Origin of the sequence: Pseudomonas kuykendallii (assembly GCF_900106975.1) — a bacterium.
Taxonomy (GTDB): domain Bacteria; phylum Pseudomonadota; class Gammaproteobacteria; order Pseudomonadales; family Pseudomonadaceae; genus Pseudomonas_O; species Pseudomonas_O kuykendallii.
In genome coordinates this window covers 557,002-667,246 of sequence record NZ_FNNU01000003.1, presented here as the reverse complement: position 1 = coordinate 667,246, position 110,245 = coordinate 557,002, and the positions used below count along the sequence as shown (strand labels likewise).

Below are 110,245 nucleotides of genomic sequence, written 5' to 3'. Positions count from 1 at the left end.
TCTACGTCGGCCGCGCCTTTGGAGGTGAATGATGCAATTTCTCTACGGCGTTCAACTGCTGATCATGATCCTGATGCCACTTATCCAGATGGTCATGAAGGCCATCGGCATCGGTTTCGTTTCCTACCTCGGCTCGAACCTGATCATCGATCAGGCCATGAACTACATCGTCTCGCAAATGAGCGGGGCCGGTGCGGTCGTCCAGCAGATCCTCGGCCTGGCCAAGATCGACGTCGCCATCAACATCTACTTCTCCGCCATTACCACGCGCATGGTGTTGTCCGGCCTGAACAAGCTTCAGGACCGCAAACGGGCACAGGTCTGGCGGGCACCGGGTGGCACTTCGATAGAGGCTTGAGGACTGAACCATGCTCTATATCCGCACCGGTAAACCCGGCCATGGCAAGACCCTGAACACCATCCGGGAAGTCGATGAAAAGGCCCTCAAGGAAGGCCGTGTTGTCTACTTCCACAATGTTGCCGGCCTCAAGCCTGAGTTGCTCAAAGCGTCATGGTTCGAGTTCGAGGATCCGCACAAGTGGTTCGAGCTGCCGGAGAACGCCATCATCGTCGTGGATGAGGCGCAGGGCTGGTTCGGCATCCGTGACCCGCGTCAGAAGCCCCCGGAGTACGTCAGCCGCTTCGAAACCATGCGCCATCATGGGCACGAAGTGCATCTGGTTACCCAGGATCCGCGCTACATCGACGTGCACCTTAGGCGCCTCTGCAATGGGCATATCCACTACTGGCGGGTGTTCAAGTCCCAGCAATTGCTGCGCTTCGAAAGCGAGGCAGTGGTGGAAAAGGTCGAGGTCAAGACCAGCTTCAAGGACAGCGACAAGACCCACATCAAGCTCGACAAGAAATACTTCGGCGTCTATCGCTCAACCAATGCCGAACACCACTTCAAGTTCAAACCCTCGAAGAAATTCCTGATCGCCTGCGCCGTGCTGATCGTTGTGCCCTTCGTCGTCTTCAGGGCGTATTCGCGTTACCTGGAGGGTACGCAACCAGCGGCGCCTAGTTCGCCTCGCGCGGCAGATGCCAGCGCCGCACAGAAGGTGCAATCGGCGGTCAGCTCGCTGATCAATCCGGTGGGTGGTACGTCCCAGGCCGAGGCGGTGCAAACGCCTGCACAGTACTTCGCCAAACGATTACCGCGCATTCCTGACGTGCCCTCTACCGCGCCTATCTATGACGGACTCTCCGCGCCGGTCTCGCATCCCAAACTCTACTGCGTCTCCACGACGGATCCCGCGCTAGTCGCCAAGCGGCCCGCTTCCACCGTTCGAAACGGCACGGCCTGTCAGTGCTACAGCCAGCAGGTCACGAAAATACAGACCGCCTTCGACTTCTGCATGAGCGTTGCCCAGGACGGCTATTTCGATCCGACCATTCCCGATCGGGGCCAACTCACGGCGCAGATCCCGCCGCAGTCACCCGGCCAGCCTTCGTTCACGCCCAGCGAACGCTCGCAGCCCACCGTCATCGCACCGCGCCTGACGCAGGTCCCCTACGAAAAAGGGAAGTTCCTATGGTGATGCCTGCGCGTGGTGAAGCCCCTTTCGCTCGCCGAGCGAGGTACGAGCGGGCGCGCGAAAGGGGCGCGCAGGGGACGTCCCTGTAGCACGTCTTATAAACCGCTTTTTGTAACCTTGTTGCACCACTGTATTGGGGAAAGACCTTGAATAAGGCAGTTGATCAAATGCGTCTGGATGGCCTTACCGCTGAACCTTCAGCTCATGGCCGTCTGTTTGTTGATCCGAGAACGTCCCGGCTCACTGATCTTTCGAATGTCCGTCTCCTTGGCTGTCGCGTGGATACCGTCCGCCAGCTCTACCGGGGTCGTATCCGCCCCGATGTGCTCGCCCTGGTCGAAGAACCGGGTCTCGTCGAGTTCGCCGGTCACCAGTGGCACGCCGGACGCGTTGGCCGTGATTCGGGCTACCAGTTCAAGCTGCAAAATGCCGACCTCGGCTTCGTTCTGCTGCTGAAGAACTTCAACGTGAAGATTGATGTGATCGGCGCCCACATGAAGATCGAAGTGAGCCCGCACGCTATCCAGTCCTGCACGCCCGCCGTGCTGCAAGAGTGGATGGACCGCTTCGCGACCGAAGCCCTGGAGTTCGTCGAGCCCAACCAATGCGCCGTGCACCTCGCCTTGGACGTGCAAGGCTGGACGCCCCCCTCGGATCTGATCGTCCGCCTGCTGTGCCGCGCCCGAACGCGCCGCGACCTCTCGGGCATCAAGGAAATCCACTACGACGGGGAAGCTGTCAGCTACGGCCGTGGGCAATCCTTCCTGTTCGGTTCTGCCTCTGGCATCCAACTGGCGATCTACAACAAAACCCTGCAAGCGTATGCCATCGACAAGCTCGACTACTGGCGCACCACCTGGGCCAGCCTGGACAACCCATTCGACGCCGAAGACTCGCAGAACTACGACCCTGACGCCCCTGTTTGGCGGATTGAACTGCGCTTTCATCACTCCATCGTCCAGCAATTCGCTGACGGCTCCGAATGCGCTGGCCGTGTGCTGGAAAGCTCCACCTATGCCGAACTCGCCGGCCACCTCGACGGGCTGTTCCAGTACGGGTTGGAGTCCTTCCGCCTGTGCTCGAGCAAGGGCGTATTCGATGCCTTCTGGACCCTGATGCGCCATGACGTGCACGTCTCCGTCCCGGTCGAATCACTGCTCGGCCAGACCTACTACAAACGCCACTTCAAGACCTCCAAGGGCTTTAGTGGCAAGAACGTCGAACTGTTCCTGGGCAACTTCATCAGCTTGGTTTCAAGGGAGCGGATCGGCGCGGAAAAGGCGTTCGCCAGCCTCCGGGAGTGGGAGTGCTGGCCGGTAATCCGAGATCATTACGCCGACAAAGGAAAGACTGAGCGCGATATCTACAAGCACGTCCAGAAGCTCTTGGCCGAACGTACTGTGCGGTGGGGTAGGGCAGTATGACCGCCAGGAAGCACAGCGATGGCTGGATGGCCGATTTCTACTATGGTCGCAAGCGCGTCAGGAAATACGGATTCGCAACGAAGTCCGCAGCGCTGCGCTACGAAGCGGACTACCTGAGGCAGCGGTCTCAAACCGGTAGGCCGCTCGATGATCGTCTCTCCGATCTGGTTCGACTGTGGCACCAATTGCATGGCTGCACGCTCAAGGATGCGAAGGCGAGGCTGTCGCGTACCCTGGCTGTCGTCGAGCGTCTAGGCGATCCGCTGGCGGGGGAATTCGATGCGTTGGCCTGGTCGCACTATCGCAGTGAACGACTGAAGGTGGTGTCGCCTCATACGGTCAATCACGAACAGCGCTATCTGGCAGCGGTGTTTTCGGAGCTGGGTAGGCTAGGGGCGTGGTACGGGTCCAATCCTCTGGCGGCGATCCGGCAGATCCGCACTGATCAGGTTGAGCTGACGTTCTTGAGTTTGGAGCAGGTCCAGCGGGTGCTGGATGAATGCAAAGCGAGCATGAACACGCACTGCTATCCGGTAGCGCTGATCTGCGCTTCGACAGGTTGTCGGTGGAATGAGGCTGAGACGTTGCGCCGTTCGGATGTGTTCGGTGGCAAGGTGCACTTTCACAAGACGAAGAACAGCCGAAGCCGCTCGATTCCCATTCCTGAGGATGTCGAAGCGTTGATCCTGGAGCAGGGTATGCCGGGGCAGGGGCGACTCTTCATGTCATGTCGCGCTGCTTTCCGGGGCGCTTATGACCGCTGTGGTTTCAGCACGCCGGGGCAGCTCACGCATATCCTTCGGCACACGTTTGCCAGTCATTTCATGATGGGAGGCGGGGATATTCTCACCCTGCAACGCATCCTCGGGCATGGTGATATCAAGATGACAATGCGCTATTCGCACCTGTCGCCGGATCACTTGGCCAGCGCGCTAAAACTGTCGCCACTGGCGCAGCTGCGAGTGGCTTAGGCCATGCTTGGGCTATTTTTGGGCTATTGCCAAAAACAAAAAGGGCCTACCTTTCGGTAAGCCCTTGATGTGTATGGTGGCTACGCAGGGACTTGAACCCCGGACCCCAGCATTATGAATGCTATGCTCTAACCAGCTGAGCTACGTAGCCAAGTGGCGCGCATTATTCTCAGCTAGCTCCTTGCTGTCAACCCCATGAGCGTTTTTTTCGAAGTGCTATCAAGCGCTTAGCGTTCATCTGCGTCCGTTGCGGGCAAATGGTCGGCGGAGGCATGGGCGAGGAGGGTTTTTTCGGTGTCTCGCTGGCGTTTTTGCCCTGTGGCGCTGTCTTGTTAGCTATCCGGCGCAGCACTTAGGTGCGCGTTTCGCCATGAATGAGGAGCCTTCGATGCCCGCGTTTCACACCCTCCGTCCCTATCACTGCGCGCCGGTCGTCTGCCGGCCATGGCTGGGGGCGCACTGCGTGTCGAGGGGCGCCAAGGCAGGGTGCGGGCGGCCATGAGCGTTTCGGGTCTGTTGCGTGGGTCGATCGGCGTGCTGGTGGTCGTCCTGTTGCTGGTGCTGGCCGCGCTGTTCTGGCCGGCGGCGCAGTGGTTGCCGAGGGTTCTGCCGGACAACATGCGCGTCGAGGGCGTCAGCGGTTCGCTGATCAAGGGCGCCGGCGATCGTCTGTATTGGCGTGGGCAGCCGCTCGGGCCATGGACGTGGCGGATGACCGGCGCGGACCAGGTCGACCTGCGCCTGGGCGCGCTGGGGCAGGGCGAGTGGAACCTGCGCCTGGGCGGCTGGCCGCCGGCCTGGTGGCTGGAGGTTTCCGGAGGCGACCTGCTGTGGGCACAGAACGGCCAGCTGGGGCTGCTGCAGGGGCGTTTCAGCGGGCAACTGAGCCTGCGCGGCAATACCGATGGCTGCACCGCATCCAGTGGCGAACTGCAGACCAGCAATGCGGCGGTAGCCTTTCCGCCGATGACGCTGGGCTCGGCGCGCTTCCGCCTGGATTGTGCGGACGAATATCCGGTGCGTCTGGACCTGGTCCGCCGCGGCGAGCACGAACTGTCGTTCCAGCTCGACCTTGAAACCGCGCGTGGCCTGGTGAAGGGCGAATTGGTTCCGGGCAGCTCGCTGTCGCGCCTGGGCAGCGATTTCGGCCTGCTGACGCCGAACCAGCGCAAGGTCGACCAGCCGCTGGCCTGGTGATCGGCCGCACCTATCGGTGCCCAGACGCGGCGAATCCCTTCCATGAAAAAGCCCGGCACGAGGCCGGGCTTTTTCGTCGTCGAGCAAGGCTCAGACGTTGAAGCGGAAGTGCATCACGTCGCCGTCCTTGACGATGTACTCCTTGCCTTCCAGGCGCCATTTCCCGGCTTCCTTGGCGCCGGCCTCACCGCGGTACTGGATGAAGTCGGCGTAGGCGATGACTTCGGCGCGGATGAAGCCTTTCTCGAAGTCGGTGTGGATCACGGCGGCGGCCTGCGGCGCGGTGGCGCCGACCTTGACGGTCCAGGCGCGGACTTCCTTCACCCCGGCGGTGAAGTAGGTCTGCAGGTTGAGCATCTGGTAGCCGGCGCGGATCACGCGGTTCAGGCCGGGCTCTTCGAGGCCAAGGGATTCGAGGAACATGTCCTTCTCCTCGCCGTCGTCGAGTTCGGCGATTTCCGCCTCGATCTTGTTGCACACCGGCACCACCAGGGCGCCCTCGGCGTCGGCGATGGCCTTCACCACGTCGAGATACGGGTTGTTCTCGAAACCGTCCTCGGCGACGTTGGCGATGTACATCACCGGCTTGCTGGTGAGCAGGTGGAAGCCACGCACCAGGGCCTTCTCGTCGTCACCTAGGCCACGCAGCAGGGTGCGAGCCGGCTTGCCTTCGGTGAAGTGCGGGATCAGTTTTTCCAGCAGCGCCTTCTGCGCCACGGCGTCCTTGTCACCGCCCTTGGCGTTGCGGGTCACTTTCTGCAGCTGTTTCTCGCAGCTGTCGAGGTCGGCGAAGATCAGTTCCAAGTCGATGATCTCGATGTCGCGCTTGGGATCGACCGAGTTCGACACGTGGATCACGTTGTCGTCGTCGAAGCAGCGCACCACGTGGGCGATGGCATCGGTCTCGCGGATGTTGGCGAGGAACTTGTTGCCCAGGCCTTCACCCTTGGAGGCGCCTTCCACCAGGCCGGCGATGTCGACGAACTCCATCGTGGTGGGCAGGATGCGTTCGGGCTTGACGATCTCCGCCAGCGCGGCGAGGCGTTCGTCGGGCATCGGCACGATGCCGCTGTTCGGCTCGATGGTGCAGAACGGGAAGTTCTCCGCGGCGATACCGGACTTGGTGAGGGCGTTGAACAGGGTGGACTTGCCGACGTTGGGCAGGCCGACGATGCCGCAGTTGAATCCCATGGTGTGTCCCTCGCGAAATGGTCGCGGAGCGAAGTGGAGGTTAAGCCTTCTGGCTGTGCAGCTGCTGCATGGCACGGGTCCAGTTGCCCTCGAGGATATCGGGCAGGACGCCGAGCGCGAAATCGATGCTGGTATCGAGCATTTCCTGTTCGCTGCGCGGGGCGCGACCCAGGACATAGCCGGAGACCAGGCTGGCATGGCCAGGATGGCCGATACCGAGGCGCAACCGGTGGAAATCGTTGCGGTTGCCGAGCTGGGCGATGATGTCGCGCAGGCCGTTGTGGCCGCCGTGGCCGCCGCCCTGTTTGAGCTTGGCGACGCCAGGAGGCATGTCGAGTTCGTCGTGCGCCACCAGAATCGCGTCCGGAGCTATCCGGAAGAAATTCGCCAAGGCCGCCACGGCCTGGCCGCTGCGGTTCATGTAGGTGGTGGGGATCAGCAGACGGACGTCGCGGCCCTGGTGGCTGAATTTGCCCACCAGGCCGAAATACTTGCGATCGACGCTGAGGCTGGCGCCTTTTTCGGCGGCCAGGCGCTCAACGAAAAGGGCCCCCGCGTTATGCCGGGTCTGGTCGTACTCGGGGCCTGGATTACCCAGGCCAACGATCAGTTGCACGGCGGTCACGACGGGAGCCCTTCGCTTGGCGCGGACTCAGCCTTATTCGGCTGCGCCTTCACCTGCGCCTTCACCTTCTTCAGCCGCCTGGACGCGCGGCATGTGGATGTTGGCGACCGGCAGATCGCTGCCGTGGGCCAGAGCAACCAGCTCGACGCCTTTCGGCAGTTTCAGGTCGGACAGGTGAACGATCTGGCCGACTTCTACCTTGGCCATGTCGACTTCGATGAACTCCGGCAGGTCTTTCGGCAGGCAGGAAACTTCCACTTCGCTCAGGGTGTGGGAGATTTCGCCACCGCCGGTTTTCACGCCAGCTGCGGTTTCCTGGTTCATGAAGTGCAGCGGAACCAGAGCGGTCAGTTTCTGGCCGGCGACGACGCGCAGGAAGTCGGCGTGCAGAACGAAACCCTTGGCCGGGTGACGTTGCAGGGCCTTGATCAGAACGCTTTCCTTGGCGCCAGCGATGGTCAGGGTGATGACGTGGCTGAAGGCGGCTTCGGTTTCCAGCAGTTTGGTCAGGTCCTTGGCTACCAGGCTGATCGATTGCGGCGCTTTCTCGCCACCGTAGATCACCGCGGGAACCAGGCTGGCGTTACGACGCAGGCGGCGGCTCGCACCTTTCCCCAGGTCGGAACGCGCTTCGGCATTCAGAGTGAAATCAGTCATTGCAGTTCTCCAATAAAACCAAACCGCCCGCGACGCTTGCGACCAGCGCTCGGGCGGTTGGGCAAAAAGCCCCGCACGGAGGCGGGGCACATTTCGTTCGGTGAATGTTCGCGGCGGGCAGAGCCCTCAGCGGAACATCGCACTGATCGATTCTTCATTGCTGATGCGGCGAACCGCTTCAGCCACGACCGGCGCGATATCCAGTTGGCGGATACGCGAGCAGGCCTGTGCAGCGGCGGACAGCGGGATGGTGTTGGTCACCACCAGCTCGTCGAGCACGGAATTTTCGATGTTCTCGATGGCGCGGCCGGACAGCACCGGGTGGGTGCAGTAGGCGTAGACCTTGGCGGCGCCGTGGTCCTTGAGGGCCTTGGCGGCATGCCCGAGGGTACCGGCGGTATCGACCATGTCGTCGACCAGCACGCAGGTGCGGCCTTCGACATCGCCGATGATGTGCATGACTTCGGACTGGTTGGCCTTCGGCCGACGCTTGTCGATGATCGCCAGGTCGACGCCCAGGGTCTTGGCGACTGCACGGGCGCGCACCACGCCGCCGATGTCCGGGGAAACGATCATCAGGTTCTCGAAGCGCTGGTCTTCGATATCGTCGACCAGTACCGGCGAGCCGTAGATGTTGTCCACGGGGATGTCGAAGAAGCCCTGGATCTGGTCGGCGTGCAGGTCGACGGTGAGGACGCGGTTGACGCCCACCACGGTCAGCATGTCGGCCACCACCTTCGCGCTGATCGCCACGCGGGCGGAACGCGGACGGCGATCCTGGCGGGCATAGCCGAAGTAGGGGATTACGGCGGTGATACGAGAAGCCGAGGAGCGGCGGAAGGCATCGGCCATCACCACCAGTTCCATCAGGTTGTCGTTGGTCGGAGCGCAAGTCGGCTGGATCAGGAAGACGTCCTTACCGCGAACGTTCTCGTTGATTTCCGCACTGATTTCGCCATCGGAGAACTTGCCTACGGAGGCGTCACCAAGAGGGATATGCAGTTGACGTACGACGCGACGCGCCAGATCGGGGTTGGCATTCCCCGTGAAGACCATCATCTTGGACACGCGCAGTACCTGCCGGCTGAGGGTGGACCTGATGAATTAAAAAGCTGTTCAAAATCTGGCTGCCGAAGCGGCGATCTTGAACAGCTTCATAAAATATGGCAGGGGCGGCTGGATTCGAACCAACGCATGGCAGGATCAAAACCTGCTGCCTTACCGCTTGGCGACGCCCCTGTATCTGCTTCTCAGGACAGGCTCTGAAGCTTGCGCTGCAACATCGAAACGTTGCTGCCTTTCGCTACAAATCCTGGCAGGGAGGCTGGAAGTTGGGCCGCGACTTTATCAGCTTCGGCTTTGCTTGGGAAGGACCCAAACACGCAACAACCAGTGCCGGTTAATCTAGCCGAAACAAATTTGTTTAGCAAGATCAAAGCGTTACGAACATCCGGGTAACGCTTCTCGACAACCGACTGACAGTCATTACGACCGCCCTGTTCGAGAACGGTGCGCACTGTAATGGCGGGAGTATTTCGTGTCAACTCCGTGTCGTTGAAAATTTCTGCTGTGCTGACAGCGACTTGCGGAATCGCGACGAGAAACCAGGGTTCTTCCAGCTCGACCGGGGTCAGCGCTTCGCCCACGCCCTCGGCGAATGCCGCATGGCCGCGGACGAACACCGGTACGTCCGCGCCCAGGCTCAGGCCCAGCGCCGCGAGGCGATCGACGCTCCAGTCGAGCCGCCAGAGATGGTGAAGGCCGAGCAGGGTGGTGGCCGCATCGGAGCTACCGCCGCCGATTCCGCCACCCATCGGCAGGTGCTTTTCCAGCCAGATGTCGGCGCCCAGCGAGGTGTCGCTGTCGCGCTGCAGTTGGCGGGCGGCGCGCACGATCAGGTTGCTGTCGTGGGGGACGCCGGGGATGTCGCTGTGCAGATGGATCGCGCCGTCCTCGCGAACCCGGAAGCTCAGCTCGTCGGCGTAATCGAGGAACTGGAACAGCGTCTGCAACTCGTGATAGCCGTCGGCGCGACGGCCGAGGATATGCAGCATCAGGTTGAGTTTCGCCGGCGCCGGCAGGGTCAGGCGGTCGTGCATCACTGGCCGAGCTGGCGCGGTTGCCAGTCCTTGATCACCAGGGTGACGTTGAGGTCGCTGCCGTGCAGCTTGATCCGCTCCGGCAATGCGTAGCCGTCCTGCTCGGCGTAGCTCAGGTATTCCACCTGCCAGCCGTCCTGTTCCAGGCGCGCCAGGTGGCTGTTGCCGTCCAGGGTCACGCGGCTCTTGCTGTCCGGGGCGGGCAGGCCGCGAACCCACCAGAGCAGGTGGGACACTGGCAGGCGCCAGCCGAGTTGCTGTTCGAGCAGCGCTTCCGGCGACTCGGCCTGATAGCGACCCTGGTTGGCGACTTCCAGCGTCACCGCGCCTTCGCGTCCGGTGAGGCGGGCGGCGCCGCGGCCGAGCGGGCCGGACAGGCGGATGTCGAAGTAGTCCTGGCGTTGCAGCCAGAATAGCGTGCCGCTGCCGCTCTGGCTGCCGGCGGAAGGCTGCAGCGCGCGGATGCCGACCTTGCCGTCGATCTGCCAGCCGTCGAGGCGGGTCACGCGCTCCTTGTGGGCTTTCCAGGTGGCGGCGTCACCGCTGCCTTCGACGGCTTCACGGGAGGTCAGGCCGGCGCAGCCGGCGAGCAGGGCGATCAGGCTGGCAATCAGGAATAAACGAACGGCAGGCATAAGTCAGGGCGTCTCGGATCCGGAATGGCGCTGCAGCGTTTCGCGCAGCACCGGGCTGTCAGGTTGGGCTTTCAGCGCATCGGACCAGATTTTCTTCGCTTCTTTCTGTTTGCCCTGCGCCCACAGCACCTCGCCCAGATGAGCGGCGACTTCGTGGTCGGGGAACTGCTGCAGCGCCTGGCGCAGCAGCCGCTCGGCCTCGTCGAGGTTGCCCAGACGGTAATTCACCCAGCCGAGGCTGTCGAGGATCGCCGGGTCCTGCGGGTTGAGCTGGTGCGCCTGCTCGATCAGCTGGCGGGCTTCCTCGAAGCGCGTGGTGCGGTCGGCGAGGGTATAGCCGAGGGCGTTGAGCGCCATGGCGTTGTCCGGCTCGCGCTGGATGATCAGCCGCAGGTCCTTCTCCAGTTGCGCCAGGTCGTTGCGTTTTTCCGCGAGCATGGCGCGGGTGTAGAGCAGGTCGGAGTCGTCCGGATACTGCTTCAGCGCCTGTTGCATCAGCGTCCAGGCGCGATCCTGCAACTGCCGTTTGCTCAGCGACTCGGATTCGATCAGGTAGAGCTGGATGGCGTAGTCCGGTTGCTCGTCGCGTGCCTTGGCCAGGCGCGCGGAGGCCTCGTCGTAGCGCTTCTGGTCGAAGAGGATTTCCGCCTGGCGCACCTGTGCCGGCAGGTAGTCGTTGCCCGGGCCGACCAGCGAATACTCGACCAGCGCACTGTCGCTGTCGCCGAGCTGCTCGAGGACGCGGCCCAGGTTGAAGTGCGCGGCGTCGACATGGCTACCGCGCTCGATCAGTTCCTGCAGGTAGCTGCGGGCCTCCGGCCAGGCGCTGGCCTCCATGCTCACCAGCGCCAGGGAGAAGCGCAGGTCGTCGTCATCGGGGAATTGCTGGACGAGGGCCGAGAACTCGCGCTTGGCGTCGTCCATGCGCCCTTCTTCGACCAGCACGCGCGCATAGGTGAGGCGCACGCGCTTGTCATCCGGATGCTGGCGCAGAGCCTTTTCCAGCAGCGGAACGGCTTCGTCGCCACGTTTCAGGCTTTGCAGCAAGCGCACGCGGAGCAGCAGCGGGGCGACTTCGTCGGTGGTCGCCGGCTGGTCCTCGAGCAGTTGCAGGGCTTCCTGCGGGCGGCCGTCCTGTTGCAGCAGCAGTGCCTTGCCGAACAGCAGCTGGCCGTTGGCCGGGTACTTGGTCAGCAGACGCTCGAAGCTCTGCAGCAGGCCGGCGCGGGTGTCGGGGTCGGTCTCCGCGGCGGACAGCGCGAGGAAGTCGAAATGGGTGTCGCCCTGGCCCTGCAGGACTTTCTCCATGTACGTCATGGACTCGTCGTAGTTACCGGCGCGGGCGAGCTGGATGGCGGCGGCGCGCTGGGCGTCGAGGTTGTCCGGGGCATTGGTGGCCCAGATCATCGCGCTGTCCAGGGCAGCCTGTTCGGCGCCCAGGTATTCGGCGATGCGGAAGGCGCGCTCGGCGACGGCCGGGTCCTGGGTCGCGTTCGCCTGCTGCACGTAGTTGCCCAGTGCCAGATCGAAGCGATTGCGTTGCCCGGCCAGCTCGGCGACCAACAGCGAGTAAAGGGTTTCTTCGTCGAACGAGCCGTAGACCTGCGGCTTGGCCGGTGCGGCGGCAGGACTGCGGGTATCCTCGGTCGACGGTTTGTCGGTCGAGGTTGGAGCCATGGACTGGCAGCCACCGATGAAAGCCAGGGCGGCCAGCAACGCGAAGGATCTATTCATAGAGGAAAATGCGACTAACCTGCGGTCGGGGCATCATGACACATGCCGCCAGGCAAGCCCATGGCCGCTGGTGAACGGCCGGCACGCTCTGCCACGGCGTCGGCGCACGCGTCCGGCGGATGTCAATCGAGCCAATCCATCGGAGGAGGTTGTCCCGCGCAGGGCGAAGTAGGACAATTGCGCGCCTTCCGATCTGCTTAGCGACCCTGCATGGCCTTCCTCGCTCTTGGTATCAACCACAAGACCGCCTCGGTGGACGTGCGCGAGCGCGTGGCGTTCACGCCCGAGCAACTGGTCGAGGCCCTGCAGCAGCTGTGTCGGATCACCCCGAGCCGCGAGGCCGCGATCCTCTCCACCTGCAACCGCAGCGAGCTGTACCTGGAACAGGACCAGCTCGAAGCCGACGCGGTGCTCGCCTGGCTGGCCAACTATCACCGCCTGAGTCTCGACGAACTGCGCGCCTGCGCCTACGTGCACACTGACGACGAGGCGGTGCGGCACATGATGCGCGTCGCCTCCGGGCTCGACTCGATGGTGCTCGGCGAGCCGCAGATCCTCGGCCAGATGAAGTCCGCCTACGCCGTAGCGCGGGAGGCCGGCACCGTCGGGCCGCTGCTCGGCAGGCTGTTCCAGGCCACCTTCAGTACCGCCAAGACCGTGCGCACCGATACCGCTATTGGCGAGAACCCGGTGTCCGTGGCCTTCGCCGCGGTGAGCCTGGCCAAGCAGATCTTCAGTGACCTCAACCGCAGCCAGGCGCTGCTGATCGGCGCGGGCGAGACCATCACCCTGGTCGCCCGCCACCTGCACGAGCAGGGCATCAAGCGCATCGTCGTCGCCAACCGCACCCTGGAGCGCGCGAGCGTCCTCGCCGAGCAGTTCGGCGCCCATGCGGTGCTGCTTTCGGAGATTCCGCAGGAGCTGATCAACAGCGACATCGTGATCAGCTCCACCGCCAGCCAGTTGCCGATCCTCGGCAAGGGCGCGGTGGAAAACGCCCTGCGCCTGCGCAAGCACAAGCCGATGTTCATGGTCGACATCGCCGTCCCGCGGGATATCGAAGCCCAGGTCGGCGAGCTGGACGACGTTTACCTGTACACCGTCGACGACCTTCACGAAGTGGTCGCGGAGAACCTCAAGAGCCGCCAGGGCGCGGCGATGGCCGCCGAGGATCTGGTCAGCTCGGGCGCCGGCGACTTCATGCTGCGCCTGCGCGAGCTGGCCGCGGTGGACGTACTGCGCGCCTATCGCCAGCAGGCCGAACGGCTGCGCGACGAGGAATTGCTCAAGGCCCAGCGGCTGCTGGCCAACGGCGGTAGCGCCGAGGAGGTGCTGGCACAGCTGGCGCGCGGGCTGACCAACAAACTGCTGCACGCACCCAGCGTGCAACTGAAGAAACTCTCCGCCGAAGGGCGCATCGACGCGCTGACCGTGGCCCAGGAACTCTTCGCCCTCGACGAGGGCGCGCCGAACAAGAGCTCGCAATGAAAGCTTCGCTGCTGAACAAGCTGGACATCCTCCACGACCGCTTTGATGAGCTCACCGCGTTGCTCGGCGACGCCGAAGTGATTTCCGATCAGACCCGCTTCCGCGCCTATTCCCGCGAATATGCCGAGGTCGAGCCGGTGGTCCAGGCCTATCGCGAGTTCCGCAAGGTGCAGGACGACCTGGAGGGCGCGCAGGCGCTGCTCAAGGACAGCGACGCGGACCTGCGCGAGATGGCCGAGGAGGAAGTCGCCTCGGCCAAGGAGCGGTTGGTCGCCCTCGAAGAGCGCCTGCAACGCATGCTGCTGCCGCGCGACCCGAACGACGGCCGCAACGTGTTCCTCGAAGTGCGCGCCGGCACCGGTGGTGACGAGGCGGCGATCTTTGCCGGCGACCTGTTCCGCATGTATTCGCGTTACGCCGAACGCCAGGGCTGGCGCGTGGAGATTCTCTCCGAGAGCGTCGGCGAGCATGGCGGCTATAAAGAGGTGATTTCCCGCGTCGAGGGCGACAACGTTTTCGCCAAGCTCAAGTTCGAGTCCGGCGCGCACCGCGTGCAGCGCGTTCCTGAGACCGAATCGCAGGGGCGCATCCATACCTCGGCATGCACTGTGGCGGTGTTGCCCGAGCCCGACGAGCAGGCCGCCATCGAGATCAACCCGGCCGACCTGCGCGTCGACACCTACCGCTCCTCGGGCGCCGGTGGTCAGCACGTGAACAAGACCGACTCGGCGATCCGCATCACCCACTTGCCGTCGGGCATCGTCGTCGAATGCCAGGAGGAGCGCTCGCAGCACAAGAACCGCGCCAAGGCGATGGCCTGGCTGGCGGCCAAGCTGCAGGACCAGCAGGACGCCGCCGCGCACAAGGAAATCTCCGACACCCGGCGTCTGCTGGTCGGCTCCGGCGATCGCTCCGAGCGCATCCGTACCTACAATTTCCCCCAGGGCCGGGTCACCGATCACCGCATCAACCTGACCCTGTACTCGCTCAACGAAGTCATCGCCGGCACCCTCGAGCAGGTCATCGAACCGCTGCTGCTGGAATTCCAGGCCGATCAACTGGCCGCGCTGGGCGACTGACGGGTCGCCGCACGAGGGATCGGTTGCACGCGATCCACGCCACGAGGGACAGATGCCGACCATCCAATCGCTGCTCGCCAACGCCGACCTGCCCGACTCGCCGAGCGCGCGCCTGGACGCCGAGCTGCTGCTCGCCGCCGCGCTGGGCAAGCCGCGCAGCCATCTGCGCACCTGGCCGGAGAAGGACGTCGACGCGGCGGCGGTCGAGCGCTTTTCCCGCGATCTGGCGCGTCGCCGGGGCGGCGAGCCGGTGGCCTACATCCTCGGCCGCCAGGGCTTCTGGAGCCTTGAGCTGGAAGTGGCGCCGGACACCCTGATCCCGCGGCCGGACACCGAACTGCTGGTGGAAACCACGCTCGACCTGCTACCCGCGACGTCGCAGCGGGTGCTCGACCTCGGCACCGGCAGCGGCGCCATCGCCCTGGCGCTGGCGAGCGAGCGCCAGGGCTGGTCGGTCGTCGGCGTCGATCGCGTAGCCGAGGCCGTTGCGCTGGCCGAACGCAACCGGCAGCGCCTCGGTCTGGACAATGCGCGCTTCGCGCACAGCCACTGGTTTTCCGCGCTGACCGGGCAGCGTTTCGAGCTGATCGTCAGCAACCCACCTTATATAGCCGCGGACGACCGTCACCTGAACGAGGGCGACGTGCGCTTCGAACCGGCCAGCGCGCTGGTGTCCGGCGCCGACGGGCTGGACGACATCCGCCTGATCGTCGCGCAGGCGCCGGCCTACCTGCAGCCGGATGGCTGGCTGCTGCTCGAACACGGCTTCGAGCAGGCGGATGCGGTGCGCCGGTTGCTCTGCGCCGCGGGCTTTGCCGAGGTCGACAGCCGCCGCGACCTCGCCGGCCACGAACGCATCAGCCTGGGGCGACGGGCATGAACGGGAGGGCGCTGGATGCTCACTGACGACGAACTGCTGCGCTACAGCCGGCAAATCCTGCTCAAGCAGATCGATGTCGACGGCCAACTGCGCCTCAAGCAGAGCCGCGTGCTGATCGTCGGCCTCGGCGGGCTAGGCTCGCCGGTGGCGCTGTACCTGGCCGCGGCCGGCGTGGGCGAGCTGCACCTGGCGGATTTCGACACCGTGGACCTGACCAACCTGCAACGGCAGATCGCCCACGACAGCGTCAGCATCGGCCGGACCAAGGTCGATTCGGCGATGGCGCGTTTGCATGCGCTCAACCCCGAGGTGCGGCTGGTCGCGCACCGCGCTGCGCTGGACGCGGATTGCCTGGCCGACGCCGTGGCGGCGGTCGATCTGGTGCTGGACTGCTCGGACAACTTCGCCACCCGCGAAGCGGTCAACGCCGCCTGCGTGGCGACCGGCAGGCCGTTGGTGAGCGGCGCCGCGATCCGTCTCGAGGGGCAGCTCTCGGTGTTCGATCCCCGCCAGGTCGACAGCCCTTGCTACCACTGCCTCTATGGCCACGGCAGCGAAGCCGAGCTGACCTGCAGCGAGGCCGGCGTGGTCGGTCCGCTGGTCGGCGTGGTCGGCAGCCTGCAGGCGCTGGAGGCGTTGAAGCTGCTGGCCGGTTTCGGCGAGCCGCTGGTGGGTCGCCTGCTGCTGATCGACGCCTTCGGCAGTCGCTTTCGCGAACTCAAGGTGCGTCGCGACCCCGAATGTCCGGTCTGCGGAGGACGAAATGACTGATGTGGCGCCCATAGGGGTCTTCGATTCCGGCGTCGGCGGGATTTCCGTGCTGCGCGAGATTCGCACGCGCCTGCCGGCCGAGTCGCTGCTCTACGTCGCCGACAGCGGCCACGTGCCCTACGGCGAAAAGACCCCGGAGTTCATCCGCGAGCGCAGCCGGCGGATCACCGAGTTCCTGCTCGCCCGCGGCGCCAAGGCTCTGGTGCTGGCATGCAACACCGCCACCGTGGCGGCCGTGGCCGATCTGCGCGAGCGCTATCCACGGCTGCCCATCGTCGGCATGGAACCGGCGGTCAAGCCGGCGGCACGGGCGACGCGCAGCGGCGTGGTCGGCGTGCTGGCGACCAGTGGCACGCTGAAAAGCGCCAAGTTCGCCGCGCTGCTCGACCGCTTCGCCACCGATGTGCGGGTGGTTACGCAGCCTTGTCCGGGGCTGGTCGAGCTGATCGAGGCCGGCGAGTTGCAGGGCGAGGCGACCCGCGCGCTGTTGTCGCGCTACGTCGAACCGCTGCTGGCCGAGGGCTGCGACACGCTGATCCTCGGTTGCACCCACTACCCCTTCCTGCGCCCGCTGCTGGCGCAGTTGCTGCCGCCTTCGGTGGCGCTGGTGGATACCGGCGAGGCGGTGGCGCGGCGACTGGAGCATCTGCTGGACGAGCATGGCCTGCGCCGCGCCGAGGGGCCGGCGAGCGCCAGGTTCTTCACCAGTGGCGACCCGGCGATGCTGGAGGCGTTGCTACCCGTGCTGTGGGGCGAACGTAGCGAAGTTGAAACATTTGCCTAGGAAGTCTCGTTTGGCGCTGGATTCTTGTCGGCGTCGCGAGTATTTATACGCCGTGCTAACTAATAATTTCCAAGACCTTTTAAGGACGTTCCTGATGAAGAAAATGTTCTCCCTGGCGGCTGCTGTGGCTCTCTCCATGGGGCACGCCATGACCGCGCAGGCGGCCGACCTCACCTTGTCGGTCGGTGTGACCGGGGACTCGACCATGGTTTACCGCCTGGGCACCCAGTTCGATTTCGGCAAAAGCTGGTTCCAGAGCGACGTCGGTCGCCTCACCGGATACTGGGACGCCGCCTACTCCTACTGGGAAGGCGACGATACCGCCAGCAACCATAGCCTTTCCTTCGCCCCAGTGTTCGTCTACGAGTTCGCCGGCGATACGGTGAAGCCCTACGTGGAAGCCGGCATCGGCGTCGCCGCGTTCGCCAGCACCGAGCTGGAAAGCAACGACCTGGGTTCCTCGTTCCAGTTCGAGGACCGCATCGGCGCCGGCCTGCGCTTCGCGGGCGGCCACGACGTCGGCGTGCGCGCCATCCACTATTCCAACGCCGGCATCAGCCAGCCCAACGATGGCGTGGAGGCGTATTCGCTGTATTACCGCATGTCCTTCTAAGCGCCGCCGATGCTCCGTCGCGGCCACCGGCAGGCGATCTCGAGAGCAGGCTGGAGCATTGGATGAACAAAAGAACCGGGCCGTGCCCGGTTTTTTCATGTCTGCGCGGGGCTCAGCGCTTGGCCTGGACGTGACTGGCCAGCCGCTCGAGGGCGGCGCGCAGGTTCGGGTCGCTGACGTTGTCGGCGGTCGCCTGGATGCTCTCGGCCGCGGCGGGGGACAGCACCATGCTGTTGCGCCGCGGCGGGGTGACGCCGACCGGTGGCTGCACCTTGAACAGGATGCGGGTCAGCCCGGCGAACGCCTCGTGGGTCTGCAACTGGCGCTGCAGGCGGCGCTGCTGGTAACGCAGGCGCGTCGCCCAGTGGCCATCGGTGACGATCAGCAGCAGGCAGCCCTCGCGCCAGCTCGCCACCTTGCAGTGCTCGCGCGCCGCCGGCTGCAGCTGGCTTTCCAGCAGACGCTGCAACTGGTCGAGACGAAGCGCCGCGCCGAGCAGCGCTCTGAGCGGCTTCGCCTCGCGCAACAGCGCGGCGGGCGTGCGACCTGGCAGTGGGCGAAAGGACATGGTGGGTCGTCGGCAGGGTGGGTGGGCGATAGTAGCAGAACCCCGATGCGCGCAGCGCCGACGGCTTGTCGCTGGCGTCGGGCCATGATGGCACCGCGAAACGACGCCGCTTTCCTCATGTTCGTTTCCGAGTAGAATGCGTCCTTTCGCATGCAGCCATGAGGCTGCCCGGGCGTCCTGTTCAGGGCGTCCTCAATCCATACGCGTGGAAGATCCTGTCGATATGTTTGCGCCTTTGTTGAAAAAACTTTTCGGAAGCAAGAATGAGCGTGAAGTCAAACGCATGCTCAAGACGGTACAGGTTGCCAACGGGTTCGAAGAGCAGATGCTGGCTCTCACCGACGAGCAACTGCGGGCCAAGACCGAGGAGTTCAAGGCTCGTCTGAGCAAAGGCGAAACCCTCGATCAGTTGCTTCCGGAAGCCTTTGCCGTGGCCCGTGAGGCCGGCAAGCGCGTCATGGGCATGCGCCACTTCGACGTGCAGCTGATCGGCGGCATGACCCTCCACGAAGGCAAGATCGCCGAGATGCGTACCGGCGAGGGCAAGACCCTGGTCGGCACCCTGGCGGTGTACCTCAACGCCCTGGAAGGCAAGGGTGTCCACGTGGTCACGGTGAACGACTACCTGGCCCGCCGCGATGCCAACTGGATGCGCCCCCTGTACGAATTTCTCGGCCTTAGCGTGGGCATCGTCAGCCCGTTTCAGCCGCCGGAAGAAAAGCGTGCCGCCTACGCGTGCGACATCACCTACGGCACCAACAACGAATTCGGCTTCGACTACCTGCGCGACAACATGGCGTTCAGCGTCGAGGACAAGTTCCAGCGCGAACTCAACTTCGCCGTGATCGACGAAGTCGACTCCATCCTCATCGACGAAGCCCGTACCCCGCTGATCATCTCCGGGCAGGCCGAAGACAGCTCCAAGCTGTACATCGAGATCAACAAGCTGATCCCGCGCCTCAAGCAGCACATCGAGGAAGAAGAGGGCGTCGTCACCCAGGAAGGCCACTACAAGGTCGACGAGAAGAGCCGCCAGGTCGAGCTCAACGAACAGGGCCACCAGTACATCGAGGACATGCTCACCCAGGTGGGCCTGCTGGCCGAGGGCGAGAGCCTGTATTCGGCGCACAACCTCGGCCTGCTGACCCACGTCTATGCGGCCCTGCGTGCGCACACGCTGTTCCAGCGCAACGTCGAGTACATCGTGCAGAACGGCCAGGTCGTCCTGATCGACGAGCACACCGGCCGCACCATGCAGGGCCGTCGCCTGTCGGAGGGCCTGCACCAGGCCATCGAGGCCAAGGAAGGGGTGAACATCCAGGCCGAGAGCCAGACGCTGGCCTCGACCACCTTCCAGAACTACTTCCGCCTCTACACAAAGCTGGCCGGCATGACCGGCACCGCCGACACCGAGGCCTTCGAGTTCCACCAGATCTACGGCCTCGCCGTGGTGGTGATCCCGACCAACCGTCCGCTGGCGCGCCAGGACTTCAACGACCTGGTCTACCTGACCCAGGAAGAGAAGTACGCGGCGATCGTCACCGACATCAAGGAAAGCCTGGCCCAGGGGCGTCCGGTGCTGGTCGGTACGGCCACCATCGAAACCTCCGAGCAAATGTCCCGCCTGCTCACCCAGGAAGGCATCGAGCACAAGGTCCTCAACGCCAAGTTCCACGAGAAGGAAGCCGAGATCATCGCCCAGGCGGGCCGTCCCGGCGCGCTGACCATCGCCACCAACATGGCCGGTCGGGGTACCGACATCCTGCTGGGCGGCAACTGGGAAGTCGAAGTGGCGGCGTTGGAAAACCCCACCGGCGAGCAGATCGCCCAGGTCAAGGCCGAGTGGCAGAAACGCCACCAGCAGGTCATCCAGTCCGGCGGCCTGCACGTGATCGCCTCCGAGCGTCACGAGTCGCGGCGTATCGACAACCAGCTGCGCGGTCGTGCCGGTCGCCAGGGCGACCCGGGCTCCAGCCGTTTCTACCTGTCGCTGGAAGACAGCCTGATGCGCATCTTCGCCTCCGACCGGGTGAAGAACTTCATGAAGGCCCTGGGCATGCAGCCCGGCGAGGCGATCGAGCACCGCATGGTGACCAACGCCATCGAGAAGGCGCAGCGCAAGGTCGAGGGTCGCAACTTCGACATCCGCAAGCAGCTCCTTGAGTTCGACGACGTGGCCAACGAACAGCGCAAGGTGATCTACCACATGCGCAACAGCCTGCTGGCCGCGGACAACATCGGCGACACCATCGCCGAGTTCCGCGAGGAAGCGCTGGCCGCCACCGTCGCCCAGCACATTCCGCCGCAATCGCTTCCCGAGCAGTGGGACGTCGCCGGCCTGGAGGCCGCGCTGAGCAGCGATTTCGGCACCCAACTGCCGGTTCAGCAATGGCTCGACGAAGACGACCATCTGCACGAAGAGAACCTGCGCGAGAAGATCCTCGAGCACCTGCTGGTCGCCTACCGCGAGAAGGAAGAAATGGCCGGCGCCGACGCGCTGCGCAGCTTCGAGAAGCAGATCGTCCTGCGCGTGCTGGACGACCTGTGGAAGGACCACCTGTCGACCATGGACCACTTGCGTCACGGCATTCACCTGCGTGGCTACGCGCAGAAGAACCCGAAGCAGGAGTACAAGCGCGAGTCGTTCACGTTGTTCCAGGAACTGCTCGACTCGATCCGCCGCGACTCGATCCGCGTGCTCTCGCACGTTCAGGTTCGCCGCGAAGACCCGGCCGAGGAAGAGGCGCGCATGCGTCGCGAAGCCGAGGCGCTGGCCGAGCGCATGCAGTTCCAGCATGCCGAGGCGCCGGGCATCGAGGCCGAGGAAACGCCGGAAGTCGCCTCCGTCGATGACGACGTGGCCGTGGCCCAGGCGCCGGTGCGCACCGAGGCGAAGATCGGCCGCAACGAACCCTGCCCCTGCGGTTCGGGCAAGAAGTACAAGCATTGCCACGGTCAGGTGCAGTAAAACCGCTGCTCCGATGACCCATGCTACCCACGCCGCGACCGGCTCAGCCGCTCGCGGCGTTTTTACGCCGTAGTCGCTACGGCATTTCATCACTGCCACGAAGGAGCGCATCCATGGCTGTCGGTCTTGGTCCTCTGCCTACCCTGCATCCGGTTCCCGGTTTCGAACTCGGCATCGCCTCTGCCGGTATCAAGCGCCCCGGGCGCAAGGACGTGGTGCTGATGCGCTGCGCCGAAGGTTCCACCGTCGCCGGGGTGTTCACCCTCAACGCCTTCTGCGCCGCGCCGGTGATCCTGTCGAAGAAGCGCGTGCTCGGCGGCGCGGTGCGTTACCTGCTGACCAACACCGGCAACGCCAACGCCGGGACCGGCGAGCCCGGCCTGCACGCCGCGACCCGTACCTGCGCCGAGCTGGCCCGGCTGGCGGGCGTGGAGGAGGGCAGCGTGCTGCCGTTCTCCACCGGGGTGATCGGCGAGCCGCTGCCGGTGGAGAAGATCGAGGCCGCGCTGCCGGCAGCCCTGGCCGACCTCAAGGCCGACAACTGGGGCGCCGCCGCCAGCGGCATCATGACCACCGACACCCTGCCCAAGGGCGCCAGCCGGCAGTTCGTACACGACGGCGTGACGGTCACGGTCACCGGCATCAGCAAGGGCGCCGGCATGATCAAGCCGAACATGGCGACCATGCTTGGTTACATCGCCACCGACGCCAAGGTCGCCCAGGGCGTGCTGCAAGACCTGCTGCGCGATGCGGCGAACAAGTCGTTCAACCGCATCACCATCGACGGCGACACCTCGACCAACGACTGCTGCATGCTGATCGCCACCGGCCAGGCCGCGCTCGACGAGATCGTCCAGCCCAGCGGCGCGCTGTTCGCTGCGCTCAAGCAGGCGGTGCTGGACGTCGCCATGGAGCTGGCCCAGGCCATCGTGCGCGACGGCGAAGGGGCGACCAAGTTCGTCACCGTGCAGGTCAACGGCGGTGCCACCCAGCAGGAGTGTCTGGACGTCGGTTACGCCGTCGCCCACTCGCCACTGATCAAGACCGCGCTGTTCGCCTCCGACCCGAACTGGGGGCGCATCCTCGCCGCCGTCGGCCGCGCGGGCGTGGCGCAGCTGGACGTCAGCAAGATCGACGTCTTCCTCGGCGACGTGTGCATCGCCAGCAAGGGCTGCCGCTCGCCGAGCTACACCGAGGAGCAGGGCTCGGCGGTGATGGCCGAGGCGGAAATCGGCATCCGCATCGAACTGGGCCGCGGCAACTGCAGCGAAACGATCTGGACCACCGACCTGTCCCACGAGTACGTGAAGATCAACGCCGAATACCGCACCTGATCCGCGTCGGGCTCCGTGCGCCGGCTGGCGCGCGGGGCCGCCCCGGCGGCATTCCCGCCGCTCATCCGCCCATGCCGAATGGGAATTTGCCTGTTCCTTCCGCGCCTCTTATGGTCCCTTCACACCAGACGCAAACCAAGGAAGCCCGCATGTCCCTTACGCTGGTGATCGGCAACAAGAACTACTCGTCCTGGTCGTTGCGCGCGGCCCTCGCCCTGGAGCTGGCCGGCGCGCCCTACGAGGAACTGCGCATCGCGCTGTACCAGGCCGACAGCCGCACGTTGCTGCGCGCGCAATCGCCGACCGGCAAGGTGCCGGTGCTGCAGACCGAACTCGGCCCGGTGTGGGATTCGCTGGCCATCGCCGAGTACCTCGCCGAGCGTTTCCCCGGCGCCGGCCTGTGGCCGCGCGACGAATACGCCCGCGCGCTGGCGCGCTCGATCTGCGCCGAGATGCACAGCGGCTTCGTTGGCCTGCGCAGCCACCTGTCGATGGACCTCAAGCGCGACCAGGCGCTGCCGGTCATACCCGATCCGGCCGTGGCCGACATCGAGCGCGTCTGCGCGATCTGGAGCGACTGCCGGTCGCGCTTCGGCGCCGGGGGCGAATTCCTCTTCGGCCAGCCGGGCATCGCCGACGCCTTCTACGCACCGATCGCCGCACGCTTGCGCAGCTATCGGGTCGCGCTGCCGCGTGTGGCGGCGGACTACGTCGAAACCATCTACCGTTGGCCGGCCTTCCAGCGCTGGTATCGCGCGGCCCTCGAAGAAACGGAGAGCATTGCATGAAACGCATCCATGTCGCGGCGGCGGTGATCCGCGCCGCGGACGGCCGGGTCCTGATAGCCCGGCGCCCGGACGACAAGCATCAGGGCGGACTCTGGGAGTTTCCCGGCGGCAAGGTCGAGGACGGCGAAGCGGTCGAGGCGGCGCTGGCGCGCGAGCTGGCCGAGGAGCTTGGCATCGCGGTGACGCAGGCGCGCCCGCTGATCCAGGTGCGCCACGATTACCCGGACAAGCAGGTGCTGCTGGATGTCTGGGAAGTCGGCGCCTTCACCGGCGAGGCGCATGGTGCCGAGGGCCAGCCGCTGGCCTGGGTCGCGCCGCGGCACCTGGCAGACTACGCGTTTCCCGCGGCCAACGCGCCCATCGTGGCGGCGGCCAGGCTGCCGGATCGCTACCTGATCACGCCCGATGAGCTGGAGCCGCAGGACCTGCTCGCCGGCGTGCGCCAGGCCATCGCCGAGGGTATCCGGCTGATCCAGCTGCGGGCCCCGGGGATGTTCGATGCGCAGTACCGCGACCTCGCCGTGGACATCCAGGGCGTCTGCGCCGGCAAGGCGCAGCTGATGCTCAAGGGGCCGCTGGAGTGGCTGGGGGATTTCCCGGCGGCCGGCTGGCACCTGACCGCGAAACAGCTGCGCGACTACGCGGCGCGGGGCCGCCCGTTTCCCGCCGAGCGCTGGCTGGCGGCGTCCTGTCACGATGCCGAGGAGCTGGCCCTGGCCAGCACGATGGGCGTGGACTTCGTCACCCTGTCGCCGCTGCAGGCCACGCGCACCCATCCCGAGGCGCAGCCGTTGGGCTGGGACGCGGCGAGCGAGCTGCTGCGGGGGTTCGACAAGCCGGCGTTCCTGCTCGGCGGCGTCGGCCCGGACGACCTGCCGCGCGCCTGGCAGATCGGCGCCCAGGGCATCGCAGGGATTCGCGCGTTGTGGAAGGGGGCGTTGGACTGACCGCGCAAACGCGCAGGCCGGCGAGTTGCTCCGGGCGCTCGCCTCAGTGCTGGATGAAACGCTCCAGGCGCTGACGCAGCTGCTGGTTCTCGCGCTTCAGCTGGTCGACCTCGTCGAGCAGTCGCAGGGCCAGGGCGATACCCGGCCAGTCCAGTTCGAAATCCTGTTTCAGGCGCAGCGCGCGCTTGGCCATCAGCAGCGCATCGAGGTCGAACGACCAGCGTTCGACGGTCGGTTCGCTGGGCTCGAGAATCCCCAGTTCGACGATCTCGATCAGCACCTCGCGCGACAGGTTCGCGCTGCGGCAGAATTCCTCGACCCCGAAGGTCACGATCAGCGTGGTCATTGCTCTTTACTCCATTGCGCTCGGGGATCGAAGGCCGCCTTTTCGGCGAGCGCCTGCCATAGACCGCGCGTCGATTCGCTGGTTTTGCCCGGCATCACCACCTTCAGCAGGGCGAACAGGTCGCCGCGGCCCTGCTTGCCGGGCAGGCCTTTGCCTTTCACCCGCAGGCGCTGGCCGGTTTGGCTGTCCGGCGGGATGCTCAGGTTGATGCGTCCGTCCAGTGTCGGAACCGTGATCTTCGCGCCCAGCGCCGCTTCCCAGGGCGCCAGCGGCACGGTGATGATCAGGTTGTGCGCCTCCACGTCGAACAGCGGATGCGGCACCAGGCGCAGCGTCAGGTAGAGGTCGCCGGCTGGCGCCTCGCCCACGCCCGGCGCGCCCTGGCCCTTGAGGCGGATGCGCTCGCCGTCGAGCACGCCGGCGGGAATCTTCACGTTGAGCGTGCGTGTGAGGTCGTCGCGGCGGCCCTGGGCGTCGAACGCCGGGACCTTGAAGCTGATCTGCTTGGATTCCTCGGCAAGGGTTTCCTCGAGGAACACCGGCAGCTCCAGCTCGACGTCCTGGCCGCGCCGGCCGCCCCGCGCCCGCCCGGAGGCGCTGCCGAAGATCGATTCGAAGAAGTCGGAGAAGTCGCCGTCGTAGCGCTGGTGCGGTTCATGCTGCCCGGCGCTGGAGGACTGCCAGCCTGGCGGCGGCTCGAACTGGCTGCGGTTGCCGTAGCGGCGCAGTTCGTCGTACTCGGCGCGCTTCTCCGGGTTCTTCAGCACTTCATAGGCTTCGACGACGTCCTTGAACCTGTTCTCGGCGTCGGGATCGTCGCTGACGTCCGGATGGTACTTGCGCGCGAGCTTGCGGTAGGCGGTCTTGATCGCCTTCTCATCGGCCTCCGGCGCTACGCCGAGGGCCTGGTAATAGTCCTTGAACTCCATGCAACGTCACCGTTCGGTTATGCGTTCATAGCCAGTCTGGGCCTGACCGACGTCACACGGATGACGCCGGTCATGCCCACGGGTGTTACTGGGGCAGCCCGAAGGCGGGCGAGTTCCTCGACGTGCCTCATGGACGCATCAGCGCGGCAGGTCGGAAGGCGCGGGCGGGCCGACGAAACGGCTCCAGCGACGGTCGAGCACCTGCTGCTTGAGCACTTCGATGAGGTCCACCAGCAGCTCTTCCAGGGCCAGGTCGGTGCTTTCGTCCTCGTAGAGCCAGGCCTCGAAGAACTGATCGGAGAGGTTCGCCGCCAGCGCCTTGAACTGCTCGCGCTGCAGCCCCTCCACCGCGCCGGCGAGCAGGCGGCGGACGATATCGCCGAGGGCGGCATCGAGGCTGTCGGCGAACTGCGAGCCCAGTGGCAGGCGGCGCAGCCTGCGCAGCTCCTCGTTGTTCATCAGCGCCTGGTGCACCAGGCCGCTGACGTAGCCATCGATGGCGCCACGGTTGCTGCGGTAGCCGTTTTCCAGCATGCCCTGCAGGCGCCGCGACAGGTCGTCCAGCAGGCGCTGCTTGCGCGGACGGATCACGCCGTTGATCAGCCGCCGCGAAAGGTCGTCGCTGGCGCCGATCTCCTGCTGCAGGCGCGAGAACAGCTTGACCATCACCCGGTCCGAGAGCTCTTCGAGCAGCAGTTGCCAGTAGCGGTTGAAGAAGCCGTAGAGCGCCCAGCGGCGCATGTCGATCAGCCCGAGGCGTTGCAGGCGGATCAGCAGCACGCCGATGCGCAGCACGCGCAACCAGCGCAGGCCGGCCAGCGGGATGCAGCCGAGCACGTCGTACCAGTGGGCGAAGGGGTAGTAGTACCAGCGCGCGTAACGGCGCTCGGCGATCGCCACCGCCCAGCCGAGCAGCACGTCGAACAGGAAGATCGCCACGAAGCACAGGTCGATGAAGGCGAAGTGGGCGTGGATGCGGCTGTCGTAGAAGGCGTGGAAGCCCGGCAGCACGCTTTGCAGCGCCTGGTTCAGCGGCGCCAGGGCGAACAGGCCGTCGAACAGGATCAGCGCCAGGTTGGCACACACCAGCAGCACCACCAGCGCTTCCCAGGCGGCGTGCAGGCCATCGAGGTTGCGGTTGGAGGCGGCTGCCGGCGCGGCTGCCGGCGCGCTCATCGGATCGGCGCCTTCACTCGGCGGCCTTCTTCGCGGCCTGCCAGAGGATTTCCGCGTGGCCCTGGCGGCGCGCGATCATCCGCGCGGCGACGAACAGCAGGTCGGACAGACGATTGACGTAGGCCAGGCCGACCGGGCGCAGCGGCTCTTCGGCGTTCAGCGCCTGGCAGCGGCGTTCGGCGGCGCGCGCCTGGCTGCGGCAGACGTGAGCCTGGGCGATCAGGCGCGAGCCACCGGGCAGGATGAAGTTCTGCAACGGGCCGAGTTCCTCGTTCCAGCGGTCGATGGCCTGTTCCAGGCGGGTGACCTCGGCCTCGTCGAGCGCCTGGTAGACCGGCATCGCCAGCTCGCCGCCGAGGTCGAAGAGGCGGTGCTGGCAGGGTTCCAGCACTTCGATCAGCTCGCTGAGCCCGGGGCAGTCCGGCCGCGCCTGCGCCAGTTCGGCGAGGAGCAGGCCAAGGGCGCTGTTGAGGCTGTCCAGCTCGCCCATCGCCTCCACCCGCGGATGGTCCTTGGCCACCCGGCGGCCATCTGCCAGCCCGGTTTCGCCGGTATCGCCGGTGCGCGTGTAGATCCTGGTCAGGCGATTTCCCATCAGTTGTCCTGTTCGCTGGTGGCGGGCAGCGGCAGGCGCAGGGTGAAGAGGGTGCCCTGACCCGGCTTCGACTGCACGTCCATCTGGCCCTTGTGGTTGTTGGTGATGATGAAATAAGAGACCGACAGGCCCAGCCCGGTTCCTTGGCCGACCTCCTTGGTGGTGAAGAACGGCTCGAAAATCCGTTTGCGCACCGCCTCGGGAATCCCCACGCCGTTGTCCTGCACCTGGATTTCCGCCCACGGCGGGTTGCGCCGGGTGCGCACGACGATGCGTCCGGGCTCGTCGTCCTCACGCTGGTGGATGGCCTGGGCGGCGTTCTTCAGCAGGTTGAGCAGCACCTGTTCCAGCTCGTTGGCGATGCACGGCACCTTGCCCAGCTCGTCGTCGAATTCACGGTGGATGTCCAGCGCCTTGAAGTCGAAGCCGTCGGCCAGGTCGAAGTCGTTGCCGGCGATCTCCAGCGCCTGGTCGATCACCGTCGGCAGCAGGCAGGGCATCAGCTCGCGGTTGCTCAGGCGGCTGAACGACAGCATGTGGCTGACGATCTTCGCCGCGCGGCTGCCGGCGGACTGGATGCCGTCGAGCAGTTGCGGTACCTCGCGGGCCTGCAGGTAGGCGTTGATCTGTTCCAGGCCGATGCCGGCGAGTTGCGCCTGTTCGAGGTTCTTCGCCAGCTCCGGCGACAGCCGCCGGCGGATGTTCTGCACGTTGTGCAGCACGGCGCCCAGCGGGTTGTTGATCTCGTGCGCCATGCCGGCGGCCAGCCCGCCGACCGAGAGCATCTTCTCCGACTGCACCATCACTTCCTCCAGCGACAGGCGCTGGGTGATGTCGTCGATGCGGATCACCACGCCGCCCTTGCCGCTGCCGCCCATCAGCGGGAAGAAGGTCAGTGCGTAGTGGCGGGGCTCGCCGTCCTTGGGCCAGGTGACACGCTCGACTTCCTCGACCCGGCAATGCTCGGCGCTGCGCCGCAGCGCCTCCAGGTAGGGTTTGAGCGGCGGGAAGGCGAGGAAGATCGGCTTGTTCATCGCCTCGTCCAGGCCGGTGCCGGAAAGCAGGCTGGCTTCCTTGTTCCACTGGGTCACGTACATCTGCTCGTCCAGCGCGATCAGCGCCGAGGGCATCGAGTCGATGATGCTGTTGAGGTAGCTCTGGAATCCGGTGAGCTTCTTCTCGATCTTGCTGCGCACCTGCACCTCGAGCTCCAGCTGCAGGTTCGTGTGGCGGGTTTCCTCGGCCAGGTTGCGCGCCTGGGAGAAGGCCGCCTGGGCATCGTCGCGGGCACGCTCGAGCTGCTGCTCGCGTGCCTGGATGCGCGCCAGCATGGTGTTGAAGGCCTCGGCCAGGCTGCCGATCTCGTCGTGGTTGCCGCGGCGCGCGCGCAGCGAGTAGTTCTCCTCGCGGGTGACCTGGCGCGACAGCTCTTCCAGGCGGCGGATCGGCTTGGTCACCAGGCGGCGAATCTGCCGCGCCACCAGCAGCCAGAACAGCAGGCTGAAGGCGAGAATCACCAGGCTCGCCGTGAGGGTGCCGGTGTAGAACGCGCCGGGCAGTTCGCTGGACGCCACCAGCAGCAGGTGGCCGGGCGGCCCGTCGGCCTGCGGCAGCGGGATCAACTGGTTGGTGCGGAATTCGCCGGTACGCCAGCGCTCCAGTCGGTCCAGGCGCCGCGGCAGGTCGAGCTTCTCGCCACGGGCGAGTTGCGCCACGAGCCGGCCGTCGCCGCCGTAGATCGCCGCGGCGCGCAGGGGAGGGTAGTCGCGCAGGTTCTCGAGCAGCGCCCGCGCGGTTTCCGGCGAGGCCAGCGCCGGGGCGCTCAGCGCCGGGTTGGCGATCAGCCGACCGAGGGTCTGCAGCGCCTGCGGCGCCATGCTTTCCTGGGAAATCCAGTACGCGGCGCTGATGAAGGCGAGGTTGGCCACCAGCAGCACGGTGGCGAGCAATACCAGCAGGGCGGCGAGCAGCTTGCGGCCGACCGGGAGATTTTCGAGACGCTGACGCAGGATCATGGCGGGTCGGAGCGTGCGGAATGAACCGGCAGGGTAGCCCGCGCCTCAGTGCACCGGCAATCCGCGCGCGGCGAGGTGCGCGAGCAGCCGCTGGTGCAGGGCGCGCAGGTGCGGTAGATCCAGCGCGTGGCGCTCGGCCACCGCGCAGGCGCGTCCGAGCAGGTAGGCGACCTCGGTGCGGCGGCCGGCGGCGACGTCCTGGTGCATGGAGGAATGGTTCGCCGCGGTGGCCTGGATCACCCGCTGCACGTCGTCGTGCAGGTGCTCGGCGGCCGCCGGCTGGCCGCAGCCTTCGAGAAGTTCGCCGAGCTCGGCGCAGAGGATCGCGACCTCCGCCGGGTGCTCGGCCAGCCCGCCGTTGCGGCAGTCGTGCAGCACCGTCAACGGATTTATCGCGCAGTTCAACGCCAGCTTGCGCCACAGCCGGGTGAGGATGTCCGGCGTCCACTGCCGGGGTATTCCGGCCTGCTCCAGCTGCGCGAGCCAGCCTGGCGGGGTGGGGTCGAGCGGGTCGCCGAGCCAGTTGAAGCCGTGCCCGGCGAAGACCACCTCGAAGTCGGCCCGGCGGAACGCACCCTCGGTACTGGAGACCAGGATGCAGCGCGCGTGCGGCGCCTGGGCGGCGACTTCCTCCTGGCTGCCGATGCCGTTCTGCAGCAACAGCAGCTCGGCCTTCGGGGCCAGGCGCGGGGCCAGCGCGGCAACCGCGGAGGCGGCGTCATAGGCCTTGCAGGCGAGCAGCAGGCGATGGATCGGCGCCGTATCGGCGAGGGTTTCGGCGGGGAGCGGATGAAGGGTGCGCTGGCCGTTTTCCACAAGGCTCAGGCCACCGGCGCGGCGGTAGTCGGCCAGGCGCTTCTCATCGCGCAGGATCAGCGTGACCGGCAGCCCCGCCCGGGCCAGGCGCGCCGCCCACAGGGTGCCGAGGCTGCCCGCGCCGAGTACATGCCAGCTCACGCGCGCGTCGGCATCAGCGGCTGCCCAGGCGCAGGGCGGCGATGCGACCGCTGGCGTAGGCCTCCGGCAGCAGGTTCTGGCCATGCTCGATCAGCGTCTGCGCATCCAGCGGCAGCGCCTTGGCATCCGCGCCGACCAGGCCGATCCCGGCCTTCAAGGTGATGAACCCTTCGCTGGTCTTGAAGGCCTTGAGGTTGAGGCCTTCGTGCAGGCGCCGGAAGCTGGTCGGCGAGCATTCGTGAAGGTCGTCGATGAGGGTGATCAGGCCGAAATGGGTGTCGTCCAGGCGCGCCAGCACGTCCAGCGGGCGCACCAGCTGTTGCAGACGACGGGCGATGCCGTGGAGCAGTTCGGCGTAGAAATCCTCGCCGTACTTCTGCCGCAGCTCCCCGGTTTCCGGCAGCCCGATCAGCAGGTAGCAGAGCGCGCCGCCGCGCGATTCCACCTGGCGTAGGCTGTCGCCGAGCTTGAGCCGCAGGTAGCGCGGATTGCCCAGGCCGGTGACCGAGTCGACCAGGTTGCGCTGTTCGAGGCTGGCGATGTTCTGCGTCAGCAGGCGGTTTTCCTGGAGCAGCCGCTGCAGGGTGTTGCACAGGCGGTCGGCGGCGAACACGCGTGGCAGCAACTGTTCGCTCATTTCCGACTTGCTGATGAAATCGTCGACGCCGCGGTCGAAGGCTTCGTGCAGCACGTTTTCGCCTTCCTTGCCGGTGAGCAGCACGATGTAGGTGTAGTGATCGGCCATCTCGTCCAACTGGCGCACCCGCGCGGTCAGCTCGAGGCCGTCGATCTCCGGCATCAGCCAGTCGGCGAGCAGCACGCTGGTCGGGCGCGTTTCGAGTTGCCGCAGCGCTTCCGTCGCGCTGCTGGCGAAGCGCACATCCTGATAACCGGCCTGGCTGAGTGCCCGGCCGATCATGGCGCTGGAGAATTTGGCGTCATCCACGACCAGGATGCTGAGGTAAGCGTTGGGCATTTAGCGAACTCGCAATAGGGGCCGACTTCCTGCCAGCCGGGGGGCGCCGCATAGTTGTGCGGTTATAATGACCGGGCATTTTCAACCGTCAAGCCAGGCGCGAACCGCTCGAGAGTCCGAACGCGCCATCAATCTGGAGCAAGCCACATGCCCTCTTTCGACGTGGTGTCGGAGCTGGACAAGCACGAAGTCACCAATGCCGTGGACAATGCCATGAAGGAACTCGAACGCCGCTACGACCTGCGTGGCAAGGGCAGCTTCGAGTTCAAGGAAAAGGTCGTCACCCTGACCGCCGAGGCGGATTTCCAGCTCGAGCAGATGATCGAGATCCTCAAGCTGTCGCTGGTCAAGCGCAAGATCGACGTGCAGTGCCTGGAGCTCAAGGACGCCTACGCCTCCGGCAAGGTGGTGAAACAGGAAGCCACGCTGCGCGAAGGCATCGACAAGGAGCTGGCGAAGAAGATCGTCGCGCTGGTCAAGGATGCGAAGCTCAAGGTGCAGGCCGCCATCCAGGGCGAGCAGGTACGCATCACCGGCAAGAAGCGCGATGACCTGCAGGAAGCCATCGCCCTGCTGCGCACCCAGGACCTGGGCATGCCGCTGCAGTACAACAACTTCCGCGACTGACCATCCGTCGCCCGGGCCGGGGAACCTCGGCCCTCCGCCAGGCGTCGCATTCTCTGTGTTTTCATGGCCATCCGGTGGCCTCAGAGAGGGAATGCAATGGATGTGAACAACGAAATCGATCGACTGGTGACGGCCTCCGAGGCCTGGCTGCCGCTGCTGATGGAGTACGGCGGGCGCCTGGTGCTGGCGCTGGTGACGCTGGCCATCGGCTGGTGGCTGATCAACCGGTTGACCAGCAAGATCGGCCTGCTGCTCGGCATGCGTCACATCGACCTGGCGCTAAAGGGCTTCATCGTCAACCTGGCCAACATCATCATGAAGGTCCTGCTGGTGATCAGCGTGGCCTCGATGATCGGCATCGAAACCACCTCCTTCATCGCCGCCATCGGCGCGGCCGGCCTGGCCATCGGCCTGGCGCTGCAGGGCAGCCTGGCGAACTTCGCCGGCGGCGTGCTGATCCTGCTGTTCCGGCCGTTCCGCATCGGCGACTGGATCGAGGCGCAGGGCACCAGCGGCACCGTCGACAGCATCCAGATCTTCCACACGGTGCTGCGTACCGGCGACAACCGCACGGTGATCATCCCCAACGGCAATCTGTCCAACGGCATCATCACCAACAGCTCGCGGCAGGCCACCCGGCAGCTGATCTTCGACATCAAGGTCGACTACGACGCCGATTTGCAGAAGGCCCAGCAGGTGCTGCGCGAGATGGCCGACGATCCGCGCGTGCTCAAGGAGCCGCCGCCTGCGGTGGTGGTCGCGGGCCTGGGCGACACCTTCATCACGCTGTCGCTGCGGGTGTGGACGGCGAATGCCGACTTCGGCGCAGTCACCTTCAAGTTCAACGAGGAAGTGCGCGACCGTCTGCGCGCCATCGGCGTGGACATCGCCCTGCCGGGCAAGGTGGCGCGCATGCTGACTACCCAGACCGCGTCGCGCTGAGGCGTGCTAGCGGCTGCCGCCCTTGGCGTCGGCCGCCGTTTCACCGGGCTCGTCCAGCGGTTGCGGTTCGCGGCGCAGGCGGCGCCACTGCATCAGGATGAGGATCAGTGTCGGCACGCCGAGGAGCGTGGTGATGAGGAAGAAATCGCTGTAGCCGACCTTCTCCACCATCACCCCCGAATAGCCCCCGAGTAGGCGCGGCAGCAGCATCATCAGCGAGCTGAGCATGGCGTACTGGGTGGCCGAGAATTTCAGGTTGGTCAGGCTCGACAGGTAGGCGACGAACGCGGTGGAGGCCAGCCCGGCGCTGAAGTTGTCGCAGGAGATGGTCAGCACCAGCATCTGCAGGTCCGCCCCCATTCCCGCCAGCACGACGAACAGCAGGTTGGTGCCGGCCGAGGCGGCGCCGCCGATGAAGAGGATCGGCAGGATGCCGAAACGCACGATCAGCAGGCCGCCGAATACCCCGCCGAGCAGCGTCATGATCAGCCCGAAGATCTTGCTGACACCGGCGATCTGGTCCTTGCTGAAGCCCTGGTCGATGTAGAAGACGTTGGCCATCACGCCCATCACCGTGTCCGACATCCGATAGGTGGCGATCAGCCCCAGCAGCATCAGCGCCTGCCAGCGGTAGCGCAGGATGAAGTCGCTGATCGGCGTCAGCACCGGCGCCATCAGCAGCCGGCCGGGGGCGGACAGGCAGCCCAGGCAGATCAACAGGTACATGGTCCCACGCGGCCAGTAACCGCCGTAGTACGACTGCAGGCCGCCGGTGAAGGCGACCATCAGGATGATCAGCACGATCACCGAAACACCCTGGTTGACGAAATCCAGGTGCCGCGTGCGTTTGCGCTGGTAGGCCTGGCGCAGCGTGCTGCCAACCGGCAGCAGCAGCGCGCGGCCCCAGGGCGACAGGCAGCCGAGGATGAACAGCCCGTACAGCGCGGCCCGCGGCCAGGCGGTGGCGATCAGCGCGTTGATCAGCGCCGGCACCGAGATCAGCATCACCAGCAGCAGGCCGATCGAGGCGAGCTGGTGGTTGAAGCCGAACAGCGAGGTGCGGTTCGGCAGCGGCGTGGTGGCCTCGGGTTCGCGGATCGCCAGGCTGGTCATCAGGCCGGGCAGGATCAGCAGGGCGAAGGCGATGTAGGTGCTGGCCCAGGCGCTCTGGTCATAGTGCTGGCTGCTCGAACCCAGCCAGTCGGCGAGGAACAGCGCGCCGGCGGTGGCCAGCAGCATCGCCACCCGGTAGCCGGTCATGTACGAGGCGGCGAGGGCGGCCTGGTAGCTGTCCTCGGCGATTTCCAGGCGGTAGGCATCGATGGCGATGTCCTGGGTCGCCGAGGCGAAGGCCACGGCCACGGCGAAGGCGATCAGCAGCGCCAGGTGGTCGCGCGGATCGCACAGCGCCATGCCGACCAGGCCGATGGCGATCAGCGACTGCGAGAGGATCAGCCAGGAGCGGCGTTTGCCCAGGGCACCGAGCAGCGGCAGGCGCCATTGGTCGAGCATCGGCGACCAGACCCACTTGAAGGCGTAGGCGAGGCTGATCCAGCTGGCATAGCCGATGGTTTCGCGCGACACCCCGGCCTCGCGCAGCCAGACCGACAGCGTCGAGAACACCAGCACCGCTGGCAGCCCCGCCGCGAACCCGAGCAGCAGAAGGGCGAGGGAAGCTGGGGTGGCGTAGGCGCGGAGTGCGTCGCGCCAGGTTTTACGGGACATGAGGGTACGCGGGTGGCTGGCAAAGGGCGCACTCTAACCGCGTTGCTCCGTCGGGCGCCAGCCGTGCCGACGCATGTCCACACGGTCATTGCGCACGCTCACACCTTCGTCGCGCAGGCGCGCGCGCTGCTCGTCGCCGGAGGGGCTGCCGGCCTGCAGGCTCAGTCGTCCACCAGCGGCTATGACGCGGTGCCAGGGCAATGCCGAACCCTCCGGCAACTGCGACAGGGTTCGCCCCACCCAGCGCGCCGCGCGGCCGAGGCCGGCCAGTTCGGCGAGCTGTCCGTAGCTGACCACGCAGCCCCTCGGCACCTGGCTGAGCACCAGATACAGCGCCTCGCGGCGGGCCTGCGGATCGTTCGGCGAGGCCCAGGCGTGCGCCTCGTCAGCGTCGGTCGAGTCGCTCATCGCGCGGCATCCGACGCGCCCGTCGCCGCCATGGACGGCGCCGAAGCGCCTGAAACGGGGCATGCAGCCTGCATTGAACTTGCCCTCCGCCCGTGTGTCTGGTTGCTCAGTTGCCGTGCGTCCGGATAATGCCCGGACTTACCCGAACCCTGGAAGCAGACCTACGCCTATGTTGTTGAGAAACCTGCTGTGCCTGACCCTGGGCTGTGTCACCACCTCGGCGTTCGCCGACACCGTATGGTTGAAGAACGGCGATCGCCTGACCGGCAAGGTCAAGGTGCTGGATGGCGGCAAGCTGATGCTGGACACGGACTACGGCGGCTCCATCCCGCTGGATTGGAAGAAGGTCGCCACGCTGGAGAGCGAGACCCCGATGCTGGTTCGCCAGGACGACTTCGAGGACCCGCAACTGGCCAACTCCCTGCACAAGGGCGACGACGGCAAGGTGGTGCTGGGGACCGCCGAGGCTCCGAAGACCATCGAGCTGGCGAGCATCCAGCAGATGATTCAGCCCAAGCCACTGATCCAGGACTTCACCTGGAGCGGCAACATCGACCTGGCACTGGACTACAAGCGCGCGGACACCGACACCGACGACTACAACGTGGCCTTCAAGACCAAGGCCAGGCACGGCCTGTGGCGGCATAACGGCGACGGCGAGTACAACCGCGAAAGCAGCGACGGCGTCACCACCACCAACAACTATCAGCTGGAGTACGCGCTCGACCGCTTCTTCACCGAACAGTGGTTCTGGCAGGGCCGTGTCGACTACAAGAACGACAAGATCGAGGACCTCGCGCGCCAGCGTACGCTGGGTACCGGCCCGGGTTACCAGTTCTGGGACAACGAACTGGGCGCCTTCTCGCTCACCTCGCTGGTCAACCGCACCGACTACGAATACAGCAACGGCAACAAGGACAACTTCTACTCGCTGGCGCTGAAGTGGGAATACAACCGCTACCTGATCGGCAAGACGGTGGAAATCTTCACCAACGGCGAGATCGGCAAACCCCTGTCCGGCGTCGCCGAGTACGCCCTGGATTCCGAAGCCGGGCTGCGCTACAAGGTCACCGACTGGGCCTCGCTCAACCTCAAGGCCGAGAAGGACATCGTCAGCGGCAACTCCGATGGCGAGCTGAACGAAACCCGCTACACCGTAGGTTTCGGCGTGGGTTGGTAAAAGCCCCGCTCGCAAGAAAAAAGCCCCGCATCGCGGGGCTTTTTCATTTCGGCGCTCTTGGCGATGTCTGGTCTCGATCTTGCGAGCTAAGGCCAGGCAAGGCGAATGCCGGCGAGAGAGCGGAATTTACGCCTGTAAATGAGCATCTTGAACCGGCATTCAACGCCGAGATCGAAACCCAACTAGAGGCGGAGGCCGCCGTCGAGTTCCAGCACTCTCCCCGTGTAGTAGTCGTTCTCGAAGATATAGGCCACCGAGTGGGCGATCTCAACCGGCTTGCCGAGGCGCTTGAGCGGGATGCCCGAGGTCATCTTCTCCAGCGCTTCGGGTTTCATGCTCGCCACCATGTCGGTCTCGATGAAGCCCGGCGCCACGCCCGCCACGCGGATGCCGTAGCGCGCCAGTTCCTTCGCCCAGACCACGGTGTCCGCCGCGACCCCGGCCTTGGCCGCCGAGTAGTTGGCCTGGCCCATGTTGCCGGCGCGGGAGATCGAGGAGATGTTGACGATCGCGCCTTCGTTCTTCAGCTCGATCATCTTCGCCGCGACCTCGCGGGTGCAAAGGAACACGCCGGTCAGGTTGACGTCGATCACCGACTGCCACTGCGCCAGGCTCAGCTTGGTCAGCTCGCCGTCCTTGACCTTGATGGTCAGCCCGTCGCGCAGGATTCCCGCGTTGTTCACCAGCCCGTTGATCGCGCCGAAGTCGTCGGCCACCTGGCTCACCAGATGAGTCACCTGCTCTTCGTTGGCAACGTTGCACAGGTAGGCTTTCGCCTCGCCCCCGGCGGCCTTGCAGGCGGCGACGGCCTCGTCGAGTTTCTCCTGGTTGAGATCGACCAGCGCCAGGCGTGCGCCCTTCGCCGCCAGGTATTCGCCCATGGCGCGGCCGAGACCCTGGCCGCCCCCGGTGATTATGATGACCTTGTCCTTGAGTTGCATCGTGTATCCCCTGCTGATTGTTGTTGTCGTCGCCGCCAAGGCGAACCCGTTATGCTGAGCCTGTCCATTCTCAACGGAATCGTCCAAGGAGTCATGGGGTGAGCGTTCGATCGAGCCAGCATGCACGCCAGTTGTTGCTGCGGGAGTACCGCGGCGTGCTTTCCACCCAGTCCAAGGCCATGCCCGGCTTTCCGTTCGGCTCGGTGGCGCCGTTCTGTCTCGACGCCTCGGGCAGGCCGCTGATCCTGATCAGCCGTATCGCCCAGCATACCCACAACCTCAAGGCCGACGGGAAGTGCTCGCTGCTGGTGGGCGAGCGTGGCGCGCAGGACGTGCAGGCGGCGGGGCGCCTGACCCTGCTCGCCGAGGCCAGCCCGTTGCACGGCGCCGGGGAGATCGAAGCGGCGGCCCGGCGGTTCTATCGCTACTTTCCCGCCTCGCAGGACTATCACCTGGCCCACGACTTCGACTTCTGGGTGCTGCAGCCTGTGCGCTGGCGCTACATCGGCGGTTTCGGCGCGATTCACTGGCTGGACCGGGTCGAACTCGCCAACCCCTTCGCCGGCAACAGCGAAACCTCGATGGTCGAACACATGAACGGCGATCACCCCGATGCCATCGCCCACTACGTCCGGCTGGCCGGCTTGCCAGACGGCGAACCGGCACAGATGGTCGGCATCGACAGCGAAGGCTTCCACCTGCGCATCGGTGCGGCGCTGCACTGGCTGCCGTTCGCCGAACCCTGCAGCAACCCCGGCGAGGTGCGCCAGGCGCTGGTCGCGCTGGCCCGTGCCGACGCCTGGCCGGTCTCGGAAGGTCCCGGCGACGAATAATCCGGTAACAGTCGCTATCCTGCCGGCCTTGAAATGCCGGCTGCCCACCGTCATCTCATACCCTCGGAAGCCGTTCTTCCGCCAAGGATTCCACGATGCGTGTTTTCTTCTTTCTGTTCCTGTTGTTCCCGGTCGTCGAGCTGGCGCTGCTGATCAAGGTCGGCGGCGCCATCGGCGTGCTGCCCACGCTGCTGTTGCTGGTGGGCAGTGCGCTGCTCGGCGGCCTGCTGCTGCGCGTCGCCGGCGTCGCCACGGCCTGGCGCGCGCGGGAGCGCCTGGCGCGCGGCGAGTTGCCCGAAAAGGAAATGCTCGAGGGGCTGATGGTCGCCCTGGGCGGCGCCTTGCTGATACTGCCGGGCTTTCTCAGCGACATCATCGGCCTGCTGTTCATCGTCCCCTTCACCCGCGGCCTGCTCCTGCGCGCCGTCGGGCGCCGGATCGAGGCGCAGGTGCAGCGCCAGCGCGCGTTCTCCGACGACCCGGCGGGCGGCGCGGCCCGACCTAACGCAGCCCGACCCAATGTCATCGAGGGCGAGTACGAACGCCGCGATCAGTGATCGGCTGCGTTCGTATGCCTGCCCGTCTGCGCCGCGATAACGAAATTTTTTTGCCCGCGACCCTTGAAATGCGCTTGTACGCCCGCATCTAGCGGACACCGCAAGGTCCCTGTCACGTCGACAGGCTGTCTTCTGCGGTCCGCTCTGCGGGCCGCAACCGGCACCGCCGGATTTAACCCGCCGGCATCGAGCCGGCGCCGGAAAACACTCAATTGGGAGAGATCGACAATGAAGCTTCGTCCCCTGCATGACCGCGTCGTCATTCGCCGCAGCGAAGAAGAAACCAAGACCGCAGGCGGCATCGTGCTGCCGGGTTCCGCTGCCGAAAAACCGAACCGCGGCGAAATCGTCGCTGTCGGCGCCGGTAAAGTGCTGGAAAACGGTGGAGTGCGCGCCCTGGCCGTCAAAGTCGGCGACAAAGTGGTGTTTGGCCCTTACTCCGGCAGCAACACCGTGAAAGTCGACGGCGAAGACCTGCTGGTGATGAGCGAGAACGAAATCCTCGCCGTCATCGAAGCCTGATTCCCCGCGAATCCCGTCACTAATTGAAGAATTGAGGATCAATCACCATGGCTGCTAAAGAAGTCAAATTCGGCGATTCCGCTCGCAAGAAAATGCTGGTCGGCGTGAACGTGCTGGCCGACGCCGTCAAAGCCACCCTCGGCCCGAAAGGCCGCAACGTGGTTCTGGAAAAGAGCTTCGGCGCTCCGACCATCACCAAGGACGGCGTTTCCGTCGCCAAGGAAATCGAACTCAAGGACAAGTTCGAGAACATGGGCGCGCAGCTGGTCAAGGACGTCGCGTCCAAGGCCAACGATGCCGCCGGTGACGGCACCACCACCGCCACCGTTCTGGCCCAGGCCATCGTCAACGAAGGCCTGAAAGCCGTCGCTGCCGGCATGAACCCGATGGACCTCAAGCGCGGCATCGACAAGGCGACCATCGCCATCGTCGCCGAGCTGAAGAACCTGGCCAAGCCGTGCGCCGACTCCAAGGCCATCGCCCAGGTCGGCACCATCTCCGCCAACTCCGACTCCTCGATCGGCGACATCATTGCCGAAGCCATGGAAAAAGTCGGTAAAGAAGGCGTGATCACCGTCGAAGAGGGTTCGGGCCTGGAGAACGAACTGTCCGTCGTCGAAGGCATGCAGTTCGACCGCGGCTACCTGTCCCCCTATTTCATCAACAAGCCGGACACCATGGTCGCCGAACTCGACGGCCCGCTGATCCTGCTGGTCGACAAGAAAATCTCCAACATCCGCGAAATGCTGCCGGTGCTGGAAGCTGTCGCCAAGGCCGGCCGTCCGCTGCTGATCGTTGCCGAAGACGTCGAAGGCGAAGCCCTGGCTACTCTGGTCGTCAACAACATGCGCGGCATCGTCAAGGTCGCAGCCGTCAAGGCTCCGGGCTTCGGCGACCGTCGCAAGGCCATGCTCCAGGACATCGCCATCCTCACCGGCGGTACCGTGATTTCCGAAGAAGTCGGCCTGAGCCTGGAAAGCGCCACCCTGGAACACCTGGGTAACGCCAAGCGCGTCGTGCTGAACAAGGAAAACACCACCATCATCGACGGCGCCGGCCAGCAGGGCGACATCGAATCCCGCGTTGCGCAGATTCGCAAGCAGGTCGAGGAAACCTCCTCCGACTACGACCGTGAAAAACTGCAAGAGCGTCTGGCCAAGCTGGCCGGCGGTGTTGCCGTGATCAAGGTCGGTGCCGGCACCGAAGTCGAGATGAAAGAGAAGAAAGCCCGCGTCGAAGACGCCCTGCACGCTACCCGTGCGGCGGTCGAAGAAGGCGTGGTGCCTGGCGGTGGCGTTGCCCTGGTGCGCGCTCTGCAGGCCATCTCCGAGCTGAAGGGCGACAACGAAGACCAGAACGTCGGTATCGCGCTGCTGCGTCGCGCCGTCGAGTCCCCGCTGCGCCAGATCGTCGCCAACGCCGGTGGCGAGCCGAGCGTAGTGGTCGACAAGGTCAAGCAGGGTTCGGGCAACTTCGGCTTCAACGCCGCGACCGACACCTACGGCGACATGATCGAGATGGGTATCCTCGATCCGGCCAAGGTGACCCGCACCGCGCTGCAGGCCGCCACCTCCATCGGCAGCCTGATGATCACCACCGAAGCGATGATCGCTGAAGTGGCTGACGACAAGGCAGCTCCGGCCATGCCGGACATGGGCGGCATGGGTGGCATGGGCGGCATGATGTAAGCCGACCCGGCACCCGCTGTACCGAGAGCCCCGCGAAAGCGGGGCTTTTTTATGCGTGCGAATTGGATCCCCTGCCGAGCCGCCTTCCGTAGGGTGCGCCATGCGCAGCAATGGCTTCCGAGTGGGGATTGCGGTGCGCATGGCGCACCCTACGAAAGGTCGTCGAGGTTCATGCGTGCCGCGGTTTACGTAGGGTGCGCCGCGCGCACCAATGGCTCCTGAATGGGCATTGCGATGCGCATGGCGCACCCTACGAAAGGCCGTCGAGGTTCATGCGTACCGCGGTTTACGTAGGGTGCGCTGTGCGCACCGTGGGTTTCCGAGTGAGGTTGCGGTGCGCATGGCGCACCCTACGAAAGGCCGTCGAGGTTCATGCGTGCCGCGGTTTATGTAGGGTGCGCCGCGCGCACCATGGGTTTCCGAGTGAGGTTGCGGTGCGCATGGCGCACCCTACTAAAGAAAAACCCCGCCGAGGCGGGGTTCTGATTTTGCGGTCGAGTCGCTTACTGGGTGATTACCCGTGGGGCGACCGGCTGGGCATCCGGCGAGATGGTGATCTCGACGCGGCGGTTGAGCACGCGCGAGTCCGGGGTGTCGTTGCTCGCCACCGGGTTGCTCTTGCCATAACCCTGGGTGGTGATGCGCTGCGGCGCGATGCCCATGCTGACCAGCGCGGCCTTCACCGAGTCGGCGCGGCGCTGCGACAGCTCCAGGTTGTGCGAGACGGTGCCGGTGCTGTCGGTGAAACCCTCGACCACCACCTGGCGCTCGGGGTTCTTCTTCAAGTAGTCGCCGAGGGTGTAGAGCTGGCGCATACCGGCCGGTTTCAGCTCTGCACGGTCGACTTCGAACAGCACGTCACCCAGCGTGACCATGTCGCCGCGAGGGGTCGCCTGCGGCTTCAGCGCGCCGAGCAGCGAATCCACCTGCGCGGTGCGTGCTTCCAGGCGAGCCTGGGTGCGTTGCGCGGCGGCGCCGGCGAGGTTTTGCTCGGCCGTCTTCATGCGGATGGTTTCTTCAGCCACGACCACGCGCTGATTGGTCAGGTAGGCCAACTGGTCGACGGTCTTCTGGTCGTTGTCACCGGAATAGGCCAGTTCGGCGCGGCTGAGCATGTCCGCGGCTTCCTTGGTCTCGACCGGCGCCAGGGTGGCGGCCTGGGGATTGGTCTGCAGCTGGTTGTAGCTGGCGCGAGCCTGGTCGAGGTTCGGGTTGGGTTTCGAGGCGCAACCGGCAAGGGCCAGGGTCAGCGCCGAAAGGGCAGGTATCAACAGTGTCTTACGCATAACGAGTCATCCTTTTCGAGTTCGTCTGCCGGGCCATCACTTGACGATGATGGTGCTGCGTTGGCCTTCTTCGCGCAGGTCTTGCACACCCTGCTGCGAGTCCTGGTAGGCCTTCTCGGCCTTCGCGGCGAGCGCCTTGCGTTCGGCTACGCGGGCGTCCCATTCGGCCTGTTCGGCCAGTCGACGGGCCTGCTCGTAGTCTTTTTCCTTCGCCAGGGATTCGGCGCGGGCCATCTTTTCCTGCGCGGTGCGCAGCTCGACCGGTGCGTACTCCGTGGCGCCCGCGACGGTTGCGCTCTTCAGCACGGTGTTACTGACGGCGAACTGTTCGGTGGGCGGATTGCCGGCGCAGCCTGCGAGTAGCAGGGTGCTGCCAAGGGCCAGCGCAGCGAGCGTGAAGCCGCTTCTGGACGAAGCGGATTTGGCGTTACCTGAGTTCATAAGAAGTGCCTCCTGGATTTCCGTACGATCGTTTATTCCGTGATCTCGCCGTCGTCTCCTGACGGTCCGGCACAGGCGCGAAGGGGCGTGTGCGGCATCCGGGACAGCGGCGACATACTTTTCCGACTGGTGGCAACGGACAAATGTTCCAACTGTTTTCCCTGACCGAATGGTCAGCAGATACATGTCCGGAAAACGCTGGGCGAACGCCGGCTAGCCGCTCTGGCTAGCGGCTTCGACGGCAGAAGGGAGTTGCGCTTAGTGGTTGCTGCTGCTTTCGCGCTCTTCGCTGAGGTCCTGCAGGTAGCGACGCGACAGTGCCAGGAAGCGCGGCGTGGGGCCGATGTCTTCGTACAGCGGGTCGCCCTGTTCGTCGACGGCGACGACCTGGTTACCCTTCACGTAGGGCAGGCTGGCTTCGAGCTCTTCCAGCGAGGCGGCGACCAGTTCGGCGAGCAGTTCCTCGACGTTGCGCTTGGGATACATCTCCGACAGCGCCGCCAGGCGTGCGGCGGATTCCAGGTCCAGGTTGATGTTGTACTGGCCGCGGGTCAGTCGGCCCTTGGCGTTCTCTTCCCAATGTTTCGCCAGTTCACGAATCTTCATGGTTACCTCATTCCCCGGCATGTACCGCTCCGGAGCAGGTGGTTGGGTTTGATCGCCCGATGGCGGGCTCATGGGTTTGAACAACTTCGTCCGTGCTCGTTCAGATTGATTGCCGGCCCACCGCCGGCGTGAACGATCGGAGGAGAACCGGCATGGCGGAAATCGACGCACGACTGCGCGAGGACGTTCATCTGCTCGGCGAGCTGCTGGGCGACACCATCCGTGCGCAACACGGCGAGGACTTCCTCGAACGCATCGAGCGCATTCGCAAGGGAGCCAAGGCCGCCCGGCGCGGCTCGGAGGAGGGCGCCCAGCAGCTGGGCGAGACCCTCGACGGGCTGCGCGAGGACCAGTTGCTGCCGGTGGCGCGGGCGTTCAACCAGTTCCTCAACCTGGCCAACATCGCCGAGCAGTACCACCGCATCCGCCGCCGGCGCACCGATGAAGCGCCTCCGTTCGAAACTCACGTGCTCGGCGAGCTGCTGGCGCGCCTGCGTGGCGACGGGCATGCCGGCGATGCCCTGGCGAAGCAGTTGGCGGGCCTGGAGATCGAACTGGTGCTCACCGCGCACCCGACCGAGGTGGCGCGCCGCACGCTGATCCAGAAGTACGACGCCATGGCTGCCCAGCTTGCTGTGCAGGACCACGATGATCTCGGCGCGGCGGAGCGCGACGAGGTTCGCGACAACCTGCAGCGGCTGATCGCCGAGGCCTGGCACACCGAGGAAATCCGCCGCGTCCGGCCGACCCCGGTGGACGAGGCCAAGTGGGGCTTCGCGGTGATCGAGCATTCCCTCTGGCACGCCCTGCCGCGCGTGCTGCGTGGCGTCGATCGGACCTTGCAGGACTGCTGCGGAGAGCGGCTGCCGCTGGATGCCGCGCCGATCCGCTTCGCCTCCTGGATGGGCGGCGACCGCGACGGCAACCCCAATGTCACCGCGGCCGTTTCCCGCGAAGTGTTGCTGCTGGCGCGCTGGATGGCCGCCGACCTGTACCTGCGCGATGTCGACCGGCTTGCCGCCGACCTGTCCATGCAGCAGGCCAGCGACGCACTACGCGCGCGTGCCGGCGATACCCCGGAGCCTTATCGGCAGGTGCTCAAGACCCTGCGCGAACGCCTGCGGGCGACCCGCAGCTGGGCGCAGTCGGCGTTGCGCGAATCCCTGGCGCCCGGTGCCGCGGTGCTGCAGCACACCGACGAACTGCGTGAGCCGCTGGAGCTGTGCTACCGCTCGCTGCATGAGTGCGGCATGGGCATGATCGCCGACGGTGCGCTGCTCGACTGCCTGCGCCGGGTGTCCAGCTTCGGCCTGTTCCTGGTCCGCCTGGACCTGCGCCAGGACGCCGCACGACACGCCGCTGCCCTCGGTGAGATCACCGAATACCTTGGCCTGGGTCGCTACGGCGAATGGGACGAGGCGCGGCGCCTGGCCTTTCTGCAGGAGGAGTTGAAGAATCCCCGGCCACTGCTGCCGGCGGATTACCAGGCCAGCGAAGACACCGCCGAAGTGCTCGCCACCTGCCGCGTCGCCGCGCAGGCCCCGGCGGAATCGCTGGGCTCCTACGTCATCTCCATGGCCGGCGCCGCCTCGGACATCCTCGCCGTGCAACTGCTGCTCAAGGAGTCCGGCCTGCGCCGGGCGCTGCGTGTGGTGCCGCTGTTCGAGACCCTCGCCGACCTGGACAACGCCGGCCCGGTGATCGAGCGACTGCTGGGCCTGGCCGATTACCGCGCCAGCCTGTGCGGGCCGCAGGAAGTGATGATCGGCTACTCGGATTCGGCCAAGGATGCCGGCACCACGGCGGCGGCCTGGGCGCAGTACCGCGCGCAGGAGCGGCTAGTGGAAATCTGTCGCGAGCAGCAGGTCGAACTGCTGCTGTTCCATGGCCGTGGCGGCACCGTCGGGCGCGGCGGCGGCCCGGCGCACGCGGCGATCCTCTCGCAGCCGCCGGGCTCGGTGAACGGGCGCTTCCGCACCACCGAGCAGGGCGAAATGATCCGCTTCAAGTTCGGCCTTCCGGCGATCGCCGAGCAGAACCTCAACCTCTACCTGGCTGCCGTTCTCGAGGCGACATTGCTGCCGCCGCCCGTGCCGCAGGCGCACTGGCGCGAGCAGATGGATCGCCTTGCCGCCGATGGCGTGGCGGCGTACCGCGCGGTGGTCCGCGAGAACCCGCAGTTCGTCGATTATTTCGGCCAGGCGACCCCGGAGCAGGAGCTCGGTCGCCTGCCGCTGGGCAGTCGTCCGGCCAAGCGTCGCCAGGGCGGCGTCGAAAGCCTGCGGGCCATCCCGTGGATCTTCGCCTGGACCCAGACCCGCCTGATGCTGCCCGCCTGGCTGGGCTGGGAGCGCGCGCTGGGCAACGCCCTGGCGCGCGGCGAAGACGAGACGCTGCGCGAGATGCGTGAGTCCTGGCCGTTCTTCCGCACCCGCATCGACATGCTGGAAATGGTCCTCGCCAAGGCCGACGCCGACATCGCCCGACTCTACGACGAACGCCTGGTGGAACCCTCGCTGCGGCCGCTTGGAGCGCAGCTGCGCGACCTATTGTCACAGGCTTGCGCGGCGGTGCTAGGCCTGACCGGGCAGTCCCAGTTGCTCGGCCACAGTCCCGAGACGCTGGAGTCGATCAGCGTGCGCGACGCCTATCTCGACCCGCTGCACCTGCTCCAGGTCGAGCTGCTGGCGCGCTCGCGGCAATCCCCGGCGGAACCCGACGCACCGCTGGAGCAGGCGCTGCTGGTGAGTGTGGCGGGGATCGCCGCGGGTCTGCGCAACACCGGTTAGTGCCGTTGCCCGAGGGCGGGAACGCAAGGGGGAGTTCAGTGCCCAGCGGTCGCATTTACGACCGTCTGCCGGGTGCGTCGCGACCGCTCGCCGGGCCCGGCACAGGCGTGCGAAAGGCGGTCAAGGCTCCGACTTTGGGCGGCTTGTGCCGCTTCGGTGCGCTGTGTATCTTGGTCAACCTTTGGGCGGGCCCTGTAGCCCGCGCTGCCGCCGCAACCGGTATAGAGATCGGCCCCAAGAGGCCGGTCCGACGACTTACTACTTTGAGGAGCAAAGCGATGCGCGTGATTCTGCTGGGGGCACCCGGTGCCGGCAAAGGTACTCAAGCTCGCTTCATCACCGAGAAGTTCGAGATCCCGCAAATTTCCACCGGCGACATGCTGCGTGCAGCCGTCAAGGCCGGAACCGAGCTGGGCCTCAAGGCCAAGAGCGTGATGGACAGCGGCGGCCTGGTGTCCGACGACCTGATCATCAACCTGGTCAAGGAACGCATCGCCCAGCCCGACTGCGCCAAGGGCTTCCTCTTCGACGGCTTCCCGCGGACCATCCCGCAGGCCGAGGCGCTGAAGCAGGCCGGGGTGAAGATCGACTACGTGGTGGAAATCGCCGTCGACGACGAGGAAATCGTCAGCCGCATCGCCGGTCGTCGCGTGCACCCGGATTCGGGCCGCGTTTACCACATCGAGCACAACCCGCCGAAAGTCGCGGACGTCGACGACCTCACCGGCGAAGCGCTGATCCAGCGCGACGACGACAAGGAAGCGACCGTGCGTCATCGCCTGTCGGTGTACCACTCGCAGACCAAGCCGCTGGTGGACTTCTACCAGCAGCTCGCGGCCGTCGAGGGCACGCCGAAATACACCGCCGTACAGGGCGTGGGCTCGGTCGAGGAAATCACCGCCAAGGTGTTCGCCGCGCTGAGCTGACCCACCGCGTTCCGAACGGCCCGCTCGCGGGCCGTTTTCGTTTGCGCCGTACACCGCAGCGAGCGGCACGCTGCGGCTATAATGCGCGGCCTTTTCCTCCCTCACTGCGGACCCACCGATGACCACCTTGCTGGCCCTGGACACCTCCACCGAAGCCTGTTCCGTTGCCTTGCTCCATGAGCAGCGGGTGCTGGTGCGTCACGAGGTGATCCCGCGCCTGCATGCCCAGCGGCTGCTGCCGATGATCGGCGAGATCCTCGCCGAGGCCGGCATCGGCATGAGTGCGCTGGACGCCATCGCGTTCGGCCGGGGCCCTGGTGCCTTCACCGGCGTGCGTATCGCCATCGGCGTGGTTCAGGGCCTGGCGTTCGCCCTGGAGCGGCCAGTGCTGCCGATCTCCGATCTCGCCGTGCTTGCCCAGCGCGCTCACCGCGAGCACGCCGCCACCCAGGTCGCCGCGGCCATCGATGCGCGCATGGACGAGGTGTACTGGGGTTGCTATCGGCTGGAGGCTGGCGAGATGCGTCTGCTCGGCGCCGAGGCCGTCCTGCCGCCCGAACGCGTCGGCCTGCCGCGCGACGCCGCCGGCAACTGGTTCGGCGCGGGCACGGGTTGGGGATACGTGGCGCGCTTGCCGGTGGCGCCGCAGGCACTGGACGCCAGTCTGTTGCCGCACGCCGAAGACCTGCTCGCGCTCGCCGGTTTCGCCTGGGCGCGCGGCGAAGGTGTCGAAGCCGATGCGGCGCAGCCCGTGTATCTGCGCGACAACGTGGCGACGCCCAAGGCACCGCTCTAGAAACCGCTCGGCGGGGTGGCTGAACGGGGCCTGCGCGGCCCGGTCGGAGCAGGTGTGGGGCGCCGTTCATCCGCGTTCCTGGCCGCCGTGCCGGGGACGATTGCCAGCCTCCAGGCGACCGATTAGAGTGGCGCGACCTTGAGGTTATCCAATGCGTATCGACGGTTATACATCCCCCTACACAGCGGATCGCTCCTCCCGACAGGGAACGGCGATCGCGCCCTACCGCGACGTTTCGCGCGGGGATGGGCTGCGCCGGGAAGATGCCACCTCGACGGCCGCCAGCCAGGACTTCGAGAACATCGCGCAGCCGCGTCAGGTCGAGCCGAGCAAGACCGCCCGCGAGTCGAACGACGACAGCCTGCCCATCGTCCGTTACACCGACACCTACGAACGCCCGGTGACCAGCCGCGCCGCCCAGGCCCTGGCCAGCTACAGCACCACCGCCAGCTACGCCAGCGAGCTGGACGCCAACGAAGTCCTCGGACTCGACCTCTACGCCTAGTGCCGCTCCCGTACTTTCTCGGTTGCCCTTCCTGGAACGATGCCGCCTGGCGTGGTTCGGTGTTTCCGCGCGAGGCGGCCGCCGAAGACTTCCTCGCCCATTACTGCCACCTGTTCAACAGCGTCGAGGGCAACACGACCTTCTACGCCTGGCCGGATGCCGCCAAGGTCGCCCGCTGGGCGCAGACCCTTCCGGCGAATTTCCGCTTCTGCGCCAAGCTGCCGAAGGAGATCAGCCACGAGGGCGACCTGCGTGACAACCTCGCCAGCGCCCGGCGCTTCCTCGCGCTGATGGCGCCACTGGGCGAGCGCCTGCAGCCGCTCTGGCTGCAACTGCCGCCGGCCTTCGGGCCGCAGCGCCTGGCCGAGCTGGGCGATTTCATCGATGCATTGGGCGCGCGCTCGCTGGCGGTCGAGGTGCGGCATGCGCAGTTCTTCGATGCCAGCGATGCGGAGCGGGCGCTCAATCGGCTGCTGCGCGACCGGGGTGTGGAACGCATCTGCCTGGACGCCCGCGCGCTCTTCGCCTGCCGCAGCGACGACCCGGCGGTGCTCGATGCGCAGCGGCGCAAACCGCGCCTGGCGTCGGTGCGGCCGACGTCCTTCAGCGCCTCGCCGCAGGTGCGCTTCATCGGCGGGCCGGATCTCGACGCCAACGACGCGCACCTGACGCGCTGGGTCGATAAGCTCGCCGAGTGGATCGAGCAGGGCCTGACGCCGCACATCTACCTGCACACGCCGGACAACCGGTTGGCCGGCGAGCAGGCCAAGCGCTTCCACGAGCGACTGCGCCGGCGCCTGCCCGGCCTGCAGGCGCTCCCGGAGTTGCGCACGTCGCAGCTCGATCTGCTTTGAGGGTAAGGTCGACTTTTTTGCGGAGGGCTATTCGATGACGTCCCAGGAATCTCGCGGCCAGGCGTTCAAGGCGCTGCACGCGCGCGACGGCGCGTTCGTCATCCCCAATCCCTGGGATGCCGGCTCGGCGAAGCTGCTCGCGGCACTGGGCTTCCCGGCGCTGGCCACCACCAGCGCCGGCCTGGCCTTTTCCCTCGGCCGCCCGGACGGCGAGGGCGCGCTGGACCTGGAGCAGACCCTGGCGAATGCGCGCAGCATCGTCGAGGCCACGCCGTTGCCGGTCAGCGCCGACCTGGAGAACGGTTTCAGCGCCACCGCCGAAGGCTGCGCCGAGGCGATCCGCCGGGCCGCGGCGGTCGGCCTGGTCGGCGCCTCGATAGAGGACGCCAGCGGCGATGCGGCGCTGCCGATACATCCGTTCGAGGAGGCCGTGCAGCGCGTGCGTGCGGCGGCGCAGGCGGCACGCGGCCTGGACTTTCCCTTCATGCTCACCGCGCGGGCGGAAAACCTGCTGCACGGCCGCGACGACCTGCGCGACACGCTGCGCCGCCTGGAGGCTTACGCCGAAGCCGGCGCCGACGTGCTTTACGCGCCAGGCCTCATCCGTCGCGAAGACATCGCCGCCGCCGTGCGCGCGGTGGCGCCCAGGCCGCTGAACGTACTGATGGGCCTGTCCGGCGGCGCTTTGTCGGTCGATGAGCTGGCCGGGCTCGGCGTTCGCCGGATCAGCGTCGGCTCGTCGCTGGCGCGCGCGGCCTACAGCGGCTTCTTCCAGGCGGCGCGTGAGATCGCCAGCAGCGGGACCTTCGCCTACGCCGCGCGCGGGTTGAGCTTCGCCGAACTCAACGAGGCCTTTCGTTAGCCGATGCGCAAGTTCCTCCTGCTGGTGCTGATCCTCGCCGCGCCGGTCGTGGCGATCTGGCGCGGCTGGTGGGACGTGCCACCGCAGTGGAACCCCTGGGCGCCGCTGGATGTGCGCCTGGAGCCGAACCTGCTGACGCCGCTCAAGCTGATCCGCCTGCAGCAGGACCGCGAGCTGTGCGCACAAGCGCTGCAGAGCTCCGCGCTGCGCTACAGCGCCGTCGCCGATGGCCCGGTGTCCGGTTGTCCGATCGAGAACGCCGTGCGCGTGCAGGCGTCGGAGCTGGCCTTCAGCGGCTCCTTCGTCGCCACCTGCCCGCTGGCGGTGGCCTATGCGATGTTCGAGCGGCACGGCCTGCAGCCCGCCGCGCAGGCGGTGTTCGGCCAGCCGGTGACGCGCATCGAGCACTTCGGCAGCTTCGCCTGCCGCAACATCGCCGGTAGCACGCGGCGCAGCCAGCACGCCTCGGCGAATGCCTTCGACATCGCCGGCTTCCGCCTGCGTGACGGCCGGCGCATCACCGTGGCGCGCGACTGGAAGGGCGATGACGACGCGGCGCGCTTCCTCCGGCTGGTCCACGACGCCGCCTGCGGCAGTTTCAACACCACCCTCGGGCCGCAATACAACGCCGCCCATCACGACCATTTCCATGTCGACATGGGGCTTTACCGGATGTGTCGCTGAGCGCCGGCCTTGCGGCGAGAAATCAGCCACCGACCACTCCTCTGCCGCCCGCACACATGGAACAGCTGGTACGCGTGCGCTTTGTCGGGACCGGCTTGCGGGCGCGCGTCACGGCGGCTTCTGGCAGAATGGCCGCCCCTCATCGCCTGCCCCGAGCACCATGACCGACCTGCCGACCCTGCGCGTCGAAGCGCTTTCCGCCGACCATTGCGCCGCCGCCGAGCGCTGGGCGCAGCGCCTCGGCCTGCCGTTGCAGGGCGACGCGGCGTTCGCCGTGCAGGTGGGCGCCGAGGGCTTGCAGTTCGTCGAGCTGGGCGATGCCGCGCCGGGCCCGGTGCGGGTGGATTTCCTCGAGGGCGCGGTGGCGCACCGGCGGCGTTTCGGTGGCGGCAGCGGGCAGATGATCGCCAAGGCGGTCGGCGTCGGCGCAGGCATTCGGCCGTCGGTACTGGATGCCACCGCCGGGCTGGGACGCGATGCCTTCGTGCTCGCGACCCTGGGCTGCACGGTCAGCCTGATCGAGCGCCAGCCGCTGATCGCCGCCCTGCTGGAAGATGGTCTGGCCCGCGCCGCCGGCGATGCGGAGGTCGGTTCGATCGTCGCGCGCATGCGCCTGTTGGTGGGCAACGCCATCGAGCTGATCGGCGCCTGGCAGGACGAGGCGCCCCAGGTGATCTACCTCGACCCGATGTTCCCGCATCGCGACAAGAGCGCGCTGGTGAAGAAGGAGATGCGCCTGTTCCGCCCGCTGGTGGGCGACGACATGGACGCGCCGGCGCTGTTGCAGGCCGCGCTGGCGCTGGCCAGCCACCGCGTGGTGGTGAAGCGCCCGCGCAAGGCGCCGCCGATCGAAGGCGCCAAGCCGGGCTACAGCCTGGACGGCAAGTCCAGCCGCTACGACATCTATCCGCTGAAAAAACTGGTCGCCGTCGGCTGATCGCTTGCCCGTCCATGTCCCAGTCAAACAGCTGAAACTTGGCTCTACGTGACTAGGCCATCGCCCCGTACAGTCGTCTCCACCGGGCCACCACGGCATTCGCCGTAACGGCCTTCAGACCTGCGGAGCACGACCATGAGCCAACGTCTCGACTACTACAAGCTGTCCCCCGACGCCGCCGCCCTGTACGCGGAATTCAGCGTTCTGCTGAACAAGAAACCCTTTCTCGCCGAGATCGCCCATCTGGTGACGCTGCGCGCGTCGCAACTGAACGGCTGCGCCTTCTGCGTCGACATGCACGTCAAGGAAGCCAAGATTCACGGCGAGCGTGAGTTGCGCCTGCACCACGTCGCCGTGTGGCGCGAGTCGCCATTGTTTTCCCCGCGTGAACGCGCGGCGCTGGAATGGACCGAGGCGCTGACCCACCTGCCGCCGCACGGCGTGCCGGACGCGATCTTCGAGGCGGTGCGCGAGCAGCTGTCCGAGCAGGAAGTGGCCGACCTGTCCTTCCTGATCATCGCGATCAACGGCTGGAACCGCCTGAGCGTCGCCTTCCGCGCCGTGCCCGGCTCGGCCGACAAGCTCTACGGCTTGCACAAGGCCAACCTCAGCTGAGGGGCGGGATGCGGTACGCGCGCAGGAACAGTTCAACCACGTCGCACACGTGGGCCTGTTCGTCTTCCGCGCTTTGCGCTTCGGCGCAGCCGATCAGGTGGCGGAAGTGGTGGCCGCCCTTGACCAGGCAGAAAAAATGCTCGGCGGCGCCGTGCGGATCGGCGATGCGCAGCTTCCCGGCGCGATCCACCTCGGCCAGCAGCCGCGCCATCTCCTCGATCACCTGCTTCGGCCCGGCCTCGTAGAACAGCTGCGAGAGCCGCGGGTTGGAGCTTGCCAGGGCGATCATGGTGCGGTGCAGGCCCACCGATTCCGCGCTGTTGATCAGGCTGTAGAAACCCAGCCCGATCCTCATCAGCAGCGCCTCGATGGGCGCCTCCTCGGTCAGTTCGAACAGCAGGTCGGGCAGCTGTTCTTCGCACTTGGCCTTCACCGCGGCAGCGAACAGCGTCTCCTTGTCGTTGAAGTGGCTGTACACCGTGAGCTTGGAAACCCCGGCGTGGGCGGCGATGGCGTCCATGCTGCTGCCGTCGTAGCCCTGCCTCAGGAACAGGCATTTCGCCGCCTCGAGAATGGCCTTGCGCTTGGCGGGGTCCTTGGGCCGGCCGGGGCCGTTACCGGGAAAAGATTTGTCTGACATTTTCGCCGTTTAAATACTGGACTGGTGAGTTTTCTATTTTTACTATACCCGCCAGTATAAGAATTCCAAAACGCCGTCTGCGAAGGGCCACCGATCATGTCACCCCGTTTCCTCGCTCCGCTTTCCGTCCTGTCCCTCGCGCTGGCGCTCGGCGCTTGCGAAAAACCCCAGGCGCCGCCGGCTCCGCCGCGCCCGGCGATGGTGGTGCAGCCGCAGCCGGCGGGTGCCGCCTCGGAGAGCTTTCCGGGCGAGGTACGCGCGCGCTACGAGCCGGAGCTGGCGTTCCGCATCGGCGGCAAGGTGACCCAGCGTCTGGTGGAAGTGGGCGAGCGGGTCAAGAAGGACCAGCCGCTGGCCGAGCTTGACCCGCAGGACGTGCGCCTGCAGCTGGACGCCAGCCGCGCGCAGGTCGCCGCCGCCGAGGCCAACCTGCAACTGGCCAAGGCCGAGCGCGAGCGTTATCAGCGCCTGCTCGACCGGCAGATGGTCAGCCGCTCGCAGTACGACAGCGCGCATAACGGCTTCCTTTCGGCCGAGGCTCGCCTGCGGCAGATTCGCGCCGAGTTCAACGTCGCCAACAACCAGGCCGGCTACGCGGTGCTGCGTGCGCCGCAGGACGGCGTGATCGCCAGCCGGCGCTTCGATGTCGGGCAGGTGGTTTCCGCCGGGCAGACGCTGTTCAGCCTGGCGGTGGATGGCGAGCGCGAGGTGGCGATCAACCTGCCCGAGCACGCCTTCGAGCGCTTCCGCATCGGCCAGCCGATCGAGGTGGAACTCTGGTCGCAGCCCGGCCAGCGTTACCCGGCGCACATCCGCGAGCTGTCGCCGGCCGCCGACGCGCAGTCGCGCACCTTCCCGGCACGGGTCGCCTTCGACGTTGGTACGGTGCCCGCGGAGCTCGGCCAGAGTGCCCGGGTGTTCGCCAGCACCGGCGCCGCCCAGGCCCTGGCGGTGCCGCTGTCGGCATTGTCGGCGGAGAACGGCGCGCCCTTCGTGTGGCGGGTCGACCCGCAGACCGCCACGCTGAAGCGCACGCCGGTGCGCATCGGCGCCTACGGCGAAACCCTGGTTCCGGTACTCGAGGGCCTCCAGGCCAGCGACTGGGTGGTGGCGGCCGGCGTGCAGGTGTTGCGCGAAGGCCAGCAGATCCGTCCGGTGGATCGCGACAACCGTGCGATCAAGCTGGCAGCCAAGGAGTAAGCGGCGATGGGCTTCAATCTTTCCGCCTGGGCGCTGAAAAACCGCCAGATCGTGCTCTACGTGATGTTGCTGATCGCCATCGTCGGCGCGCTGTCCTACAGCAAGCTGGGGCAGAGCGAGGACCCGCCGTTCACCTTCAAGGCCATGGTCATCCAGACCAACTGGCCGGGCGCCAGCGCCGAAGAGGTGTCGCGGCAGGTCACCGAGCGCATCGAGAAGAAGCTGATGGAGACCGGCGAGTACGAGCGCATCGTCTCGTTCTCGCGTCCCGGGCTTTCCCAGGTCACCTTCATGGCCCGTGACTCCATGCATTCGGTGGAAATCCCCGAGCTCTGGTACCAGATCCGCAAGAAGGTCAGCGACATCCGCCATACCCTGCCGGCCGGCATCCAGGGGCCGTTCTTCAACGACGAGTTCGGCACCACCTTCGGCAACATCTATGCGCTGACCGGCGGCGGCTACAGCTACGCCGTGCTCAAGGACTACGCCGATCGCATCCAGTTGCAACTGCAGCGGGTCAAGGACGTCGGCAAGGTCGAACTGGTCGGCCTGCAGGACGAGAAGGTCTGGATCGAGCTGTCCAACGTCAAGCTGGCCACCCTCGGCCTGCCGATGAGCGCGGTGCAGCAGGCGCTCGAGGCGCAGAACGCGGTCGCCTCGGCGGGTTTCTTCGAGACCGCCAGCGACCGCGTGCAGCTCCGCGTCACCGGGCGCTTCGAGTCGGTGGAGGAGATCCGCGACTTCCCGATCCGCGTCGGCGACCGCAGCTTCCGCATCGGCGACGTCGCCGAGGTCAAGCGCGGCTTCAACGACCCGCCGGCGCCGCGCATGCGCTTCATGGGCGAGGACGCCCTCGGCCTGGCGGTGTCGATGAAGCCCGGCGGCAATATCCTGGTGCTCGGCGAGGCGCTGGAGCACGAGTTCGCGCGTATCCAGGAAACGCTCCCGGCGGGCATGCAGCTGCGCAAGGTGTCCGACCAGCCGGCGGCGGTGAAGACCGGCGTCGGCGAATTCGTCCGCGTGCTCGCCGAGGCGCTGGGCATCGTCCTGCTGGTGAGTTTCTTCTCGCTGGGCATGCGCACCGGGCTGGTGGTGGCGTTGTCGATCCCGCTGGTGCTGGCGATGACCTTCGCCACCATGCGCTACTTCGATATCGGCCTGCACAAGATTTCCCTCGGCGCGCTGGTGCTGGCGCTGGGGCTGCTGGTGGACGACGCGATCATCGCGGTGGAGATGATGGCGATAAAGATGGAGCAGGGCTACGACCGGCTGAAGGCGGCCAGCTACGCCTGGACCAGCACCGCGTTCCCGATGCTCACCGGTACGCTGATCACCGCCGCCGGCTTCCTGCCGATAGCCACCGCGCAGTCCGGCACTGGCGAATACACCCGCTCGATCTTCCAGGTGGTGGCCATCGCGCTGGTGGTGTCGTGGTTCGCCGCGGTGGTCTTCGTTCCCTACCTGGGCGACCGCCTGCTGCCGGACCTGGCCAAGCGCCACGCGCAGAAGCACGGCGAGGGCGCCCACGACCCGTACTCGACGGCCTTCTACCTGCGCGTGCGGCGGCTGGTCGGCTGGTGCGTGCGCTACCGCAAGACGGTGATCGTGTTGACCCTGGCGACGTTCGTCGGCGCGGTGCTGCTGTTCCGTTTCGTGCCGCAGCAGTTCTTCCCGGCGTCCGGCCGGCTCGAGCTGATGGTCGACTTCAAGCTCGCCGAGGGCGCCTCGCTGGTGGCGACCGAAGCCGAAGTGCGGCGTCTGGAGAAGATGCTCGCCGAGCGTCCGGGCATCGACAACTTCGTCGCCTATGTCGGCACCGGTTCGCCGCGCTTCTACCTGCCGCTGGACCAGCAGTTGCCGGCCACCAGCTTCGCTCAGTTCGTGGTGCTGGCGAAGTCCATCGAGGAGCGCGAGGCGCTGCGCGTCTGGCTGATCCAGACCCTCAACGAGCAGTTCCCGAGCCTTCGCACCCGCGTCTCGCGCCTGGAGAACGGCCCGCCGGTGGGCTACCCGATCCAGTTCCGCGTGTCCGGCGAGCACATCGACGAGGTCCGCGGTCTGGCGCGCCAGGTCGCCGACAAGGTGCGCGAGAACCCGCACGTCTCCAACGTCCACCTGGACTGGCAGGAGCCGAGCAAGGTCGTCTACCTGAATGTCGACCAGGAACGCGCGCGGGCGCTGGGCGTGACCACCGCCGACCTGTCGAGCTTCCTGCAAAGCGCGGTCTCGGGCTCCAGCGTGAGCCAGTACCGCGAGGACAACGAGCTGATCGAAATCCTCCTGCGCGGCACCCCGCGCGAGCGGCAGGACCTCGCCTTGCTGCCGAGCCTGGCGATGCCCACCAGTAACGGGCGCAGCGTGGCGCTATCGCAGGTGGCGACCCTGGAGTACGGCTTCGAGGAAGGCATCATCTGGCACCGCGACCGCCTGCCCACGGTCACCGTGCGCGCCGACATCTACGGCACCGAGCAGCCGGCGACCCTGGTCAAGCAGATCGAGCCGACCTTGCAATCGATCCGCGAGCAGTTGCCCGATGGCTACCTGCTGCAGGTCGGCGGCACGGTCGAGGATTCGGCCAAGGGGCAGAACTCGGTGAACGCCGGCGTGCCGCTGTTCATCGTGGTGGTGCTGAGCCTGTTGATGCTGCAGCTGAAGAGCTTCTCGCGCACGCTGATGGTGTTCCTCACCGCGCCGCTGGGGCTGATCGGCGTGACGCTGTTCCTGCTGCTGTTCAATCAGCCGTTCGGCTTCGTGGCGATGCTCGGCACCATCGCGCTGTCGGGCATGATCATGCGCAACTCGGTGATCCTGGTGGACCAGATCGAACAGGACATCGCCGCCGGGCAGCGCCGCTGGGACGCGATCATCGACGCGACGGTACGGCGTTTCCGGCCGATCGTGCTGACCGCCCTGGCGGCGGTGCTGGCGATGATTCCGCTGTCGCGCAGCGTATTCTTCGGGCCGATGGCGGTGGCGATCATGGGCGGGTTGATCGTGGCGACGGCGCTGACACTGCTGTTCCTGCCGGCGCTTTATGCGGCCTGGTTCAGGGTGAGGGAAGAGTGGTAGGGGCGTTTTGTAGCTCCGTAGTTTCGTAGGGTGGATCGCGCTTTATCGATCCACCGGGCGGTGTAACGGTGGATGAGGAGTGTGTCATCCACCCTGCATTTCTGGCGCGTTGCGTTTTGCCGCTGGCGCTGGTGTACATCCTTCACCTGCGTTTGCTTTTGGGCCCGGATTGCGCCCCTGACGGGCGCCTCACTTTCTTTGCTCGTGCAAAGAAAGTAAGCAAAGAAACACGCCCCCTGCATCCGGGTCTCGCTTTGCGAGACTCCCCTCACTCCGGCACCGCTCCACGGGCCCGCCGCGAAGGGCCATCCCTGGCCCATCGCGGCTCTCGCGGCATCCATGCCGCTCAACCCGTTACGCAATGCCTGCGTTCGGCCTCCTGAAAGGGGGATTCCGCGCCGTTTGATAGATCGCAGCCAAGTTAACCGTTGATCGCGAGCAAGCTCGCTCCTACAGAGAGCGGATCCGGACGTGGGCGGTGAGCGTGCAGAAGCCACCGGACCCTGTAGGAGCCAGCTTGCTGGCGATCGCTTTTCTGCACTTCCCGCTTCTGCTCTTCGTTCATCGAACCCTCAGACACCACCGATCGCCCCTTCAGGAGGCCGAGTGGAATCGTCGTATAGGGGAGTGAGCCGCATGGATGCGGCGAGAGGCGTAAAGGGCCATGGATGGCCTTGTACGCCGCCCCCCGGAGCGGCGATGGAGCGAGGGAAGTCTCGCGCAGCGAGACGGGGACGCCTAGTTCCGTATGGCGGGGCTAGACCTTTTGGTTCCTTTTGGGGCAATGCCAAAAGGAGCCCGCTCAGCAGAGCGGAGCCCCTGCTTCAAATCGCTCGATAATTCAGTTCGTAGGGTGGATCGCGCCTCACCGATCCACCAGCGGTGTAACGGTGGATGAAAAGAGCGTCATCCACCCTACATGTCCGAGATTTACATCACCCCGGCGCGGTTACACAGGTCAGGCCAACGGCCAGTCCTAGACCACCACCCGCTCACACAGCCTGACCAATGCCTCCACCCACCGTGGATGGCTGTTCACGCAGGGCACCAGCTTCAGCTCGCCGCCGCCGGCCTCGGCGAACTGTTCCTGGCCGCGCTGGCCGATCTCCTCGAGGGTTTCGATGCAGTCGGCGACGAACGCCGGGCACATCACCAGCAGCTTGCCGACGCCCTGCGCGCCGAGTTCGCCGAGGCGGGTTTCGGTGTAGGGCTCGATCCACTTGTCGCGGCCCAGGCGCGACTGGAAGGACACCGACCACTGGTCCGGACGCAATCCGAGGCGTTCGGCGAAGGCTTCGGCGGTGCGCTGGCACTGGCTGCGGTAGCAGACCGCGAGCACTTCGTCGCTGACGCCCTTGCTGTCCGGCGCGCGCAGGTCGTGCTTGGGCTGTTTCACCAGCTTGCGGATGTGCCGTTCGGGCAGCCCGTGGAAGCTCAGCAGCAGGTGATCGAAGCCTTCGTCCAGGTAGGGCCTGGCGCTCTCCACCAGCGCATCGAGGTATTCCGGTTCGGCGAAGAAGGGTTGCAGCACGCCCATGCGGATATCCAGCCCGTGCTGCGCGATGACCCGCTTCGCCTCCTCGATCACCGTGGTGGTGGTGCTCTGGGCGAACTGCGGGTAGAGCGGTGCCAGCGTCACTTTGCGCACGCCCTGGGCGGCCAGCTCGCGCAGGGTGTTTTCCAGCGACGGCTCTCCGTAGCGCATCGCCAGCGCGACCGGGCCGTGCGGCCAGTGGGGGCGCACGGCTTCCTGCAACTGGCGGCTGAGGACGATCAGCGGCGAGCCCTCGTCCCACCAGATCGAGGCATAGGCGTGCGCCGACTGCTCCGGGCGGCGGATCAGGATCAGCGAGACCAGCAGCCGGCGCAGCGGCCACGGCAGGTCGACCACGTATGGGTCCATGAGGAACTGGTTCAGGTAGCGCCGCACGTCGTCCACCGAGGTGGAGGCGGGCGAACCCAGGTTGACCAGCAGCAGGGCGTGATCGGTCATGCGTGATCCTTAGGCGTGGCGTCGTGGGTCGATTATACGAAGCGGCCGGCGCGCCGCACCGCTAGAGAAAATTCATCGGGGCGATCGAGACTGCGGGACAGGGCCGCAGGCAGGTCGCGGGTCGGCATTTCCCCGGTCGCGCGAATGGACGCGTGACGTGTTCCCGGGTTGGCTCTAGGCTGAACTGTGTCGCGAAGACGTGTCCAAACTGTACAGCGCAAGAAATTGTACAGGAGCCAGCCTGCAGTCGAAGGCTCACGAGGTAATTCATGACTACTCCCATCGCCATCATCGGCACCGGCCTCGCCGGTCTTTCCGCGGCCCATGCGCTGCTGGACGCCGGCCAAGAGATTCGTTTGTTCGACAAGAGCCGCGGCAGCGGCGGTCGCATGGCCAGCAAGCGCAGCGAGGCGGGCGCGCTGGATATGGGCGCGCAGTACTTCACCGCGCGCGACCGGCGCTTCGCCGAGGTGGTGCAGCAATGGCTCCAGCGCGGCTGGGTCGCCGAATGGTCGCCGAGCCTCTATCAATTCCAGAACGGTCAACTGAGCGCCTCGCCGGACGAGCAGGTTCGCTTCGTCGGCACGCCGCGCATGAGTTCGATCACCCGCGCCCTGCTCAGTGCGCTGCCGGTGGAGTTCAACTGCCGCATCGTCGACGTCTTCCGCGGCGAGGAGAACTGGACCCTGCAGGACACCGAAGGCCGCAGCCACGGGCCGTTCAGCTCGGTGATCATCGCCACCCCGGCGCCGCAGGCGACGGCCCTGCTGGCGGCCGCGCCGAAGCTGGCCGGGGCCGCGGCCACGGTGGCGATGGAGCCGACCTGGGCGGTGGCGCTGGCCTTCGCCACGCCGCTGGAAACCGGGCTGGAGGGCTGTTTCGTGCAGGACGGCCCGCTCGACTGGCTGGCGCGCAACCGTTCCAAACCCGGACGCGACAACCAGCCCGACACCTGGGTGCTGCACGCCACCAGCGCCTGGACCCGGCAGCACCTGGACATGCCCAGGGAGCAGGTCATCGAGCACCTGCACGGCGCCTTCGCCGAGATGATCGGCTGCGCGGTGCCGGCGCCGACGTTCACCCTGGCGCACCGCTGGCTATATGCGAAGCCGTCGCTCGCCCATCAGTGGGGGACGCTGGCGGATGTCGATCTCGGCCTCTATGCCTGCGGCGACTGGTGCCTGTCCGGGCGCGTCGAGGGTGCCTGGCTGAGCGGCCAGGAAGCCGCACGCAAGCTGCTGGAGCACCGCCGCTGATCCGTCGTCGCAGGGTGCCGAGGGCCGTCGCGGGTTGACTTGGTGAACGCTTTCTTGAACGATCAAAGTTGTACGCGATCAATTTCCTGTACAACTTTGGAGAGTCCATATGGCCAGTGCTATTCCCGCATCGACAAAGCCCCGGCTCGGCATCAGCGCCTGCCTGATGGGCTCCGAGGTGCGCTTCAATGGCGGCCACAAGGAGTCGCGCTTGTGCAGCCAGGCACTGGCGCAGCACGTCGAGTTCGTCGCGCTCTGTCCCGAGGTCGCCATTGGCCTGGGCATTCCGCGTGCGGCGATCCGTCTGATCGATCATCCCCAAGGGCCGCGCGCGGTGGATAGCCGTGATCCGTCCCGCGATCACACCCAGGCGCTGCACGACTACGGCCAGCGCATGGCGGCCGAGCTGAATGGCCTGAGCGGCTACATCTTCATGCAGAAGTCGCCGTCCTGCGGGCTGCACCGGGTCAAGCTGCATGGCGACAACGGCAACCCGGTGGAGGGCGGCGGGCGCGGCATCTTCGCGGCTGCCGTCACCGAATTGCTGCCGGACCTGCCGGTGGAGGAGGAGGGCCGGCTCAACGATCCGGTGCTGCGCGAGAACTTCCTCACCCGCGTGTTCGCCTACGCCGAATGGCAGGCGCTGCTGCGCGACGGCCTGACCCGTAGCGCGATCATCGGCTACCACTCGCGCTACAAGTACCTGCTGATGGCCACCGACCCGGTGCAGTACAAGTCCATCGGCCGGCTGCTCGGCAGCCTCGGCGAGCACGATCCGCAGGCGCTCGGCCCGCGCTATTTCAGCGCGCTGATGAGGGCGCTGCGCAAATGCGCCACCCGCGGCACCCACAGCAACGTGTTGCAGCACCTGAGCGGTTACCTGCGCGGCAACCTGGACAGCGACCAGCGCCAGGAAATCCAGCAACTGATTGAGCAGTACCGCCAGGGCATCGTGCCGCTGGTGGTGCCGATGACGCTGCTCAAGCATCACTTCCGCCAGCACCCGCATCCCTACATCGAGCGCCAGGCCTACATGCAGCCGCATCCCGAGACCCTCAGCCTGCGCAACGCCCTCTGAACCTCGCGGCATCGCGCCGCGCTCCACCGGATAAGGACCTCCATGTCCCAACTGATCTGGTTCCGCAGCGACCTTCGCGTGCAGGACAACAGCGCCCTGCACGCCACCCTCGGCGCGGGGCCGACCCTCGCCGTCTACCTGATCGCTCCCGGGCAATGGCGGCGGCATGACGACGCCGACTGCAAGGTCGACTTCTGGCTGCGCAACCTCGCCGAATTGCGCGAGGCGCTCGGCGCACTGAACGTGCCGCTGCTGATTCGCCAGGCGGACGACTGGAGCACCGCGCCGAGCTTGATCGCCGCCCTGTGCCGCGAGCATGGGATCCGCGCGGTGCAGGTGAACGACGAGTACGGCGTCAACGAAAGCGCGCGCGACGCGGCGGTGGAGCAGGCGCTGAAGGCCGACGGCGTGGCCTTCCGCCGGCACCTGGACCAGCTGTTCTTCGCTCCGGGCAGTGTGCTCACCCAGTCCGACGGCTATTTCAAGGTCTACGGGCAGTTCCGCAAGCAATGCCTCCAGCGCCTGTACGCCGCCTTGCCACATTGCCTGCCGGCGCCCAGGGCTCAGGCGCCGATGAAGCTGGCCAGCGATCCGCTGCCGAAGACGGTCGAGGGTTTCGCCACGCCCTCCCGTTCGCTGATCGAGCTGTGGCCGGCCGGCGAGCGCGCCGCGCTGAAGCGCCTGGATGCCTTCGCCGATGAGGACATCGGCGATTACCACGTCGAACGCGACTTCCCCGCGCAGCCCGGCACCAGCCGCATCGGCGCCTACCTCGCGGCCGGCGTGGTCTCCCCGCGGCAGTGCCTGCACGCCGCTCTGGCCAGCAACGGCGGCGAGTTCGACAGCGGCAATCCGGGCGTCACCACCTGGATCGACGAGCTGCTCTGGCGCGAGTTCTACAAGCACATCCTGGTCGGCTACCCGCGGGTGTCCATGCACCGGGCGTTCAAGCCGGAAACCGAGCGGCTGCCCTGGCGCCACGCGCCGGCGGACCTGGAAGCCTGGCAGCAGGGGCGCACCGGGATTCCCATCGTCGACGCGGCGATGCGGCAGATGCTTGCTTGTGGCTGGATGCACAACCGCCTGCGGATGATCAGCGCGATGTTCCTCAGCAAGAACCTGCTGATCGACTGGCGCGAGGGCGAGCGCTGGTTCATGCGCCACCTGATCGACGGCGACCTAGCGGCGAACAACGGCGGCTGGCAGTGGAGCGCCTCCACCGGGACCGACTCGGTGCCGTACTTCCGCATCTTCAACGCGGTCAGCCAGTCGCAGAAGTTCGACCCGCACGGCGACTTCATCCGCGAGTGGGTGCCGGAGCTGGCCGGGATCAAGGGCAAGCAGGTCCATTCGCCAGGCGCCAAGGGCAGCGACCTGTTCGGCCGCGCGGATTACCCGGCGCCGATCGTCGACCTCGGCGAAAGCCGCCAGCGCGCCCTGGCCGCGTTCAAGAACCTGCGCTAGGCGGCCCCCGCAGTAGCTCGCGGTGCGCACGGCGCACCAATGGCGTCCCGGCGTTCCCCGGTGCGCATGGCGCACCCTACGGCAGTGGCCCGGCGACGCGCTCCCGTAGGGTGCGCCGCGCGCACCGGCGGTGTCCGTGCGACGCAAGCCAGCCATCCACCCAGGGCCTGCTACGGGCGCCACAGGCGTACACTGCGCGGCATGTCCGACTCCTCCCGCCACATTCCCCATCACCAGATCGCCGAGCCCGCGGTGTCCTGCTCGACCTGCGCGGCCTGTTGCTGTCGGCTGGAGGTGCTGCTGCTCGGCGACACCGGCGTGCCCGAACGCTACATCGACACCGCGGAGTGGGGCGGCGACGTGATGTGCCGGCTAGACGACGGCTGGTGCGTGGCGCTGGATCGCGACAGCATGCGCTGCACCATCTACGTGAACCGGCCGCAGGTGTGTCGGGATTTCGAGCTGGGTTCGGCGGAGTGCATGGACGAGCGCGAGGGCATCGTCGGCGCCTATCGCTAGGCGGGAAGGGGCGCCGCCGCACCGAGGGCACGGCGGCGGGAGCGAATCACTCCTTGGCGTCGAGCTCCTGGGGCTCGATCAGCGGCTTGTTCTTCCAGCCGGCGCCGCCCGGCAGCAGCAGGTTCAGGCCGATGGCGACGATGCCGCACAGCGAGATGCCTTTCAGGCCGATGTCGCCGTTGCCGATGACCATGCCGCCGATGCCGAACACCAGGGTCACCGAAACGATCACCAGGTTGCGCGCCTCGGCCATGTCCACCTGGTGGCGGATCAGGGTGTTCAGGCCGACCACCGCGATCGATCCGAACAGCAGGCAGAGAATGCCGCCCATCACCGGGACCGGAATGCTCTGCAGGCCGGCGCCGAACTTGCCGATGAAGGCCAGGACGATGGCGAAGCCGGCCGCCCAGGTCATGATCTTCGGGTTGTAGCTCTTGGTCAGCATCACCGCGCCGGTGACTTCGGCGTAGGTGGTGTTGGGCGGGCCGCCGAACAGGCCGGCGGCCGAGGTGGCCAGGCCGTCGCCGAGCAGCGTGCGATGCAGGCCGGGTTTCTTCAGGTAGTCGTTGCCGGTCACGCCACCGACCGCGATGACCCCGCCGACGTGTTCGATGGCCGGCGCCAAGGCGACAGGAACCATGAACAGGATCGCGCCCCAGTGGAATTCCGGCGCGACGAAGTGCGGCATGGCCAGCCAGGGCGCGGCGGCGATGCCGGCGGTGTCGACCAGTCCGAAGGCGAACGACAGCCCGTAGCCAACGACCACGCCGGCGAGGATCGGCACCAGGCGGAAGATGCCCTTGCCGTAGATCGCCACCAGCAGCGTAGTCAGCAGCGCCGGCATCGACACCAGCATCGCCGTGCCGTAGGGAATCAGCTGCGCGCTGGCGTCGCCGGTCTTGCCCATGGCCATGTTCACCGCCACCGGCGACAGGCCCAGGCCGATGGAGATGATCACCGGGGCGATCACCACCGGCGGCAGCAGGCGGTCGATGAAGCCGACGCCCCTGATCTTCACCGCGAGGCCCAGGAAGGTGTAGACGAAGCCCGCGGCGACCACGCCGCCGAGCACCGCCGGCAGGCCGAACTCACCCTTGGCGACGATGATCGGCGCGATGAAGGCGAAGCTCGAGGCGAGGAACACCGGCACCTGGCGGCCGGTGACCAGCTGGAACAGCAGGGTCCCGAGGCCGGCGGTGAAGAGGGCAACGTTGGGGTCCATGCCGGTGATCAGCGGCATCAGCACCAGCGCGCCGAAGGCGACGAAGAGCATCTGTGCACCGGAAATGATCTGCTTCCATAGCGGATCGTTGTACTGCTGCATGCTCAGTTGTCCTTCTGCTTGGTGCCGAAGATCTTGTCGCCGGCATCGCCCAGGCCCGGGATGATGTAACCCTGCTCGTTGAGGTGCGAATCGATAGAGGCGGTGTAGATCGCCACGTCGGGATGCGCCTCGGTGACCGCCTTGATGCCTTCCGGCGCGGCGACCAGCACCAGCGCGCGGACTTCCTTGCAGCCGGCCTTCTTCAGCATGTCGATGGTGGCGATCATCGAGCCGCCGGTGGCCAGCATCGGATCGATGATCAGCGCCAGACGCTGGTTCAGCTCGCCTACCAGTTTCTCCAGGTAGGTGTGCGCGGCGAGGGTTTCCTCGTTGCGCGCCAGGCCGACGACGCTGACCTTGGCACCGGGAATCAGGCTGAGCACGCCGTCGAGCATGCCGATGCCGGCGCGCAGGATCGGCACCACGGTGATCTTCTTGCCGGCGATCTTCTCCACCTGCACTTCGCCGCACCAGCCTTCGATGGCGCAGGTTTCCAGCGGCAGGTCGTTGGTCGCTTCGTAGGTCAGCAGCGCGCCGACTTCCTGGGCCAGTTCGCGAAAATTCTTGGTGCTGATGTCGGCGCGGCGCATCAGGCCGAGCTTGTGGCGGATCAGCGGATGGCGGATCTCACGGATGGGCATGGGAATTGGTCTCCGGCGGGCAAAAAAATCGCGATAGAGTACTGCATTGGCTGGCTCAACGGGCGTTCCGCAGTATGTTGCATAGGCTATTTTTGCGCTGGGTCAGTTCCCCGCGAAGCGGGTCGCCTTCCCCCGCGGCCCGGTGCCGAACGATGTCTCCGCGGGCTTGCGGGGCGGGGGCTGGATAGGTACCTTTGCCGCCCTTCCAAGCTGACGCCCCGATCAACTTCGCCGTCCCACCCATGAGGAAACCGCCATGTCCGCCGAGCTCGCCCACATTCGCCAGGTGATGGCGGAAGCCGATTGCCTGCACTCCGAAGCCGAAGTGGAGGCGGCCATCGCGAAGATGGCGCTGGCCATCAACGCCGAGCTGGCGGAGCGCAACCCGGTGGTGTTCTGCGTGATGAACGGCGGCCTGATCTTCTCCGGCAAACTGCTGCCGAAACTGAACTTCCCGCTCGAACTGTCGTACCTGCACGCGACCCGCTACCGCAACCAGACCAGCGGCGGCGAGCTGTTCTGGAAGGCCAAGCCGGAAATCTCCTTCATGGACCGCGACGTGCTGATCATCGACGACATCCTGGACGAGGGACACACCCTGGCGGCGATCATCGACTTCTGCCGCCATGCCGGTGCCGCCAACGTGCACACCGCGGTGCTGGTGGACAAGGATCACGACCGCAAGGCGCGGCCGGACCTGAAGGCGAACTACGTCGGCCTGTCCTGCGTCGATCGCTACGTCTTCGGCTATGGCATGGACTACAAGGGCTACTGGCGCAACGCGGCAGGCATCTACGCGGTGAAGGGACTCTGACGGACGGAAGCGCCGCGCGACGGTAGGGTGGGCCGCGCCTCATCGAACCACCGGGCGGTGTGGCGGTGGATAAGGCGAGCAGAGCGGATGACACTCTCGAGGCAACTGCCTCGGTGCGCATGGCGCACCCTACGGTGGCGAATGTGTAGGGTGCGCCGCGCGCACCGTCCATTGCGTAGGGTGGATCGCGCCTCATCGATCCACCGGTCGGTGTGACGGAGCGAGTAGGGCGGCCGACATCCACGAGGCTCGGGTAACCGCCTCGGTGCGCATGGTGCACCCTATGGTGGCGATTTGTAGGGTGCGCCGCGCGCACCGAACCGGTCTTCGGCCCTACCGCGCAATCTCCCCCTCCACCCAGCGCAGCGCCTTCTCCCTCGCCTGTTGCAGGTCGCGGACGTAGGCTAGCCGGCCTTCGTGGCGATGGATGCCGGCGCGGCGCAGCTTGAGGCGCACGCGCGGATGGGTGCCGACCAGGACCAGGCCGATGCCCTGCCGGCGGTAGTCGCCCAGCACGTTCTCCAGCGCCGCCAGCGCGGTCATGTCGAGCATGGGTACGGCGCTCAGTTCGACGATCACCACCTTCACTCCGGGGCTGAACTTGCGCAGCGCGCTGAGGGCCTTTTCCGCCGCGCCGAAGAACAGCGGCCCGCGGATGGCGTAGGCGGCGACGTGTTCCGGCAGGTCCTGCAGCGCCTGGTGAAAGCCGCGCGGCAGGGCGGCGGTGTCGGTCAGCTCGCTCATCCGCTTGATGAACAGCCCGGCGGCCAGCAGCAGGCCGACGCCCACCGCCAGCACCATGTCGAAGATCACGGTGAGCGCCAGGCAGGTCAGCAGCACCAGCACGTCGCTGCGCGGGGCGATCCTCAGCGTGTGCAGCACATGCGGCGGCTCGCTCATGTTCCAGGCCACCATCAGCAGCAGCGCGGCCAGCGCCGCCATGGGCAGGTAGCTGAACAGGGGCGCGAGCAGCAGCATGGCCGCCAGCACCACGCCGGAGTGGATCATCGCCGCCAGCGGCGAAAAGGCGCCGGCGCGCACGTTGGCGGCGCTGCGGGCGATCGCCGCGGTGGCGGTGATGCCGCCGAACAGCGGCGCCACCAGGTTGCCGATGCCCTGGCCGATCAATTCGGCGTTTGGGTCGTGCTTGCTGCCGCTCATGCCGTCGGCGACCACCGCGCAGAGCAGCGATTCGATGGCGCCGAGCATGGCGATGGCGAACGCCGGCGCGAGCAACTGGTGGATCAGCTCGAAGCTCAGCACCAGCGGCTGGCCGTCCGCGCCGGGCAGGTTCCAGGGCCAGGCGAAGGCCGGCAGGAACGGCGGGATGCCGGGATGACTGACGCCATCCTGCAGGTAGCTGAAGCGTTCGCCGAGGGTCGCCACCGGTAGGCCGAGGCGCTCCAGCAGCAGCCCGAGACACGCGCCCAGCAGCAGCGCCACCAGGTGCCCCGGCACCTTGCGGCTGACCCGTGGCCAGACAATCAGCAGCGCCAGACAGGTGATTCCCACCAGCGTGTCGCCGAGTTGCAGGCTGGGCAGCGCGCGCAGCAATGCGCCGAGTTGTTGCAGGTAATGCTGGGGGTGGCCATCCAGGCTCAGGCCGAGGAAGTCCTTCATCTGCAGGGTTGCGATGACGATGCCGATGCCGGCGGTGAAACCCAGCGTGACCGGATAGGGCACGAATTCGATCAGCCGCCCCGCGCGCAGCAGGCCGAGGGCGACGAGGATCAGCCCGGCGAGCAGGGTACACAGCAGCAGGCCGCCGATGCCGTACTGCTGGGTGATCGGCAGCAGGATCACCACGAAGGCGGCGGTCGGCCCGGAGATGTTGAAGCGCGAGCCGCCGAACAACGCGATCAGCGGCGCGCCGATCAGTACCGTGTAGAGCCCGTGTTGCGGCGGCACGCCGACGGCGATGGCGAGCGCCATGGCCAGGGGGATGGCGATCACCCCGACGGTCAGGCCGGCGGCGATGTCGCCGCGCAGGGCGTTCCATGAATAACCGGCGCGACGGGTCTGGCGCCAGGCGGCGAATAGCGGAGGAAAGGAAATCGACATGACGGCTCCAGGGCGGATGCCCGCCCAGTATACGGCGCGCGCCAGGCGCTTCGCATGACCTGAAGTGTCCGCCGCGTTGAGCCTCGTGCGCCGCGCGGAGTACACTGCCGGCCCCGTGAAATTCGCTGTGCTGGAGCCCAGAATGCGCAAAGACAAGAAACAGGTGATTGGTGAGGAAATCGGCGACGAGCCGATCAAGCTGTTTCTCGAGGTGGAGCCGGCCGATGACACGCCGCCCTCGCTGCACAAGCTGGTCAAGGCCTACCGCGGCCTGCGCGTCGACGACTTCGAGCGCTTCGTTCGTTTCTTCGTCGAGGCCGGCTACGACCTCGACGCCAAGGACGCACAGGGCAACGACTTCGTCGCGCTGATCCGCGACCAGCGCATGGCCGAGGCCTATATCGAGATCATCGAAGCCGCGCGCGGCTGAGCTTCTTCATCGAGCCGCCTGCCGTAGGGTGCGCCCTGCGCACCGCCTGGCGATGCGGCGGACCCTGCCGGTGCGCGCGGCGCACCCTACGTTGAGCATCGAAGCATTGAGTCCGGCATAAAAAAACCGCCATCGCTGGCGGTTTTTTGTTTGCGCAGGGCCTGCTCAGATCACGCCTTCCGCAACTTCCTGACGGGCGACCAGCTGCAGACGTTCGTTGCAGCGTGCGCTGACCTCGCGGTACAGCGCGGCGTCGCTTTCCAGCTGCTTCTCGCGAGCCGGGAAGATCTCCTGCAGCTTGCTCGTCCACTGCTCCGAGCGAGCCTGCTCGGCGAAGCAGCGCTCGATCAGGCCGAGCATGATCGACACGGTCACCGAAGCGCCCGGCGAGGCGCCCAGCAGCGCGGCGATGGAACCGTCGCGCGAGGCGACCAGCTCGGTGCCGAACTGCAGCACGCCGCCTTTCTTGGCGTCCTTCTTGATGATCTGCACGCGCTGGCCGGCGATCTCCAGGCGCCAGTCCTCGGGCTTGGCCTGCGGGTAGAAGCGCCGTAGGGCGTCGAGGCGCTGCTCCATGGACTGACGCACTTCGCTGATCAGATAGCGGGTCAGGTCCATGTTGTCGCGCGCCACGGCCAGCATCGGGCCGATGTTGCCCAGGCGGATCGACAGCGGCAGGTCGAGGAACGAACCGTGCTTGAGGAACTTGGTGGTGAAGCCGGCATAAGGCCCGAACAGCAGGGACTTCTTGCCGTCGACCACACGCGTGTCGAGGTGCGGAACCGACATCGGCGGCGAGCCGACCGCCGCCTGGCTGTAGACCTTGGAGTCGTGCTGCCTGACCACCTCGGGATTGTCGCAGCGAAGCCACTGGCCGCTCACCGGGAAGCCGCCGTAGCCTTTGCTTTCCTCGATACCCGAGGCCTGCAGCAGCGTCAGCGCAGCGCCGCCGGCGCCGAGGAACACGAAGCGCGCGTTGACTTCACGCTCGGCGCCGCTTTCGTTGTGCTTGATGGTGACCGCCCAGCCCTTGCCGGTGCGCTTGAGGCCGGTGACCTTCTGGCTGTAGGTGACGGTGCTGTTCGGCTGGCTGACCAGGTGCGCCAGCAGCGAGGTGGTCAGGGCGCCGAAGTTGACGTCTGTGCCGTTCTCCACGCGGGTCGCGGCGATGGCCTCGTCGGCCGCGCGGCCGGGCATCATCAGCGGCATCCAGCGCGCCAGGGTGGCCTTGTCTTCGCTGTATTCCATGGAGGAAAAAGCGTGGTGCCCGGTCAGCGCGGCGAAGCGCTTCTTCAGGTACTCGATGCCGGCCTGGCCCTGGACGAAGCTCAGGTGCGGCACCGGATTGATGAAGGACTTCGGCGAGGCGAAGGTGCCTTTCTCCACCAGGTGCGCCCAGAACTGCTTGGACACTTCGAACTGGGTGTTGATGTGCACGGCCTTGTCGATATTGATCGTGCCGTCGGCAGCCTGTGGCGTGTAGTTCAGTTCACAGAGGCCGGCGTGGCCGGTGCCGGCGTTGTTCCAGGGGTTGGAACTCTCCGCCGCGCCGGAGGACATCGACTCGACGACTTCCAGACGCATGCTGGGGTCGAGTTCCTTGAGCAAGGCCGCCAGTGTCGCGCTCATGATGCCGGCTCCCACCAGCAGCACGTCCAGCGTTTCGTTTTCGTGTTGCGCCATTAACGCTTCTCCAAAACCTGCATCGTCAAAGGAAATGCAGACGACCTTTCAAGCTGAAAGCCGCAGGGGCCTCGAGTTCCGTCAATCGGAGTCGCGACCCGGTCGTCCTGTCCGGTCACGCGTCGATCGCCCAGGCAAGGCCAGTGGGGCGAGTCGGCGCGCTGTTCGCCCGTCTCCGCGAGGAGGAGGCGCAAATGCCGTCAGTGGGTCAGGTGGAAGCGCTGTCTTTCTTGTTGGTTACAGACCTGTTCATGCTCGCCACACTCTCGTGAAGTTGTGAAAACCCGTCATCCCACGCTCTTTTGGAGTCGTGAACCTCGAAGTCGGTGCTGCCGGTTCCGCCGATCGGGGGCGATTAAACGCCGCCTTCAGGCAAATTGCTCTACGCAATTAGTGGAAGCTCGGCGCGGCGGGGCAGCACGCTTGGGCGACTCTCCTCGCCGATCGGTGGCGCGCGGGGCGCGCTACAGCCGTCGGCATGGGGTGCCCTTTTATAATCGGGGGCGATTATACCGGCGAATTCCCGGTCGTGGCTGCTCGCTTGTGACTTTCGTCCGTCGTCCGGTCAGCTCGGTGACACCTGCCTGAATCCTGCCCTCGGGTCGAACGATGGGATGTCCGATCGATAGAATCGGCGCGCCTGCAGTCATATGCGCGAGGCCCGTGAGAATCCGCTCCCGGCCGCTGTCGGCGCCACGCGACGCTCGTTATACTCGCGCCCATCGATGCCCACCAGGAGAGAAGAGCATGCGAAATCGCCTGTTGCTGAGTCTGTTCGCTGTCGCCAGCGTGACTCTTGCCGGTTGTGCCCTCAGCCCGCAGCAACTCGACCCGGATCCGAAGATCAATGCCCAGATCAACCCCGTTGGCCACGGCCAACCGGTGGTGGTTCGCGTGGTGGACGGGCGTCCGTCGCCGTCGCTCGGTACCCGCGGTGGCCTGTACGCCGAAACCAGCACCATCAGCGTCGCGAGCACCAGCGTCGTGCCCAAGCTGCAAACCCAGGCCGAGGCCGCGGTTCGCCTGCTCGGCTTCACACCGTCGGCCAACGCCTACAACGCGCCGCAGCTGACCATCATCCTCTCCGAGCTGAAGTACCAGTCGCCGAAGGATGGCGTGTACGTCACCGAGGCGGATATCACCGCGACCTTCCGCACCGAAGTGAAGAACAGCCAGCGCAGCTACAACGGCCGCTACGGCGCTTCGCTGAACCAGCGTTTCGGCAGCGCGCCGAACCAGCAGACCAACACCAAGCTGGTCAGCGACGTATTGAGCGATGCGCTCAGCCGCGTGTTCAAGGATCAGACCATCGGCCAGATGCTCTCGCAGTAAGCGCCCGGTCGATCGAGAAAGCCCGGTTCGCCGGGCTTTTTTGTGGGCGCCTGCCGGTCAGGGAGGGAGGGTGCACCGTGCGTACCATGGGCCTCCACGGTGCGCGCGGCGCACCCTACGGTCTGCGCGTAGGGACCAACCCTCGGCAGATATGCTCTTGCCGTGATCGGCAGGCGCCCTCCGCGTAGGGTGTGCCATGCGCACCATGGGGCTGCGCGGTTCCGCGGCGCACCCTGCGGCGATCTGCTGGCACTGTGACATTCGTCGGAAAGCCACTACGGTGACGTGGCGTTGGGTAGACTCCGGCGCCGTATTCGCTGATGCCCGTGTGGCTTTCTCGCCGAGGTTTCGATGTCCCTGTCGTTCTGGCTTTCCAATCCCGCCCAGTCGATCAACCTGCTGGCGCTGTTCTTCGCCGTGGCCGGCAGCTGGGTGCTGATCGCCACCCAGCTGCGCGGTGCGCTGTGGCGTCCGGCCGCTGCCGTGGAAGGGGCCGAGCCTCGGCGCGCGCGGCTGGACCGCTTCTTCAACCGCTTCGGCGGCGCCTGCCTGGGCGTGGCGCTGGTGGTTTCCTGGGAAAGCACACGGCTGTAACACCGCATCCGCGAACCATGAAAAAGGCGACCGAGGTCGCCTTTTTCATGCCTCGCGCCGACGCTAGAGCGGCAGGCCGGCCTTGACGCGGTACTGGTTGCGCACCGGCGTGGCGTATTGCAGGACCATGTACGGGCGTTGCTCCGGCAGGCAGGCGTCCAGGCGTTTCTGCCATTCCTGCCGTGCGCGCGCCACTTCCGCTGCCGGGAACACCTGTTCGGCGCTGGGCACTTCCAGCGCAGGGTCGCGCTCGGCCCACATCGAATAGGCCAGGTAGTGCACCGGGAACAGTCGGTAATGGGCGAGGATGCGGCGGTCCAGCTCCTGCGCCAGGCCCTTGCTGTCGGTGAAGCCGCTGTCCACCACCTCGCCGAAGTTGATGTGCACCCGACCCTTGTAGCCGGTGATGCCCAGGGCGATGCTGGTGTCGTCCTCGCCGGGCGATTTGACGTACTCGCCGGTGGTCGCGCGAATGCACAGCTCGCGCGCCTTGGCCTGATCGCAGGGGTCATACTCGTAGCTGATCGACACCGGGACCAGGCGCAGGCTGGCGATGACCGCGGCGAAGTCCTCGTCCTTGCGGCTCATGTGGAACATCTTCAGGATCGCCGAATCGGTACGGTCGTCGCCGTCCTTGGCGCGGCCTTCGGCCTGGGCGATCCAGATCGACTGGCCGTCGTTGCGGATCGAGTGGCTGATGTAGGCCGAGAGCAACTGGTAGGCGGCAAGCTTCTCGCGGCGACCGGTCAGCGAGCGGTGCACGATGAAGCTCTTGTTCAGGCGCATCAGGTCGCTGACGAAGGGTCGTTGCAGCAGGTTGTCGCCGATGGCGATGCGCGGCGTTGGCAGGCCGGCGTGGTACACCGCGTAGTTGACGAAGGCCGGGTCCATCACGATGTCGCGGTGGTTGGCGAGGAATAGGTAGCTGCAACCGGCCTTGAGTTGCTCCACGCCGGAGTAGGTGACACCGTCGGTGGCGCGCTCGATGGTGCGGTCGACGTAGGTCTCGATCTTGTCCTGCAGCGCGGAGACCGATTCGATGCCGCGCACTTCCTTGTTGAGGCGCCGCGCGATCAGCGGCTTGAGTGCCCAGCCGAACGGCCCGGCCAGTCGCGGGAAGCGGAAGCGGGTAAGGATGTCGAGGAATTGTCGGTCGGCGAACAGGCGGGCCAGAACCGCTGGCACTTCGGCGTCGTCGTAAGGTCGGATGGCGTCGAATTCGCCCATCTTGTTCTCTATGGAAAGGGTCATGGGAATACGGTTGGCGCAGGCGTCGCGCTGCCGGAGTAAAAGGCGATTATACCTGCAAGTCGCATGGAGACCGTGATGCTCGAATCCCAGGAATATCAGTGCCCCTACTGCGGCGAATCGGTCGAGTCGTTGCTCGACCTCTCGGCGGGCGACCAGCAATACATCGAGGATTGCGCGGTGTGCTGCCGGCCGATTGTTTTCGATCTGCGCAGCGACGGCATTGACTGGAGTCTCGATGTGCGGCGGGAGGACGAATGAATGCGGCGAATCTACGAACCGCAGGACCTGATCGAAGCGGAGATGCTCATCGGCATGCTCGCCAGCGAAGGCATCGCCGTGCACCTCAGCGGCCGGCATCTGGTCGGCGCGCTCGGCGAGCTACCCCTGGGTGGCCTGCTCGGGCTGCTGGTGGAGGATGCCGAGGCGCTGCGCGCGCAGGCCTTGATCGCCGCGTACAATGCCGCGCAGCCGCTGGCTGCCGACGAGCCGGACAGCATTCCCGGTTCCCTGTTGTGTTGAGATAACCGCATGTCTGGACGTATCGCGCTGTTTCGCTGGACGCCTGCGCTGGCGGCGCTTCCGGGTTTTCCCGCCGACCACCGGCCGCACTGGAACCAGGCGCCGGGCGCCAACCTGCTGATGCTGCGCCAGGGCGAAGGCTCGCGCGAAGTGGCGCGGGCGCGCTGGGGACTGACGCCGGCCTGGCTCACCGATCTGTCGCGCACGCCGGCGCACGCGCGCAGCGAAACCCTGGCCGAGCAGCCGATGTTCCGCGAGGCGTTCCGCGAGCGCCGCTGCCTGGTGCCGGCAAACGGCTTCTACGAATGGCGTGGCGCGCGCAAGCGACCGTACTGGATCACCGGCGAGGCCAGCGTGCTGCACCTGGCGGCGATCTGGGAGGCGTATCCGGTCGGCGAAACCCTCTACCTCAGCCTGGCGCTGATCACCCAGGCCGCCGCCGACCTGCGTCGTCCGCTGTTGCTGGACGACGCCGAGCAGCAGCAGTGGCTCGATCCGCAGAGCAGCGACACGACCCTGCGCGGGCTGCTGATCAAACCGCCGACGGCGCTGCGGGAACGCGCCCTGGCCGGCATTGTCAACGACCCGAAGGTCGACGCGCCCGAGTGCCTGACCCCTGCGTGAACCGGGCGATGTCGCCCTCGACCGACGTGCCGCTCGGTTGCCGCGCACCGACCCGCGGCCTAGCATACGGGCACTTTTCTGGAGAACCCCGATGACCAAACCCTTCTTCCTTTCCGGCCTGTGCGCGGCACTCCTGCTGAGCGGTTGCCAGGCGGTGAACACCACCAACGGCGGCGCCGTCGGCGTCGAGCGCAAGCAGTACATGTTCAGCATGCTGTCGACCGAGCAGGTCAACCAGATGTACGCCCAGTCCTACCAGGAGACCCTCACCGAGGCGTCGGGCAAGGGGCTGGTGGACAACAACTCGGCGATCGGCAAGCGCGTGCAGGCGGTCGGCAAGCGGCTGATCGCCCAGGCACCGGTGTTCCGCCCGGATGCCGCGCAATGGCAGTGGGACATCAACCTGATCAAGAGCGACGAGCTGAACGCCAACTGCGGTCCCGGCGGCAAGATCATCGTCTACAGCGGCCTGGTGGAACAGCTCAAGCTGAGCGACGACGAACTCGCCGCGGTGATGGGCCACGAAATCGCCCACGCCCTGCGCGAGCACGGCCGCGAGGCGATGTCCAAGGCCTACGGCGTGCAGATGGCCAGCCAGCTCGGCGCGGCCTTCGGTGTCGGCCAGGGCAGCCTGCAACTGGCCAACACCGGCGTGCAGTACCTGATGACCCTGCCCAACAGCCGCGCCAACGAGAATGAGGCCGACCTGATCGGCCTCGAGCTGTCGGCGCGCGCCGGCTACAACCCGAACGCCGCCATCAGCCTGTGGGAAAAGATGAGCAAGGCCAGCGAAGGTGCACCGCCGGAATTCATGAGCACGCACCCCTCGTCCAGCTCGCGGATTTCCGCATTGCAGGCCGCGGTGCCGAAGGTCATGCCGTTCTATCAGCAGGCCAAGGGCGGCTAAGCCGCGACACGGTCATCGACCCGGACCGCGCGCGTCGCGGCCCCGGCGGGAAAGGGAGTTCTCTTGAAAGTCGCCATTTTCGGTGCCACCGGCCTGATCGGCCACCATGCGGCGCGCGCGGTACGAGCGGCCGGCCACGAGCTGGTGGTGATCAACCGACCTTCCTCGCGCACCGAGCGCGTGGCCTACCTCGAGCCGGAGCAGCGCTCCGCCGAGCTGCTCGACCACGCCGCGCTGTGCCGCGCGCTGGATGATCTCGACGGCGTGATCTTCTGCGCCGGGCACTATCCGGGACGGCCGCGGCGCTGGCAGGACGAGGTGGTCAGCGCGCTGGACCAGACCAGCCATTTCTACGCCGCCTGCCGCCAGGTCCAGGTGCCGCGCATCGTCTACGTCGGCTCGGCGATCGCCATGCCGGTGCATCCGCATGGTCTGCCCGGGCATGAAGGGCTCTTCTACGAAGGGCTGCCGCCGTGGCACAACGCCTATCTGATGTGCAAATGGGCGCTCGACGAACAGGCCCGCGAGCAGGCGCGCAACGGTTTGCCGGTGGTCATCGGGATTCCCGGAATGGCCATCGGCGAGTTCGATTTCGGCCCGTCCACCGGGCGCATCGTCACCACCATCGGCAACCGCGAGATGAGCCGGTACGTTCCTGGCCGGCGCAATCTGATCGACGCCGGCGAAGCGGGCGCAGGGCTGCTCGCGGCTCTGCAGAAGGGCCGCGCCGGCGAGCGCTACCTGCTCGTCGGCCACGACATCGAGATGGCCGAGCTGACCGCGATGATCGCCGCCGCGCTGGGTGTCGAGGCGCCGCAGCCGCTGTCGCTGGTCCGCGCCAAGGCCATCGCCCGTCTCGGTCGGTTGCGCCAGCGGCTGACCGGATACGAGGCGCTGCTGGACGATACCGCCATCGCGGTGATGGCCGGCGGGCAGTTCCTCGACGGCCGCAAGGCGCGCGAGGAGCTCGGCTTCCAGAGCCGCGTGCCGTTGCATGAATCCCTCGCCCGCGCCATCGCCTGGTTCCGCGAGAACGGCTACCTGCGCGGCTGACGGCTGACGTAGGGTGGGTCAGGCGCATCGCCCGCTGTGGCGGTCGCGCACCGGTGCACGTGCGCCGTAACCCACCGGGCGTGGCATCGTCGAACACCGCCCGGTGGGTTACGCGGCGCGGGCGTTTGGCGGGGACCACCTGTTGATCTGCGTACGCGCCGCTAACCCACCCTACGAAATGCAACCCGGCCGACCCATAGGGTGGGTCAGGCGCATCGCCCGCTGTGGCGGTAGCGCGCCGGTGCACGTGCGCCGTAACCCACCGGGCGTGGCATCGTCGAACATCGCCCGGTGGGTTACGCGGCGCGGGCGTTGGGTGGGGAGCTGTTGATCGGCGTGCACGCCGCTGACCCACCCTACGAAAGGCAGCACTCGCCGCTGGACCACCCTGGGGCGTTCGTTTGCGGCTGCAGCGCTACGCCAGCCATTGCACATGACACACGGCCACCGGCAGTCCGTGCGCCAGGCAGTAGTCGAGCCAGCGGATCTGGTTGTCCTGAAGGCGGTCGCCTGGACCCTTCACTTCGATCATCCGGTAGCGGCGTTCGGCCGGCCAGAACTGGATCAGGTCGGGCAAGCCGCTGCGGTTCGCGCCGATGTCCAGCAGGATGCGCTCGAAGCATCGTCTGAGGTGCTGCGCCGGTATGCACTGCAGCGCCTGCTCCAGCAGCGTTTCGTCGAGCAGGCCCCAGGCGACGAAGGGCGACTGCAGGCCGAACTTGGCGGCGAAGGTGTCGCGGATACGCGGGCGATAGGCGTCGCTCTCCAGCAGCGCCAGGCAGCCGTCGAACAGCGCCTGGCGGCGGCGCACGAAGTCGGCGTCGAGCAGGTCCGCCGGGGCGGCGTGGAAGGGGTGGAAGAACGCCCGCGGCAGCGCGGCGAACAGCGCCGGCCAGCAGAGCAGACCGAACAGCGAGCCGATCAGGGTGTTTTCCACGTAGTGCACCGGGGCGTCGGTCTGGGTAAGGTGATCGCGTACCACGAATTCCACCGAGGCCGGCACCGCCGGCGGCGCCAGCTGCAGGTCGAGGCGTTGCAGCGCCAGCGGCGGGCGGCGGGGACTGGCCGGCAGGCCGGCCTTGCGGCGCAGGCGCGGCAGCGCGCGCAGCAGGTGTTGGCGCTCGGCCTCGCTTTCCGGTCGTTCGCTGGCGTGCGTGGCGAGTTGCAGCGCCTCGTCGATGCGCTCGCAGCGTTCCAGCACGCGGATCGTGCGCAGGCGGGCGCCGGCGTGGCAGCACCCGGCGTAGACCCGTAGCGCCTGCTGCAACTCGCCGAGGCGTTCGTGCTGCTGGGCGATGCGGAAGAGCAGCTTGCCGCGGCGCGCCTCGATCCACGGATTCTCCAGCCGTTCCGGCAGGCTGGCGGCGACCTCGGCCAGCGCCTCGCCCTGCTCGAAGCGATCGCGGCAGCGCTGCAGGCGCAGGTAGTCGTCGATGTCCTCGCGGTGGCGGAAGGCGCGGGAGGCCGCGGAAAACTCGACCTTCTCGTAGCGATGGATGCCGAGGTCGGCGAGGACGAATTCGGACCAGCCCTGGCGCAGGTTGCCGAAGAACATCAGCCGCAGGCGTTCGCCCAGCTCGACCATCAGTACGCGGTAGATGCACTCGTCGGCTTCGGCATGCCAGTCCTGCAGCGGCCGGCTTTCGTCGGCGAAGCGCTCGCGCAGGCAGGCCAGCAGCTCGCTCTTGTTCATCAGGTGCGCGCGCTGCAGGCAGTCGCCGAAGGCCGCGGCGATCTCCGCCTTGCGCAGCACGGCGAACAGTTGCTCAAGGCTCAGCGCGGGCGCGTCGTCGAGCCAGCCATGGCCGAGCAGCGGTTCGGCGGCCTGGTGCGGACAGCCGATCTCGGCGTAGGCCAGCTTGCTGGCGCGGAACAGCTCGCCCTTGCGCATCAGCATGCGCACCAGCAGCGCACGCGAGGCCTGCGGCAGTTCGGCGAAGGCCTCGATGAAGCGCCGTTCGGCGCTGCACAGCAGATCGGCATAGCGCTCGCCGACCCAGTCCAGCACGCGCTGGAAGTTCGCCAGGTAGTAGAACGGGTCGGGGAGCGGGGTGGGCATGGGGCGGAACGGGCAGGGTCGAAGTGGACGATGGACTGGCTGTTTATACAGTCATTCGTCCGCTTCGACCATGCCGGTCCGATCGGAGGCGATCAACTCGAGCCGCCTGCCTGGCGCAGCGTGGCGCGAAGGTCGTCGGCGCTGTAGGTCTCGCCGGGTTGCGGGTTCATGATGGCGTCCCAGCGGCGCAGGTACTCTTCCATCGAGAGGCTGCGGCGGCTCAGGTCTTCGAGTGCCAGTTGCTTGATTTCGGCGGCGCTGTAGGGGCGTTCGGCCGGGTTCGGATGGCTGCTGCAGGCACCGAGAAGGAGCGCGGCGACAAGAAGAAGCGGGGTAGTGAATGCGTTCATGGCGTTTACCTGAAAGGGTTTGTCTCTGGAGTGGTGACAGGCTAACGCCCGCTCCGAAGCGGTAGAAATCATCCGGTTCGATAGTGGTTATCGCCGCGCCGATGAGTCGCGCGGGGCCCTGGTTTTGACGGGTGCGGCAGGCTGCGGCCTAATAGCCGGCCTACGTTGTCCAAGGCTTCCCGAATGAGCGCTCCCCGCGTTTCCCTGGCCGGTTCCAGCGTCCTGCATCTGCCGGCCGGCCCCTGGCGCAGCGTGCTCGACTGTCTCTGCGAGCGCTTCCCGGCGATCGACCGGCAGACCTGGCTCGAGCGCATGGCCCGCGGCCGCGTGCTGGACGCCGAGGGAATGCCACTGGACGCCGCGCATCCGTATCGCGAGGGCCTGCGCGTGCACTACTTCCGCGAGGTGGCGCAGGAGGTGGCGATTCCGTTCGCGGAGCAGGTGCTGCATGTCGACGAGCATCTGGTGGTGGCCGACAAGCCGCATTTCCTGCCGGTGATCCCGTCCGGCGGCTACGTCGAGCAGACGCTGCTGGCGCGGCTGACCCGCCGCCTGGGCAATCCGCAGTTGGTGCCGATCCATCGCATCGACCGCCTGACCGCCGGGCTGGTGCTGTTTTCCGCCAACCCGGACAGCCGCGCCGCCTATCAGGCGCTGTTTCGCCAGCGCAGCATGCACAAGCGCTACGAGGCGATCGGCGCGGCGCCGGACGGGGTGGCGTTTCCGCAGCTGCGGCGGACCCGGCTGGTCGCTGCCGAGCCGTTCTTCCTGATGCGCGAGGGCGAAGGCGAAGCCAACAGCGAGACGCGCATCGAGCTGCTCGAACGCAAGGGCACCCAGGCGCGCTACCGGCTCTATCCACTGACCGGCAAGAAGCACCAGCTGCGCGTGCACCTCGCCGCGCTGGGCGCCGGCATCGACAACGACCCCTTCTACCCGCAGCTCACGCCGTACCCCACCGACGACTACAGCCGACCGCTCAAGCTGCTGGCCCAGGCGCTGGCTTTCGACGATCCGCTGAGCGGCGAGCGGCGGATGTTCGAGAGTCGCCTGCGGCTCGACTGGTAAGGCATCGCTGTGCCGAATTCGTCGACCTCCAGGCCGATTGCCGACAAGAACGCGGCGCCTGAACACGCCACTGTTAGGCTTTCCTGAACCGCCGTCGCGCGGTTTCGTACCCACGTGCAACCCATCCAGAGGAGCCCCGTCGTGATCGCTTTGTCCCTGCAGGAAGTTCAAGAGCTGGCCGAGGCGATCCTTCGCCACCATGGTTTCAGTGAGCCCCACGTCCACGCGGTAGCCCGCGCGGTGCTCGCCGGCGAGCGTGACGAGTGCGCCTCCCACGGCCTCTGGCGACTGCTCGGCTGCATCGATACGTTGCGCGCCGGCAAGGTTTCGCCGGATGCCGAGCCCGAAGTGATCGACCAGGCGCCGTCGATCGTGCGCGTCGACGCCCGCGGCGGGTTCGCCCAGGTGGCCTTCGAGCGCGGCGCGCCGGTGCTGGTGGAGAAAGCCCGCGCCAATGGCATCGCCGCCCTGGCGATCAATCGCTGCGTGCATTTCTCCGCGCTCTGGACCGAGTTGGAAGTGCTCACCGAAGCCGGCTTGGTGGCACTGGCCTGCACGCCAAGCCACGCCTGGGTGGCGCCGGCCGGCGGCAGCAAGCCGTTGTTCGGCACCAACCCGATCGCCTTCGGCTGGCCGCGCACCGGCAAGCATCCATTCATCTTCGATTTCGCCACGAGCGCCATCGCGCGCGGTGAAATCCAGCTGCACGAGCGCGCCGGCAAGGCGATTCCGCTGGGCTGGGGCATCGACGCCGCCGGCCAGCCGAGCACCGACGCCAGCGCCGTGCTCAACGGCGCCATGCTGACCTTCGGCGGGCACAAGGGCTCGGCGCTGTCGGCGATGGTGGAACTGATCGCCGGGCCGCTGATCGGCGACCTCACCAGCGTCGAGTCGCAGGCCTGGGATGCCGGCAGCAAATCTTCGCCCTACCACGGCGAGCTGCTGATCGCGCTGGACCCGAAGCGCTTTCTCGGTGACGCGGTGGACCAGCACCTGGCCCGCGCCGAGGCGTTGTTCGACGGCATCCAGAACCAGGGCGCGCGCCTGCCCTCGCAACGCCGTTACGAGGCCCGCGAACGCAGTCTGCGCGACGGCGTGAAGATTCCCGAGAAGCTCTACGAGGATTTGCAGGGCTTGCTGGCGTAAGGCCCGCCCCGACGATGGGGCAGGCTTTCTTTCCCTGGCGGGCGCGGGCGCCCCGTGCAGTTCCCGGGCGGGACGCCGATCAGGGGGCGATCGCCACCGGCACCGATTTCACCCAGCCACGCAAACTCAGGTACAGGCTGCGCCCGGCCTGGCTATCCACCAGGCGTCCCCGCTCGACGTAGCGGCTGTCGCCCAACTCATAGCTCAGCGTGCGTTCCGGGTTGTTGCTGCTGGCGAAGTGCCGGGTCTTCCAGTCCAGCAACAGCACCCGCACGGTTTCATCGACGCCGGCCCGCAGCGCGGCCTGGTAGGGTTTGCCCTGCTCGGCGGCCCAGTCGGCCAGGCAGTCCTTACAGGCGAGCGGGGCGCTGTGCACTTCGATGCGGCCCTGGTAAAGCGCGCTGCGACCGAGCATCAGCCGTACCTCGCTGATCATCCGCACGCTGTGCAGGTCCTGGCTGAGCAGCGCCTGGGGCGCGATGTCCAGCGTCAGTGCCGCGGACGGGTTGCTGGGGCGCCCGGCGTTGGCGAATGCGTCCGCGAAGGCATTGTCGTACCAGCCCTCCAGGTTCTGCGCGGCAATCGCCTCGCGCAGGCCCGCCACGCGCTTGTCGGCTTCCGCCTTGGCCTTTCCCTGCACCGCGTTCTGGTTCATCTGCGCCACGATCAGGCTGCCCAGCACCACGCCCGCGGCTACGCCGGCGCCGCTGCCGTTGCCCGCCATGCCATTGGCCGCCGCGTTGCGGGCGGCCATGTCGATGCTGGTGGCGGTGCCCAGGCCGCTCTGGACCGCGGCGCTGCCGTCGTGCGCCTGCTCGCCCCCTACCAGCCGTTCGCTGCCCGGCGCCACCTGCACGCGGAAGGGCTGGTCGAGGTTGTTCGCCAGCTCCGTGGTCATGCTCGGCTTCAGCGACCTGGACGGCGCGCATCCGCCCAGCAGCGACAGGGCGATCAGCAGCGCGAGGCCGCGGTTGCAGCGCGCGCTCATGGTTGCACGGCGGAAATCTGCTGCGCCTTGAACGGCAGCATCAGGTTCTGCTGCGTCTGGTCCAGCGCCTGGTAGTAGGTGTTGGTCAGGTTGGGGAATTCCGGGCCCTCGTCCCACTCGCCATCGACGACGCGATTGGTGGTGAAGGGCTGGTAGTACAGCAGGCGGTTGTCGTCGAGGTCGATGACGTAGGCGGAAACCACCACCTGGGTAATCGGCGCGCTGGTGGGGATGAAACCGTAGTAGGTGCGGTAGGTGCCGGTGCTGGCCACCGCGAACACCACCAGCTTGTCGACGTTATGCGTGGCCTTGAACGAGGTGTAGTCGAGCTTGGAGTAGCCCAGCTTGGCGCCCTTGACGGGCTTCAGTGCGTTCAGCTTGAGCGGTTGCTCCAGCACCGTCGCCTGGTAGCCACGCTCGGTGAGCGTCTTGGCGACTTCGTTGGGAAAGTCCTTCAGGCTGCTGGTGTCCCAGGTCTCGACCTTGCTGCGCATCGTGGCGGAAGTGGCGGTGTTGATGGCGACATCCAGCAGGCCCTGCTGGCCGGCCATCAGCGCTTGTGGCTTGGGTACTTCGGTGATGGCGATGCCGATGCGTTCGTGCTGATCGGCCCAGAAGGCCTGGTCCAGCGGCACCGGTCCCTGCGGCGTGGCGCAGCCGGTGAGAACGAGCAGGAACATGACGGGTAGGGCAAAAAGGGCGCGGCGAATCCGGTCCATTGGACGTTCCTTCTATCGATCCTTGATAAGCGCTGGAGCGCTGACGACGCGGCTGATGGCACATTGCTGGCCGCGGCGGCGGATAGTACCGCAAACCGCCGGGATTTGGCCCAGCGGTTCTTCCGCGCAGCAGGCGCAGCGCGAATGGATCGGACGAAACCCGAAGGCAACGCGGTTGAAACCGCGCGGGCCGGGCGTTCTGCCCAGCCTGCCAGGGGGCTTACAACGCCTCTTTACTCGGCGTGCCGTCCACCAGGCGCTGGATGCCCAGCGGGTTGGCGTTTTGCAGCGCCTCGGGAAGGAAGGCATCCGGGTAGTTCTGGTAGCACACCGGGCGCAGGAAGCGGTCGATGGCAAGCGTCCCCACCGAGGTGCCGCGCGCGTCCGAAGTCGCCGGGTACGGCCCGCCGTGGACCATCGAATCGCAGACTTCCACGCCGGTCGGGTAGCCGTTGAGCAGCAGGCGCCCGGCTTTCTGTTCCAGCAGTGCGAGCAGATCACCGTAGGCGTCCAGGTCCGCCGGCTCGGCGATCAGGGTGGCGGTGAGCTGGCCGTGCAGGCCGTGCAGCGCCTGGACCAGTTCGGCCTTGTCGGCCACTTCGACGACGATGGTGGTCGGGCCGAACACCTCTTCCTGGAGCAGTTCGTCACCATTGAGCAGCAGGCTGACATCGGCCTTGAACAGCTGCGGCCGGGCCTGGTTGCCTTCCTGTTTCGCGCCGGCCAGGTGGCTGATGCCCGGATGTTTGTGCAGGTTGTCCAGGCCGTGGCAGTAGCTCTTCAGGCCGCCCGGGTTGAGCATGGTCTGCGCCGGCTGGTCGCCCATCAGCGCGGCAAAGCGCTCGAGGAAGGCGGTGAATTCAGCCGACCTGATGCCGATCACCAGGCCGGGGTTGGTGCAGAACTGCCCGGCGCCGAGCACCACGGAGCCGGTCAGCTCGGCGGCGATCTTCTCGCCACGAGTCTTGATCGCCTCGGGCAGCAGGAGCATCGGGTTGATGCTGCTCATCTCGGCGAACACCGGGATCGGCTGCGGGCGCGCCGCCGCCATGTCGCAGAGGGCGCGACCGCCGCGCAGCGAGCCGGTGAAGCCGACCGCCTGGATCGCCGGGTGCTTGACCAGCGCTTCGCCCACGCCGCCGCCGTAGATCATGTTGAACACGCCCTTGGGCATGCCGGTTTTCTCGGCGGCGCGCACGATGGCGTCGGCGACGAACTCGGCCGTCGCCATGTGCCCGCTGTGGGCCTTGAACACCACCGGGCAACCGGCGGCCAGCGCCGCGGCGGTGTCGCCACCGGCGGTGGAAAACGCCAGCGGGAAGTTCGAGGCGCCGAACACCGCGACCGGGCCGAGGCCGATGCGGTACTGGCGCAGGTCCGGGCGCGGCATCGGCTGGCGCTCCGGCAGCGCGCGGTCGATGCGCGCGCCGTAGAAATCGCCACGTCGCAGCACCTGGGCGAACAGGCGCATCTGCCCGCTGGTGCGGCCACGCTCGCCCTGGATGCGCCCGGCCGGCAGCGCGGTTTCCTGGCAGACCAGGGCGACGAAATCATCGCCCAGCGCATCGATCTCGGCGGCGATGGCGTCGAGGAAGTCGGCGCGTTTGGCCGCCGACAGCGTGCGGTAGGTGGGATAGGCGGCTGCGGCGGCCTTGGCAGCGGCGTCCACCTCGCCAAGCGTGGCCTGGTGGAAGTCGTAGGGCAGCTTCTCGCCGGTGCTGGCGTCGAGGCTGTGCACGACGACGTCGCCCAGGGCGCTGCGCGCGCCGTTGATGTAGTTCTGTCCGAGTATCTGCATGTTGGTTTCTCCCGTGCTGGAAATGAAAAAACGGCCATAGCCGGCTCCCGGAACGCGGGAGCGGCGATATGGCCGTGCGGGGGCGGGCGTGGCTTACAGACCGACGTCCGGCAACTGGGGGCGGTTCGCCAGGGCCTTGGCCATGATGGCCTCGACGTGGGCGCGGTCTTCACCGCGCAGCAGCAGGCGCGGCGGACGGGTCAGTTCGCCGCCGCGGCCGGCGATGGCTTCGCAGAGCTTGATGCACTGCACGAGGTCGGCGCGCGCGTCGAGGTGGAGGATCGGCATCAGCCATTCGTAGATCGGCATGGCTTCGGCGAAACGGCCGGCCTTGCACAGGCGGAAGATGGTTTCGCCTTCCTTGGGGAACACGTTGGACATGCCCGAAACCCAGCCCTCGGCGCCGACGGCCAGGCTTTCCAGCACCACGTCGTCGAGGCCTGCGAAGAGGATGAAGCGGTCGCCGACTTCGTTGCGCACGTCGATGAAGCGGCGGGTGTCGCCGGAGGAATCCTTGAAGCAGACGACGTTGTCGCAGTCGGCCAGGGAAATGAGGATGTCCGGGGTGACGTCGTTCTTGTAGATCGGCGGGTTGTTGTAAACCATCAGCGGCACGTCGGCGTTCTTCGCCACGTAGCGGTAGTGCTCGGCGGTCTCGTAGGGCTTGGAGCCGTACACCAGCGCCGGCATCAGCATGACGCCATCGACGCCGGCCTTGCGCACCAGGTTGGCGGTCTTGGCCGCCGCCACGCTGGTGAACTCGGCGACGCCGCAGATCACCGGCACGCGGCCCTTGGCGGCGTCGACCGCGACTTCGGTGACGGCGATCTTCTCTTCGGCGCTCAGCGAGGTGTTTTCACCCACCGAACCGCAGACCACGAGGCCGGAGACGCCGTCGCGGATCACGTTGGAAATGACCTTGTGGGTCTCCTCGAGGTTGATCGAGAAATCGTCGTTGAATTGCGTGGTGACAGCGGGGAAAACGCCGCTCCAGTTGACCGCTCTGCTCATGGGATCTGTCTCCGGGTGCTAAATGTATTTCGTATACGATAATTGAAAGGCAATGATTTGCCACGCTTTTCTTTTCGCTCCGACGGCCGGAGCGGGTGTTGCAACGGCGTTTGAAGGATTGCTGGGGGTGTCGCTCCTGGTGGCCTCGCAATCGTTCCGCGCCGGTCGATGGCATGCCCTTGGGCCCACTCCACGCACCGGCGTTTTTCTAGATCTTCAATTCCACCGGCCAGGTATCGGAAAGCCGGTAACCGGTTGGCCAGGGGTCGCTCGGGTCCAGCAGGTGCTGATGGGTGCCGGTGATCCAGGCGCGTCCCGAGAGGCAGGGGTAGATCGCCGGGCGACCGGCCACTTCGGTCAGCGAATCGATCCGGCAATGGAATTCCGAGCCGATGATCGAGCGGCCGATGAAGCGCTCGCCGACCTTCAGCTGGCCCCTGGCGTGCAGCACCGCCATGCGCGCCGAACACCCGGTGCCGCAGGGCGAACGGTCGATCTTTCCGGGGCGGATGACCACCGCGTTGGCGGCGCTGGCGACGCCGTTGACGTACTCCACCGGGGCGGCGATCTGGCAGAACGAGATATGTCCCCAGTCCGGGTTCAGCGGGTGCACGAAACCGAGCTGCTGGTTGGCCGCCTGGGTGATCTTCAGGCCCACCGCGACCAGGTCGGCAGCCTCATCGGCGCTCAGCGAGAAGCCCAGGCGCCGCGCATCGACGATGGCGAAGCTGTCGCCGCCGTAGGCGGTGTCGACGGGAATCGAGCCGATGCCGTCCACCTCGATCCAGGCATCCAGCCTGTCGACGAACGACGGCACGTTCTTCACCTCGACCCGTTCGGCCTTGCCGTCGCGGCAGTCGGCGATGACCTCCACCAGACCGCCCGGCGCCTCCAGGGTCAGTCGGGTCTGCGGTTCGCTCATCGGCAGGATGCCGCTGTCGAGCAGCACGGTGGCCACGCACAGCGAGTTGGAGCCGGACATCGGCGGCACGTCGGCCGGCTCCATGATGATCCAGCCCATCTGCGCCTTCGGGTTCTTCGCCGGCACCAGCAGGTTGACGTGGCGGAACACCCCGCCGCGCGGCTCATTGAGTACGAAGTTGCGCAGGACGTCGTCATTCGCGATCCAGCGCGACTGTTCCCACAGCGTATCGCCCGGAGGCGGCGCGACGCCGCCGACGATCACGTCGCCCACCTCGCCTTCGGCGTGGCAACTGACCACATGGATGACCTTGCTCGAGCGCATGGCCCGGTTCCTCTTAGTTGATCGATTTCAGGAAGTCGATGGTTTCCGGCTTCTGCGGGTTGCCGATCACCTGATCGGGCGTGCCGATCTCGTGCACCAGGCCGTTGCGGAAGAACGCCACGCGGTCGGAGACGTCGCGGGCGAAGCGGATCTCGTGGGTCACCAGGACCATGGTCATGCCTTCCTCGGCGAGCAGGCGCATGGTGTCGAGCACCTCGCCAACCAGTTGCGGGTCGAGCGCCGAGGTGGCTTCGTCGAACAGCATGTAGTCCGGCGACATGGCCAGCGCGCGGGCGATCGCCATGCGCTGCTGCTGGCCGCCGGAAAGCTTGCCGGGGAACACCTTGAGCTTGTCCGCGAGGCCGACGTGGGTGAGCTGCTTCACCGCCATTTCCTCGGCGTCCTGCTTGCTCCGGCCGAGCACCTTGCGCGGCGCCAGCATGACGTTCTCCAGCACGGTCAGGTGGGGGAAGGCGTTCCACTGCTGGAAGACGATGCCAATCTTCTGCCGCAGCTTGTTGATGTCGGTGCCGGGCGCGTGGACCTCGGTGCCGTCGACGCGGATGCTGCCGCTCTTGATCGACTCCAGGCCGTTGATGCACATCAGCAGGGTCGACTTGCCGGAGCCCGAGCCGCCGATGATCGAGACCACCTCGCCCTTGTTCACCCTCAGGCTGACGCCCTTGATCACGTCCAGTTCGCCGAAGGATTTGTGTACGTTGTCGATCTCAATCATTTTCCTGCCACCTTGTTTCCAGCCGGGCGCCCAGGCGGGCGACCACCAGGCTCATGACGTAGTAGATGAGTCCCGCGATGCACAGCACCAGCAGCGGCTCCTGAATGCGCGTGACGATGGTCTGCGAGGCGCGCAGCAGTTCGACGATGCCGATCCACATCACCAGCGCGGTGTCCTTCATCACCGACAGCACCAGGTTCAGCCAGCCGGGAAAGGCCACGCGGGTGGCGATCGGCAGGACGATGTAGCGCAGGTCCTGCAGGTAGGTGAGGCCCAGCGAGCGGCTGGCGCGGCGCAGGTTGAAGGGCACCGCCAGCACGCCGCTGCGGACGATCTCGGTGCAGAACGCCGTGGCGTAGATGCCGAGCACGATGCAGGCGACGGTGAAGGCGCTCCAGTTCAGCCCGGCGATGCTCTTGAGCGAGTTGAACAGGACGAACTGGATCAGCAGCGGCACACTGCGGAACACGTCGAGCAGCCAGGACAGCGGCAGCGTGGCCCTTGGCAGCAGCGCGCGGAGCAGGCCGCAGAGCACACCGGCGACGGTGCCGATGGCCATCGCGCCGAGGGTCAGCAGCAGGGTGACCCAGGCGCCCTGGAGGAGGAACAGGAAGTCGTTCCAGGTGAAGCTGGTGGAGAACATGGTCAGCCTCTCAATAGCGGAACAGGCGCCAGGACAGTATCCGGGCGACCGCCACGATCGCCTTGGCGATCAGGTAATAGAGCACCGCGGCCAGGGCGAAGAACTCGAAGGTGCGGAAGGTCTTCACGTTGTAGTCCTGGGTCACGCCGGTGAGGTCGTTGTTCAAGCCGACGATCACCCCCAGCGAGGTCATCAACACCGCCCAGACCATCTGGTTGGTCAGCGGATAGAAAACGATCCGCAGCAATTGCGGCACCACGATCAGCCGGTACGCCTGAGCCGCGCTCATGCCCAGGGAGCGCGCGGCGCGCAGCTGGGTATCGGGCACCGCCTTGAGGCCGCCGCGGAAGTTTTCCGCGAGGTAGCCGGCGTTGTTGAAGGTGATCCCCGCGAGCAGGGCGAACCAGGAGCTGACGTGCAGGCCGAAGGAGCCCAGGCCGAAGTAGAGGATGTAGATCTGGAACAGCGACGGCGTATTGCGCGCGATGGATATCCAGGTCGCGGCGAAGCCGCGCAGCACCGGGTTGCGGCCCTGGCGCATCAGGGTCAGCAGCAGCGCGATGATCACGCCGAAGACCATCGACAGGGCAGCGGTCTCGAAGGTCACCCAGGCGCCGGCGAGCATGTCCGGCAGCGCCTTGTAGGCGGCGCGCCAGTGGAAGGTGTAGTCAAACATGGGCGGGTTCCTCCGTGGCTTCGCCGAGCTGCAGCCAGGCCGGCAGACGCCCGCTGGCGCGCCCGCTGCAGGCGGCGTCGACGCATTCGGCGAGGCTGCCGAAATGCACCCGACGGCCGACCAGCCCCGGTGCGTAGTGGGCGTACTTGCCCGAATTGGTCATCAGGGTGCGCGCGGCGGGCGGAATCACCGGTTCGCCGAGCATGCACCAGCAGGTGTCGGTGACGAACTGCGCGCCGAAGGCTTCCAGTGTGGCGACGTGGCCGGCGTCGCGGGCGCGTTCGTGGATCGTCCGGCCGCAGGTGATCACCAGCGCGGTGTCGGCATGCTTGCGACGGCCGGCGCAGAGCGCGGCGAGGCGCGCGCATTCGCTGAAGGAGAAATGCGGATTGCCCAGCGAGACCAGGTCGACCCGCGGCTCCTCGGCGCTGTTCAACTCCCACCAGCTTTCCAGCAGGTCCATGGCGCTGACGCGCAGCAGCCGTGCCGGCGCCTGGCCGCCCAGGGCGCGTTCGGCGCTGGGCGCTTCCGGCGTCACCCCGGCGATGTGGAACATCGGCGCGGCCGAGGTGGTGGCGAAGGCGGCGCCGAAGGCTTTCAGGTCGTCGAGGTCCGGCTGCGCGTGCTCCAGGCCGCAGATCACCGGGATCTCGCTGCCGCAGAGCAGGCCGACGTGGTAGCCGAGCAGCGGGTAGAAGGCATCGTCCAGCCCCTCCAGCGTCGGCAGTTCGATGCGCAGGCTGGCGTGGCGCTGGCCCGGCAGGTGACAGCCGCTGAGCGGCGCGCGGCCGGTCAGGGCGATGCAGATGTCCAGGTAGTCGGGGTATTTCAGGGTGCGCGCGCCAAGCACGCTGTTGGCGTAGACCACCGCGTTGGATTCGGCCCAGACGATCTGCTCGCCGAGGCGCGGCGCGCTGTCCAGCAGGTAGGGCGCGCAGGTGAAGCTGACCTGGGCGCCCATCTCCAGGTAGGCATCGCCGAGCGCGGCCGCGGGCTCGCCGAAAGCGGCGTCGATGCCCTGCTCGCGCCAGCGGCGCTTGTCCACCGAGATCGCGTTGAGCGTGGTCGGCACCTTCACCTGGGCGCCCCATTCCACCAGTTGGCGGGCGAAGCGCAGGCAGGCCGGGCCGGTGTAGATGCAGCCGTCGATGTGCGCCTGGGTGATGTCCAGCAGCGTGTTGGCGCCCTGCAGTTCGGCCATTCGCACGATGATGCCCATGGCCACCTGCGCGGCCCTGCCGTGGATGCCGTCGAGCATTTCGCGGTCCTGCGCGCTGAGCGTCAGGCACGGCGCCTCGGCGACGACGGTTGCCGGCGCGCCGTCGAGCGCGGCAGGTGCGCTGGCGAAACCGTCGACCCGGTTGCCCGACACCCGCACGTGGCGCGCCTCGCGCAGCGCGGCGAAGGCTTCGCGGCCAAGCGCGACCACCGGGATCGAGCGGCCGAACATCTGCTCGGCGATCAGGACGCCGAGGGTGAGAATGTCGTCGACCTGTTCCAGCAGCAGAGCTGCCGGAGCGTGGCCGTTGAGGATCAGTTCCAGCATCACGCTGCTGCCGGTGCAGGAGCCGCGACCGCTGGGAATCGCCAGCACGCGGTCGCTGACGATGGCGCCGCTGAGGGGGTGGTGGCGGTCGATGACTTCGCCGCTGAACGGGTCGATGCCGCCCCAGAAACTCAGGCCGAGATCGGCATGCAGCAGCTCGCCTTGCGCCGATCCGGCCACCAGGGCGCGGCCGCTTAGCGATACGTCAGGCATGAAGTCGTTCCCATGAAAGTGGGGTGCGCCCTGCGCACCGTGGGTCGTGCGATGCGCCGCGCTGCCTCGGAGCGGGCAGTGCGCGCGGCGCACCCTACGTGAAGCTCCGCCTATAGCGCGGACTCAGTAGTAGACGCCCGGTACGGTCAGGTTGACCGGCTTGCCGCCGACCCACTTCTCGTACAGCTCGGCGTAGCGACCGGTACGAACCTGCTGGTTGACGAACAGGTTCAGGTAGTGGATCAGGCCGTACTCGTTGCGCTTGGCCGCCAGCGAGACGTAATCGATCACGTAGGGCGCGTCGCCGGCGACTTTCAGGCCCTTGTACTTGCCGGACTTGAGGGTCGAGGCGGCGACGGTGTTGGTCACCACGGTGGCGTCGATGTGGCCTTGGGCGACGGCGAGGATGGTGTCGTTCTGGGTCTGGTAGGCGCGGAAGCTGCCGTTGCCCCAGTCCTTCACGGACTTCTCGAGGGCGATCGCCTCGAAGGTGCCGCTGGTGTTGCCGACGGGTTTGCCCTTGAGATCGTCGAAGCTGTTGATCCCGGTGTCGTCACGGGTCAGCACGACCATCTGGAAGGCGAAGTACGGCACGCTCATGGCGACCGTCTTGGCGCGCTCCAGAGTGTCCGAGGTGGAGGCGACGATCACGTCGGCACGCCCGGAAACCAGCGCGGGGATGCGGTCGGGGAAGGGGGTTTCGACGACTTCCGCCTCGACGCCGAGGACTTTCGCCAGGTCGTTGCAGTAGTCGACGTCGAAGCCGGCCGGGGCGTTCTTGTCGTCACGGAAGCCCATGGGCGGGAAGTCCAGTGTGACGGCGCAACGCAGCTTGCCGGACTCGATGATGTCGTCGAGCTTGTCGGCCTGGGCGTTACCGATCACGCAGGTAGTCATTACAGCGCTGAGGGCTACGGCAAAAGCGGGGTTTTTCATAGGTGCCTCGTTGTGAATGGAAGACGAAGGGTGTGAAGCCAGCTAGGTGATTTCGTATACGATATTTAATATGCAACGGATATGCCGGCTTTTCCCCCGGTGCCCACCACGTGCTCATGGGCCAATGCTGCCGCGGCCGAAGCGGATTTCGGGCACATGAACGGCGCTAAGTCACCCGGCTCGGGCGTGTTACATAAGGGAGCAATGCGAAGGGCGGTGCCCCAAGAGGGAACACCCTGGCGCGACGGGGAACAGCGCCGGTATCAGCGGTGCGAGTCGCGGTACTGGCTGGGGGAGAAGCCGGTCAGGGCGCGGAACTGGCGGCTGAAGGCGCTGTGGTCGGTGTAGCCGCAGCGCAGCGCGATCTCGGTGATCGACAGGTCCTGCTGCAGCAGCCGCGAGGCTTCGCCCAGGCGCGCCTTGTGGATCATCTGCCGCGGGGTGAGCTGGAAGATGCGCTTGCAGTGGCGTTCCAGCTGGGCCACCGAGAGCCCGGCGATGGCGGTGAGCTCGGCCAGGCTGATCGGCCGGGCGAAATGCTCGCGGATGTAGGCGTCCACCGCCGCCAGCTTGCCGTAGGCAGGGTGGGTCGACTGCGGCAGCTGCAGGTCGCGGGAGATGCCGGCGACGCCGATCACCGCGCCCTCGCGGTCGCGCAGCGCCAGCTTGTGGGTCAGGCACCAGGTGGGCTGGTTGCCGTAGTAGAGATGCAGCTCCAGCTGGTCGGCCAGTTGCCCGCCGCTGGCCAGCACGCGGCGATCCTGCTCGGTGTACAGCGGCCCGAATCGCGCCGGGAAGACCTCTTCGGCGGTGCGCCCGAGCAACGCCGCCTTGTCCTTGAACCCGCAGCGCTGGGCCAGCGTCTGGTTGACCAGCGCATAGCGCGCCTGGGCGTCCTTGATGAAGAACACCACGCCGGGCAGCGCATCGAACAGCGGTGCGATCTGCTCCAGGCTGGCGAGCAGGTCGGCGAGGGTGGCGGGGGCCGGGGTGGCGAGCAGATCGATCATGGGCGGGGAGAATAAGCGCCGCGCCCGGCGCGTGGTAGTGGAAACACGCGGTTTCGCCGGGCAGACTGCTGCGCTGCCGGGAGGGCTCCCGACCCATAACAAGAGAACGCACATGGATATCCAGCTTTTGCTCACCGCCGCCGTGGTGGCGCTGACCATCGGCCTCTGGGCCACGGCGAAACTGCCCGAATACCTCACCGCGCTGCTGTTCTTCGCCGCCGCGATGCTGCTGCAGCTGGCGCCGCCAGGGCTGATCTTCTCCGGTTTCGCCTCCGGCGCCTTCTGGCTGGTGCTCAGCGGTTTCGTGCTCGGCCTGGCGATCCAGCGGACCGGGCTCGCCGACCGCTGCGCCCGCGCGCTCGCCTCGCGGCTGTCCGGCTCCTACGTGCGGATGGTCTTCGGCGTGATCGGCCTGTGCTACGCGCTGGCGCTGGTGATGCCGTCGAGCATGGGACGGATCGCGCTGCTGATGCCGATCGTGCTGGCGCTGGCGGATCGCACCGGTCTCGTCGAAGGGCGACGCGGGCGGCTCGGCCTGGCACTGGCGGTGGGCGTCGCGACCTTCCAGCTGTCCTGCAGCATCCTGCCGGCCAACGTGCCGAACCTGGTGATGGTCGGTGCCATCGAGAGCAGCTACGGCCTGCACCTCTCCTACCTGTCCTACCTGATGCTGCATGGGCCGGTGCTCGGTGTGCTCAAGGCGCTGGCGCTGGGCGGCTGCGTCTGCGCGCTGTTCGCGGACCGCCTCGACCGGCGTGTGGAGCCGGAGGCCGGGCCGCCGCTGAGTCGCGACGAGAAGCGCCTGGCGCTGCTGCTGGCGATCACCGTAGGGCTCTGGGTCAGCGATTCGCTGCACGGTATTTCGCCCGCCTGGATCGGCCTGCTGGCGGCGTGTTTCTGCCTGTTGCCGCGGATCGGCTTCGTCAGCGCCGAGGAGTTCGGCAGCAAGGTCAACCACCGCACCGCGCTCTACGTGGCGGCGATTCTCGGCCTCGCGGCGCTGGTCGGGCAGAGCGGCCTGGGGCGGATGATCGGCGACGCGCTGCTGGCCTGGCTGCCGCTGGACCCCGCCACGCCGCTGCGCAGTTTCCTGTCCATCGTCGGGCTGTCGAGCGTGCTGAACTTCGTGGTCACCGCCAACGGTGTGCCGGCGATGTTCACGCCCATGGCGCAGTCGCTGGTGGACGCTTCCGGCTTCCCGCTGCTCGGCGTGCTGATGATCCAGGTGATCGGCTTCGCCACGCCGCTGCTGCCGTACCAGGCACCGCCGATCATCGTAGCGATGGCCCTGGGCAAGGTGCCGCTGCGCCACGCCCTGCGCTTGTGCCTGGCGCTGGCGGCGCTGACCTTCGCGCTGCTGGTGCCGCTGGACTACCTGTGGTTCTCGATGCTCGGCTGGCTTTCCTGACGCCTTCGCGGCCGGGAAACCGTCCCGGTTCGCTGGAGAAGGTGAAGCCCGCTGGCGAACGCTCCACGGCGCGTTCGCAACAACTTTTCCGTCGGCGGGAGCGGCAAGCGCCTTTCTATTTCGTATGATGGCACTCGGCTACCGCCTCCGGGCGCATAGCGGCCGTCCTCCTGTGGAGCAGTGCGAAGTCATGAGTACGATGCCAAACGCCAGGCGTGAGATGGAAACCGACAGCGCGGTGTACAAGACGCTGCTGGAGTCGACCCGGGCCATTCCCTGGAAGATCGACTGGAAGACCATGACCTTCTCCTACATCGGCCCGCAGATCGAAACGCTGCTGGGCTGGACGCAGGAGAGCTGGGTCGGCGTGGACGACTGGGTGGCGCGGATGCACCCGGAAGACCGCGACTACGTGGTGAATTTCTGCGTGTCGCAATCGCAGTCGGGCATCGACCATGAGGCCGACTACCGCGCGCTCACCGCCGATGGCGGCTACGTGTGGATTCGCGACGTGGTCCATGTGGTGCGCAAGGACGATGAGGTCGAGGCGCTGGTCGGCTTCATGTTCGACATCAGCGAGCGCAAGAAGGCCGAGGACCGGCTGCTGCAGCTGCAGAAGGAGCTGGAGGTGCTGTCGTTCCAGGACGGCCTCACCGGGCTGGCGAACCGTCGTCTGCTCGACCAGACCCTCGACTGCGAATGGGCCAGCGCCCAGCGCAGCGGCCTGCCGCTGTCGGTGATCCTGCTGGATATCGACTATTTCAAGCAGTACAACGACCACTACGGGCACATCGGCGGCGACGACTGCCTGCGGGCCGTGGCCCAGGCGCTGACCCAGGCGGCGAACCGGCCGCGGGATTTCCTCGCACGTTTCGGCGGCGAGGAGTTCATCCTGCTGCTGCCGGAAACCGACGAGGTCGCCGCGCGGCAGATCGCCGAACGGTGCCGGCTGCTGATCCGCACCTGCCGCATTCCCCATGAGCGTTCGCCGATCTCGCCGCTGGTCACCGTGAGCCTGGGGGGTGGGACAGTCGTGCCGTGCTCTGCCGAGCTGGCGCTGGATTTCATCGGCCGTATCGACCAGCTGCTCTACCGCGCCAAGCAGAATGGCCGCGACCGCGCCGAATTCGCCGAGCCCCCTGCCGGGCCCGCGGATCAGGCGTAGTCCTTGACCATCTGGGTGAGTTCGTCGGCGGGCAGCGCCTTGCCGAACAGGAAGCCCTGGTAATTCGAGCAACCGTTCTCCGCCAGCAACTGGCGCTGCGATTCGCTCTCCACGCCCTCGGCGATCAGCTCGAAGCCGAAGGTTTCCGCCATCTTGCTGATCGCCTGGATGATCGCGATGCTGGCGGCGCTGGGCAGGCGCTGGACGAAGGTCTGGTCGATCTTCAACTGGTCCAGCGGCAACTGCTGGAGGTAGTTGAGCGACGAGCAGCCGGTGCCGAAATCGTCCAGGGCGAAGCGGATGCCCTCGCGCTGCAGCGAGGCGATGTGCAGGCGCGCCTGGTCCAGGTCGACGATCAGCACCGATTCGGTCAGCTCCAGTTTCACCCGGTGCGGGTCGACGCCGCTGCTGCGGATGATGTCCAGCACCTTGGGCACGAAGTTGGTCTGGTGCAGGTGGATCGCGCAGATGTTCACCGACACCGGCAGGCCGGCGAGCCTCGGCTCGTGCTGCCATCTAACCAGCTGGCTGCACACCCGCTTGAGCAGCCAGCGGTCGAGTTCCGGAAGCAGTCCGGCCGCGGCGGCGACCTGCAGGAAGCGGTCGGGCGCCACCAGGCCCCATTGCGGATGCTGCCAGCGCAGCAGCGCCTCGACGCCCATCACGCCTTTCTCGTCGCTCCATTGCAGTTGATAGAAGACGCGGAATTCCTCGCGGCAGATGCCCTCGCGGATCTGCTCCTCCAGGCGCAGGCGCGAGGAGATGACCACCTGCATGGTAGGGTCGAAGAAGCGCAGGGCGTTCTTGCCGTTGGCCTTGGCGGAGTACATCGACAGGTCCGCCCACTGCAGCAGTTCGTTGCCACTGTGCTTGTGGTTGAACAGGACGATGCCGACGCTGCCGCTGATGCAGTGCTGGCCCTGCTCCAGGTCGTAGGGTTCGCGCAGCGTCTCCAGCGCCTGCTGGCCGACATGGCCGGCCTGGCGCGCGGCTTCCTGCGGCGCGTGGGCGAGGCCCTCGAGGAGGATGACGAATTCGTCGCCGCCCAGCCGCGACACGGTGTCGGTGGTGCGGACGATCCGCTTGAGCCGCTGCGCGACCGTGATCAGCACCTGGTCGCCGGCCTCATGGCCGTACAGGTCGTTGATGGTCTTGAAATTGTCGAGGTCGATGAACAGCAGCGCGCCATGCTGGCCGGTGCGGGTACAGGCGGCCTGGTCCACGCGCAGGCGCTCGATGAAGTAGCGCCGGTTCGGCAGGCCGGTGAGGGCGTCGTAGAAGGCCAGCTGGCGGATCTGCTGCTCGCTCTCGCGGCGCGCGGTGACGTCGCGGGTGACCATCACCACTGCGCGCTTTTCGAACAGCGGCCTGTCGATGGCCTGCGCGCGGGCCTCGAAACTTCGCTTTCGGCCGCCTTCCTCCAGGCTGTACTCGATGGCCTGCGGTGCCGCGCTCTCCAGCGCCTGGGCGATCCAGGCGATCAGCCGCTCGGCCTGCGGCTTGGGCAGCACGTCGCTGATCAACTGGCCGATCTTGCTGCTGTCCTCGGGATCGATGTGGTGCCGGGACGGGGAGATCACCTCTCGATAACGTCCGTCCTCGTCGACCACGAAGAGCAGGTCCGGAATCGCGTGGGTGATGGCGCTCAGCCGTGCCTCGCTGTCGCGCAGGGCATGCTCGGTCTCGTTGCGACGCTGCTGGCCGCGCAGCAGGGCGACCAGCAGCAGGGTAGTGGGCGGCATGGTGATCATCATCGCCACCGCCGTTTCGCTGAAGGACACCTCCAGCGCTCCCTGGAACTGGCTGAGCATCAACAGGCTGACGGCGTGCACCAGCAGGCCGAAGACCAGCAATTGCGTGCTGCCCTGGGTGATACGGCCGGACTCCGAGGCATGTCGGTAGACCAGCCCCATCAGGGCGGCCAGGAGGATGCTGACCACGCCGGGATAGGCGCCGACGCCGCCGATCCACAGCCGGTAGCAGCCGGCGATGACGGCCGACATGATCGCCACCAGTGGCCCGCCGAGCAGGCCGGCCACGCTCACCAGCGCCAGTCGCGCATCGACGATGATGCCGTGGCCCAGTTCGATGGGGTCGGCCATGCTGGCCACGCAGATCAGCCCGAAGACCGTCCCCAGCACCAACTGCGACCAGACCACCCGATGTCCCCAGTGCTGCCAGATGCGCGATTGCAGCCAGCACAGCGCCAGCAAGAGGGCAGCGTTGCGTATGAAGTCCAGAAGCATGGAGTTCCCCCCTCCCCAACCCAACCCAAACCGGGCCGTGACTAACGCGACTATAGAACTCAGAACCTCATACGACCGTTCGAGTGCTAACCGGTCATCGGATGAAGCCCTGCAGGCCGCGGATGGCGGGGGATTGAGCAAGGAGGCAGCGGCGATTGGCGCACTGTGTTCGAATGGCGTCCCGGCGCTTGCGCGCGTGCCAGAGCGGCTCGCGGGGCGCTGGCTATTCGACCAGGCAGGGAAGGAGAGAAACGATGTGCGACGACCTGCAGGTGATCGACCTGGTAGTCGGCGAGGGCAAGGCGGTGGTCAAAGGCGCCTTGATCACCACCCAGTATCACGGCGTACTGGAAGACGGCACGACCTTCGATTCATCCTACGAGAAAGGCCGGCCGTTCCAGTGCGTGATCGGCACCGGTCGGGTGATCAAGGGCTGGGACCTTGGCCTGATGGGCATGCGTGTCGGCGGCAAGCGCCGGCTGCGGGTGCCGGCCCACCTGGCCTATGGCGAACGGCAGGTCGGTGAGCGCATCCCGCCGAACGCCAACCTGCAATTCGAGATCGAGCTGCTGGAAGTGCTGACCCGCGACGACTGAGCGGACCGCACGGGCCGGATCGCGCGGACCCGGCCTCATGCCCCGCATCAATGCGGAGCCTCAGACCACCTCGACCAGATCGAGAAACACCATACCGCCACGCAACTCCAGTTTCAGTCCTCTGAAGTTGCCGGCGATGCCGTCGCGGAAGGACAACTGGCCGTCCGCGTCCTTGCCGTCGTAGAAGAAGGTGTCGCCGGTGATGCGGCCCATCTGCCGGTAGTTCTCGTAGAAGATCCCGCCGAGGAAGTGGCCGTCCCAGTAGCTGCCGTCGGCCGGGTCCTGGATGCGGTACATGCTGCAGGGTTTCATGCCTTCGGGCAGGGTCGGGGATTGTGCGTCGCTCATGATTGCTCCTTTCTCGTGTTGGCCGGCGCGAGGAGGCGCGCCGGCACGGTTCGCCGATACCTCCGGCGGGCAGGCATGGGACCGGCAAAACCGCCCGATGTCGCCCGGATGTCTCGAAAGGCTAGCCCGCCCATCGGTGCCGGGCGCTCCAGCTGACCGGTGGCCGACCGGCGCCACATGCCCGTCGTTGCGCGCTTCATGCGCAGAACATCCGTTGCACCACCGCCCGCAGCGATGCCGGCTTTTTGAGGTTCACGTCTTTCACCGGGCATGAAAAAGCCCGGACTCGCCGGGCTTCGGTGGGCGATGAGGCTCAGCTGGGCTGCCCGGAGGCGTCTTCGCCCGCTATGTCCGGATCGTCCGGACTGACCTCGGTTTCCAGGTCGTGTGGGCGCTGCTGGTCCGGGGTGTTTTCGATAGCCGGATCGCGGCTGAAATCGCCTTCCTCGGCAGGCTTTTCGACGGTGTCGGGATTCTGCTCGTTAGTGTTCATGACTACCTCGCAATGAAGCCGTGAGTGGCTTCACTGCATTCGATCGCCGCGCTGCGGACAACGTTCAGGTGCGCGCCGTACCGGCGGTCCGGGCAGCGCTTCGGCCCTCGTCGGCGGATTGGCGTAAGGTGGTCGCACTGAGCGGCGCCCCTGAACTCGCACGGGTGCGTCGCTTCTAAGGGATACCCCGACTTCCATGCCCAAGGAGCTACACCCCATGCGGACTTTTCCCAACAGCCTCCGGCTGACCTTCCTCCTCCTGCTCGGCAGCCTGCTGACGGGGTGCGGGGTGAACAACATCCCGCAGTACGACGAACAGGTGAAAGCCGCCTGGGCACAGGTGGAAAACCAGTATCAACGCCGCGCGGACCTGATCCCAAACCTGGTCGAGACGGTCAAGGGCTACGCCAAGCAGGAACAGGAGACCCTGACCCGGGTGATCGAGGCGCGGGCCAAGGCTACCTCGATCCAGGTCGATGCCAGCACCCTCGACGATCCGCAGAAACTGCAGCAGTTCGACCAGGCGCAGCAACAGCTCAGCGGCGCGTTGAGCCGGCTGATGGTGGTTTCCGAGCGTTACCCGGACCTGAAATCGAACCAGAACTTCCTCGCCCTGCAGTCGCAGCTCGAAGGCACCGAAAACCGCATCGCCGTGGCGCGTCGCGACTTCATCGCCGCGGTGGAGCGCTACAACACCGAAATCCGCACCTTCCCCGGCCGTCTCTGGCAGATGACCCTGTACCGCGACATGCAGGTGCGCGAGAACTTCAAGGCCACCGCGCCGAACGCCGAGCAGGCGCCGAGCGTGAACTTTCAATGAGGCCATGGCTGCGTCCGGCGCTGGCGCTGCTGCTCGGCGCCTGCGCGCTGCTGGCGCAGGCCGTGGAGTTTCCCGCGCTCAGCGGGCGGGTGGTGGACCAGGCCAGCCTGCTCGACGCGCAGACCCGCGCGCGGCTGGCGCAGATGCTCGAAGCGCACGAACAGGCCAGCGGCGAACAGGTCGTGGTGGTCACCCTGGCGAACCTGCAGGGCAACGTGATCGAGGATTACGGCTACCAGCTCGGCCGTCACTGGGGCATCGGCCAGAAGGGCAAGGACAACGGGGCACTGCTGATCGTCGCGCGTGACGAGCGCAAGGTGCGCATCGAGGTCGGCTACGGCCTCGAGGACCGGCTGACGGACGCGCAGGCGTCGATCATCATCAACAGCGTGATCCTCCCGGCGTTTCGCCGTGGCGACTTCGCCGGCGGCATCCGCGAGGGCACGGGCGCGATCATCCAGGTCCTCGGTGGTGACCCCCTGGCGCAGCCGGCGGCGTCGTCCTCCACCGGCCATTCCGAGCAGCGCCTGCCGGGCTTCGCGTTCTTCGTCCTGTTCGTCATCGTCATGCTGATGTTGCGTGGCGGCGGCGGAAGGGGCGGGCGCGGTGGCGGCCGCTCGGTGCTCAGCGGGGCGATCCTCGGCAGCGTGCTCGGCGGGGGTGGGCGCTCCGGCGGCGGCTTCGGCGGGGGCGGTGGTTTTGGCGGCGGCGGTGGCGGCTTCGGCGGCGGCGGTGCGTCCGGTGGCTGGTAACTCCGAACGGATACGGGAAACACGATGAGCTTACTCAGCGACAGCGAGCAGAAGCAGGTGGCCGACGCCATCCAGCGCCTCGAGCGCGACACCGACGCCGAACTGGTCACGGTGCTCGCCGCCCGGGCGGACGACTACAGCTACATCCCGCTGCTGTGGGCCGCGCTCCTCGCGCTGCTGGTGCCGGGCATCGTCAACTATCAGCCGTTGTGGCTGAACGCCCACGAACTGCTGCTGGTGCAGTGGCTGACCTTCATCGGCCTCGGCCTGCTGTTCCGCCTCAAGCCGCTGACCACCCGCCTGGTGCCGCGCGGCGTGCGGCACTGGCGGGCGGCCAACCTGGCACGGCGGCAGTTCCTCGAACAGAAACTGCACCACACCGAGGGCGGCACCGGGATGCTGATCTTCGTCTCCGAGCAGGAGCGCTACGTGGAAATCCTCGTCGACCACGGCATCTCCAGCCGCATCGGCGATGACACCTGGGCGGCGATCGTCGGCGAATTCACCCGCGCCGTGCGCCGGGGCGAAACGCTGCACGGCTTCCTGGCCTGCATCGAGGCCTGCGGCGAACACCTCAAGCGCCACGTGCCCGCCACGCACACGCGCAACGAACTGCCGGACCGGCTGGTGATTTTCGATTGATAAAGGGCGGAACGGGGGGATTGCGAGGGCGTTATCGGCGCCTGGAGCGCCGATAACGGACGGCAGGCGCGGCCTACTTGGAACCTGAAGACGTGTATTCGACGTTGCTGACGACATCGTTCGGATCGAAGGAAACCACCAGCGACTTGCTATAGAACTTCAGATTGAACACGGTCCCCGTCGTTTGCGAGTAGCTGTAAATCAGCGCTTTTTCGTTTTGCTGCGGAATCACCGGGAAAATTGCCTCGCCAGTGGGTTTTCCCAACAACGACACCACATCGGCTCGCGTCGATTTGCCTTTGATGATCATCGGCACCTTGTCGCCGTCGAAATCGGTCACATCCTCCTTGAACGAGCTCATGAACTCCTGACTGGTGAGCACACCGTCCAGGAAGGTGTAGGTCAGCGAGCGCGCCGCGATCACGCCTGGATACGCGCCGACACCGGTGTTCTGCGCATAAACGTAAGTGGCCACGTCGAGTTTCTTGTCGTTCTTGGTGATTTCGCCGGTTCGTTCGGGTTTCCCCAGTTTCTGTACCACGTCCGATTTGGTCGACGTGCCGGTTGCCAGTGCGTCGGCTGCCGGCCTGACGAAATTGCTCCCTGCACATCCAGACAGCAAGGCTGCTGCCAGAACCACCATCGATACCGCACCCTTTAGTTTCATCGTCTCTCCTTGGCTGGTGGATGGATAAATGCCCGTCACGTCCACCGGCGTGCCGAGCTTGAGAGCAATGTATCCGCGGGTATCCCGGCCTGTGTCAGGCCTCCTGGCAGAGGCCTTTGGACTCCACCGAAACAGTGTGCGAACTATTCAACCCAACTTCGCCAGAGCGCCGCAAGCCTGGGTCGGGCCTCAGCCCTTCACCGCGATCGCGGTGATTTCCACCAGCCAGCCCGGCGGCACCAGGCGGATCACCTGGGCGCGGGTACGGGTCGGCACACGGGGTTGCTCGGCGGTGCCGAAGTAGCGGTTGTAGACCGCCGAGAAACCCTCGAAATCCGCGGCGCCGTCCAGCGCCGGGTCGCCGACCAGCAGGGCCTGCATGCTGATCAGGTCGCCGAGGGCATAGCCGTGGCGTTGCAGGGTCGCGGCGATCTGCTCGATCACGCTGCGGGTCTGGGCGGCGGTGTCGCCGTAGGCGGCGACGCTGCCGGGCGCTGCGCTGGCGTCGATGATGGCCGGGCCGACGCCGCTGAGCACCAGTTGTCGCGCGCCGCCCGGTATTTCTATGGCTTCGGCGAATTCGCGTGCCCAGGGCTCGACGCCGTGGGCCGGGTTTAGGTGGCGGACGACTGCGTCCGGCTGTTGCTCGCTCATGGGCACTCCTCGGGGTGACGGGACGCCGAGCTAAACGCAGGCGGACGGGGTTTGTCGACCGCTTTCGCCGGGCGGGCCGCAGGCGACCTATCGGGCTGGATCGGGCGTTTCCGGTCATCCGTCCGGTTTTCGCAACCTGTGCGGGGCCGCAGCGGACTAAACCTTGGCAGCGCGGAAACGCCGCCGTCTCCGGCTCATGCGGAACGGCGCCGGTACGGCTGCAGCGCTGAGGTTTTTTTGGAGAACACCATGAGAGCTCGTCACCGGATCGGCAAGATCGCCACGCGTTCCCCCTTCGATACCCCCGTAAACCTGCGCCGCGCCTGCGCGGCCGTCGCGCTGTCGCTGTCCACGGTACTCGCGGCGCCTGCCATCGCGGCGGATTGCTCCACCACCGACGCCAAGGGCAATCAGTGCATCAAGGAGTTGTACAACACCTCCAAGCCCGACGCCGCCGGCGTCAGCCATGACATCGCCTTCCAGAACAGCTGCGACCACGACGTGATCGTCGACGTGCGGCGCAAGAGCGGCGACATCGTTTCCAACGAGGTCGCCGCCGGCAAGCAGAGCAAGCTGAGCTGCGTCGACCACGAGGGCTACTCGCGCAACTGCGGCGGCTTCGAGTCCTGGAAGGCGCGCTGCGAATGATCCAAGCCTGATCGGCGCCCCGCCGGGGCGTGCCGACACCATTGCGTTACCCGAGGGCGTTCCATGATCGGTGTAGTCATCCCTGCACATAACGAAGAAGAATGTCTTGCCCGTTGCCTGCGCGCCGTCATGCGCGCGGCGGAGCACCCGCAGCTGGCCGGTGAACCGGTCCATGTGATGGTGGTGCTGGACGCCTGCGACGACGGTTCCCGCTGGGTCGTCGAGCAGTATCCGGTCAGCCTGCTGGAGATCCACGCCCGCAATGTCGGCGTCGCCCGTGCCGAAGGCGCGGCACGCCTGATCGCCGCCGGGGCGCGCTGGATCGCCTGTACCGACGCCGACACCCTGGTGCCCGAGGACTGGCTCGCGGCGCAGCTTTCCTACGGCGCCGACGCGGTTTGCGGCGTGGTCGAGGTGGATGACTGGAGCGCGCATTCGGCCGACGTGCGCAGCCGCTACGAAGCCGCGTATTTCGACCAGGAAGACCATCGGCACATCCACGGCGCCAACTTCGGCATCAGCAGCAGTGCCTACCTGAAGGCCGGCGGCTTCCCCGCGCTGACTGCCCACGAGGACGTGCACCTGGTGCGCCGCCTGCAGGAGATAGGCGCGCGCATCGCCTGGAGCCGCTCGGTGCGGGTCAAGACCAGTTCGAGGCTGGAGTGCCGCGCGCCTGAGGGCTTCGGGCATTACCTGCGGTCCCTGGCCAACGCCGCGCTGTAGCGCCCGCCGATGAACGTGATCACGCTGGTTCACGGGCGTGCGACGCAGCTCGCCAACCTGATCGCCGGACTCGAGCAGTCGACCGTGCCGGTGGCGGCCTTGTGGGTGGTGTGGATGAACGAGGCGCCGAGTCCGCTGCACAGCGAGCGTTTCGCGATCCACGTGCTGCGGGTCGACGGGGCGAACGGCGCGCTGCCCCTGGCGCGCGCGCGCAACGCGATCCGTGGACGGGACCAGGCGCAGCCCTGGGTGTTCCTCGACGTGGACTGCATTCCCTCACCGGGGCTGCTGAGTGGTTATCGCCAGGCGCTGCGGGCACACCCGCAGGCGCTGCACCTGGGCGAGGTGCGCTATCTGCCACCGTCGGCCAACGACCCCGGCTGGACCGCGCAGAGCCTGCACGCCGCCAGCGTCGCCCATCCGCTGAGCGTGTTTCGCGGCGAAACCGGGCAGCCGATGCCGCATCACCTGTTCTGGTCGCTGAATTTCGCCTGCCGTGGCGAGGTGTTCGAGCGCATCGGTGGCTTCGACGACGGCTACCTGGGTTACGGCGCCGAAGACACCGACTTCGCCTACCGTGCCCGCGAACGCGGCGTCGAGCTGCGCAGCGCCGACGCCCTGGCCTATCACCAGTACCACCCGACCTACCGCCCGCCGCTCAACCACTTCGCGGCCATCGTCGCCAATGCCCGGCGTTTCCATGCGCGCTGGAACGAGTGGCCGATGGGCGACTGGCTCGGCGGTTTCGCCGAGCGTGGCCTGATCGACTGGCGCGACGACGAAATAGAGGTACTGCGTCAGCCCAGCGCCGCCGAGATCGCCGCCTGTTTCAACGAGGCCCGCACGGGCTTCTGAAGGTTTCCGCCATCACGTTCTCGATGATCGCCGCGCAGCGCGCCGTGGCCTGCGCATCGGCCCAGGCCTGCCAGGTACGCGGGTCGAGCCCCTCGGCACGGGCCAGCAGCGACGGCCACCGGCTCGCCTCCGGCCAGGCCTCCAGGCCAATGGCCACGCCCAGTTGTTCCAGCCGCCGCGCCTGCTGCAGTTGCTCGTCGAAGGGACGCTCTTCGGCGATGGCGATGTAGCGGCAGCCCAGCGAGGCGGCCTCCGCCACCAGGCTGTCGCCGGCACTGCCGATCACCACCTCCGCGCGGCGCATTTCGTCCGCCGGATCGTCCAGCGTGCCCAGGTAGGTGAGGTTGTCGGGCACTTGCGTCGGTTTGCCCTGGAGGGCGCCGGCGACGTACAGCGAGCGTTGCGGGCAGGCGCGGGCCAGCTCGGCCAGCCCGGCGTGGCTGAAGGCGCTGCCGCCGCGCCCGTTGATCACCAGCACGCGGCCCGCTAGCGGTTCGACGGCCGCGCTGCCGGCGTAGCGCGACACCCAGCCCGCGTAACGGGTCTTGACGAGCACCTCGGCGGGCGTGTCGGGGCTTTCCATCGCCGGCGGAAAGGGCGCCAGCAGCGCCGTCGCGGTGGCGTAGGCCTGGCGGTGCGCGGGGTCGTCGCGGCGGCCATGCTGGCGCAGGTAGAGGGTTGGCACGCCGAACAGCCGCGCCAGCAGCGCGACCTCTACCGAGACGTCGACCACCAGCAGGCACGGCCAGGTCGCGCGCATCCAGTCGCCGAGCAGGCCCATGCGTTCGCGCAGGCCGTCCACCGCCAGCGGCGCGTAGTGCAGGGTGTCGAAGCGCTCGACGCGCATGCCCGGGGCGGTGTCGCCGGGCAGATCCAGGCGCCCGACAGAGGCCGGCAGCGGCGGCAGGTTGGAGCCGATCAGCGTCACCGGGCAATCCAGCTGCCGGGCGATCGCCAGCGCACGGGTGGCGTGACCGGCGCCGTGGTGATGGACGTAATAGCCGACCTGCGGTTCAGCCATGCGCGTGGCTCGCCACGACATCGCGCAGCAGCTGCTCGTAGCGCGTCAGCATCAGCTCGTGGCTCCACTGCGCCTCTGCGAGGCGCCGGCAGGCCGCTCGCGATTTGCCTCGCGCCACCCGCAGAGCATCGGCGAGGCCCGCCACGTCGCCCGCCGCGGCGAGCGCTCCGGTGTTCTCGTCGAGGAGGTCGGCCAGCGCGCCACGGTCGAAGGCGGCCACCGGCGTGCCGCAGGCCAGCGCCTCGGCGACCACCAGGCCGAAGGGTTCCTCCCAGCACGGCGTGACCAGTGCCACCGAGGCCCGCGCCAGCTCCTCGACCAGGGCCTCGCGCGGCAGGTGGCCGAGGTACTCGACGCCGTCGCCCAGGCGCGGCGCGATCTGTTCGGCGAAATAGTCCGGATCGACCGCGTGCCCGGCCAGGCGCAGCGGCACGCCGGCGAGCCGGGCCGCGTCGATGGCCAGGTGCGCGCCCTTGTCCGGCACCAGCCGGCCGAACCAGAACGCGTGCTCGCCGGGCTCGCCGCGCGGCGACCAGTGCGCCAGGTCGATGCCGTTGGGAATCACCGCGCAGTCGGGCAGCAGCTCGGCCCAGGCCCGCGCATTGGCCGCGGAAATGGTGCAGAAGCGCGCGTTGCGCGGGCTGCTGCGCAGGGCGCGGTAGGCGTTGATCAGCTCGAAGAACGGCGGCGTATGCAGCACCGTCAGCATCGGTGTGCGGATCATCGAGGCCATGGTCGCCGGCACGTAATGCAGGCTGTTGTTGAAGACGATGTCGAAGCCGTGGTCGTCGATGCCCTGCATCACCGCGAGGTAGGCGTGGTGTTCCTGGAGGTAGTCCTCCGAGAGGCTGGCGTGTCGCCGCGCGCCGTTCACGTAGGTGTCGTCGCTCCACACCGGCACCAGGTTCAGCTCCGCCGCGCTGGACGAGCTGGCGAACAGCGTCACCGCGTGGCCGCGTTGCTGGAGGCCGCGGGTGATGTCGTAGGTGAAGGCTTCCAGGCCGCCGGCGAAGGGCTGGCGGATCGGATGCTGGATGTGCGTGAGCACGCCGATGCGCAGCGGCGCCGGCGGCGCGGCCGGGTCGATGGCATCGGTGAGGACGGGTTCGAGAAGGGGCAGCCGCATGGCGCGTATCCGCTGGGGGGGTTGCTGTTCGAGGCTGCGCGCCGGGTTTTGGTTCTGCCGGTTGTCGGCGCGCGGCGCTCAGCCCGCGCCGCGGCCCGCCAGCACCGAGCGAAGCATGCTTTCCAGCGCCTGTGGCGTGTAGGGTTTGCTCAGCAGGTGGGTGTCGGCGCTCAGTTGCTGGTTGCGCGAGATGACGTCGCGGGTGAAACCGGAGGTGAACAGCAGCGGAACCGGCGGCATCTGCCGCCGCGCCCAGTCCGCGAGGTCGCTGCTCTTGATCCGGCCCGGCATCACCACGTCGGTGAAGATCAGGTCGACCCGCGTGCCCTCGTCGAGGAGCTGCTGGGCGAGCTCGCCGTTCGCCGCGGTCAGCACCCGGTAGCCCAGCTGTTGCAGCAGTTCGACCGCGGTGGCGCGCACGCCCGCGTCGTCTTCCACCACCAGGATGGTTTCGCCGCCGCACGCGCTGCATTCGTCGCTCGCCTGCGGCTCTTCATCCGGCGCGTTGCGCGCACTGCGCGGGAAGTACATCTGCACCGTCGAGCCGACGCCGTGCTCGCTGATGATTTCGGTATGCCCGCCGCTCTGCTTGACGAAGCCGAACACCATGCTCAGGCCGAGGCCGGTGCTGTGGCCTTCGGGCTTGGTGGTGAAGAACGGCTCGAACGCGTGTTCCAGCACCTCCTGGGTCATGCCGATGCCGTTGTCGCACACCGACAGGCACACGTAGTCGCCGGGCTCGACCTGCTTGCCGGCGCAGAAGGCTTCGTCGAGGGTGACGTTCTCGCCGGTGATGCGGATGGTGCCCTCGCCCTGCATCGCATCGCGGGCGTTGATCGCCAGGTTCAGCAGGGCGTTCTCCAGCTGGTTGCGGTCGACGTAGATGGGCCAGGAATCCCGCGGCAGTTGCACGTCGAGGTGGATGGTTTCGCCCAGCGCGCGCTGGAACAGTTCGCCGAGGCCCTGGTAGATGCGCAGCGGGTCGCACTGGGTGGGCTGCAACTGCTGGCGGCGGGCGAAGGAGAGCAGCTGCGAGGAGAGCTTGGCGCCACGGTCGACGGCGCCGAGTGCGACCTGCACATAGCGCTGCGCGCGCTCGTTGGCCGGTTCCAGGCGTGCCAGCAGGTGCAGGTTGCCGGCGATCACCTGGAGCATGTTGTTGAAGTCGTGGGCGACGCCGCCGGTGAGGCCGCCGATCGCCTCGAGTTTCTGCGACTGGCGCAGGCGTTCCTCGACCTCTGAACGCGCCTGCACCTCGGCCTCGACGCGCTGCTCGAGCTGGTGGGTGAGCTGCAGCAGTTCATCCTCGGCGATCTTGCGTTCGTGGATGTCGATCAGCACGCCGGGGAAGCGCAGCGGCTGGCCCTGTTCGCCGAACTCGCAGCGGCCGCTGGCGAGCACCCACTGGTAACTGCCGTCGGACTGGCGGATGCGGTACTCGGCCTTGAAGGGCACGCGCAGGGCGATGGTTTGCTCGACCTGGCGGTTGAGGTGGTCGAAATCGTCCGGGTGGATCATCTGCATCGCCCTGTCGTTCGGCAGGCCCTGCTCTACCTGCTCCACGGGCAGGAGGAACGTCCGCGCGAAACGCGCATCGCCGGACAGCAGGTTGGTCTCGAGGTCCCAGACGAACAGGCCGCGCACGGCGCCGGAGCTGAGCGCCAGGTGCAGGCGCTCGTTGGCTTCGCGGTAGGCGGACTCGGCTTCCTGGCGGCGCCGCTCGGAAACCATCCGCTCGGTGGTCTCCACCACGATCGCCATCACGCCCGCCGGCGCGCCGTCGTCGCCCGGCACCGGGCTGTAGTAGAGGTCCATCCACACCTCTTCCGGCTTGCCGTGGCGCAGCAGCACCAGTTCCTTGTCGCGGTAGGAGAGGGTGCCGCCGGCCAGGCAGGTGTCCATCACGTTGCGGTTGAACTCGGCGACTTCCGGCCAGCCCAGCTCCACCGGCGAGCCGAGGAGGTAGGGATGGCGGCCGCCGGCGAACACCGAGTAGGCGTCGTTGTAGATCATGTAGCCGGGACGCCCCCAGAGCATCACCAGCGGCACCGGCGAGCCGAGAAGGAACTGCACGGCGTTGCACAGGCTGTGCGACCAGCCTTCCAGTGGCCCCAGCTCGGTGGTGGACCAGTCGAAGGCGCGGATACGTTCGGACATCTCGCCACGCCAGCCTTGGCAACCGTGGCTCTGGGACAGGAAGGGAGAAGGCATCGAATCACTCGTGGTGTGGCTTGCCGACCGGCTCGGCTGGTTCAGCTTCGAGCGTTATAAACGGGAATAATTCGCCGTCGTGCGGCGCGAGGCTGCGCCTTCGCCGGCCGCGGGCTCTCCACGCTCGATCGCCCAGGGATTCCCGGGGCCCAGTCCTGGCGGAAGACCAGCGCCTTGAGGCCGCCGTCGGCCTCGATGTCGGCGAACTCCGGCGGGTTTTCCAGGCGTTCGACGAAGCGCAGGGCGGGGGCCTCGCGGGCCATGCCGTCGACGAGGAAGTCGGCGCCGATGCCCGGATCGTTCACGCAGGCCAGCACGCTGCCGCCGGCGTTCAGCAGTTCGGGCAGTCGGCGGAGGATCTTCTGGTAGTCCTGAGTCAGCGCGAAGCTGCCCTTCTGGAAGGACGGCGGGTCGATGACGATCAGGTCGTAGGGGCCGAGCTTGCGCACCTTGCCCCAGGACTTGAACAGCTCGTGGCCGAGGAAGCTGACGCGCTGCAGGTCCTGATCGTTGAGCCGGTGATTGTCGCGTCCCCGGCTCAGCGCGGCGCGCGCCATGTCCAGGTTGACCACCTGTTCGGCGCCACCGGCCAGCGCCGCCACCGAGAAGCCGCAGGTATAGGCGAAGAGGTTCAGCACGCGCTTGCCGGCGGCGTTGGCCTGCACCCAGCGGCGACCGTAGCGCATGTCGAGGAACAGCCCGCTGTTCTGCTTGCGGCCGAAATCCAGCAGGAAACGCAGGCCGCCTTCGCTGATCACCGCTTCCTCGATGGCCTCGCCGATCAGCGCCTCGGTGGCGCTGTCGGGCAGGTAGCGGTGCTGCAGCAACAGGGTCCGCGCGCCGCTGCTCCGCCAGGCGGGCGTTTCGCCCAGCGCCCGCAACAGCCGCTTCAGCGCGTCGAGTTCCTCCGCCGCCGGCTCGCGGAACAGGCACACCAGCAGCACGCCCTGCATCCAGTCTACGGTGATCTGCTCCAGCCCCGGCCAGCGCCGGCCGCGGCCGTGGAACAGGCGGCGCGTTTCATCGGGAAGCGCCGCGAGCGCGGCGTGCAGGTGCTGGTTCAGGGTGGCGAGGGCGTCGGCGTTCATCGGGCGGATTCGCAGGAGGGGGCGGCATTCTAGCCGCCACGCGCGTCGCTGCCGAATCGCGCTGCTGGATTGCCCACGACACCGGGCGGTGCTGGGCGATACTCCGGCTGGTGGGTTACGGCGCGGAACCCCCGCGAATGCCCGGACCGGCGCGGAGCGCCTGACCCACCCTACGG

At 66.8% G+C, this 110,245-nt stretch carries 108 protein-coding genes and 2 tRNA genes (1 of these 110 cut by a window edge); 58 read left to right on the top strand and 52 right to left on the bottom strand.

The features are described from left to right. The 5 genes from BLV15_RS22315 to BLV15_RS13115 form a co-directional block, all read left to right on the top strand. Positions 1-32: the 3' portion of a virulence factor TspB C-terminal domain-related protein gene (locus BLV15_RS22315; protein ID WP_245728183.1), read on the top strand. 1,246 nt of this gene lie to the left of the window's left edge; 32 of the gene's 1,278 nt are visible here — the last part of the coding sequence; its start codon lies off the left edge, out of view; the stop codon is at positions 30-32. Then, on the top strand, positions 32-358 hold the full coding sequence (locus BLV15_RS13130) for a DUF2523 domain-containing protein (protein WP_090228924.1): 327 nt from the start codon (positions 32-34) through the stop codon (positions 356-358). The genes BLV15_RS22315 and BLV15_RS13130 overlap by 1 nt, the downstream gene beginning before the upstream one ends. A 10-nt stretch (positions 359-368) precedes the next feature. Continuing rightward, on the top strand, positions 369-1,541 hold the full coding sequence (locus tag BLV15_RS13125; RefSeq protein ID WP_090228922.1) for a zonular occludens toxin domain-containing protein: 1,173 nt from the start codon (positions 369-371) through the stop codon (positions 1,539-1,541). Positions 1,542-1,684: 143 nt separating this feature from the next. Beyond that, positions 1,685-2,962 (top strand): hypothetical protein, encoded by a 1,278-nt coding sequence (locus BLV15_RS13120; protein WP_245728182.1) that lies wholly within the window; start codon positions 1,685-1,687, stop codon positions 2,960-2,962. Further along, on the top strand, positions 2,959-3,933 hold the full coding sequence (locus BLV15_RS13115; protein WP_090228917.1) for a phage integrase: 975 nt from the start codon (positions 2,959-2,961) through the stop codon (positions 3,931-3,933). The genes BLV15_RS13120 and BLV15_RS13115 overlap by 4 nt, the downstream gene beginning before the upstream one ends. A gap of 74 nt (positions 3,934-4,007) precedes the next feature. On the opposite strand, the gene BLV15_RS13110 is transcribed toward BLV15_RS13115, so the two are convergent. Then, positions 4,008-4,084: transfer RNA gene (locus BLV15_RS13110), tRNA-Met, on the bottom strand. 347 nt (positions 4,085-4,431) lie between these two features. Here BLV15_RS13110 and BLV15_RS13105 point away from each other — a divergent pair. After that, a complete protein-coding gene (locus BLV15_RS13105) occupies positions 4,432-5,130 on the top strand; it encodes a hypothetical protein (RefSeq protein WP_090228915.1) in 699 nt (232 codons plus the stop codon). Between the two features lie 90 nt (positions 5,131-5,220). Here the strand turns inward: BLV15_RS13105 and ychF are convergent, their stop codons facing one another. The 8 genes from ychF to BLV15_RS13065 all read right to left on the bottom strand — a co-directional run bounded on the left by ychF (position 5,221) and on the right by BLV15_RS13065 (position 12,071). Further along, positions 5,221-6,321, bottom strand: coding sequence for a redox-regulated ATPase YchF (gene ychF, locus BLV15_RS13100; protein WP_090228913.1), 1,101 nt, complete (start codon positions 6,319-6,321; stop codon positions 5,221-5,223). 40 nt (positions 6,322-6,361) lie between these two features. After that, on the bottom strand, positions 6,362-6,946 hold the full coding sequence (gene pth, locus BLV15_RS13095; RefSeq protein ID WP_090228910.1) for an aminoacyl-tRNA hydrolase: 585 nt from the start codon (positions 6,944-6,946) through the stop codon (positions 6,362-6,364). 33 nt (positions 6,947-6,979) lie between these two features. Beyond that, positions 6,980-7,603 (bottom strand): 50S ribosomal protein L25/general stress protein Ctc, encoded by a 624-nt coding sequence (locus tag BLV15_RS13090; RefSeq protein WP_090228908.1) that lies wholly within the window; start codon positions 7,601-7,603, stop codon positions 6,980-6,982. A gap of 126 nt (positions 7,604-7,729) precedes the next feature. Then, positions 7,730-8,671: a ribose-phosphate pyrophosphokinase gene (locus BLV15_RS13085; RefSeq protein WP_090228905.1), complete on the bottom strand. Its 942-nt coding sequence runs from the start codon at positions 8,669-8,671 to the stop codon at positions 7,730-7,732. Between the two features lie 96 nt (positions 8,672-8,767). Continuing rightward, a tRNA-Gln gene (locus BLV15_RS13080) sits at positions 8,768-8,842 on the bottom strand. Between the two features lie 11 nt (positions 8,843-8,853). Beyond that, complete coding sequence (gene ispE / locus BLV15_RS13075) at positions 8,854-9,702, bottom strand: 4-(cytidine 5'-diphospho)-2-C-methyl-D-erythritol kinase (RefSeq protein ID WP_175534356.1); 849 nt, start codon at positions 9,700-9,702, stop codon at positions 8,854-8,856. Beyond that, the gene (gene lolB, locus BLV15_RS13070; RefSeq protein ID WP_090228901.1) at positions 9,702-10,337 is read right to left on the bottom strand and encodes a lipoprotein insertase outer membrane protein LolB; all 636 of its coding nucleotides are present in this window, start codon (positions 10,335-10,337) and stop codon (positions 9,702-9,704) included. Before lolB ends, ispE begins: the two co-directional genes overlap by 1 nt. 3 nt (positions 10,338-10,340) lie before the next feature. Then, complete coding sequence (locus BLV15_RS13065; protein ID WP_090228898.1) at positions 10,341-12,071, bottom strand: tetratricopeptide repeat protein; 1,731 nt, start codon at positions 12,069-12,071, stop codon at positions 10,341-10,343. Positions 12,072-12,281: 210 nt separating this feature from the next. Between BLV15_RS13065 and hemA the strand changes: the two genes are divergently transcribed. The 6 genes from hemA (at position 12,282) to BLV15_RS13035 (ending at position 17,686) form a co-directional block, all read left to right on the top strand. Next, positions 12,282-13,559: a glutamyl-tRNA reductase gene (gene hemA, locus BLV15_RS13060; protein WP_090228895.1), complete on the top strand. Its 1,278-nt coding sequence runs from the start codon at positions 12,282-12,284 to the stop codon at positions 13,557-13,559. Further along, a complete protein-coding gene (prfA, locus tag BLV15_RS13055) occupies positions 13,556-14,638 on the top strand; it encodes a peptide chain release factor 1 (RefSeq protein WP_090228893.1) in 1,083 nt (360 codons plus the stop codon). The genes hemA and prfA overlap by 4 nt, the downstream gene beginning before the upstream one ends. A gap of 52 nt (positions 14,639-14,690) precedes the next feature. After that, positions 14,691-15,518, top strand: a complete 828-nt coding sequence (gene prmC, locus BLV15_RS13050) for a peptide chain release factor N(5)-glutamine methyltransferase (RefSeq protein ID WP_090228890.1) — start codon at positions 14,691-14,693, stop codon at positions 15,516-15,518. Between the two features lie 15 nt (positions 15,519-15,533). Beyond that, positions 15,534-16,289, top strand: a complete 756-nt coding sequence (locus tag BLV15_RS13045; protein ID WP_090228888.1) for a molybdopterin-synthase adenylyltransferase MoeB — start codon at positions 15,534-15,536, stop codon at positions 16,287-16,289. After that, positions 16,282-17,073: a glutamate racemase gene (murI, locus tag BLV15_RS13040; protein ID WP_090228886.1), complete on the top strand. Its 792-nt coding sequence runs from the start codon at positions 16,282-16,284 to the stop codon at positions 17,071-17,073. The genes BLV15_RS13045 and murI overlap by 8 nt, the downstream gene beginning before the upstream one ends. Positions 17,074-17,167: 94 nt before the next feature. After that, positions 17,168-17,686, top strand: a complete 519-nt coding sequence (locus tag BLV15_RS13035; protein WP_090228885.1) for an acyloxyacyl hydrolase — start codon at positions 17,168-17,170, stop codon at positions 17,684-17,686. Between the two features lie 112 nt (positions 17,687-17,798). On the opposite strand, the gene BLV15_RS13030 is transcribed toward BLV15_RS13035, so the two are convergent. Beyond that, positions 17,799-18,254 carry a DciA family protein gene (locus BLV15_RS13030; RefSeq protein ID WP_090228882.1) on the bottom strand — a complete coding sequence of 152 codons (456 nt, stop codon included), beginning with the start codon at positions 18,252-18,254 and terminating at the stop codon, positions 17,799-17,801. Between the two features lie 223 nt (positions 18,255-18,477). Here BLV15_RS13030 and secA point away from each other — a divergent pair, with 223 nt between their 5' ends. The 4 genes from secA to BLV15_RS13010 all read left to right on the top strand — a co-directional run bounded on the left by secA (position 18,478) and on the right by BLV15_RS13010 (position 24,291). After that, a complete protein-coding gene (gene secA, locus BLV15_RS13025; RefSeq protein WP_090228880.1) occupies positions 18,478-21,222 on the top strand; it encodes a preprotein translocase subunit SecA in 2,745 nt (914 codons plus the stop codon). Positions 21,223-21,335: 113 nt separating this feature from the next. Continuing rightward, positions 21,336-22,556: a bifunctional glutamate N-acetyltransferase/amino-acid acetyltransferase ArgJ gene (gene argJ, locus BLV15_RS13020; RefSeq protein WP_090228877.1), complete on the top strand. Its 1,221-nt coding sequence runs from the start codon at positions 21,336-21,338 to the stop codon at positions 22,554-22,556. 149 nt (positions 22,557-22,705) lie between these two features. Further along, positions 22,706-23,344 carry a glutathione S-transferase gene (locus BLV15_RS13015; protein WP_090228874.1) on the top strand — a complete coding sequence of 213 codons (639 nt, stop codon included), beginning with the start codon at positions 22,706-22,708 and terminating at the stop codon, positions 23,342-23,344. Further along, entirely contained in the window at positions 23,341-24,291 is a 951-nt protein-coding gene (locus BLV15_RS13010; RefSeq protein ID WP_090228871.1) for a Nudix family hydrolase, read from the top strand. The genes BLV15_RS13015 and BLV15_RS13010 overlap by 4 nt, the downstream gene beginning before the upstream one ends. A gap of 43 nt (positions 24,292-24,334) precedes the next feature. Here BLV15_RS13010 and BLV15_RS13005 read toward each other — a convergent pair whose 3' ends face one another. From BLV15_RS13005 to BLV15_RS12975, 7 genes are all read right to left on the bottom strand, one after another. Next, positions 24,335-24,637, bottom strand: coding sequence for a chaperone modulator CbpM (locus BLV15_RS13005; RefSeq protein ID WP_090228868.1), 303 nt, complete (start codon positions 24,635-24,637; stop codon positions 24,335-24,337). Further along, the gene (gene cbpA, locus BLV15_RS13000) at positions 24,634-25,566 is read right to left on the bottom strand and encodes a curved DNA-binding protein (RefSeq protein WP_090228865.1); all 933 of its coding nucleotides are present in this window, start codon (positions 25,564-25,566) and stop codon (positions 24,634-24,636) included. Before cbpA ends, BLV15_RS13005 begins: the two co-directional genes overlap by 4 nt. A gap of 138 nt (positions 25,567-25,704) precedes the next feature. After that, positions 25,705-26,742 carry a hypothetical protein gene (locus BLV15_RS12995; protein ID WP_090228863.1) on the bottom strand — a complete coding sequence of 346 codons (1,038 nt, stop codon included), beginning with the start codon at positions 26,740-26,742 and terminating at the stop codon, positions 25,705-25,707. 13 nt (positions 26,743-26,755) lie between these two features. Then, entirely contained in the window at positions 26,756-27,337 is a 582-nt protein-coding gene (locus BLV15_RS12990; RefSeq protein ID WP_090228860.1) for a cob(I)yrinic acid a,c-diamide adenosyltransferase, read from the bottom strand. After that, positions 27,337-29,352 (bottom strand): ATP-binding protein, encoded by a 2,016-nt coding sequence (locus BLV15_RS12985; protein ID WP_090228857.1) that lies wholly within the window; start codon positions 29,350-29,352, stop codon positions 27,337-27,339. The genes BLV15_RS12990 and BLV15_RS12985 overlap by 1 nt, the downstream gene beginning before the upstream one ends. A gap of 45 nt (positions 29,353-29,397) precedes the next feature. Beyond that, positions 29,398-30,309 carry a putative 2-dehydropantoate 2-reductase gene (locus BLV15_RS12980; RefSeq protein WP_090228855.1) on the bottom strand — a complete coding sequence of 304 codons (912 nt, stop codon included), beginning with the start codon at positions 30,307-30,309 and terminating at the stop codon, positions 29,398-29,400. 13 nt (positions 30,310-30,322) lie between these two features. Further along, positions 30,323-31,285 carry a response regulator gene (locus tag BLV15_RS12975; RefSeq protein WP_090228852.1) on the bottom strand — a complete coding sequence of 321 codons (963 nt, stop codon included), beginning with the start codon at positions 31,283-31,285 and terminating at the stop codon, positions 30,323-30,325. Between the two features lie 147 nt (positions 31,286-31,432). Here BLV15_RS12975 and BLV15_RS12970 point away from each other — a divergent pair, with 147 nt between their 5' ends. Both BLV15_RS12970 and BLV15_RS12965 read left to right on the top strand, forming a co-directional pair. Next, the gene (locus tag BLV15_RS12970) at positions 31,433-31,912 is read left to right on the top strand and encodes a YajQ family cyclic di-GMP-binding protein (protein WP_090228849.1); all 480 of its coding nucleotides are present in this window, start codon (positions 31,433-31,435) and stop codon (positions 31,910-31,912) included. A gap of 96 nt (positions 31,913-32,008) precedes the next feature. After that, positions 32,009-32,854 carry a mechanosensitive ion channel family protein gene (locus BLV15_RS12965; RefSeq protein ID WP_090228847.1) on the top strand — a complete coding sequence of 282 codons (846 nt, stop codon included), beginning with the start codon at positions 32,009-32,011 and terminating at the stop codon, positions 32,852-32,854. 6 nt (positions 32,855-32,860) lie between these two features. Here the strand turns inward: BLV15_RS12965 and BLV15_RS12960 are convergent, their stop codons facing one another. Continuing rightward, the gene (locus BLV15_RS12960) at positions 32,861-34,579 is read right to left on the bottom strand and encodes an AmpG family muropeptide MFS transporter (RefSeq protein WP_090228845.1); all 1,719 of its coding nucleotides are present in this window, start codon (positions 34,577-34,579) and stop codon (positions 32,861-32,863) included. A 33-nt stretch (positions 34,580-34,612) separates the two neighbouring features. Next, positions 34,613-34,987: an MGMT family protein gene (locus BLV15_RS12955; RefSeq protein ID WP_090228841.1), complete on the bottom strand. Its 375-nt coding sequence runs from the start codon at positions 34,985-34,987 to the stop codon at positions 34,613-34,615. A gap of 169 nt (positions 34,988-35,156) precedes the next feature. Between BLV15_RS12955 and BLV15_RS12950 the strand changes: the two genes are divergently transcribed. Continuing rightward, positions 35,157-36,167 carry a DUF481 domain-containing protein gene (locus BLV15_RS12950; RefSeq protein ID WP_090228838.1) on the top strand — a complete coding sequence of 337 codons (1,011 nt, stop codon included), beginning with the start codon at positions 35,157-35,159 and terminating at the stop codon, positions 36,165-36,167. A gap of 182 nt (positions 36,168-36,349) precedes the next feature. On the opposite strand, the gene BLV15_RS12945 is transcribed toward BLV15_RS12950, so the two are convergent. After that, positions 36,350-37,108, bottom strand: a complete 759-nt coding sequence (locus BLV15_RS12945; RefSeq protein ID WP_090228836.1) for an SDR family oxidoreductase — start codon at positions 37,106-37,108, stop codon at positions 36,350-36,352. Positions 37,109-37,206: 98 nt separating this feature from the next. On the opposite strand from BLV15_RS12945, the gene BLV15_RS12940 reads away from it, so the two are divergent. From BLV15_RS12940 to groL, 4 genes are all read left to right on the top strand, one after another. Continuing rightward, a complete protein-coding gene (locus tag BLV15_RS12940; protein ID WP_090228833.1) occupies positions 37,207-37,941 on the top strand; it encodes a HugZ family pyridoxamine 5'-phosphate oxidase in 735 nt (244 codons plus the stop codon). Between the two features lie 95 nt (positions 37,942-38,036). Further along, positions 38,037-38,498, top strand: a complete 462-nt coding sequence (locus tag BLV15_RS12935; protein ID WP_090228830.1) for an FxsA family protein — start codon at positions 38,037-38,039, stop codon at positions 38,496-38,498. A gap of 228 nt (positions 38,499-38,726) precedes the next feature. Further along, entirely contained in the window at positions 38,727-39,020 is a 294-nt protein-coding gene (locus tag BLV15_RS12930) for a co-chaperone GroES (protein WP_090228828.1), read from the top strand. Positions 39,021-39,067: 47 nt separating this feature from the next. Further along, entirely contained in the window at positions 39,068-40,708 is a 1,641-nt protein-coding gene (groL, locus tag BLV15_RS12925) for a chaperonin GroEL (RefSeq protein ID WP_090228825.1), read from the top strand. A 503-nt stretch (positions 40,709-41,211) separates the two neighbouring features. Here groL and BLV15_RS12920 read toward each other — a convergent pair. From BLV15_RS12920 to BLV15_RS12910, 3 genes are all read right to left on the bottom strand, one after another. Continuing rightward, positions 41,212-41,994 (bottom strand): OmpA family protein, encoded by a 783-nt coding sequence (locus BLV15_RS12920; protein WP_090228822.1) that lies wholly within the window; start codon positions 41,992-41,994, stop codon positions 41,212-41,214. Positions 41,995-42,030: 36 nt separating this feature from the next. Then, positions 42,031-42,435: a DUF4398 domain-containing protein gene (locus tag BLV15_RS12915; RefSeq protein WP_090228820.1), complete on the bottom strand. Its 405-nt coding sequence runs from the start codon at positions 42,433-42,435 to the stop codon at positions 42,031-42,033. A gap of 258 nt (positions 42,436-42,693) precedes the next feature. Beyond that, complete coding sequence (locus BLV15_RS12910; protein ID WP_090228818.1) at positions 42,694-43,041, bottom strand: pilin assembly protein; 348 nt, start codon at positions 43,039-43,041, stop codon at positions 42,694-42,696. A gap of 152 nt (positions 43,042-43,193) precedes the next feature. Between BLV15_RS12910 and ppc the strand changes: the two genes are divergently transcribed. The 9 genes from ppc to BLV15_RS12865 all read left to right on the top strand — a co-directional run bounded on the left by ppc (position 43,194) and on the right by BLV15_RS12865 (position 52,009). Beyond that, positions 43,194-45,830, top strand: a complete 2,637-nt coding sequence (ppc, locus tag BLV15_RS12905) for a phosphoenolpyruvate carboxylase (RefSeq protein ID WP_090228815.1) — start codon at positions 43,194-43,196, stop codon at positions 45,828-45,830. A gap of 278 nt (positions 45,831-46,108) precedes the next feature. Next, positions 46,109-46,756 carry an adenylate kinase gene (adk, locus tag BLV15_RS12900; RefSeq protein WP_090228812.1) on the top strand — a complete coding sequence of 216 codons (648 nt, stop codon included), beginning with the start codon at positions 46,109-46,111 and terminating at the stop codon, positions 46,754-46,756. Between the two features lie 118 nt (positions 46,757-46,874). After that, positions 46,875-47,552, top strand: a complete 678-nt coding sequence (gene tsaB / locus BLV15_RS12895) for a tRNA (adenosine(37)-N6)-threonylcarbamoyltransferase complex dimerization subunit type 1 TsaB (protein ID WP_090228810.1) — start codon at positions 46,875-46,877, stop codon at positions 47,550-47,552. A 151-nt stretch (positions 47,553-47,703) separates the two neighbouring features. Next, positions 47,704-48,057 carry a hypothetical protein gene (locus tag BLV15_RS12890; RefSeq protein ID WP_090228808.1) on the top strand — a complete coding sequence of 118 codons (354 nt, stop codon included), beginning with the start codon at positions 47,704-47,706 and terminating at the stop codon, positions 48,055-48,057. Continuing rightward, on the top strand, positions 48,057-48,911 hold the full coding sequence (locus BLV15_RS12885) for a DUF72 domain-containing protein (protein ID WP_090228805.1): 855 nt from the start codon (positions 48,057-48,059) through the stop codon (positions 48,909-48,911). Before BLV15_RS12890 ends, BLV15_RS12885 begins: the two co-directional genes overlap by 1 nt. Before the next feature lie 34 nt (positions 48,912-48,945). Continuing rightward, positions 48,946-49,773: an isocitrate lyase/PEP mutase family protein gene (locus tag BLV15_RS12880; RefSeq protein WP_090228803.1), complete on the top strand. Its 828-nt coding sequence runs from the start codon at positions 48,946-48,948 to the stop codon at positions 49,771-49,773. A 3-nt stretch (positions 49,774-49,776) separates the two neighbouring features. Next, complete coding sequence (locus BLV15_RS12875; protein ID WP_090228799.1) at positions 49,777-50,457, top strand: extensin-like domain-containing protein; 681 nt, start codon at positions 49,777-49,779, stop codon at positions 50,455-50,457. 160 nt (positions 50,458-50,617) lie between these two features. Next, entirely contained in the window at positions 50,618-51,394 is a 777-nt protein-coding gene (locus tag BLV15_RS12870) for a class I SAM-dependent methyltransferase (protein WP_090228798.1), read from the top strand. 135 nt (positions 51,395-51,529) lie between these two features. Next, positions 51,530-52,009, top strand: coding sequence for a carboxymuconolactone decarboxylase family protein (locus BLV15_RS12865; protein ID WP_090228794.1), 480 nt, complete (start codon positions 51,530-51,532; stop codon positions 52,007-52,009). Here BLV15_RS12865 and BLV15_RS12860 read toward each other — a convergent pair. After that, a complete protein-coding gene (locus BLV15_RS12860; RefSeq protein WP_090228793.1) occupies positions 52,002-52,649 on the bottom strand; it encodes a TetR/AcrR family transcriptional regulator in 648 nt (215 codons plus the stop codon). The two genes, BLV15_RS12865 and BLV15_RS12860, sit on opposite strands and share 8 nt — an antisense overlap. Positions 52,650-52,745: 96 nt before the next feature. On the opposite strand from BLV15_RS12860, the gene BLV15_RS12855 reads away from it, so the two are divergent. Beyond that, on the top strand, positions 52,746-53,849 hold the full coding sequence (locus BLV15_RS12855) for an efflux RND transporter periplasmic adaptor subunit (protein WP_090228790.1): 1,104 nt from the start codon (positions 52,746-52,748) through the stop codon (positions 53,847-53,849). Between the two features lie 6 nt (positions 53,850-53,855). Continuing rightward, on the top strand, positions 53,856-56,918 hold the full coding sequence (locus BLV15_RS12850) for an efflux RND transporter permease subunit (RefSeq protein WP_090228788.1): 3,063 nt from the start codon (positions 53,856-53,858) through the stop codon (positions 56,916-56,918). Positions 56,919-57,894: 976 nt separating this feature from the next. On the opposite strand, the gene hemH is transcribed toward BLV15_RS12850, so the two are convergent. Next, complete coding sequence (gene hemH / locus BLV15_RS12840; RefSeq protein ID WP_090228782.1) at positions 57,895-58,911, bottom strand: ferrochelatase; 1,017 nt, start codon at positions 58,909-58,911, stop codon at positions 57,895-57,897. Positions 58,912-59,180: 269 nt separating this feature from the next. Between hemH and BLV15_RS12835 the strand changes: the two genes are divergently transcribed. The 4 genes from BLV15_RS12835 (at position 59,181) to BLV15_RS12820 (ending at position 63,228) form a co-directional block, all read left to right on the top strand. Next, positions 59,181-60,167: an NAD(P)/FAD-dependent oxidoreductase gene (locus tag BLV15_RS12835; RefSeq protein WP_090228780.1), complete on the top strand. Its 987-nt coding sequence runs from the start codon at positions 59,181-59,183 to the stop codon at positions 60,165-60,167. 109 nt (positions 60,168-60,276) lie between these two features. Continuing rightward, the gene (locus BLV15_RS12830) at positions 60,277-61,245 is read left to right on the top strand and encodes a YbgA family protein (protein ID WP_090228777.1); all 969 of its coding nucleotides are present in this window, start codon (positions 60,277-60,279) and stop codon (positions 61,243-61,245) included. Positions 61,246-61,287: 42 nt separating this feature from the next. Next, the gene (gene phrB, locus BLV15_RS12825; protein ID WP_090228775.1) at positions 61,288-62,709 is read left to right on the top strand and encodes a deoxyribodipyrimidine photo-lyase; all 1,422 of its coding nucleotides are present in this window, start codon (positions 61,288-61,290) and stop codon (positions 62,707-62,709) included. 201 nt (positions 62,710-62,910) lie between these two features. Continuing rightward, positions 62,911-63,228, top strand: coding sequence for a YkgJ family cysteine cluster protein (locus tag BLV15_RS12820; protein WP_090228772.1), 318 nt, complete (start codon positions 62,911-62,913; stop codon positions 63,226-63,228). Between the two features lie 46 nt (positions 63,229-63,274). Here the strand turns inward: BLV15_RS12820 and BLV15_RS12815 are convergent, their stop codons facing one another. Beyond that, on the bottom strand, positions 63,275-64,552 hold the full coding sequence (locus tag BLV15_RS12815) for a uracil-xanthine permease family protein (protein ID WP_090228770.1): 1,278 nt from the start codon (positions 64,550-64,552) through the stop codon (positions 63,275-63,277). Positions 64,553-64,554: 2 nt separating this feature from the next. Beyond that, positions 64,555-65,193: a uracil phosphoribosyltransferase gene (upp, locus tag BLV15_RS12810; RefSeq protein WP_090228767.1), complete on the bottom strand. Its 639-nt coding sequence runs from the start codon at positions 65,191-65,193 to the stop codon at positions 64,555-64,557. Positions 65,194-65,449: 256 nt separating this feature from the next. Between upp and BLV15_RS12805 the strand changes: the two genes are divergently transcribed. After that, the gene (locus tag BLV15_RS12805) at positions 65,450-66,007 is read left to right on the top strand and encodes a hypoxanthine-guanine phosphoribosyltransferase (protein ID WP_090228765.1); all 558 of its coding nucleotides are present in this window, start codon (positions 65,450-65,452) and stop codon (positions 66,005-66,007) included. 333 nt (positions 66,008-66,340) lie between these two features. Here BLV15_RS12805 and dauA read toward each other — a convergent pair whose 3' ends face one another. Next, positions 66,341-68,068 carry a C4-dicarboxylic acid transporter DauA gene (gene dauA / locus BLV15_RS12800; RefSeq protein ID WP_090228763.1) on the bottom strand — a complete coding sequence of 576 codons (1,728 nt, stop codon included), beginning with the start codon at positions 68,066-68,068 and terminating at the stop codon, positions 66,341-66,343. Positions 68,069-68,210: 142 nt separating this feature from the next. On the opposite strand from dauA, the gene BLV15_RS12795 reads away from it, so the two are divergent. Continuing rightward, positions 68,211-68,498: a PA4642 family protein gene (locus BLV15_RS12795; protein ID WP_090228760.1), complete on the top strand. Its 288-nt coding sequence runs from the start codon at positions 68,211-68,213 to the stop codon at positions 68,496-68,498. A 165-nt stretch (positions 68,499-68,663) separates the two neighbouring features. Here BLV15_RS12795 and mqo read toward each other — a convergent pair whose 3' ends face one another. Next, complete coding sequence (mqo, locus tag BLV15_RS12790) at positions 68,664-70,181, bottom strand: malate dehydrogenase (quinone) (protein WP_090228757.1); 1,518 nt, start codon at positions 70,179-70,181, stop codon at positions 68,664-68,666. Positions 70,182-70,928: 747 nt separating this feature from the next. Here mqo and BLV15_RS12785 point away from each other — a divergent pair. Beyond that, positions 70,929-71,513 (top strand): YajG family lipoprotein, encoded by a 585-nt coding sequence (locus tag BLV15_RS12785; RefSeq protein ID WP_090228754.1) that lies wholly within the window; start codon positions 70,929-70,931, stop codon positions 71,511-71,513. A 351-nt stretch (positions 71,514-71,864) separates the two neighbouring features. Beyond that, positions 71,865-72,107, top strand: a complete 243-nt coding sequence (locus BLV15_RS12780; RefSeq protein WP_090228751.1) for a hypothetical protein — start codon at positions 71,865-71,867, stop codon at positions 72,105-72,107. A gap of 63 nt (positions 72,108-72,170) precedes the next feature. On the opposite strand, the gene BLV15_RS12775 is transcribed toward BLV15_RS12780, so the two are convergent. Beyond that, entirely contained in the window at positions 72,171-73,334 is a 1,164-nt protein-coding gene (locus tag BLV15_RS12775) for a 1-acyl-sn-glycerol-3-phosphate acyltransferase (protein ID WP_090228748.1), read from the bottom strand. 99 nt (positions 73,335-73,433) lie between these two features. Between BLV15_RS12775 and BLV15_RS12770 the strand changes: the two genes are divergently transcribed. The 5 genes from BLV15_RS12770 (at position 73,434) to BLV15_RS12750 (ending at position 76,461) form a co-directional block, all read left to right on the top strand. After that, positions 73,434-73,616, top strand: coding sequence for a CPXCG motif-containing cysteine-rich protein (locus BLV15_RS12770; protein ID WP_090228746.1), 183 nt, complete (start codon positions 73,434-73,436; stop codon positions 73,614-73,616). After that, positions 73,617-73,877, top strand: coding sequence for a putative signal transducing protein (locus tag BLV15_RS12765; RefSeq protein WP_090228743.1), 261 nt, complete (start codon positions 73,617-73,619; stop codon positions 73,875-73,877). A gap of 9 nt (positions 73,878-73,886) precedes the next feature. After that, positions 73,887-74,501: an SOS response-associated peptidase gene (locus BLV15_RS12760; protein WP_090228741.1), complete on the top strand. Its 615-nt coding sequence runs from the start codon at positions 73,887-73,889 to the stop codon at positions 74,499-74,501. 91 nt (positions 74,502-74,592) lie between these two features. Then, positions 74,593-75,408: a M48 family metallopeptidase gene (locus tag BLV15_RS12755; RefSeq protein ID WP_090228738.1), complete on the top strand. Its 816-nt coding sequence runs from the start codon at positions 74,593-74,595 to the stop codon at positions 75,406-75,408. 63 nt (positions 75,409-75,471) lie between these two features. After that, on the top strand, positions 75,472-76,461 hold the full coding sequence (locus BLV15_RS12750) for an NAD-dependent epimerase/dehydratase family protein (protein WP_090228736.1): 990 nt from the start codon (positions 75,472-75,474) through the stop codon (positions 76,459-76,461). Between the two features lie 415 nt (positions 76,462-76,876). Here BLV15_RS12750 and BLV15_RS12745 read toward each other — a convergent pair whose 3' ends face one another. Next, a complete protein-coding gene (locus tag BLV15_RS12745; RefSeq protein WP_090228733.1) occupies positions 76,877-78,520 on the bottom strand; it encodes a VRR-NUC domain-containing protein in 1,644 nt (547 codons plus the stop codon). Between the two features lie 92 nt (positions 78,521-78,612). Next, entirely contained in the window at positions 78,613-78,870 is a 258-nt protein-coding gene (locus BLV15_RS12740) for a hypothetical protein (protein ID WP_090228731.1), read from the bottom strand. A 183-nt stretch (positions 78,871-79,053) separates the two neighbouring features. Here BLV15_RS12740 and BLV15_RS12735 point away from each other — a divergent pair, with 183 nt between their 5' ends. Continuing rightward, positions 79,054-79,938, top strand: coding sequence for a pseudouridine synthase (locus tag BLV15_RS12735; protein WP_090228728.1), 885 nt, complete (start codon positions 79,054-79,056; stop codon positions 79,936-79,938). Positions 79,939-80,079: 141 nt separating this feature from the next. Beyond that, a complete protein-coding gene (locus tag BLV15_RS12730) occupies positions 80,080-81,084 on the top strand; it encodes an Ldh family oxidoreductase (RefSeq protein WP_090228724.1) in 1,005 nt (334 codons plus the stop codon). Between the two features lie 79 nt (positions 81,085-81,163). On the opposite strand, the gene BLV15_RS12725 is transcribed toward BLV15_RS12730, so the two are convergent. From BLV15_RS12725 to BLV15_RS12675, 11 genes are all read right to left on the bottom strand, one after another. Continuing rightward, positions 81,164-82,072: a hypothetical protein gene (locus BLV15_RS12725; RefSeq protein ID WP_090228721.1), complete on the bottom strand. Its 909-nt coding sequence runs from the start codon at positions 82,070-82,072 to the stop codon at positions 81,164-81,166. Next, on the bottom strand, positions 82,069-82,791 hold the full coding sequence (locus BLV15_RS12720) for a hypothetical protein (RefSeq protein WP_090228718.1): 723 nt from the start codon (positions 82,789-82,791) through the stop codon (positions 82,069-82,071). Before BLV15_RS12720 ends, BLV15_RS12725 begins: the two co-directional genes overlap by 4 nt. A 220-nt stretch (positions 82,792-83,011) precedes the next feature. Continuing rightward, complete coding sequence (locus BLV15_RS12715) at positions 83,012-84,589, bottom strand: aldehyde dehydrogenase (NADP(+)) (protein ID WP_090228716.1); 1,578 nt, start codon at positions 84,587-84,589, stop codon at positions 83,012-83,014. A 93-nt stretch (positions 84,590-84,682) separates the two neighbouring features. Beyond that, the gene (locus BLV15_RS12710; protein WP_090228712.1) at positions 84,683-85,600 is read right to left on the bottom strand and encodes a dihydrodipicolinate synthase family protein; all 918 of its coding nucleotides are present in this window, start codon (positions 85,598-85,600) and stop codon (positions 84,683-84,685) included. Between the two features lie 208 nt (positions 85,601-85,808). Beyond that, positions 85,809-86,846, bottom strand: a complete 1,038-nt coding sequence (locus BLV15_RS12705) for a trans-3-hydroxy-L-proline dehydratase (protein ID WP_090228709.1) — start codon at positions 86,844-86,846, stop codon at positions 85,809-85,811. A gap of 13 nt (positions 86,847-86,859) precedes the next feature. Then, positions 86,860-87,582 carry an amino acid ABC transporter ATP-binding protein gene (locus BLV15_RS12700; protein WP_090228707.1) on the bottom strand — a complete coding sequence of 241 codons (723 nt, stop codon included), beginning with the start codon at positions 87,580-87,582 and terminating at the stop codon, positions 86,860-86,862. Continuing rightward, positions 87,575-88,225: an amino acid ABC transporter permease gene (locus BLV15_RS12695; RefSeq protein ID WP_090228705.1), complete on the bottom strand. Its 651-nt coding sequence runs from the start codon at positions 88,223-88,225 to the stop codon at positions 87,575-87,577. The genes BLV15_RS12700 and BLV15_RS12695 overlap by 8 nt, the downstream gene beginning before the upstream one ends. Positions 88,226-88,235: 10 nt before the next feature. Further along, entirely contained in the window at positions 88,236-88,901 is a 666-nt protein-coding gene (locus tag BLV15_RS12690) for an amino acid ABC transporter permease (protein ID WP_090228702.1), read from the bottom strand. Further along, positions 88,894-90,660 (bottom strand): cis-3-hydroxy-L-proline dehydratase, encoded by a 1,767-nt coding sequence (gene lhpI / locus BLV15_RS12685; protein ID WP_090228700.1) that lies wholly within the window; start codon positions 90,658-90,660, stop codon positions 88,894-88,896. The genes BLV15_RS12690 and lhpI overlap by 8 nt, the downstream gene beginning before the upstream one ends. Positions 90,661-90,783: 123 nt before the next feature. Continuing rightward, positions 90,784-91,596 carry an ABC transporter substrate-binding protein gene (locus BLV15_RS12680; RefSeq protein WP_090228698.1) on the bottom strand — a complete coding sequence of 271 codons (813 nt, stop codon included), beginning with the start codon at positions 91,594-91,596 and terminating at the stop codon, positions 90,784-90,786. 263 nt (positions 91,597-91,859) lie between these two features. Beyond that, the gene (locus tag BLV15_RS12675; RefSeq protein WP_090228696.1) at positions 91,860-92,606 is read right to left on the bottom strand and encodes an AraC family transcriptional regulator; all 747 of its coding nucleotides are present in this window, start codon (positions 92,604-92,606) and stop codon (positions 91,860-91,862) included. Positions 92,607-92,718: 112 nt separating this feature from the next. Here BLV15_RS12675 and BLV15_RS12670 point away from each other — a divergent pair, with 112 nt between their 5' ends. Both BLV15_RS12670 and BLV15_RS12665 read left to right on the top strand, forming a co-directional pair. Further along, a complete protein-coding gene (locus BLV15_RS12670) occupies positions 92,719-94,014 on the top strand; it encodes an SLC13 family permease (RefSeq protein ID WP_090228693.1) in 1,296 nt (431 codons plus the stop codon). Between the two features lie 190 nt (positions 94,015-94,204). Beyond that, positions 94,205-95,179: a sensor domain-containing diguanylate cyclase gene (locus BLV15_RS12665; protein WP_090228691.1), complete on the top strand. Its 975-nt coding sequence runs from the start codon at positions 94,205-94,207 to the stop codon at positions 95,177-95,179. Here BLV15_RS12665 and BLV15_RS12660 read toward each other — a convergent pair. Beyond that, positions 95,170-97,425, bottom strand: coding sequence for a putative bifunctional diguanylate cyclase/phosphodiesterase (locus BLV15_RS12660; RefSeq protein ID WP_090228689.1), 2,256 nt, complete (start codon positions 97,423-97,425; stop codon positions 95,170-95,172). The genes BLV15_RS12665 and BLV15_RS12660 overlap by 10 nt on opposite strands. 254 nt (positions 97,426-97,679) lie before the next feature. Here BLV15_RS12660 and BLV15_RS12655 point away from each other — a divergent pair, with 254 nt between their 5' ends. Then, positions 97,680-98,021: an FKBP-type peptidyl-prolyl cis-trans isomerase gene (locus BLV15_RS12655; RefSeq protein WP_090228686.1), complete on the top strand. Its 342-nt coding sequence runs from the start codon at positions 97,680-97,682 to the stop codon at positions 98,019-98,021. Positions 98,022-98,081: 60 nt separating this feature from the next. Here BLV15_RS12655 and BLV15_RS12650 read toward each other — a convergent pair whose 3' ends face one another. Continuing rightward, positions 98,082-98,369, bottom strand: a complete 288-nt coding sequence (locus tag BLV15_RS12650) for a hypothetical protein (RefSeq protein ID WP_090228684.1) — start codon at positions 98,367-98,369, stop codon at positions 98,082-98,084. Positions 98,370-98,682: 313 nt separating this feature from the next. Further along, positions 98,683-98,862: a hypothetical protein gene (locus BLV15_RS12645; RefSeq protein ID WP_090228682.1), complete on the bottom strand. Its 180-nt coding sequence runs from the start codon at positions 98,860-98,862 to the stop codon at positions 98,683-98,685. Between the two features lie 217 nt (positions 98,863-99,079). Between BLV15_RS12645 and BLV15_RS12640 the strand changes: the two genes are divergently transcribed. From BLV15_RS12640 to BLV15_RS12630, 3 genes are read left to right on the top strand one after another with little or no spacing between them, the layout of a single operon-like run. Continuing rightward, positions 99,080-99,682, top strand: coding sequence for a LemA family protein (locus tag BLV15_RS12640; RefSeq protein ID WP_090228680.1), 603 nt, complete (start codon positions 99,080-99,082; stop codon positions 99,680-99,682). Beyond that, the gene (locus BLV15_RS12635) at positions 99,679-100,434 is read left to right on the top strand and encodes a TPM domain-containing protein (protein ID WP_139210723.1); all 756 of its coding nucleotides are present in this window, start codon (positions 99,679-99,681) and stop codon (positions 100,432-100,434) included. The genes BLV15_RS12640 and BLV15_RS12635 overlap by 4 nt, the downstream gene beginning before the upstream one ends. 24 nt (positions 100,435-100,458) lie before the next feature. Continuing rightward, positions 100,459-101,076: a TPM domain-containing protein gene (locus BLV15_RS12630; protein ID WP_090228677.1), complete on the top strand. Its 618-nt coding sequence runs from the start codon at positions 100,459-100,461 to the stop codon at positions 101,074-101,076. A gap of 73 nt (positions 101,077-101,149) precedes the next feature. On the opposite strand, the gene BLV15_RS12625 is transcribed toward BLV15_RS12630, so the two are convergent. Then, positions 101,150-101,743, bottom strand: coding sequence for an outer membrane protein assembly factor BamE (locus tag BLV15_RS12625; RefSeq protein ID WP_139210722.1), 594 nt, complete (start codon positions 101,741-101,743; stop codon positions 101,150-101,152). Positions 101,744-101,932: 189 nt separating this feature from the next. Beyond that, positions 101,933-102,397 carry a RidA family protein gene (locus BLV15_RS12620; RefSeq protein ID WP_090228673.1) on the bottom strand — a complete coding sequence of 155 codons (465 nt, stop codon included), beginning with the start codon at positions 102,395-102,397 and terminating at the stop codon, positions 101,933-101,935. 249 nt (positions 102,398-102,646) lie between these two features. Between BLV15_RS12620 and BLV15_RS12615 the strand changes: the two genes are divergently transcribed. From BLV15_RS12615 to BLV15_RS12605, 3 genes are all read left to right on the top strand, one after another. After that, positions 102,647-103,045, top strand: a complete 399-nt coding sequence (locus tag BLV15_RS12615; protein ID WP_090228670.1) for a hypothetical protein — start codon at positions 102,647-102,649, stop codon at positions 103,043-103,045. A 63-nt stretch (positions 103,046-103,108) separates the two neighbouring features. Beyond that, a complete protein-coding gene (locus BLV15_RS12610; RefSeq protein WP_090228668.1) occupies positions 103,109-103,768 on the top strand; it encodes a glycosyltransferase family 2 protein in 660 nt (219 codons plus the stop codon). Between the two features lie 9 nt (positions 103,769-103,777). Further along, positions 103,778-104,623, top strand: a complete 846-nt coding sequence (locus BLV15_RS12605; RefSeq protein ID WP_090228665.1) for a glycosyltransferase family 2 protein — start codon at positions 103,778-103,780, stop codon at positions 104,621-104,623. Here the strand turns inward: BLV15_RS12605 and BLV15_RS12600 are convergent. From BLV15_RS12600 to BLV15_RS12585, 4 genes are all read right to left on the bottom strand, one after another. Continuing rightward, positions 104,598-105,644, bottom strand: a complete 1,047-nt coding sequence (locus tag BLV15_RS12600) for a glycosyltransferase (protein WP_245728181.1) — start codon at positions 105,642-105,644, stop codon at positions 104,598-104,600. The two genes, BLV15_RS12605 and BLV15_RS12600, sit on opposite strands and share 26 nt — an antisense overlap. Then, positions 105,637-106,770, bottom strand: a complete 1,134-nt coding sequence (locus BLV15_RS12595) for a glycosyltransferase family 4 protein (protein WP_245728180.1) — start codon at positions 106,768-106,770, stop codon at positions 105,637-105,639. The genes BLV15_RS12600 and BLV15_RS12595 overlap by 8 nt, the downstream gene beginning before the upstream one ends. Before the next feature lie 78 nt (positions 106,771-106,848). Then, positions 106,849-108,981: a hybrid sensor histidine kinase/response regulator gene (locus BLV15_RS12590; RefSeq protein WP_090228663.1), complete on the bottom strand. Its 2,133-nt coding sequence runs from the start codon at positions 108,979-108,981 to the stop codon at positions 106,849-106,851. Positions 108,982-109,022: 41 nt separating this feature from the next. Beyond that, on the bottom strand, positions 109,023-110,069 hold the full coding sequence (locus BLV15_RS12585) for a class I SAM-dependent methyltransferase (RefSeq protein ID WP_090228660.1): 1,047 nt from the start codon (positions 110,067-110,069) through the stop codon (positions 109,023-109,025). Positions 110,070-110,245 lie beyond the last annotated feature (176 nt).

Coding starts and splice junctions, on each gene's coding strand:
- BLV15_RS12870 (WP_090228798.1), top strand. CDS start 50,618: ATGACCGACCTGCCGACCCTGCGCGTCGAAGCGCTTTCCGCCGACCAT.
- lhpI (WP_090228700.1), bottom strand. CDS start 90,660: ATGCCTGACGTATCGCTAAGCGGCCGCGCCCTGGTGGCCGGATCGGCG.
- BLV15_RS13010 (WP_090228871.1), top strand. CDS start 23,341: ATGAAACGCATCCATGTCGCGGCGGCGGTGATCCGCGCCGCGGACGGC.
- BLV15_RS12985 (WP_090228857.1), bottom strand. CDS start 29,352: ATGATCCTGCGTCAGCGTCTCGAAAATCTCCCGGTCGGCCGCAAGCTG.
- BLV15_RS12660 (WP_090228689.1), bottom strand. CDS start 97,425: ATGCTTCTGGACTTCATACGCAACGCTGCCCTCTTGCTGGCGCTGTGC.
- BLV15_RS12590 (WP_090228663.1), bottom strand. CDS start 108,981: ATGCCTTCTCCCTTCCTGTCCCAGAGCCACGGTTGCCAAGGCTGGCGT.
- BLV15_RS12775 (WP_090228748.1), bottom strand. CDS start 73,334: ATGGGCGAATTCGACGCCATCCGACCTTACGACGACGCCGAAGTGCCA.
- BLV15_RS12600 (WP_245728181.1), bottom strand. CDS start 105,644: ATGGCTGAACCGCAGGTCGGCTATTACGTCCATCACCACGGCGCCGGT.
- BLV15_RS13015 (WP_090228874.1), top strand. CDS start 22,706: ATGTCCCTTACGCTGGTGATCGGCAACAAGAACTACTCGTCCTGGTCG.
- BLV15_RS13090 (WP_090228908.1), bottom strand. CDS start 7,603: ATGACTGATTTCACTCTGAATGCCGAAGCGCGTTCCGACCTGGGGAAA.
- adk (WP_090228812.1), top strand. CDS start 46,109: ATGCGCGTGATTCTGCTGGGGGCACCCGGTGCCGGCAAAGGTACTCAA.
- phrB (WP_090228775.1), top strand. CDS start 61,288: ATGTCCCAACTGATCTGGTTCCGCAGCGACCTTCGCGTGCAGGACAAC.
- BLV15_RS12915 (WP_090228820.1), bottom strand. CDS start 42,435: ATGAACTCAGGTAACGCCAAATCCGCTTCGTCCAGAAGCGGCTTCACG.
- BLV15_RS13105 (WP_090228915.1), top strand. CDS start 4,432: ATGAGCGTTTCGGGTCTGTTGCGTGGGTCGATCGGCGTGCTGGTGGTC.
- BLV15_RS12805 (WP_090228765.1), top strand. CDS start 65,450: ATGTCCGCCGAGCTCGCCCACATTCGCCAGGTGATGGCGGAAGCCGAT.
- hemA (WP_090228895.1), top strand. CDS start 12,282: ATGGCCTTCCTCGCTCTTGGTATCAACCACAAGACCGCCTCGGTGGAC.
- BLV15_RS12740 (WP_090228731.1), bottom strand. CDS start 78,870: ATGAACGCATTCACTACCCCGCTTCTTCTTGTCGCCGCGCTCCTTCTC.
- BLV15_RS12720 (WP_090228718.1), bottom strand. CDS start 82,791: ATGGACCGGATTCGCCGCGCCCTTTTTGCCCTACCCGTCATGTTCCTG.
- BLV15_RS13030 (WP_090228882.1), bottom strand. CDS start 18,254: ATGTCCTTTCGCCCACTGCCAGGTCGCACGCCCGCCGCGCTGTTGCGC.
- BLV15_RS12665 (WP_090228691.1), top strand. CDS start 94,205: ATGAGTACGATGCCAAACGCCAGGCGTGAGATGGAAACCGACAGCGCG.
- BLV15_RS12910 (WP_090228818.1), bottom strand. CDS start 43,041: ATGAAGATTCGTGAACTGGCGAAACATTGGGAAGAGAACGCCAAGGGC.
- BLV15_RS12770 (WP_090228746.1), top strand. CDS start 73,434: ATGCTCGAATCCCAGGAATATCAGTGCCCCTACTGCGGCGAATCGGTC.
- argJ (WP_090228877.1), top strand. CDS start 21,336: ATGGCTGTCGGTCTTGGTCCTCTGCCTACCCTGCATCCGGTTCCCGGT.
- BLV15_RS12850 (WP_090228788.1), top strand. CDS start 53,856: ATGGGCTTCAATCTTTCCGCCTGGGCGCTGAAAAACCGCCAGATCGTG.
- BLV15_RS12645 (WP_090228682.1), bottom strand. CDS start 98,862: ATGAACACTAACGAGCAGAATCCCGACACCGTCGAAAAGCCTGCCGAG.
- hemH (WP_090228782.1), bottom strand. CDS start 58,911: ATGACCGATCACGCCCTGCTGCTGGTCAACCTGGGTTCGCCCGCCTCC.
- cbpA (WP_090228865.1), bottom strand. CDS start 25,566: ATGGAGTTCAAGGACTATTACCAGGCCCTCGGCGTAGCGCCGGAGGCC.
- BLV15_RS12615 (WP_090228670.1), top strand. CDS start 102,647: ATGAGAGCTCGTCACCGGATCGGCAAGATCGCCACGCGTTCCCCCTTC.
- BLV15_RS12760 (WP_090228741.1), top strand. CDS start 73,887: ATGTCTGGACGTATCGCGCTGTTTCGCTGGACGCCTGCGCTGGCGGCG.
- BLV15_RS13035 (WP_090228885.1), top strand. CDS start 17,168: ATGAAGAAAATGTTCTCCCTGGCGGCTGCTGTGGCTCTCTCCATGGGG.
- BLV15_RS13115 (WP_090228917.1), top strand. CDS start 2,959: ATGACCGCCAGGAAGCACAGCGATGGCTGGATGGCCGATTTCTACTAT.
- ispE (WP_175534356.1), bottom strand. CDS start 9,702: ATGCACGACCGCCTGACCCTGCCGGCGCCGGCGAAACTCAACCTGATG.
- BLV15_RS12650 (WP_090228684.1), bottom strand. CDS start 98,369: ATGAGCGACGCACAATCCCCGACCCTGCCCGAAGGCATGAAACCCTGC.
- BLV15_RS13130 (WP_090228924.1), top strand. CDS start 32: ATGCAATTTCTCTACGGCGTTCAACTGCTGATCATGATCCTGATGCCA.
- murI (WP_090228886.1), top strand. CDS start 16,282: ATGACTGATGTGGCGCCCATAGGGGTCTTCGATTCCGGCGTCGGCGGG.
- BLV15_RS12930 (WP_090228828.1), top strand. CDS start 38,727: ATGAAGCTTCGTCCCCTGCATGACCGCGTCGTCATTCGCCGCAGCGAA.
- BLV15_RS12745 (WP_090228733.1), bottom strand. CDS start 78,520: ATGCCCACCCCGCTCCCCGACCCGTTCTACTACCTGGCGAACTTCCAG.
- BLV15_RS12725 (WP_090228721.1), bottom strand. CDS start 82,072: ATGAGCGCGCGCTGCAACCGCGGCCTCGCGCTGCTGATCGCCCTGTCG.
- BLV15_RS12625 (WP_139210722.1), bottom strand. CDS start 101,743: ATGAAACTAAAGGGTGCGGTATCGATGGTGGTTCTGGCAGCAGCCTTG.
- BLV15_RS12785 (WP_090228754.1), top strand. CDS start 70,929: ATGCGAAATCGCCTGTTGCTGAGTCTGTTCGCTGTCGCCAGCGTGACT.
- dauA (WP_090228763.1), bottom strand. CDS start 68,068: ATGTCGATTTCCTTTCCTCCGCTATTCGCCGCCTGGCGCCAGACCCGT.
- BLV15_RS12610 (WP_090228668.1), top strand. CDS start 103,109: ATGATCGGTGTAGTCATCCCTGCACATAACGAAGAAGAATGTCTTGCC.
- BLV15_RS13005 (WP_090228868.1), bottom strand. CDS start 24,637: ATGACCACGCTGATCGTGACCTTCGGGGTCGAGGAATTCTGCCGCAGC.
- BLV15_RS12945 (WP_090228836.1), bottom strand. CDS start 37,108: ATGCAACTCAAGGACAAGGTCATCATAATCACCGGGGGCGGCCAGGGT.
- groL (WP_090228825.1), top strand. CDS start 39,068: ATGGCTGCTAAAGAAGTCAAATTCGGCGATTCCGCTCGCAAGAAAATG.
- BLV15_RS12990 (WP_090228860.1), bottom strand. CDS start 27,337: ATGGGAAATCGCCTGACCAGGATCTACACGCGCACCGGCGATACCGGC.
- BLV15_RS12860 (WP_090228793.1), bottom strand. CDS start 52,649: ATGTCAGACAAATCTTTTCCCGGTAACGGCCCCGGCCGGCCCAAGGAC.
- BLV15_RS12690 (WP_090228702.1), bottom strand. CDS start 88,901: ATGTTTGACTACACCTTCCACTGGCGCGCCGCCTACAAGGCGCTGCCG.
- BLV15_RS12655 (WP_090228686.1), top strand. CDS start 97,680: ATGTGCGACGACCTGCAGGTGATCGACCTGGTAGTCGGCGAGGGCAAG.
- BLV15_RS12965 (WP_090228847.1), top strand. CDS start 32,009: ATGGATGTGAACAACGAAATCGATCGACTGGTGACGGCCTCCGAGGCC.
- BLV15_RS12820 (WP_090228772.1), top strand. CDS start 62,911: ATGTCCGACTCCTCCCGCCACATTCCCCATCACCAGATCGCCGAGCCC.
- mqo (WP_090228757.1), bottom strand. CDS start 70,181: ATGGCGCAACACGAAAACGAAACGCTGGACGTGCTGCTGGTGGGAGCC.
- BLV15_RS12890 (WP_090228808.1), top strand. CDS start 47,704: ATGCGTATCGACGGTTATACATCCCCCTACACAGCGGATCGCTCCTCC.
- BLV15_RS12950 (WP_090228838.1), top strand. CDS start 35,157: ATGTTGTTGAGAAACCTGCTGTGCCTGACCCTGGGCTGTGTCACCACC.
- BLV15_RS13125 (WP_090228922.1), top strand. CDS start 369: ATGCTCTATATCCGCACCGGTAAACCCGGCCATGGCAAGACCCTGAAC.
- BLV15_RS12995 (WP_090228863.1), bottom strand. CDS start 26,742: ATGAGCGCGCCGGCAGCCGCGCCGGCAGCCGCCTCCAACCGCAACCTC.
- BLV15_RS12715 (WP_090228716.1), bottom strand. CDS start 84,589: ATGCAGATACTCGGACAGAACTACATCAACGGCGCGCGCAGCGCCCTG.
- BLV15_RS12855 (WP_090228790.1), top strand. CDS start 52,746: ATGTCACCCCGTTTCCTCGCTCCGCTTTCCGTCCTGTCCCTCGCGCTG.
- BLV15_RS12585 (WP_090228660.1), bottom strand. CDS start 110,069: ATGAACGCCGACGCCCTCGCCACCCTGAACCAGCACCTGCACGCCGCG.
- ychF (WP_090228913.1), bottom strand. CDS start 6,321: ATGGGATTCAACTGCGGCATCGTCGGCCTGCCCAACGTCGGCAAGTCC.
- BLV15_RS12675 (WP_090228696.1), bottom strand. CDS start 92,606: ATGATCGATCTGCTCGCCACCCCGGCCCCCGCCACCCTCGCCGACCTG.
- BLV15_RS12795 (WP_090228760.1), top strand. CDS start 68,211: ATGCGCAAAGACAAGAAACAGGTGATTGGTGAGGAAATCGGCGACGAG.
- BLV15_RS12830 (WP_090228777.1), top strand. CDS start 60,277: ATGGCCAGTGCTATTCCCGCATCGACAAAGCCCCGGCTCGGCATCAGC.
- prmC (WP_090228890.1), top strand. CDS start 14,691: ATGCCGACCATCCAATCGCTGCTCGCCAACGCCGACCTGCCCGACTCG.
- ppc (WP_090228815.1), top strand. CDS start 43,194: ATGGCGGAAATCGACGCACGACTGCGCGAGGACGTTCATCTGCTCGGC.
- BLV15_RS12865 (WP_090228794.1), top strand. CDS start 51,530: ATGAGCCAACGTCTCGACTACTACAAGCTGTCCCCCGACGCCGCCGCC.
- BLV15_RS13045 (WP_090228888.1), top strand. CDS start 15,534: ATGCTCACTGACGACGAACTGCTGCGCTACAGCCGGCAAATCCTGCTC.
- BLV15_RS12705 (WP_090228709.1), bottom strand. CDS start 86,846: ATGCGCTCGAGCAAGGTCATCCATGTGGTCAGTTGCCACGCCGAAGGC.
- BLV15_RS12960 (WP_090228845.1), bottom strand. CDS start 34,579: ATGTCCCGTAAAACCTGGCGCGACGCACTCCGCGCCTACGCCACCCCA.
- BLV15_RS12875 (WP_090228799.1), top strand. CDS start 49,777: ATGCGCAAGTTCCTCCTGCTGGTGCTGATCCTCGCCGCGCCGGTCGTG.
- BLV15_RS13065 (WP_090228898.1), bottom strand. CDS start 12,071: ATGAATAGATCCTTCGCGTTGCTGGCCGCCCTGGCTTTCATCGGTGGC.
- BLV15_RS12680 (WP_090228698.1), bottom strand. CDS start 91,596: ATGAAAAACCCCGCTTTTGCCGTAGCCCTCAGCGCTGTAATGACTACC.
- BLV15_RS12695 (WP_090228705.1), bottom strand. CDS start 88,225: ATGTTCTCCACCAGCTTCACCTGGAACGACTTCCTGTTCCTCCTCCAG.
- BLV15_RS12815 (WP_090228770.1), bottom strand. CDS start 64,552: ATGCAGCAGTACAACGATCCGCTATGGAAGCAGATCATTTCCGGTGCA.
- BLV15_RS12620 (WP_090228673.1), bottom strand. CDS start 102,397: ATGAGCGAGCAACAGCCGGACGCAGTCGTCCGCCACCTAAACCCGGCC.
- BLV15_RS12635 (WP_139210723.1), top strand. CDS start 99,679: ATGAGGCCATGGCTGCGTCCGGCGCTGGCGCTGCTGCTCGGCGCCTGC.
- lolB (WP_090228901.1), bottom strand. CDS start 10,337: ATGCCTGCCGTTCGTTTATTCCTGATTGCCAGCCTGATCGCCCTGCTC.
- BLV15_RS12835 (WP_090228780.1), top strand. CDS start 59,181: ATGACTACTCCCATCGCCATCATCGGCACCGGCCTCGCCGGTCTTTCC.
- BLV15_RS12605 (WP_090228665.1), top strand. CDS start 103,778: ATGAACGTGATCACGCTGGTTCACGGGCGTGCGACGCAGCTCGCCAAC.
- prfA (WP_090228893.1), top strand. CDS start 13,556: ATGAAAGCTTCGCTGCTGAACAAGCTGGACATCCTCCACGACCGCTTT.
- BLV15_RS12880 (WP_090228803.1), top strand. CDS start 48,946: ATGACGTCCCAGGAATCTCGCGGCCAGGCGTTCAAGGCGCTGCACGCG.
- upp (WP_090228767.1), bottom strand. CDS start 65,193: ATGCCCATCCGTGAGATCCGCCATCCGCTGATCCGCCACAAGCTCGGC.
- BLV15_RS12780 (WP_090228751.1), top strand. CDS start 71,865: ATGTCCCTGTCGTTCTGGCTTTCCAATCCCGCCCAGTCGATCAACCTG.
- BLV15_RS12955 (WP_090228841.1), bottom strand. CDS start 34,987: ATGAGCGACTCGACCGACGCTGACGAGGCGCACGCCTGGGCCTCGCCG.
- BLV15_RS12765 (WP_090228743.1), top strand. CDS start 73,617: ATGCGGCGAATCTACGAACCGCAGGACCTGATCGAAGCGGAGATGCTC.
- BLV15_RS12640 (WP_090228680.1), top strand. CDS start 99,080: ATGCGGACTTTTCCCAACAGCCTCCGGCTGACCTTCCTCCTCCTGCTC.
- BLV15_RS12970 (WP_090228849.1), top strand. CDS start 31,433: ATGCCCTCTTTCGACGTGGTGTCGGAGCTGGACAAGCACGAAGTCACC.
- secA (WP_090228880.1), top strand. CDS start 18,478: ATGTTTGCGCCTTTGTTGAAAAAACTTTTCGGAAGCAAGAATGAGCGT.
- BLV15_RS12735 (WP_090228728.1), top strand. CDS start 79,054: ATGAGCGCTCCCCGCGTTTCCCTGGCCGGTTCCAGCGTCCTGCATCTG.
- BLV15_RS12595 (WP_245728180.1), bottom strand. CDS start 106,770: ATGCGGCTGCCCCTTCTCGAACCCGTCCTCACCGATGCCATCGACCCG.
- BLV15_RS12700 (WP_090228707.1), bottom strand. CDS start 87,582: ATGATTGAGATCGACAACGTACACAAATCCTTCGGCGAACTGGACGTG.
- BLV15_RS12920 (WP_090228822.1), bottom strand. CDS start 41,994: ATGCGTAAGACACTGTTGATACCTGCCCTTTCGGCGCTGACCCTGGCC.
- BLV15_RS12630 (WP_090228677.1), top strand. CDS start 100,459: ATGAGCTTACTCAGCGACAGCGAGCAGAAGCAGGTGGCCGACGCCATC.
- BLV15_RS12710 (WP_090228712.1), bottom strand. CDS start 85,600: ATGAGCAGAGCGGTCAACTGGAGCGGCGTTTTCCCCGCTGTCACCACG.
- tsaB (WP_090228810.1), top strand. CDS start 46,875: ATGACCACCTTGCTGGCCCTGGACACCTCCACCGAAGCCTGTTCCGTT.
- BLV15_RS12935 (WP_090228830.1), top strand. CDS start 38,037: ATGCGTGTTTTCTTCTTTCTGTTCCTGTTGTTCCCGGTCGTCGAGCTG.
- BLV15_RS12755 (WP_090228738.1), top strand. CDS start 74,593: ATGACCAAACCCTTCTTCCTTTCCGGCCTGTGCGCGGCACTCCTGCTG.
- BLV15_RS12975 (WP_090228852.1), bottom strand. CDS start 31,285: ATGCCCAACGCTTACCTCAGCATCCTGGTCGTGGATGACGCCAAATTC.
- BLV15_RS12670 (WP_090228693.1), top strand. CDS start 92,719: ATGGATATCCAGCTTTTGCTCACCGCCGCCGTGGTGGCGCTGACCATC.